A 115,343-nucleotide genomic window follows, 5' to 3' on the forward strand; every position below is an offset into this window, starting at 1 on the left:
CCTCCAGCTAAACCTGGCGCGAACAGTAAAGTGGCACTTTTGCCAACACGCATATCAATTTGGCTAGCATGGGCTGCCAATAAATTAATTTCATCTTGCTTAATATCAGCAAGGCTCGGCGCAATGACGACCACGGCATCCCAACCTTCACCTTCAAAAATGGCTTCGTCACTGGTGACATCAATAAAAGGCACTTGAAATGCTTGCGCAGTTTGATTTATTTGGGTCATAAATGTCCTTATTCAACAACAGAGTTGCTGGTTCATATTTATTTACAGATTTGTGGCCTAAACCTTGGCAAATTGATGTGGCAATATCAAGTAACGCCGCAGAATATGTTAAAATATTTGCAGCTATATGCCCAATTACCGAGTGATGTTCGATTTCAGCAAGAATTTACACGCGTTTAGGCAAGGCATTGATTGCGGGTAATGGTCGTTCCCTTTCCAAAATCAGCTAAATTAACAAAAGCCGCAGCATAAACGCCTGTAAAACTTGCCCTTTGGGAGTTTCACCGTGTCCCTTGATTTTTAAATCAAGGGCGTTGATGCGCTAATTTATAAGGTACTTACATTAACGCATCTAGTATTGAAAACACGGTGAAGCTCTGAAACATGCATCTTCTGGTTGATTGGGTATAACATCTGTCGTATTCGACTGAATTCTTCATAGAGGGCGTTTCGTGACTGCATTAACTCAATTATATCCTCAGCCTCTTTGGCAATGGTTTGAACAAATTTGCGCTATTCCACATCCTTCAAAACATGAGCAAGCGTTATCGCAACATATTCAACAATGGGCTAAAGCTCAAGGGCTTGCAGTTGTTGAAGATAAAGTCGGTAACTTAATTATTCGCAAGCCTGCCACCCCAGGTATGGAAAATTGCAAAATAGTGGTGCTACAAGCACACATTGATATGGTGCCGCAAAAGAATGCCGATAAAGTCCATAACTTTGAAACCGATCCAATCGAAGCTTATGTAGATGGAGATTGGGTTAAAGCCAGAGGCACGACATTAGGTTCAGACAATGGTATCGGTATGTCGTCTGCGCTAGCCGTTTTAGGCAGCAAAGACATTAAACATGGACCACTAGAAGTATTGCTAACCATTGATGAAGAAGCGGGCATGACAGGCGCTTTTGGTCTAGAAGCGGGTTACCTTGAGGCCGATATCCTCATCAATACCGACTCTGAACAAGAAGGCGAAATCTACATGGGTTGTGCCGGCGGCGTTGATGCACAAATCAGTGTGCCGATGTCTTGGCAAGCACCAGAGCAAAGTAATGCCAGTTTCTCAATGACCCTATCAGGCTTAAAAGGCGGCCACTCAGGGGTGAACATTCACCTTGGACGAGGTAATGCCAATAAATTGTTAGCTCGCTTTTTGTTTAAATACAGTGATGAGTTAGCCATTGAACTGGTTAGCTTTACGGGTGGTTCACTGCGTAATGCCATTCCACGCGAAGCCAATATGACCTTTATGTTGCCAAGTGAGAATGTTGCTGCGCTTAAACAGGCAATAGAGTCTTTCCAAGCTTTGGTTCGTGAAGAGTTAGCCATTGCAGACCCAGGCATGTTACTGAGCCTCGCAGAAATTGCCACACCAACAAAAGTGATGGGCGAAGATGCGCAAAATACCTTAATCGATTTACTTCATGCTAGCCCCAATGGCGTTATCCGCATGAGCGATGAAGTTGAAGGCGTAACCGAAACCTCACTCAATATCGGCGTGATTAGCACTGAAGATGAAAGCGTTGAAATATTGTGCCTTATCCGTTCATTAATCGACTCTGGCCGAGAAGAAGTTACCGGTATGCTGACTGCATTAGCTAACCTTTCTGGCGCAAGTATTGATTTAAGCGGTGCTTACCCAGGTTGGAAGCCAGACACCAGCTCGCCAGTCATGGCCATCGTGCGTGAAACCTATAATGATATTTATAAGAAAGACCCAACCATCATGGTCATCCATGCTGGTCTTGAATGTGGTTTATTTAAAGAACCGTATCCGCACATGGACATGGTTTCGATTGGGCCAACGATCCGTTATCCACACAGTCCAGATGAAATGGTTAACATCACGACTGTTGGCCAATACTGGGAATTGCTACTGGCGGTATTAGCTCGTATTCCTGCAAAAGATGCGTAATACGTTAACGAACTAATTCATCAAAAAATCAAAGGCGACTTTAAGTCGTCTTTTTTGTGCGTAACGGTAAAAAGGCAGGTTAAAATTGTAAATCGAGTTGGGTCAATTTATCTGCTAAACCATCTGATTGGCCTTGGACGATATCGGCTAAACCTACACTCACACCGATTAAGCGTATGCCACGGCCTTGGCTGCGTTGCAGAGCCTGCTTTAATAATTCGTGAAACATATTGACTGAAATAGCATCGCTACGATGCTCAATCGTAGTCTGCTTAAAATCATTAAATTTTAATTTAACCACTTGTTTATTGATCAGTCGGTCTTTCGCACTGCGATGTACCCGCGCACTTAATTCTTGAATCAGTTGCGGCAAGACTTGGTGGCATTGCTCTAGGGTAAATATGTCTTTGGCTAAGGTGGTTTCAACACCAACAGACTTACGCACTCTGTGTGGACTAATTTGCCGCGTATCAATGCCTTGAGCACGCTCAATAAGCACATGGCCAAACTTACCAAAGGCTTCAATCAGTTTCACTTTGGGGTATTGCTGCACATCAAAGCAAGTGACTAAGCCAATATCAGCAAGCTTTTGTGAAGTGACCTTACCAACCCCTGGAATTTTACTCAAAGGTAAGTCTTTAACAAAGTCGCAGATTTGATTTGGGGTTATCACATATTGACCATTCGGTTTGTTTAAATCTGAGGCAATTTTGGCTAGAAACTTAATCGGTGCAACCCCCGCTGAAGCGGTTAATCCTGTGATGGCAAATATCTCATCGCGTATGGCGTTAGCAATTAAAGTCGCACTGCCTTTATGTTCGGTGCAATCAGTGACATCGAGGTAGGCCTCGTCTAACGACAATGGTTCAACTAAATCAGTATAACGATGGAAAATCTCACGGATCTGCAACGAAACTGACTTATATACATCCATTCGTCCCGGCACTAAAATTAACTGTGGGCACAATTGCAATGCGTGATAACTCGACATTGCACTTCGGACACCAAATTTACGCGCTTCATAACTGCAGGTACTTATCACACCACGGCGATCACTTCTGCCACCGACAGCAATGGCTTTTCCTCGTAACTCAGGAAAGTCGCGCATTTCGACCGCAGCAAAATAACAATCCATATCGATATGAATGATTTTACGCATTCTGTGACCATCAGTGATTAACTTAACGCCAATAATATCACTGTATATAAAAACAGTACACTATCATTATCTCAATCACGGAGACAAAAAAGCCCAAACTGAGTTGGGCTTCTTTAACATAGCGTGTTATCTAATAATGATTACATTTTAGTTTGTAAATAGTTCTGTAAACCAATGCGCTCAATAAGACCCAATTGCTTTTCTAACCAATACATATGATCAGATTCAGTATCATCGAGTAACACTTCTAAAATTTCACGGGTCTGATAATCTTTCTTTGCTTCACACAAGGCAATAACCTTACGTAAGTTATCGGCTACGTGATACTCATAAGCTAAGTCATTTTTAAACATTTCTTGTACATCTTTGCCAATATTCAACGCTTCACGGCTGCCGACATCGGGCGTGCCTTCTAAAAATAGAATACGTTGAACTAACTTTGCCGCATGCAACTTTTCGTCGTCTGACTCATGTAAGATACGGGTATATAATTCATTAAATCCCCAATCTTCATACATATGAGCATGAACAAAATACTGGTCCATTGCAGATAACTCGCCAGTTAACAATAAATTTAGGGCGTCGATTACTTCAGGATTGCCTTTCATGATAATTCCTATTAGTCGTTAATTTGTGATTGAAGATAGTTTTGGATACCCGTTTGGCTAATCAGTTCTTGCTGAGACTCAATCCAATCTAGGTGTTCTTCTTCGTCTTCTAATAAATCTTCAAATAGATCACGGCTAACGTAATCTTGCTGAGTTTCACATACACTAATCGCTTCACGTAAGATAGCAATTTGCTCAGTCACTGCCGCTAAATCACAGCTAAGCATCTCTTGGGCATGCTCACCAATGCGCAATTTATCTAACTGCTGTAAATTAGGTAATCCTTCAAGAAACAAGACTCGCTCAATCAACTTGTCAGCATGCTTCATGTCTTCAATCGATTTTTTGTACTCTTTCTCATTCAGCTTTTCTAAACCCCAGTGCTTAAACATGCGCGCATGTAAAAAGTACTGGTTAATGGCTGTCAGTTCGCAAGTAAGTACACGATTGAGTTGACTGATGACTTTAGGATGACCTTTCATAGCAATGTCCCTTGATAAATAGTGTGATCTCGATCAATTTCATACAGGATAGAACAATGTAGATAAAAAGGCAAATTTTCCTTTATTTTCACCAACTTACAATTGATAACCATTATCATTATAACTAAGTTTTGTAACACCACTGTGGTAAGCAACCCATAAAAAAAGCCTTCATAATGAAGGCTCTTTACATTGTAAGCTCTAAAATCAGAAGCGATACAATTTAAATAATTCTATTTTGGTTGAGCATATCTTTACGGTCTTGTTCTTTTTGCATACGAAGTTTACGCGCATCACAAGGGTTATCACAGTCACAGGCTTTCTCAATACCTAACACACCTAATCCACCGCAACTGCCTTCTACCGCTTTTTTCTTCACGATATAGCCAACAGACATTAATAAGAAAAACAAAAGTAACACCACAAACGCAGCAATAAATGTGCTCATTACGAACTCCAATTAACTCAATCTAGCTTAATTCTGACCTAATCGTCAGCAATATAACCCTATTTAAGGTTACTTTACATATGCTTTAAACGCATCACTGTAATAGACCTTAAAACCTTGATCCTGCTTTTCAATCAGCATTATTGCTAAATTTTTCTCTTTAGCAAGTGCCAATGAAGCTTCGGTACCTAACACCATCATGGCGGTGGCATATCCATCTGCGGTCATACAACTAGAGTGTAGCACGGTTGCAGAGGCAAGTTTATGCTTAATAGGATATCCGTTACGAGGATCAATCAAATGTGAAAAACGCTCGCCGTCTTCTTCATAAAAGTTACGATAATCACCTGAAGTTGCTAACGACATAGTCCCAGGTTCAATCACTTGCTGTACGGCCAGGCCTTCGTCGGTCGGTTGTTCAACCGCAATACGCCATGCTATGCCATCTGCTTTGGTACCTTTAACATTTAATTCGCCACCAATTTCAACTAAATAACCACTGGCTTCATACTTATCTAAAATCGAGGCAATTTTATCAACGCCAAAACCTTTGGCAATAGACGATAAATCGACATATAAACCGGTATTGTGTTTGGTTAATGTGGTGCCATTGACAGCAAGCGCATTAATGCCCATTTTAGCTTTAGCTGCATCTATCTGTGTTTGGGTTGGTACTGAAGTGGGTCGCTTATCAGGTCCAAATCCCCACAAATTAACCACAGGTCCTAAAGTGATGTCTAACGCACCGCCGGTTTCTTGGTATAAACGTATGCCTTCATTAATCACTTTAAGCGTATCAGCTGACACTTTAACACTCTGCTGCACTTGCAATTGATTAAACTTCGACAATTCGGAATCATTGCGATAAGTCGACATCTGGTCGTTAACCACCTCTAACGCCATGTCGATTTCGGCTTGCAACAGTTGCGCTTCTGGCAGCTTATCGTTTGGCACAACTTTAATATGGTAAGTCGTCCCCATCGTGCTACCCGATAAGGCAATAACAGGCTCTGGTGTACTGCAAGCACTCACGCAAAAAAGCAATAAAGCGGTTAATAATAACTTGATAGCATTCACGGTCATTTCAAATTTACGCTGGTTAAATGAATAAAAAAAATTGCAGCCTGCAGACCTGTGTTTGACCACCCTGTCTGCATTGCTGCAATTTTCATGACTTACTTGTCAATGTAATGAGTTACCTCATTAGCCACCGAAATCATCGAGCAAGATGTTTTCGTCTTCAACGCCTAAGTCTTTTAGCATCCCAATCACGGCTGCGTTCATCATTGGAGGTCCACACATGTAGAACTCACAATCTTCTGGTGCATCGTGGTCACGTAAGTAGTTTTCGTACAATACGTTATGGATAAAGCCTGTGTAACCGGTCCAGTTATCTTCCGCTTGCGGATCAGATAATGCTACATGCCACTTAAAGTTATCATTTTCAGCCGCTAAGCCGTCAAAGTCTTCTACGTAGAACATCTCACGTTTAGAACGGGCACCGTACCAGAAGCTCATTTTACGTTTTGATTTAAGACGCTTTAATTGGTCAAAAATGTGTGAACGCATTGGCGCCATACCAGCACCACCACCAATAAAGATCATCTCTGCATCGGTATCTTTAGCGAAGAACTCACCAAATGGACCAGAAATTGTCACTTTATCGCCAGCTGTTAAGCTCCAAATGTACGAAGACATTTTACCACAAGGTAGGGTTAAGTTACGTGGCGGTGGCGTAGCGATACGCACGTTCAACATAATAATCCCAAACTCTTCTGGGTAGTTAGCCATTGAGTATGCACGAATAGTTTCTTCGTCAACTTTAGACTCTAACTTAAAGAAGCCAAAGTGTTCCCAGTCGCCACGGTATTTTTCAGGTACTTCAAACTCAGCATACTTAACATGGTGAGCGGGTGCTTCAATCTGAATATAACCACCGGCGCGGAAAGGCACAGATTCGCCATCAGGGATTTGTAGCTTAAGTTCTTTAATGAACGTCGCTTTGTTATCATTAGAGATAACTTCACATTCCCATTTTTTGATGCCGAAGATCTCTTCGTCAAGTTCGATTTCCATATCAGATTTAACGTTAACCTGACAAGATAAACGACACCCTTGACGTGCTTCACCTTTACTAATGTGATCAAGCTCAGTTGGTAGAATATCGCCACCACCTGATTTAATGTGTACACGACACTGACCACATGAGCCACCGCCGCCACACGCACTTGATACGAAAATACCATTGTCTGCTAATACGCCAAGTAACTTGCCGCCTGCACCTGTTTTAATTGCTTTATCTGTGTCGCCGTTGATACCAATGATGATATCACCGCTTGCTACTAATTTTGATTTAGCGAATAAAATCACTAATACCAATACTAATACAATCACAGTAAACATACTCACACCTAGATATACATCTATTGGAGTAGATTCAAGAATACCCATTCACTTATCCTTAAAGGTTCAAATTAATGCGTCGTCTCAATGTTCTTCTTAAAGAGAAACACCAGAGAATGACATGAAACCTAGAGCCATAAGACCAGCAGTAACGAAGGTAATACCTAAGCCACGTAAGCCATTTGGCACGTCAGAATATTTCATCTTTTCGCGAATACCGGCTAGCAATACAATTGCTAATGCCCAACCAATACCAGAGCCGATACCAAATACCACGCTCTCGCCTAGGTTGTAATCACGTTCTACCATGAAAGACACTGCACCAAAAATCGCACAGTTCACGGTAATCAAAGGTAAGAAAATACCTAACGCGTTGTACAAAGGAGGGAAATATTTGTCTAACGCCATTTCCAAAATTTGCACAAGTGCTGCGATCACACCGATAAAGGTGATGAACTTCAAGAAGCTCAAATCAGCATCTGGAATACCGGCCCAAGCTAACGCGCCAGGAGCAAGTAAACCTTGATAAATAATTTGGTTAGCAGGAACCGAGATAGCCAATACCACGATAACTGCAACACCTAGGCCCATCGCAGTTGTCACTTTTTTAGACACTGCTAAAAAAGTACACATACCTAGGAAGAACGCTAGCGCCATGTTTTCAATGAAAACGGAGCGAATTAATAAACTAATATAATGTTCCATTGCGTTTATCCTTTTGCTTCTACTTGCTCTGGCTTATACGTACGGAGCAACCAGATCAGACCACCAATCAAGAAGAACGCACTTGGTGGTAACAGTAATAAGCCGTTAGGCTGATACCAACCACCGTCAGAGATTTTACTGAGGATTTCTACGCCGAATAATGAACCATTACCAAATAATTCACGAATAAAGCCTACCGACAACAAGATTGCACCGTAACCTAAACCGTTACCGATACCATCCATAAAACTCATCAAAGGAGGCGTTTTCATTGCATAAGCTTCAGCACGACCCATTACAATACAGTTAGTAATGATCAAACCAACGAATACCGATAACTGTTTAGAAATCGAATAAGCATAAGCTTGTAGCACTTGGTCAACGACGATTACCAAAGAGGCAATAATCGTCATCTGCACAATAATACGTACACTGCTTGGAATATGATTACGAATAAGTGAGATAAACAGGTTAGAAAACGCTGTTACCGCAGTTAGTGCAATGGTCATTACCAACGCTGTTTCCAGCTTAGTAGTAACAGCAAGCGCACTACATACACCCAAAATTTGCAATGCAATTGGGTTGTTATTGATAATCGGTCCAGTTAGAACCTGTTTAAGTTCTTTAACGTCAGCCATTAGCTTACCCCTCCGTTGCGTGCTTTAGCGATAAAGCTTGCAAAGCCTTCTTTACCTAACCAAAATTGCAATGAATGTTGTACGCCGTTACTGGTTAATGTTGCACCAGATAATGCATCCACACCGTAAACAGTGCTCGCCACTGCAGGGTTCTTCGTTACATTGATAGCCAAGTCGCCTTGTTCATCAAATAACTTTTTACCTTTCCACAATGCTTTCCATTTAGGATTTTCAACTTCACCACCTAAACCCGGAGTTTCAGCTTGGTCATAATAAACTAAGCCTTGAATCGTGTTTAAGTCAGCTTCTAATGCTAAAAATGCATACATGGTCGACCATAAGCCGTAACCGTGAACAGGTAAAATAACACTGGTCAATTTACCTGCGTCGTCACGTACTAAGTACACAACAGCTTTGTCAGCAACACGCTTGATTGAAGCAATGTCGTTTTCAGGAATTGTTGAGGTTGTCATGTCACGCGACGCTTTACGTTGATCGTAAGCGTTAGCATCACCTTCTACAAACTCACCTGTTTTTAGGTCAACTAAACGTGCTTCAACATACTGGTTATATTTGCTCAGAATGTCTTGTTTAGTAACGTCACCTTCTTTGGTGTCAATAAGGCTTGCTGCTTCGAGAATATACTTTTGCTTATCAAGTAGCTTATTTTCTTGCTGAGTTGGTTTTAAAACAACCGCCGCAGTCGATACAAGCACAGAACAGATAAGACATAAGCCGACAACAACAAATAGCGTTCTACCGAACGAATCTTTATTACTAGCCACGAGCAATCCTCCGCTTGATATTTGCCTGAACTACAAAATGGTCAAATAAAGGTGCAAATAAGTTAGCGAATAAAATAGCTAACATCATACCTTCAGGGAATGCAGGGTTTATCACACGGATAAACACTACCATTGCACCGATTAAGAAACCGTATGCCCATTTAGCAGTATTAGTGAACGACGCAGAAACGGGGTCTGTCGCCATAAACATCATACCGAAAGCAAAACCACCTAACACTAAATGCCAGTGCCAAGGCATTGCAAACATTGGGTTAGTATCACTACCAACAACGTTTAACAATGTTGCAATCGCAACCATACCGAGCATTACACCACCCACGATGCGCCATGACGCAATACGGGTATAGATAATAACAAGGCCACCTAGCAAAATAGCAAACGTCGACACTTCACCAACAGAACCAGGAATAAAGCCCATAAAGGCATCTATCCAGTTTGCATTAGAGGTATAGTCAAAAGCACCTTGTGCTGCTTGGCTCAATGCTGTTGCACCAGAATAACCGTCTGCAACCACCCAAGAGGTGTCGCCAGACATGCTTAATGGGTAAGCAAAGAACAAGAATGCACGGCCCGCTAACGCAGGGTTTAAGAAGTTACGACCTGTACCGCCGAAGATTTCTTTTGCGACAACCACACCAAAGGTGATACCTAATGCGACCATCCATAACGGAATAGTTGCCGGCAAGGTTAAGGCAAAGAGTACAGATGTTACGAAGAAACCTTCGTTAACTTCATGACCACGCACCGAGGCAAAGAGTACTTCCCAAAAACCGCCGACAATAAACGTGACGGCGTATATCGGTAGGAAGAAACAGGCACCATAAAACATTAATGATGCTATGCCAGAGTCCGCAGCAAGCTGCGCACCAAATAGTTCAAATAAACCAACTTGCCAAACGTCAGGGGTACCGAAACCGGCAGCCATAGCGATTTGAGCTTGTAAACCTACGTTGTACATACCAAAAAACATTGCTGGGAATGTACACGCCCAAACCGTAATCATCATACGCTTTAGGTCAAGGTTATCGCGAACATGGGTTTTACCATGGTTCACTTTACCTGGAGTATAGAAAACAGTAGCTGCGGCTTCATAAAGCGCATACCACTTTTCGTATTTACCGCCTTTTTCAAATTGCGGTTCAATACGCTCGATAAAATCTTTCAAGCTCATTAGCCTTCCCTCTCGATCGTATCTAGACAGTCACGTAAATATGAAGCGTAGTCATATTTACCTGGACATACGAACGTGCACAATGCCAAATCTTCTTCGTCTAACTCTAATGCGCCTAAACGAGCTGCGCCATCAAAGTCCCCAGAGACAAGGTCACGAAGTAGCATGGTAGCTAAAATATCTAAAGGCATCACACGTTCATAGTTACCAATTGGCACCATTGCACGGTCTGAGCCGCCCGTACTGGTCGTCATGTTAAACAGACGAGATGGGCTTAAGTGACCTAAGAATGCACGTGTAATAGAGAATTTATCTGAACCAGGCATTGCCCAACCAAACAATTCTTTCTCATTGCCTTCTTCTAGTACACTTACCTGCTGATGGTAGCGACCTAAATAAGCATGAGGTCCTACTGCCGTACGGCCATTTAATACCGAACCTGATACGATACGAACACTTTCACCTACTGTTTCATCAGCAGTAAGTTCAGTCATGCTTGCACCCAATACAGTACGGACTAAGCGAGGTTGTTTTGCTTTAGGACCACCAATAGCCACTACACGCTCAGTGTTTAACACACCTTGAGTGAACAGTTGGCCAATCGCAATCACATCTTGATAACCTACATGCCATACACTACGAGTAGCAGAAGCAGAAAGAACATGATGAATGTGTGTACCCACTAAACCTGCTGGATGTTTTCCGGCAAATTCTTCAACTTGGGCATTGGCTGCAGGGATATCAGCACCTGGCGCTTTACATAGGTAAACTTTACCTTCAGTTAATCGTGCTAATACCTTAAGGCCGTTAGCAAAATCGTCTTTATGTTGAGCGATGACTACCACAGGATCGGCAGCAAGAGGTTGAGTATCAATTGCAGTAACGAAAATACCTGCTGTAGTAGCATCTACGGCTGGCACTTTACTGAAAGGGCGTGTACGCAAAGCAGTCCACAAACCTGATTCAATCAGATTGTCACGAACGGCTTGTACGTCTAACGTGTCTAATTTCTCTGCTTCATATTGAGCAAAAGCAACGCAATCGTCACCTTCTACAGCAATAACAACAGATTGAAGTACACGTCTTGCACCTCGGTTGATTTCTAATATAGTACCACTGGCTAAAGCCGTATATTTAACGCCTAAATTCTTTTTATCTTCAAAAAGAACCTGGCCTTTTTGTACTTTATCGCCCACTTTGATTTTCATCGTTGGACGTAAGCCAATATACTCTTCACCCAAAGTAGCTACATGTCTAATGGCTGGGCCATTATGGATAACTTGCTCTGGTCCGCCTGCTATAGGCAGTTCCAATCCTTTCTTAATTGTAATCATATCCACAAGCACTACGTTTGAAGGAAAGACAATGCGCCACGTTCCGCTACAAAAACAAAGTATTAACAAATACTTGCCATTTGAGCTAGCGCAGATTTAACACGGAAATGCGATCGCAATCACGCTGGTCGCGCGCATTTTACCGTAAATATGAGACTATCGCCACGAAAATAATAGGTGTTTTCAAACCAATACCTTTGTCTAACGACAGAATTTAACTTAATCCAACTGAATAACAACACCGTACAAAACAGCAACGACTGTATTACGATTTGACATACTATAGCATTAATAATTATAGAAATAATTTTATCTAATTTGTTCGCGCATAAAAAAACAGCAGCTCAAGCAAGATGTGCTCAGGCTGCTGCCATTAATAATAGACTAAGACTAATTGATAACTAAAAACGCGCCTGGTAACCCAAATAAGCGCTCATTTCTGATTGAGCCTGTAAACCCGCTAGGGTGCGTTTTGCAACAAGCTCTTCATCCAATACGTTTTCAACTCTTAAATACACTTCATGTTGTTTAGTCACGCGATAGCTCGCCGTTAAATCAACTTTCCATTGGCTGTCGATTGGCTCAATAGCGACAAGGTTGCCTTCATATTCTAATTCTGATTGGAACAGCGCCTGTGCAATCACAGACACATCACCCATTACCACACCAGAGCTGAAGCTAAACTGCTGCTTAGGTACCCAGGGTAATTGGCTGTCGCCGTCAAAGCAGCCATTAGTATTTGAACAATATCCAATATCTGTTTCGGCTTGGGTGTACTGATATTTTGCTTTAAATGGAATCGAAAAACTGTCAAACGCTAGGCTATACTCAGCCGATAAGTCGATGCCTGTCACCGTCACATCTTCGATGTTTTCTTGCAATGCAATTTGCTCGTAATTGCAAATCATGCCAAACATACAACCAATATGTTGGTTATCATAATCATGCATATATGCCGTCATTGCCAATGCCAAAGCATCTTGCTTATACGCCACAGCCAATTGATATTGCAATGCTTCTTGAGCAGTTTGTTCGATATTGCCGGCTGATGCAGCGGTCCAGGCCTGTTTGGCTTGTAGTGCGGCAGACCAGGCGCCTTGAGTATAAGCAACCTCAATTGAAGGAGTCCAACCATCGTCTGAAAAATCAGCTTCCGCAAGGTCATAGTCATCGTTAACATCTCGAGACACACTCACATGCTCATAACCTAATCCTAGGTTAATCGACCACTGACCATAATTTAATTGAGCATCAACCGCAGACGAGAATGCTGACGCATCATCTTTATAGACCACCAACGCATCTTTATCTGTTGCAGAGCTCAATGATAGATCGTTATTCCAAAGCCAATCTTGTTGCCCAAGCTCCATTTCAGCTTTATCGGTATGGTAACGAGCACTATAAGTCACTTGATGTTGACCTTGCATGCTAACGCCTTTGGTTTGTACGCCAAAACCGGCAAAATCGTTATCTTGGGCTAACGCACCTAAGTTCATGCCATCCGCTGTTGGCGCGATTTCAAATGCTGCAATCTCACCAAGCAATACGGTGTTAATCATTTCGCCATCAACAAACAACATATTTGCTGTTTTTTGTGAATAGGTTTGGTAATAAAAATCGGTGTCGACCGTGGATGTCTCCGACAGAAGCAGCTTATGGGCTAACACATAACGCTGACGTTCGCCGTCGGTAAAATCGATATTCGCTGCGGCATAGCGCTGATTTGGGGCAACAGAAAAATCATTATTTGTTAAACCTAAAGTGCCTTGCTCAGCATCTTGGCTAGAATACTGGTAACTGAACTCTGTTGATTGCTTATTACGTGCACCCGGTAAACTGTCAGCACCGATTTTGAACATGATATCTTTTTGGGTTGCATCGGCATCGCGAGCTAGCTCATAACCCACATCATCTGATGCTGATTGATAATCTACAGCCAACAACATGCCAAATTCTTTAGTCGTACCACTAATAATCACACCACCGCTGTAGTCGGCATCATCATTCATTTCAACATTAAATTCGCCAGCGTATTTTTTCTCATTAATCGCCACCGATTGATATTCTAGCTTACCAAATGCGGCTTCAGAGCCGTCTACCACACTGGTCATGCTCGATAACGTCACACTTTGCTGTTGTTGCAAATTAGGCTGTAATACTAGGTTTTGACCGGAATAAGGTGCAGGCGAAAAGAAGATACCGTCTTGTAATACAGCCACACCATCTGATACACCACGGTGCATTAACTCAACATTGGCGTTTGGTGATGTCGGCAATACCGTTACCCCGGTTAATCCTAACGCAATATCACTTTGGCGATAATGAAAAGCCTTCTGTGTCGATTGTTGTAAATCAATCTGGTTATTTGCCTTATCAATTGATTCTGTGACCGTCTCGGCAAACGCCTGAGTTGAATGGCAGGCAAATAACACCGCGGCGGCAATTACCGACAGGCAAAATGGGTGGTTAGACATGATTATCTCCGTATATGTGTCTGGTCGAGCTAAGTTGAAATTGTATGTATTATTATGCTCGATACAATAACGGTTTCAGTGACATAAAAACAGCATACTGATAACGTTTCATCAATATTATCGGGGTTTATTGACAAAAAAAGCGGCCTAAGCCGCTTTTCATATGTGTAGAGATAAGTTTAGAGGTTACCTAAAATCTCATCACTCAGTTTTAAGTCATCATTTCGATTGACGCTCACACCAGCTGCAATAATCATGCGAGCAATATCTTGCGCTTCTGTTAAAGAGTGCATTTCATAAGTACCACATTGGTATTCGTTAAGCTCTGGAATGTCTTTTTGCTCAACCACGTTGGTGACATCACTCATCGCAGCTAACCATGCATCGGCCACCATGCGCTCAGAAGGTTGACCAATTAGACTCATGTAAAAGCCTGTGCGACAACCCATTGGTGAGATATCGATAATTTCTACACCAGCACCGTTTAAATGATCGCGCATAAAACCGGCAAATAAATGCTCAAGGGTATGGATACCACGTTCACTTAATATGTCTTTATTCGGCGCGCAAAAACGCAAATCAAAAACGGTAATCGCATCACCGCTTGGGGTGCTCATGTGTTTTGCAACACGAACCGCTGGAGCATTCATACGAGTATGATCTACGGTAAAACTGTCTAATAAAGGCATTGCTCTCTCCCAGAATATAAAATAATTTTGATACTGTATGATCTAGACACAACATGATCTAAACACTGTACGATCTCTAAACACTATACGATCTAATGTCGAAATAGTATCACTAATCAATTTTTGTCACAGCGGGTATTGATATCATTTTATTCATGATAATTCAGTGCGTCTTCGGTATAACGAAAATAACGTTTAACCGCAGTTTCATTGGCTAAATAAGCCTGTAAGACTTTAGCAAACAGAGGATCTTTTGTGGCTTCTTGCGCTAACACATCATCTCGGGCTTGTTTTAATGCTAATAACACAGAAGAAGGAAACGGTTTAATCTCAACACTGTGCTCATCAATCAATGCATTCATTGCGGCAATATGACCTTGAGTATAATCGTCTAACATATCTTGATTCACTGCGCGCGCAGCCACTTTTACGATGGCTTGTAAATCGGGTGCCAATGCAGCAAAAGCTTGTTTATTAATTAAAAACTCCATGGTTGAACCAGGCTCATGCCAACCAGGGTAATAATAATATTTAGCGACCTGATTTAACCCTAAAGGTAAATCATTATATGGCCCTACCCATTCAGCCGCATCGATTGCGCCAGTTTGTAATGCGCCATAAAGCTCGCGGCCAGCAAGTTCGTCAACAGGAATACCACCAAGCTTTTTTAAGACCTCACCACCAATGCCGGGCAAACGCATTTTAAGCCCTTTAATGTCTTCTGGGGAATGAATAATCCGATTAAACCAGCCGCCCATTTGCATTCCGGTATTGCCACCCGCTAACGGTAAAACCCCAAACGGTTGATACACTTCTTCCCACAGTGCCATACCACCACCGTAGTGCAACCATGCATTCATTTGTTGTGCATTTAATCCAAAAGGGATCGACGAAAAAAACTGTGCGGCAGGTGCTTTGCCCTTCCAATAATAAGCAGCACTGTGTGCCATTTGAACCGTGCCTTGACTGACACCATCAAAGACAGACAAGGCCGGCATGAGCTCACCAGCGCCATAAACATCGATTGATAACCGACCATTAGACATTTGCTCGACTAATTGTGCAAAACGCTCGGGAGCCATGCCTAATCCAGCAAGGTTTTTAGGCCAAGATGTCGCTAAACGCCATTTAATTGCTTGATAAGGTACTGCAGGTGATTGCACTTCTGCCTGAGGCGTTTGCACCTCAGGTTGGCAACCTAACAGTAAAGTGAGCCCAATTAACCAGCAGGTCTGTTTCACCTTACCCATGAAGATATCCTTAATTTTCAAACATAATTAAGGTTTACTCTAACATAACCATAACAAGTGACAATGATTGTCATGCAATAAAAAACCTCACACAGAGGCGAGGTTTTTTCGTTTAACGTATTGAATAAGTTTATGCTTTTGCCCGCTAAATATTGTCGTGCTAATGCTCAACCACTCACAGCAAAAATGACAGTAAAGGCGGCTTAACCTTTGCAGTTAGGCGTTTTAGGCACTTCATCTAATGCCTGCCATTCTGTTTCGGTATATACATTTATCGATAATGCATGCACACCATTGGCTAACTCATCCGCTAAGGCTTGGTTAACTAAACGATGGCGGGCAAGTAAACGTTGTTCGTTAAACTGGTCACTTACAACAACCACTTTAAAATGGGTTTCTGAGTTGGGCGGCACGTGATGACGATTACTTTCGTTAACCACCTCAAGATGCACGGGCGCAAAGGCTTGACTCAATTTATCTGTAATGATTTGTTCGACAGACATAGTGATACTCTTGTTAATTCATATCAATGAAATCGCAGGGTACTGGTTTGCACATTAAAGGTCAAACAAGCAGCGTAAAACTCACTGTTGGAGCACAACTTTTACTCAACTCTTATTTGGCTCACACATCCTCACGCCGTTGGCCAGTCAGCCATATCCACAGTATCAATACTCGGGTTATTGCTGCCCTCACCTTGTTGTAAGGCTTCGCTGCCTAGCCATGCGGCAATAAAGTGGCCAAGAGGGTCGTAAGTTTGCTGTTGTTTGGCAAGATTAAACCGTCTGGAACCTCGAGGATCGGCACCCACACCGGCCAAATATTGCCAATTCCCCCAATTGACTGCCACGTCATAGTCGATCAGTTGTTGCTGAAAATATGCTGCACCATAGCGCCAATCACATTGCAACTCATGGATCAAACAGCTGGCGACAATTTGCCTACCACGGTTAGACATGTAACCGGTGTTATTTAATTGTTTCATTAATGCATTAACCAGAGCAAATGGCGTGGTTGCGGTTTTCCAGGCTTGCAATCGTTGTGCATAAAAACTGGTTAACGGCTTTTTGCCGCTAATCCCAGAAAAACGAAATATTGTGCGATTAAATTTATGGCTATACCAATGAAAATACTCTCGCCACAATAACTCATATTCTATCCATTGGCTTGAGTCGTTGGCACCATGCTCTGATTCAAATTGTCGCAATGCCGATACGACTTGGCGTGCCGATAAACAACCATTGGCTAACCATGGCGAAAACTTTGTTGAGTGTTCCCACCCATCGAGTTCGTTACGCACAACTTTATAACTGTGGGCCAAATTAGAGGCAAAATAACTGTCTAATTGCAACGCACCTTGAGCCTCGCCGCCACAAAATACATTACTCATCATGTGAGTTTGAGGGAGCCATTTGGGGTACCGTAACCAATCCTGCAACAGCCTATCTTGTGATTGCAACGGGATCATTGGTGGCAGCCAAGAAACCGCATCACTGGCCGCAGTAATATCAATACCCTCAAGCTGTTTACGAAATTGACTGAATGTCGCTGGGAGCGCATTTAAATCAAAAGGCAATTGCGCTAAATTAAATAAGGTTTGAGTCGTTACGGTTGAAAATTCAATGCCTGCACTATCGCTGCATTTCTGCTGAATAACCTGCCATGCCGCTTGCTCATCCGTACCGCTGTGATGGCTTCGATAAACTCGCGTAATACCATGTATATCAATAATGTGAGGCAAGCAATCTTGCGCCCGAGCATAAACGATGTGAAGTTGTTGGCCATATTGATTGAGGGAGTCATCTAAATCCTGCAGTGACTCAAGTAAAAAGCGCAATCGGTGCTTTCCTACATAGTCGGCTTGATATTGAACACTACGAAACCACTGCGGATCAATACAATACACCATCATAAGTTGCTGTGCATTCTTGGCTATATCGGCAAATATAGCGTTATCGGCTATGCGTAAATCATCGCCAAGCCAATAGAGCGCATTAACATTCTGATGTGGCGTTGTGATGCCACCGGTAGAAGAAGTCTTAACATTTACTTTTATCATTTATTGCACCACTGCAAGGTGTTCTCATACCTGTTTAGTACGTAAACATGGCACAGTAAGGTTCAATAAAAGCTTTTTGCTTAGCAGTGTTGTGACAACACTGACTTAGCGATAGTAATGAGGGATAACATGCCTAAAAGTAAAATTAATTCTTGGCTCGGTTACTTTAAGTCGTTTAGGCAAAGCATGTTGCCAGTGCTGTTGCATACCTGGATGCATAATCAACAAATCACCTGACTCCAGTGCATATTTTACTTTAGTTTGCGTCTCTTTATGGCGCACAACAAAATCTCGGCAAGCACCCAATGTGACAGATGCAATCGCAGAACGAGTCACAATCTCTGGCTCATCATCACTGTGCCATCCCATACAATCATGCCCATCAGCGTAGCGATTTACTAACACTGAATTGCTTTGTATTTGATGATCGCTCAACAGCTTTTGTCGTAACCGACTTAATACTTGGGGCCAGGGTAATGCGCTAATGTGCAATTTAGAATAATGATAATCGCAGCCCACATCGCCAAACCACGCTTGCGTTCGTGGAATAAGATGTTGTTTACCATACACTTCAATCGCGACTTTTTCTAAAGGATAGTGAGCCACCTCATTAAGCAACAACTCTTGCTGTTTAGCGGATAAGAAGCCTTTAACCCAAGTGACGGGTGGATTGATTTGATGAGCAATTTGATGGCCCATAATGACGTTATCGGCATCGAGAGCTAACTCGGTATGTGGCCCATCAAAATCAAACCCCTTTTGCAAACCTGACACCATTTCTCCTATTGACGCTATTGTGTTAAAACCAGCGCTTTATTTTAGCCATCCATAAACCCGAAACTGCAATTAGCGCCATTAAGATCAATACTGCAAAATAGCCATAAGACCATTTGAGCTCTGGCATATTGTCAAAGTTCATCCCATAAATACCCGCGATGACCGTTAACGGCAAAAATATAGCCGTGACTAAGGTTAATGTCATCATCACCCGGTTGGTTTTATGTGCGCTCACAGAAATAAAGCCATTAATTAAGCCGCTGACTAGGCCTAGGTATAAACTGGCACGGCTCGATAAACGCTCGAACTGGTTATATAAATAACTCAACTGTGAGTAATCAAATCCAATGTGTTGTTGACCATCATCGCCTAACAGTTGTTGTAGCAATTCTTCATGATAGCTAAACGAGCGTTTAGCCTTTTGTAATTTACTGCTGTATGCCATTAATTCAGCGAGCAAATCATCGCTTGAGGCATCAAAAATCTCGTCTTCAATATCATTAAGGCGTTCTTCTAACGCCAACATCACCGCTAAATAATCGATCACAATTTGCCGCATAATAGCAAAACACACCGAGCTCATTTCAGGCGCAACTATCGCGTTACTGTCAATCAATTGTTGGGGGACTTTGCTGACACTAATAGACGGTTTGAGGTGCTGTGTAATCAAAAACTGACTATTCACATGCATTAGCAAATGACTTCTATCGAGTAATAAATAATTCTCGCGCTCCATCAGCTCGTGAGTGAGCAGATAAGCGTGATCACTGTAGGCCTCTATTTGTGGCGGATGACGCTCACGATGCGCGTCTTCAAAATCAAGATTATCAATACCAAACTGAGGGTGTTCGTTAAAGAAAGCGTGATTATTAGGACCGCTAATATCAATCCAAATAAGATGTAGATTAGGATCGTATTGCGCCATTAAGCTGTCATCGCCATGCGACAACAAATGACCTTGAGTATCGAATAATAAAATGTGAATTGTCATAATTGACTCGTGTTCAAACAGCACTAAAGCCAAGTAAACTAGCTGGCCAATTCCTGAGGTTCGCCCTCTTCTATCACCGTTTTAATTTGTTGAAAATGGCTATTTACCCACGCACTGCTAATGGGGCCCCAAGTCGAAATTCGATAATGCCCTTCATTATGTCGCTGACCTTGCTGGATAAAATCAACCTTAATACCAATATCAGCAAACGCAGTTATGGCATCTTGTAAGGTTCGTCTTGGCATACCTGTTAATTTTTGCAAGCTCAACAAGTTATGCTGTTCTTCATCAAGTAAATGCGCTAAATACAATTTCCGCAAAAAAGCCTTTTGCGATTTATTGACCTCGTTAAGCTCAGAAAACATCATGATAACGCCTTATAAATAATACCACTTAATCTGAAATTACTGCATGTGTCGCCTTGCTTGCAAGTTATATCAACGGTTGAGGCCTAATCAATAGGCAAAAACCACTTGAGATAAACATTTACAACCTGTTAGTCGCTAATTGCCATTAAAACATGGCAATATAATATGGACGGTAACAAAGGAATAACATAATAATGAAAATGGAACCAACAGAAAAAAGCCCTCAATTATCAACAAAAATCTCCTCGACATTGAATGAGCCCGAAGTTGAATTAATCCATTATCAACATGGCCCTAGCTTAACGCAGGCGCAATATATTCCTTTAGCCACGTTACCCTTAACAGCTGTCGATGCGAATTACCCCAAATTGCTACTCATTATCAGTGTTGCCATCGCGATATTCATCACCCTCGCCATTACCATTTTTGGTCTCGTGAATCCCGATATTCCAACGAGCGTGACATTATCAATATTGCCTAGTTATGCATTGCTGGCCTTAATTATCATTAAACTGATTCATCTTAAAGCCAAGCGGATCGCCTATGGCGTATTTGAGCACGAGTTAGTGTTACGTGAAGGTCTATTTTGGATCTCGACAACCGCATTACCTTATACCCGCTTACAACATGTTAATTTATCCCAGGGGCCGCTTGAGCGCAGATATAACTTGGTGTCATTAAAATGCTTTAGCGCAGGCAGTGGCGTAGCAGAAATAGATTTACCCGGATTAAATGCCGAACTGGCTGAACATATACGTCAGCACCTGTTAGTTAAGGCGGCATCGAACCACCAGCCTGTAACTGAACCGCATGAGAATGACAGCAATAGTTCATTAGAAAATGACACTCAAGCCAACGAAGATTTGGAGCATCAACTCACCACGTCTAAAGTCGAAACATCCGTTGAGGACACTCCTCATGGATGAGTCGCCAAAAACACCTCAACCGATAAAACAACCTGATGTTATAGAGGCCGCTACGACTCAGCAGCACAGCAGTGATGATCTCGCCAATCAACTCAAAGACTGGCAGGCCTTGTCACCCTGGTCGATTATTACTTATATTTTTAGCACCCTAAAAGGCATTCTCAGTAACGGGTTTGCTGTAATCCCTTTAGTGTATACGGGTTGGAAACAAGGCTTTGATGCGCAATGGTTTATCCTGGCGCTAAGTGCAATCATCATCCTTGTGAGCATTGCTGCCACCATTGAGTGGCGTAAATTCCGCTTCCGTTTAAATGGCGAACAACTCGAGGTAAAGCGTGGGCTATTTTTTACTAAAAAAGATGAAATCCCACTCACCCGCATTCAAAACATTCGTTATGAGCAGCCTTTTTATTTTAAACCCTTGTCGTTAGGCACCTTAGTTATTGAAACCGCAGGTTCCAAAAAAGATGAAGCACAGCTTGCCGCCTTAGATACACAACAAGCACAAACACTTAAGCGTTTATTACTCAAGCTAAAACAATCAGAGGATCCACTTAACCACTCGGCTCAAACAACAGATGCCTCACTGGCAAAAACAGCGCATACAGAGGCGTTAGACTCGCAACCGATCGCTCGTAAATCGTTTGGTGATTTATTGCTGTTTGGCTTTTACCATAATAACTTTATTTGGTTTGCGGTGATTGCTGGTCCAGTCCTTGGCCAGCTCAATGTAGACAAGGTATTTGATTCGCCATTAGCCAAGCAGTTCTGGTTATGGATAGAGAGCCAAACTCACCAAAACATCGGCTTACAAAGCTTGTTCTTTATCATGGGTTTACTCTTTTTATACGGATTGTTTTCACTTATATCGATTATTGCTGCTGTGTTGAAATATTACCCATACAAGCTCGACCGGCACGACGATACCCTTCAGCGCAGCGGCGGGGTAATTTCACATCAACAAGATGCTTTGGCCATTAAACGGGTACAACTTATCCATGCTCAACAGCCGGTATTGGCACGTTTATTTAAACGCTGGACCTTGTATTTTAAACAAGTCAAAGGTCAGGAGGTTGAGCAAAAAACCAAGCAACATATGCTTATCCCCAGTGTTAAACCAAACGAAGTCGAATCGATTTTAACAGCCATGCCCAATCTCAGTGGTGGCGCTGGCGCTTTACCTCGTCATTACACCCATATTCACATTAATTGGTTTACAAGGCGGATCATGCTGCCACTTGCTATCGCCATATTACTGTCGGTTATAGCTTGGTTCGATGGTCGCAATTTGAGCTACTTTGAAACGACATGGTTGATAACCTCCATCGTCATTGGAGTCATCTATTTACGCTATCGACATTGGGGATATGTGCTTGAAGATAAGGTGGTTTGGCAGCATACAGGTTTGTTAGGCAGGCAATGGAAACGCATTGCGTTTGACAAAGTTCAGCATGTAAAAATAACCCAAACACAGGGGCAAAAGCGTTCAAAACTTGCTTATGTCGAAGTGGGCCTTGCCAGTGGCAGTATCGTGTTTCCCTATGTCCCAACCGACATTGCTGAGCAGATCATTTCACGCTCGTTACATGCTGTGAATCGTAATACCCAAAACTGGATTTAGCCTCAGATGACCCACACAAACAAAGTTGTCTAGGCCATTACAAACAGACACAATCTAGACGAGATTACAAATGCTACCAGTTACCTATCCTGATCACTGGTCACTGGTCACTGGTCACTGGTCACTGGTCACTGGTCAGCATTGTTAATCAACCAGGCTCAAGCAGCTAAAGGTTACTTGACCACTAACACCGGGCATTTCGCTTTGTTAGCCACTTCTTCAGCCACATTATCATGTAAAAAGTGCGCAAGACCTGTGCGACCATGACTGGCGATAACCACCATGCCAATTTCATCGCTATTGGCTTCAGCCAAAATTTCGGTCACGGCATCACCACGACGGATCACCGTTTCGACCTTTAAATCGGTTTTTAGCTGAGCTAATAATTCATGCATTTGCTTAGCGGCAGCATCTTCCATAGTTTTAGACAACTCTTCGGGCGTAATGGCGAGCACCATATAATTTTCGTCACCAAGAGGTTGATCAACCACATTCAAAATACGAATTCCCACATTGTACAAATTTGCCATTTCAATCGCATATCGTAGCGCATGTGACGCCGTATCAGAAAAATCGGTAGGCCATAAAATATTACGTGTACGCATGTTGTTATCCTCCCGTACGTGAACAGCTTATGAGTGAAGTAACCGATTAACGATGACAGTAACCATTACAGCTAATAAACACCAATACAACCCGAAGATACCATTACAATCTGTAGATTGTATCTGCAAGATTAATCACTCCCCTTTCATTATTAGTGTAGTCATGAATGGGTGATTTTTTAGTGATCGAAATCAAAAAACATACCGAAAACTTGCGTTGGTTCAAAAACACGCCTAATATCAGACCGACTAATCAGTCGGTTTATTTTTAAACATATTGGCCATTCACAAAGGGCAATACTATCATGTTGAAACAGGCATGTTGAAACAGGCATGATTAACCGACAACCTACTTCAGCCGGAGAATAATAATGAACATGGCAGTTGATCAAACAGTAAACTCACTCGCGCAATTACTCGACACTCAACGAAGCCGTTATTTGTCGCAACCGGCACCCAGTTATCAGTCACGCGTCAATAAGCTCACTCAATTAAAACTCGCATTGCTTGATAACCAACAAAAAATAATCGATGCCCTTAATCAAGATTATGGTCACCGCTCAGCTAACGACACCGTCATTTCAGATATTTTACCTTGCATTAATAATATCAATTACACCATAAAGCATCTCAAATCGTGGATGAAACCGAGTCGTCGTCATGCGGGTATGTTATTGTCACCGTCTAGGGTTTCAGTGCAATATCAGCCATTGGGCGTAATAGGCATTATCGTGCCGTGGAACTTCCCCATCATGCTATCAATGGGCCCATTGGTCACAGCCATTGCGGCTGGCAATGGTGCCATGCTGAAAATGTCAGAATTCACTCCTGCCACTAATGCGGTTTTACGACAATTATTGGCCACTATTTTTGAAACGTCAGAGGTCGCTATTGTTGAAGGCGAAGCTGAAGTTGCAGCCGAATTTTCATCGCTGCCTTTTGATCATATTTTGTTTACCGGCTCTACTGTAGTGGGGCGTCATGTTATGCGCGCTGCGGCCAATAATTTAACCCCCGTCACCTTAGAGTTAGGCGGCAAGTCACCGGCAATCATTGCCCCAGATATGCCAATGGAAACCGCCGTTGAACGGCTCATTTTTGGTAAATGTTTAAATGCAGGGCAAATCTGTGTGGCGCCTGATTATGTGCTCTGCCCAGCCGAAAAAGTTGATGAGTTTATAGCAGCGTACCGTGCACGATTCAGCAAAATGTATCCAAACTTTGTCAACAATGACGATTACGGCAACATAATTAACGATCGCCAATATCAACGTTTAATGAAAGTGCTCGATGATGCAAAAAGCAAAGGTGCCAACGTCACGTCAGCAACCGATGACCCTGTATCAAGTAGTTCACGAAAGTTAGCAACGCAGCTCATCACTCAAACCACCGACGACATGCTGCTTATGCAAGATGAAATATTTGGGCCATTGTTACCCATTATTAGCTATCACAATATTTCCGAAGCCATCAGTTATGTTAACCGGGGTGATAGACCGCTTGCGCTTTACCTGATGAGTTTTGATAACCAAACTCAGCAAACTATTTTGCAGCAAACCCATTCTGGTGGTGTTTGTATTAATGACACAGTGTTTCATGTCGCAGCAGATGATGCTCCGTTTGGTGGCATTGGTCCATCAGGTATGGGGCACTACCACGGTAAAGAAGGGTTCTTAACGTTTAGCCACGCAAAAACGGTATTAAACAGTGGTAAAATTAACACTGGTATTTTTGTACATCCACCTTATGGTGGCTTTATTCAACGCCTATTGATGAAATTCTTCTTACGTTAATCATGCTCAAGCCCAGTAAATGTATTGCAACACTTGTTGGGCTCAAACCACTTAATTGACAGGTATTATTGACCTAATGAATAGTGCACCCGTTACCATTACACAAAAGAAACAAGCCATTTTAGATTCGGCGCTGTCACTGTTTGTCGATAAAGGCTTTAATGCCACATCAACCGCATCAATTGCTAAAGCAGCAGGGGTTGCTACGGGTACACTATTTCATCATTTTCCGGCAAAAAATGACATAATGAACCAACTTTTCCTGTCGATTAAACAGGAGTTTGCTAACAATATGGTGAGTAATATTGCGCTTTGTGGCGACATTGAAAAAGACGCCAATAACCTGTGGCAAAAAGCCATTGACTGGGCCATAGCACAACCCCTTAAACAATTGTTCTTTTTACAATATTCAATGTCAGCCGATATTGATGCCGCAGTAAGAAAGCAAGCGATGACCAGTATTTTAGGTTTTGTGGTTGATTTGATTGAGCAAGGTAAACAACAAGGGATTATTGCGGATTTTCCGAGTGAATTATTACTCGAAAATTGTCATGGTCAGTACTTAGCTGCTATTCGTTTTTTTACCGACAACCCACATCTAGGAGATGACAAAATACATCGCAGCGCCAGCTTCAAGTTATTCTGGCATGCCATGAAAGCCCAGTAAGCCCAGTAAGCCCAGTAAGCCCACAGTTTAAGACTGAGTAATTTAAAACTAAGTAACTAAAAGCTAATAACATAAAACTAATAACATAAAGCTGAGCCGCTTAGCTAATTATCTAAACCAAAGTCATCTAAACTAAAACCCGCTAAATCGACATCATCGCTTACTGAATCGTTGTTATTGTCAAAATCGAATTGCGCAGTGTGGGCAGCTTGTTGATTAAGCACTTCTTGTTGCTTGGCTTTATGCAGAGCATATTGACGGCGACGTTTTCGCTGCAAGCACAAACGAATCACATCTTGTTTTTGTAACTCACTAAACGTCATCCAGTTAAAACGCTCATCACGGCTTCGAAGACAACCCACACAATAACCGCGACTGTCAGACTGACATACGCCGATACAAGGGCTGGGGACCGCAAAAAAACTTAACTGTTCCATCATCAGTGAAATTAACTCCAGTACATAAAATGAAGACTCTTTCAGATTATCGATTACTATACGATATAGTCGATAAATTAATCGATACATTCATCGTGACATTCATTGCAAGAAGTATAGGTAACGGATCTACACAGCTACAATCTTCGTATATTAAGGTTATACTAATTGAGTTAATTTTGTACATTATTGCTGTTTAATAGGAGGTCTCATGAAAACATTTTGGCGTTCTGGTCAATTTTTTAGTCGTTACATAGGATGGCGCAAGCCTGTCATCATCTTAAGTTCGTTGCTATTAGTGGCCTCGTGCACAACTAAACCAAAGCAAGATTATGATGTAAATTATGACTTTTCTGCACTCAATAGCTTTAGTCAACTTACCATTGAGCAAACGGATGACCCATTAACCGCAGACAGAATTAACGCGGATATTAAGCAAACATTATTGAATCAAGGTTATGTTTATCAAGCAGACAATGCTGACTTTATTGTCAATTACGCTTTTGTCACTCAAGACAAAGAAAAAAACTCAGGCCTGTCTATTGGCTTAGGTTCCGGCACTTGGGGTTCTAGTGGTGGTATTGGTTTAGGCACGAGTATTGGCATTCCACTTGGCAGTGACACCGCAAAAACACAAATAATACAAATTGATATTGTCGATCCTAAAGATAAGCGTTTAATTTGGCGTGGTAATGGCCAATATCATTTTGATCAAGGCGGCGAAGAAAAAGCCCAGGGAATTAACCAAACCGTTATCGCAATTTTGGCGCAATTCCCACCGCAAAAATGATAACTCATGGCCATTGTGTAGTGAAAAATATCCAATGGCCGGCTTAGTTATCAAGTCGATGAAAAAATCTATTTAGCAATTAGCAACGCCGCGGTAAACTAGTGGTCAATTTACTTTATTGATTTGTTGAAATGACCACCGAAACATATAACCAAGCATTACTGACTTTAGCCCTGGCAGGCATCGATGCCATAAACACTTCTGCATCGCAGCATAAATCGCCAAGAACGCCAGCACAAGAAAGCCACTTTTTATGCAATTGGATGGTTGAGTCATTAAAAACTAAACGTTTTTCTAAACTAGTCGCAGACGATCTCACAACATGGATCCGTCAAGCACGCAGCCAAGGTGCTGGAGCCCAGCTTAAACGACTGCTGACTTGTATTGCCGATCAGTATCAACAAGCCAATAATAGCGCTATCGCTACAGGAGCTGGGCTTAAAAATCTGCTCGCTGAATTAACGGCACAAAAGTGGGTGATCATTACCGACACCGATATAGACGCTAAACTTAAGCTAGACAGCGTTGGGCAATCGAGCTTAATCATCTCTGCTAAAGAATTTAATCAGCACATTATCGATGACAACATCGTTAAATCTATTTCCATGTACATCCGCGGTGATGAAAGTCTAGTGGCGCGTTTAGCACTCACTCAAGGCATTTTATTAAGCCAAGGCAATAAGAAAACTACACTGATTAAACATCACAAGACCTACACCTTACGGCCTAAAAATCTGCATCCAAGTTTATGCTTATTGTGTCTTGATCAATATTAGCAAAAGCAAACCCGGCAGCGTATTGTGGGTACACGTGTAATGTGAGGAGGTACCATGAAAAGAAGCGTTATTGCGGTGACTTGCTTTGTACTCCTTTTTCTATCTACGCTAGCGTTTGCCGATACTGCGCTCAAATATAACGTTAATGGTTCCAGTAATTGGGTGCCTTATTACATCCCCGACTCACCTGAAAGCCCTGGTATTTTAGGTGAGTTAGTGCCCCTTTTGCTCACCCATGCCAACATCAAAATTGAAAAACACAACTTTCCACCAAGACGAACCAACTATGCGTTAGACAGTGGTTGGCTTGACTTTGATTTTGTTAGCCCGAGTTGGTTTCCTCATGACGATTTAGGCGAGGAATTTGTTCAATCGTCAGCCATTATCGCCATTGAAGAGCACATCATTACCCTAGCCTCTAACGCTAAAGATTGGCAAAGTAACGACAGCCTAAAAGGTCAAGAAATTGGTACAGTAGGTGGCTACTTATACCATGATGACACAGAGTTCACCCGGGTGGATTTCAACTCAGAACGAGAACTCATCAAAGCACTTTATAAAGACCGAGTTAAAGCGGCAATATCGGGTGACTTGCCCGCATTATATTGGGCCAAACAGCTCAACAGTCCTATCACGCTTGCCGCGCTCCATTCAAAAGGGCATATAGTGATGCGACTTCGAAAAGAACATGCGGCATTATTACCGAGAATCAATGCAGCTATTATTGAGTTGCAGTCTAACGGTACGATTACGCGCATTATCAACAAATACACCCAGCAAGCAGTATTTGAGCACATTGAGCAATAGTCTAAGCGTAAAAGGCTTAAAACGGGTTTACGCTATAACCTTCGTGAGCCAATACAGCATGAGCCGTTAATGCCGACAGCGCCATATCCACTCCAGGTAATAAGTCATCAGGCGTAATGCCATAATAAGCTGCGGTTTGGCCGCACACATAAAACCTAACGCCTTGTTTAACTAATTGCGCAATCAAGTCTGCATTAGCATTACTCTTACCCGTATTAAGCATTTTATAAAATCGCTCTTGAGTCATATCGCTCGCAGCTTGCCCATGAACGACCATCGCCAGTGAAATGTCTTCTCGTTTCACTCCGGCTGCAACGTGCATATTAATAAAACGGGCTAAGGTATCTATGCTGCGATTAAGTTCACCCGCTTTTGCTGCTTGGCCTAAATCAAACGCCACTTTAAACTTCATGCCTTTGGGGATCACTAAACTGCTATTGACCTCTGCAACCTTGCCATAATCTTTAATCACGGTGCCGGGTTTAAATGCTTCAATGCCAGCATTAGCCGTAAAAGAAAAACATGCAAAAACGGCAATTAACGCGGAAAACACCGCGGGTGTGATCGTTAAAGGTAAATTAATTTTCATTATAGTGATGTTCCTTATGATACCGAGTCTCGCAGCTTAATTAGCCACTCATTAACAATGTGGATGCCACTTTAACACAGTTTAACGCATGGAATTTAGCGCATTTCTGAGTATAATCGCCTCTAAAATAAGCCAAAACTGATTAATATGCCAATACGCCCGATTTGCCTCACTGACTGGTCAAGCATTATGGCCATACAAGCTCAATGTTATGTCGAGCTCACTCCTGAATCGTTAAGTGTGATGCAAAGTAAATGGCTGGCATCGCCTTCAACCTGTGTGGTCTTCGAGCAAACTCAACAAGTATTAGCCTATGCTTTAGTGCATCCTTGGAATCGTGGCGATGCACCGTCGTTAGACAGTGAGATATCATCGCAACATTCAACCAGTTGGTATTTACATGACATGGCCATTGCACCGAGTGCGCAAGGTTTAGGGGTTGGCAAACAACTTTTAACGCATGTACTTAATCAAGCTAGCGCGTTAAATATCGACGGCATTGGGCTCGTTGCGGTGCAAGGTGCACACACGTATTGGCTGCAACAAGGCTTTAAGCCACACGCAACATCGCCAAAACTCACTCAATCGCTTAGCAGCTATCCTGCTGGAGCCTGTTATTTATATTTAACGTTAACTTAAATGTAACCAATGGCCTCTTGATAAAGGTTAATAGCAATTTTATTGATAATTTATGGCAAGTTTTTGCGAACCTATTGGTTATAGCCTGTTGAACGTGGGACAATTAGCCATTATGTAAGAGCCTGCAGTTACACCCACTAGACTCTTACAACGTGGAACCTCATGCCTTAATAGCCATCTTATGGCAGGACAATCATCCTAGGTACCATATTATTTATGATTTACATTAATTTCAGGAGTTCGTCATGGCGCGCCAAGTGATTTACATTTTTAAAGGTCAAACAAAAACGATTCCATTTAGCTACGACATACACCACGACCTTTATGAAGCGGCTGCTGAGGCTGAAGGAATTGATTTAAAAAAGTTTCTCTCCATGGAAAAGCAGATTGCATTGACCTCAAAAAAAGGCGCTAAAGCAGAAAAAGAATTCCGCAAAAGCGAATTCGCTCGTTTTGGCTTTACCAGCATTAAGTTTGTGCGTGAAGATGATGAAATCTAACCTCAATTGAGTCGTAAGGAATATCAATGTTAAACACAGAACATGCCAATTTCCCTCGAGCCAGTTTTGTTCGCAGAGTCGGGGCGATAATTTATGATTCTTTACTCGCTGTTGCAGTTTATATGTTTGCCGGTGCGATTGGTTTTGCTGTCTTCTTTGGCTTACAAAGCAGCGGCATGATTTCACTCAATGGTTTTGAGCACACTTCAGATCTACTCAATAACACGCCGCTTTATCATGGACTTTATCAGCTGTGGTTAGCACTGTGTGTGGTGAGCTTTTACGCTATTTTTTGGAGCCGTGGAGGTCAAACGTTAGGCATGAGAGCCTGGCGTTTAAAAGTCCAACATCCTAACGGGCAAAACCTGAGCTTTATTACTGCTTGTGCTCGCGTAGTGTGGTCTTTATTAGGTGTGGGTAACTTATGGATTTTAATCAATGCCGATAAACTGGCTTTGCAAGACATGATGACCCGTTCAGAAGTGGTGTTATTGTCGGTTGAGGCCAATCAAATGCGTAATTGGCACGGCGCATAATATCGCTAAATAATGACATAATTTGATGGAATTAGTTGATGGTAACAGTTAGTGATTTTAGTTAATTCCTAAGTAATAAAAATGGCAACCTACTGGTTGCCATTTTTGTTTATCGCGTTAGCAAAACATTTATTTTCGGATGTAATATAAGGCAAAGCCGGTAAATAACACACTGGGCGCGACGGCCCCAATAAATGCCGGTATCTCGTAAACAATGCTCATGGGACCAAATATTTGGTTACTAATATAAAAACTAAAGCCAGCCACAACACCCAATAACACTCGAGCGCCCATCGTTACGGTACGCAATGGACCAAACACAAACGATAACGCCACGAGCATCATCACTGCCACCGTCACAGGCTGCATAATCTTGCGCCATAACGCTAAATCATATCGACTTGAGTCTTGCTGGTTAACCTCTAAATAGTCTAGATAATCGAGAAGCCCTCGAATGGATAACGACTCAGGCTTAACAGACACGACACTCAATTTATCTGGTGTCAGTGATGAGCGCCAAATATCGCTGTCTACATAATCTCGAACCACTTTATCATCTTGTATTGAAGTGTGATTAACGCCAATGAGCTTCCAAACATCCCCCTTAAACATGGCTTGCTCAGCGTGAGTAACGCCCGTCAATTCAAGCTTATCGTTAAAGCGATATAAGCTAACATTATTAAGGGAATCGACATTGATCACTTCACCGATATTAACGAACATATCGCCATCTTTAGCCCAAACACCGCGATGAGATTTAATTAAACTGCCACCTGAGGTTTTAACCGCTTGCAATTCTTTAGCACTTTTCTCCGCAATGGGAGCGCCCCACTCTCCTAGCGCCATCACCATAATCATCAGTGGAATAGCAGTCTTCATCGCCGATTGAGTAATTTGTAAACGCGACATGCCAGAAGCTTGCATGACCACAAGCTCAGAATTAGACGCCAACATCCCCATGCCGATTAACGCGCCAAGGAGTACCGCCATTGGGAAAAACATTTCAATGTCTCGTGGCACTAAAAACAATACGTAGATACCCGCATCGATTAACGTATAGCTACCGCGCCCGACAACGCGTAACTGATCTACCCACTTAATAATGCCCGACAAGCCAGTTAGAACAAGTAAACACAAAGCCGACGTGCTGACAATCATACGGGCAATATAAAGGTCTAAAATTCTCATGCTGTCACCTGCTTACGTTTAAATAAGCCTAGCAACTTTTTACCTGACGGCCGCTCTTTAACTAATAACAGTAACCCTAATATCAAAGCGCAACCATGGATCCACCACATGCCTAAATACTGTGGTACCACTTCATCTTGCAAGGCTTTACGGCCCGCTACCATCAATCCAAAATAGCCTAAATACAATAAAATAGCCGGGAACATTTTGGCAAACTTACCTTGACGAACGTTCACTCGAGCTAAAGGTACGGCAATTAATGTCATTAATGGAATAGCGATAGGAATTGCCAAACGCCATTGAAACTCAGCTGAGGCTTCAGGTCCTGGGGTTGCCAATAATTCGTCAACAGGCAGTGCTGACAATTTACGACGACGCTCATCCACTTCCTGCTCTTTGATTTCCATTTTATAACCACCAAACTCAATGGTCTGTAAGTCAAGAGAATTGGGACTACCTTGGTAACGTACTCCGTTTTCAAGTTGCAGTTGTTGGCTGCCAATATCGTCTTCTATCACTCGGCCTTGCTGAGCAACAACAATGTTGGTTAAGCCATCTTCATCTTCAGGATCGGGTAACTGCGCCACAAAGACGTTATCAAGAGTGTTATCTTTGTTAATACGCTCAACAAACAACACCGCCCGCCCGTTAGGACTGGCTTGGAAGCGCCCTTGAGTCAAGGCTGCAAGACCGGCCTCCGACTGAGCTTTCTCTAATACCTGGTTTTGACGTTCTTCTGCCCACGGACCGACATAAATCGACAAATAAGCAGTAAAAATCAAATTGCCAAGCGCAACCAGTAACGTGACGCGGGTGACATACCACTCACTAACACCTACGCCGTGCAATACCACCATTTCATTTTCGGCATACATACGCCCATGAGCCAATAAAATGGCTAAAAAGAAACTCAGCGGCAAGACTAAAACGGTTAATTGAGGCAAGTTAAGCCCCAGCAATGTCATGACTAATGATGCAGGAAATTCGCCGTCTGAAGCGTCAGCTAACACGCGCACAAATTGCTGGCTAATAAAAATAGTTAACAGTACCAAAAGTACCGCAAATTGTGCTTTTAAAACTTCACCAATCAGGTATCTAAATACAATCACAAGTAGGATCCGGTGGTTAAACTTATCTTTTTACTGGTATCAGAGCAACTTTCATGTAAACTGTCTACTTTCAGCAGTTTTGCTAGTTTTCTGACCAGCGCGGAAGGTGCTTTCGGGTCATCATTAACCTCTATTTTGGCAGTCAATTTCCGCCTTTTTTTAGTTAATAATCCCAAACAGTTAACACCTTTTCGTTGATTATATGCCAGATGGCCTAATGCAAACATTATCTAATAAATATAAAAATTTGTCTTTAAGAATCTAGGAGTGCTCATGGAGTTTAGCGTAAAGAGCGGCAGCCCCGAAAAGCAACGTTCGGCTTGTATCGTTGTTGGTGTCTACGAACCTCGCCGTTTATCTGGTATCGCAGAGCAATTGGATAAAATCAGTGAAGGTTACATTAGTAATCTACTTCGCCGTGGCGACCTTGAAGGTAAGCCTGGTCAAATGTTGCTATTGCATCACGTACCCAACGTATTAAGTGAACGTGTATTATTGGTTGGTTGTGGTAAAGAGCGTGAGCTAGACGAGCGCCAATACAAACAAATCATCACAAAAACCATCAGCACGTTAAACGAAACAGGCTCTATGGAAGCAGTATGCTTCTTAACTGAGTTGCATGTCAAAGGCCGCGACACCTATTGGAAAGTTCGCCAAGCCGTTGAAACAACTCAAAACAGCTTATATTCATTTGATGCATTAAAAACCCGTAAGGGTGAAACTCGTCGTCCACTGCGTAAAATGGTATTTAATGTGCCTACTCGCCGTGAACTCACCATTGGTGAGCGCGCGATTGAGCACGGAGCCGCGGTGTCAGCAGGTATGCATTTATGCCGCGACGTGGCCAACATGCCACCGAATATCTGCAACCCAGCTTATTTAGCATCTCAAGCTCGTCAAATGGCTGAAGTGCACGAAAACCTAAAAGTGACGACCATTGGCGAAGAGCAAATGGCCAAGTTAGGTATGCATTCATACCTTGCTGTAGGTCGTGCTAGCGCAAACGAGTCAATTATGACCGTGATGGAATATCAAGGCGCAGTAAACAGCACAGAAAAACCAATTGTACTTGTGGGTAAAGGATTAACCTTTGACTCAGGCGGCATTTCATTAAAACCAGGCGAAGCCATGGACGAAATGAAATACGACATGGGTGGCGCTGCGGGTGTAATTGGCGCAATGAAAGCGCTATGTGAAATGAAGTTGCCTATCAATGTTATTGGTATTTTAGCTGGCTGTGAGAACATGCCTGCGGGTAACGCATATCGCCCAGGTGACATTTTAACAACCATGTCAGGTCAAACGGTTGAAGTGCTTAACACTGATGCTGAAGGTCGTTTAGTGTTATGTGATGTATTAACTTACGTTGAACGCTTCGATCCTGAGCTTGTCATTGATACGGCAACCTTAACCGGTGCATGTGTGATTGCATTAGGTAAACATGCTTCAGGCTTGTTTAGCTCACACAACCCATTAGCACATGAATTGCTTAATGCTGGTGAGCAAAGCGGTGACCGTGCATGGCGCATGCCGTTATGGGATGAATACCAAGACATGCTAGACAGCCCGTTTGCTGACATGACTAACTTAGGTGGCCGTCCTGCGGGCTCAATCACTGCGGCGTGTTTCTTGTCTCGCTTTGCTAAAAAGTACAACTGGGCGCATTTAGACGTAGCCGGTACAGCTTGGAATAGCGGCGCAAACAAAGGTTCAACCGGTCGTCCGGTGCCGATTTTAAGCCAGTTCTTAATTAATCGTGCTGGTGTTGAAATTAGCGAATAAGCTTTGGCTTAACGCATAAAAAAGGGTAAAGCGCAGGCTTTACCCTTTTTTGTTACTGTTTTATTGGAATGGTAGATGATCATCACCTCGGGCCGCATGGTTTTAAGATTAGAGAGCTTAAGTTTAGAGCCGTTGAATATAGTCACTTTGAATATAGTCACTTTGAATTTAGTTTTATTAAGCGTAGTGCTATTGAGCGAAGTGCTATTGAGTAAAGCGTTATTGAGTGAAGTGCCATTGAGTTGGCAACCAAAATTAGACGACTTAAATCAGCCCTCAAATTAGGCCAGCCATTGACGATGTAACTGCTCGCCATCACCGAGATAATCTAATACCCAGGCCAATGCGGGTGACATTTGTTCATCATTCCATGCAAGACAACATGGGCTCGGTTGCTTAATTCGACTCAGTACCTTGCTCACTAACCTACCCGACTCAATTAACGGCTGTGCTAAATGAGCAGGCATATAGCCAACACCAAGCCCTTCGACAAAACAATTAATCGCACTGTGCCAATCGGGCACAACCAAGCGGCGTTGGCCATTTAACAACCAATCGGTTCGTTTAGGAATTTCACGTGACGTATCTTCCAAGCAAATAGACGGAAACACTTTAAGTTCATCATCAATCAAAGGCCGCACAATATCGGCTAACGGATGCCCCGCACTGACAACAAACAACCAATCAATGTCGCCCATATAAGTAAACTTATAAGCCCCGCCAACCGGATTGGCGGTAGTAGCACCAATCGCAATATCACTACGACCAGTAGCAAGTGCCTCCCATACACCATTAAACACTTCGATACGAATAATTAACTCAACATCTTGAAACTGCCTATAAAAGTCAGCAATTAAGGCATGTACACTGTCGGTTCTCGCGATGTTATCAAGCGCAATTGACAAAGTGGGCTTCCAACCATTCGCCACTCGTTGAGTGTCGCGCTTCATCAGCGCCATATCAGCCAAAAAGACACGAGCTTTGGCTGCAAAATGCTTACCGGCAGGGGTTAACGTAACACTGCGATGATGGCGAATAAATAGCTCAACACCTAATTCCGTTTCAATTTGTTTAATTGAATAACTAATAGCAGATGGCACTTTATGTAATTTTTTTGCCGCCGCAGTAAAGCTGCCTGTTTGGGCAACAACATCAATTAATTCGAAAGTTTGCTGTGAAAGCATATTGATTTAACTCATTAAAAATGGATATTTATCTAAAATCAACAAACATAAAAATACATCCTAAATAAATCCCTCAATCTAATCCATCAATATTTTTGATGGCAGTGGTCAAAAATAAACGTTTCCTGCTAATTTAGTAACCCATTAAGCTACTGTTTTTTATTCATACCAACAGAACTAAAGATGTCAGAATTTAGCAGCAACAATATAATTACTAACACTAAACCAACAAAATTAATGTTTTATTTTTTCCTTTTTTATTTAGCTTTGCTGAGTATGTTAGGGTTTATTGCAACAGATATGTATCTACCTTCGTTCAAATCTATTGAAGGGACATTTAATGCCACCACCTCAGAAGTGGCTATTTCGCTAACCAGCTTTTTAGCTGGGCTTGCAATCGGTCAGTTACTGTATGGTCCGTTAGTCCATAAAATAGGCAAACGAAACGCCCTACTGGTCGGCTTAGGTTTATTTATGCTGGCAAGTGCATTGATTGCAACCAGTGACAACATCATGACAATGAACATTGCGCGCTTTTTTCAAGCGATTGGAGCGTGTAGCGCCGCGGTAATTTGGCAGGCGATTGTGATTGAACAATACCCAGCAGATAAAGCGCAAAACATATTTTCTAATATCATGCCGTTAGTTGCACTTTCTCCTGCGCTAGCCCCTATTGTGGGTGCATTTATACTAAACAGTTTTGGTTGGCGGGCTGTGTTTATCTGTTTGTGTATCATCGCCGTTATGCTGATTACCATGACCTGTATTTTTGTCCCTAAAGAATCCAAACTTATTCAGGCCAATAAAACACATATTGGCTATCTGCAACTACTCAGCAATACTCGCTACTTGGGTAATGTATTAATATTTGGCGCGTGCTCAGGGGCTTTTTTTGCTTACTTAACCTTATGGCCAGCGGTAATGGAACAATATGGTTATGCCGCAACAGAAATTGGTTTAAGTTTTGTTCCACAAACAATCATGTTTATCGTTGGTGGCTACTCCAGTAAAATACTCATCAAAAAGCTGGGTACCCAAACCACATTAACTTGCTTATTGATTTTCTTTGGTTATTGCGTTGCAGCCATTTTTGTCTCAAGCGTATTAATCAACACCGACACCATTTGGCCGTTATTAATTGCATTTTCACTACTTGCTGGCAGTAATGGTGCAATTTATCCCATCGTCGTTAACAATGCGCTGCAAGAGTTTAAACACAACGCGTCAAAAGCCGCTGGATTACAGAATTTTATTCAAATTTCGATTGCCTTCGGCGCATCAAGCTTAGTCGTGCTTTGGGCTGACTTAGGTGACAACGCGATTGGATGGGGTATTTTAGTTTGTTCAATATTAGTCGCAGTGGGATACATCATTAAACGTCATGATTCTTGGAAACAAATCAAGCAGCACTTTGTGTTCCCCGATCCGGCAAGACTGAGTCAAACCTCAAGCAAAGAGGTGCCTAAATAACGCATCAATAAACGCAATAATGATGAGGTTATAGTTTGTTTTATAACCTCATTACATGGTAGATTAAATATCGAACAATATCATCGAACAATACCATCGAACAACATCGCTAAAAACGACGTTATATACTGACTCAACAATCAGAAGGAATTGATTGAATGGCACGGCATGCTCAACACTCTAGTCCCCTACAATCGGCCATTAATTGATGAAATACTCTCAATTAAGCCTCTGTACTATATTAATATGTGCGTTTGTGACCTTGATGCCTTTAAACAAGCTAGCAGCACAATCGCTCTACGACACCCAATTTATTACCCACCCACTACGGCCTTTTAGTTACCAAGATAACGGAGTGCTAAGTGGATTTTCTGTCGACATAATTCAGGCGATGATACAAAACACCAATGTGAGTGCTAAAACAGATATTGAAATGTACCCTTTTAATAGGGCTTTTCAGTTGTTAAAGTCACAACCTAATACTGCATTATTTGCTATCGCAAAAAGACCTGAGCGTGAACAAAGCATGAAGTGGGTCGGGCCTATCATTACTAGCGGCGTATATTTTTATAAAAAGCGAAGTTCGCAATTGTCTGTTGCCCACTTAGCAGATCTCAAGCGAGTACAAAATATTGGCGTGGTGCTTGATAATGCCGACCACACTTACTTAAGCGCCCAAGGATTTACCAATCTCAGCACCGACAATGCTCAATTACAATCCCTAAAGATGCTCAGCTACGGCCGTGTAGACGCTGCACCAATGAGCGAATTAGTGATGCCTTTTTTAGCAAAAGCGGCAAATATCGATATTGATACCATAGAACGTACACCAGTTAAGCTATACGACTCAACCTTGTACATTGCTTTTTCAAACGACACAAGTGACGAGGTAGTGGCACTCTGGCAACAGGCATTTGATGAACTAAAAACATCAGGGCAGTATCAAGCAATTTATGACCGATACTTTACCCAAAAGATCAGTATTGCTCAGCACTAAAAACCCAAACTCCCAAAACTCAACATCTTAAATCCAGCGCCATTGGCCATTGTGCTAAACACGTTAACCAAGGGCGCGGTTATACCATTCCGCGTTAGTAAATGATCTCTCAGCGAGAATGTAAAAGGGCTTAAACAAGGCGTATGGCTGAATGAATAGTTGTTCTCTTTCGAAGTCATGCAACGCAGTGTAAGCCCTTTTAAAACTCGCCTGAAAGGAATGCCCCTGCCGCTTTTGCTCTGCGTTCTCGCTATTTGAAAGGGAACAACCATTACTACATAGCGACGCCTTAATCAAAAACCGCTGGAAGCATTCTGAGTGGGCACTTATTAATGCGCAATGGTATTAATTATCGACTCATTTTATCCGCTAAAAATACCGCTACCGACAATGTCGATTTGAAAAATCTAAGCGAAAAAATAGCCAGCAACTAAACAATTGTTAACTTGTTACACATACGTAACAAGCCTATTATCTCGTTTGCAAACATGATAAGTCCATAATCTATAAAACAAACTCGCAGAAAGGGATCTTCAGGTGAAAGCGCTAAAAGTCATCATCATTACAATCGTTAGTGCATTGGCCCTTTATGGGTTAGTGGCAATTTTATTGGGCTGGCTACTCAGCTCCATGTGCGGTAACACCGTTTACACCGAATCACTTTCATTAGATAAAATGTACAAGGCTGTTATCTTTGAACGAAGCTGCGCCGGTGCTTCTGACTACTCAACTCAAATATCAATCATCAAAGCAGATGAGCAACTGTGCGACAATTGCGCTGGTGATGTGCTCGTTGCTAATGGCCATCCTAACGACAATAAACTCAGCTTAATCTGGTTAGGGCAACAAGATTCTGACGATCAACATCTGCAAATTCATGTTCCTGCTGACATTACAATTGAGACTCAAGAAACCAGCTGGTCCTCTTGGTTTGATAGTATCGATATTTCCTACCCTGTATTTGACCAATATCCATTAGCTTGCGAACACAACCCGCAAGCTAAAGCATGTCAATTCATCACAAATGATCAAAAACTGATTGATGTATTAATTCAATTTAAAGACTTTAAAAACCATAAAGCACTCGCCGTTTCAGTGAGTGATAGTGGTCATATTCGCTATGGCTACGGTTTTGGTTATGATTCAATGTTAAAAGCGCAACGCAGAGCATTAAAAGAGTGCACCAAAGGCACAAGCCCTACTCATGCAAAATGTGAATTAATTCGCTAGGGGCACGCAGTGCTATTTGAGCGTCACCAACACAAAATACATCTCATAGATAATCACAAAATAGCGGTCAGTTACGACCGCTTTACTACCCGGTTCAGCTTATCCATTAATCAACAACAAGTTTATACCCGGCTACTACTGCTAGGTCCATGGCGTAAACAGCAGCTAATGATTAATGATATTTCTTACTCTTTAACCTGAACTCGGGATAAGGGATGAACTTATACTATTTAAAATCAACACGTTACCCATCCTCTCTTTCAAGCTTGTCATTTGTTCTGCTAACAAGGCGAATTGACGCGTCAATAGCTAGCCTATTGTAAGTCGATTCAACGCAGTTAGCAGGGCAAAGGACTGTTTGAAAGGCATTTATTATCCCGAGCTCAGGTTATTTAACTATTAGATGGTTCGTATTGTGGCGTTCAAGCTTAACGCCACAGCAATCATCTCCTCAACGTCCATCCATCAAGGAGCTATTACCTCAGCGGCGTAGAAAGTCCATTATGATCGCGCTCTATGTCGGATTAATCAGCACGATTAAACTGACGATCATGACATTGAGCTATGCTAATGTCATATAAATAGCAAAACCACAGCCATTAACCCGCAAGCGATTTTAGTGTAAACTCGTGGTCAACTTATAAACCGGTAAAAAGCTGCACAACATGACTCAAGCCTTGTTTTACCTTATGCCTGATAATCATAATCAAATGAGTGCATTAGATGCGCTTTATTTGGCTGCCTGCCGGTTAGCAGAACAACACTATCGCCAACAAAAAACCGTCTATATTCACTGCAAAGACAAGCAACAAGCTTATGCAATTGACGAGTTACTGTGGCAATTTGAGCCTAACGCCTTTGTACCGCACAATTTAAAAGGCGAAGGCCCAATAACAGGTGCGCCGGTTGAAATTGGTTTTGACACCTTAGGGCCAAATAAAAGTCGCCAAGTTCTGATTAATCTTGCAGACCACATGCCCACTTTTGCGGTAAACTTGCCCCATATTATCGATTTTGTCGCTAATGACGATGAGCTTAAGCGCATTGCCCGCAATCGCTACCGTCAATATCAAAGTGCAGGCATTACACCTAGCACTCAAGCATTAGCAGAATAAACACTTAATTTAGATAGAGAACATAACGCTCCTATGGAAAAAACATACAACCCAAAGTCTATCGAACAAGCCCTTTACCAAAACTGGGAAGAGCAAGGTTACTTCAAGCCGCATGGCAATGAATCACAAGGCAACTACTGCATCATGATCCCGCCACCGAACGTAACCGGTAGCTTGCACATGGGTCATGCATTCCAAGACACTATCATGGATACCCTTACCCGCTATCAACGCATGAAGGGTAAAAATACCCTTTGGCAAGTGGGTACCGACCATGCAGGTATTGCGACTCAAATGTTAGTTGAGCGTAAGCTTGAAGCTGAAGAAGGCAAAACACGCCATGATTTAGGCCGTGATGCGTTTATCAACAAAGTATGGGATTGGAAAGCCGAATCAGGCGGAACCATCACTAAGCAGCTTCGTCGTATGGGCGCCTCTGTTGATTGGGATCGCGAACGTTTTACCATGGACGAAGGCCTATCAAAAGCCGTTCAAGAAGTGTTTGTGCGTCTTTATGATGACGAATTGATTTATCGCGGTAAGCGCCTAGTTAACTGGGATCCAAAGCTACACACCGCCATTTCCGATCTTGAAGTTGAAAACAAAGAGAAGCAAGGCCACATGTGGCACTTCCGCTATCCTTTGGCACAAGGCGCACTCACGGCCGACGGTAAAGACTACCTCGAGGTTGCCACCACTCGCCCTGAAACCATGTTAGGTGACAGCGCAGTTGCAGTGCACCCAGATGACGAACGTTATCAATCACTCATTGGCAAATTCATTTTATTGCCTATCGTTAACCGTTTAGTACCGATTGTTGCCGACGATTATGTCGACATGGAATTTGGCACCGGCTGCGTAAAAATTACTCCAGCACATGACTTTAATGACTATGAAGTCGGTAAACGTCATGCATTGCCTATGTACAATATCTTCACCTTAGATGCATCAGTACGCAGCTTTGTTGAAGTGATTAACACTGATGGCACACCAAACAAAGCAATTGAAATCGCCTTACCAGAACGTTATGTCGGCCTAGACCGTTTTAAAGCACGTGACGCGATTGTCGCTGAATTTGAGACATTAGGCTTACTTGAAAAAGTGGCTCCACACGGCTTAAAAGTGCCTCATGGCGACCGCTCAGGCGTGGTGATTGAGCCATTACTGACAGACCAATGGTACGTTGCGGTAGAGTCTATGGCTAAAACAGCCATCGAAGCAGTTGAAACCGGTGAAATCAAATTTGTGCCACAACAATACGAAAACATGTATTTTTCGTGGATGCGCGACATCAACGACTGGTGTATTTCACGTCAGCTATGGTGGGGACACCGTATTCCAGCCTGGTACGACGAAAACGGTAAAGTGTACGTTGGTCGTAACGAAGCAGAAGTGCGCGCCAAACATAAGCTTGCCGACTCAGCCGTGCTGCGCCAGGACGATGACGTACTTGATACCTGGTTCAGTTCAGCGTTATGGACATTCTCAACACTAGGCTGGCCAGACAATTTAGAAGACTTAAAAACCTTCCACCCAACCGACGTGTTGGTCACAGGTTTTGACATTATCTTCTTCTGGGTTGCCCGTATGATCATGATGACCATGCATTTCATTAAAGATGAAAACGGCAAGCCACAAGTGCCTTTTAAAACCGTTTACGTGACCGGTCTTATCCGTGACGAAGTCGGTAATAAGATGTCAAAGTCTAAAGGTAACGTACTTGACCCATTAGACATGATTGACGGTATTGAACTAGAAACGCTAGTTGAAAAACGTACCGGCAACATGATGCAGCCTCAGTTGGCCGCTAAAATTGAAAAAAGCACTCGTAAAGAATTTGCCGACGGCATTGAAGCTCACGGCACAGACGCATTGCGCTTTACTTTAGCTGCAATGGCATCAACCGGTCGTGACATTAACTGGGACATGAAGCGCCTAGACGGTTACCGCAGTTTTTGTAACAAGTTATGGAACGCATCACGCTACGTGTTGATGAACACCGAAACTCAAACCAACCCAGACAGCGACGAAGCCGGTACACCACTTGATTGCGGCCAAATCTTAGTTGACGGCAAACTAGGTGAAATGGAACTGTCATTAGCCGACCGTTGGATTATTGGTTTATTTAATCAAACCGTAAAAACCTTCGACGACTATATGGCTGCATACCGTTTTGACTTAGCGGCTAACACCTTATACGAGTTCACCTGGAACCAATTCTGTGACTGGTATTTAGAGTTAACCAAACCCGTAATGCAAAATGGCAGCGAAGCGCAAATGCGCGGCACTCGCCATACCTTGGTGACCGTGCTTGAAAAAATGCAGCGTTTAATGCACCCAATCATGCCGTACATTACCGAAACCATTTGGCAGCGCGTTAAGCCACTTGCTGGCGTGACTGGCGACACCTTGATGTTAGCCACCTTCCCAACATATCAAGCTGACCATGTTGATGAGACGGCAATGGCCGATTTAGAATGGGTTAAGCAAGTCATTGTTGCGGTACGTAATATTCGTGCAGAGCTCAACATTGCGCCTTCTAAGCCACTAAATGCATTAGTGCGCGGTGTGAGTTATCAAGACAGGATCCGCCTTGAAGCTAATCAAACATTCTTTGCCAGCTTAGCGAAACTCGAAACCATCACCATTCTTGAAGAAGGTGAAACAGCGCCAATGTCGACCACGCAGCTAGTGGGCAATATGGAGCTGTTGATCCCAATGGCGGGTTTAATCGATGTTGCTGCTGAAATGGCGCGTATCGACAAGCAGTTAGAAAAGCTGGCGCAAGAAATTGCGCGCATTGAAGGCAAATTGTCTAATGAAGGCTTTGTCGCTAAAGCCCCTGCTGCAGTGATTGATAAAGAACGCGCAAAAATGACCGACTTAACACGCGATATTGAAAAGTTAAACGAGCAAAAAATTGAACTGGCTAAAATAGAAGCCTAATCAATTAATTACATTGATACAAAAAACCAGCGATACGTCGCTGGTTTTTTATTTTACATTTATATAAAACTTTAATATCTCATTTTGCGTTTTTGCTGTATAAGCTTGCGCCAATATCATCATTCTATTTAATGGGTCAAAACCATGTCTGATAAGTACTTTTTCAAAGGGCGTAGAACCCCAAAGCCAGCGTATGGCGAAAGTGGTTATAACACCAAACGTGCCAGTAAACCGGGTACAGAGATTTCACCGTTAATCTTATCGGTGCAAACTGAAGCGCGTAAAGTTGAAGTTGCAGCTTTGGTTGCCGAACAAAAGCTGATTGCCAACATTACCGTTGATGCAGATAAAGCTGAAAACATCATTGAGTTAACGGGATTACTGAACAAGCCGAAAGCAGTCAGCTTTGAAGCTAAACCTAACCGTAATGATGTATGCACTTGCGGCAGTGGCAAAAAATACAAAAAGTGTTGTGGAGCCTAAAGCGCCAGCTTTACATGCTAAACACATAGCAACACTTCAAAACAAAGCGGATCTCACGATCCGCTTTTTGTTTTTTGGATATTTTATCAGAACTTAGGTAGAGTGTCTGGCGTTAACTACATACACAATAATAAGGGTGACTTATGAGCACTAACTCGCATTCAGGCAACGACCTGCGTGAAGTAAAACAACTGGGGATGTGGGCATCAATCACCAGTCTAGGGTATATATTTTGGCTTGTTGGCGGCATGGAGCTGGTTGAGCGAATAGCTTATTACGGCGTAAAAGCCTCCGCGGGTTTATATGCAAAATCCCCCGTGTCGGAAGGTGGCTTAGGTATCGACTTACACGATTACGGCATCATCATTGCTGTATGGGCCATGCTACAAACCTTTATTCCTGTATTTACCGGCGGTATCTCAGATCGTGTCGGTTACAAAGAAACCATTTTTGTTTCGACCATTATCAAAATTTTCGGTTACCTCACCATGGCCATATTCCCAGACTTTTGGGGGTTTTTAGCCGGAGCCATGTTGCTTGCCGCAGGTACAGGGGTATTTAAACCCGGTATTCAAGGTACGCTCGTGCTGTCAACAAAGCGCGAAAACACCTCTATGGCTTGGGGTATATTTTATCAAGTCGTGAATATCGGTGGTTTCCTAGGTCCGCTAGTGGCCGTGCACATGCGCCAGTTATCGTGGGACAATGTGTTTTATGCTTGTGCGGCGATTATCTCATTTAACTTCTTATTTTTATTGGCCTATAAAGAACCAGGTAAAGATGAGCGTTTAGCCAGAGCGGCTAAAGTAAAATCAGGTGAAATCCAGCAAGAAGCGTTATGGAAAGATGCACTGCATGAGCTGAAAAAGCCGATCGTGCTTTACTACATGTTAGTGTTTGCTGGCTTTTGGTTTTTATATAACTCGCTATTTGACGTACTGCCTATTCATATTGCCGAGTGGGTTGATACTAGCATTATTGTCACCTCATTATTTGGCCCTGAAGGCACCAGCAACGGCATTTTACAATTCTGGCTTGGTCTGAATAACGACGGTACCAAGGTGATGCCTGAGGGCATGCTAAATCTTAACGCAGGCATGATCATGACCACCTGCTTTTTAGTCGCTGCCTTTACCGCCAAATACCGCATCACCACCGCGATGTTAGTAGGATGTATTTTAAGTATTGCCGCGATTATGTTGGTCGGTGCATTTAATGCCGCGTGGATGATTGTATTAGCCATTGTGATGTTCTCTTTCGGCGAAATGATGATTAGCCCGAAGAAAAACGAATTTATGGGTAATATTGCTCCTGAAGGTAAAAAAGCCATGTATTTAGGCTTTGTCATGTTACCGCAAGGGATCGGTTGGACATTAGAAGGCTACTTCGCCCCTAAGCTATACCAAATCTATGCTTCAAAAGAGATTATCTCGCGTAATGAGTTAGTCAGCCGTGGCATGAGCCAAAGCGACGTTGATGCGATTCCACAAGGTGAAGCCTTTATGCGCTTAGTAGATTTTACTGGTATGGAAGCTCAGCCATTAACGCATATGCTGTATGAAGCCAATAACATTGGTATGGCATGGTACATCATCGCTGCTATCGGGATTATTTCAGCTGTGGGTATCTTTATCTACGGAAAATGGTTATTGACCATGCAGCGCCAACAAGCCGCGGCGTAATAGCCAGTAGCACTCGATGAGTGTACAGATTCATTAAGCCACAATATCAATACCAATAAGGGAGGCAGCAATGCCTCCCTTTTGCTATCTACGATAAAATGACAGGCTTTATCGAATCTAGAGCGCTTCGCTGCTAGGACGCTACGCGGCTAGAATCTATAAAATCTTAGCAGCGAGTCCAGCCATCATTGTTAGCAAGCCAAAATAACGTTGTCATCCCATAGTAAGAGCCTAGATCGCTTCGCTGCTAGGACTTTACGCGGCTAGAATCTATAAAATCTTAGAAGTGAGTCCAACCATTATTGTTAGCAAGCCAAAATAACGTTGTCATCCCATAGTAAGAGCCTAGATCGCTTCGCTGCTAGGACGCTACGCGGCTAGAATCTATAAAATCTGAACAGCGAAGCAGTCACTACCCATATCGCAGCATTCGTTTTGTTCATTTTCTAGCAGGACAACGTCCGCCCTAGCAGCAAAGCGACCCTAGCAGGACGAAGTCTGTCCTAGCAGCGAAGCGACCCTAGCAGGACAACGTCCGCCCTAGCAGCGTAGCGACCCTAGCAGGACAACGTCCGCCCTAGCAGCGTAGCGACCCTAGCAGCAAAGCGACCCTAGCAGGACAACGTCCGTCCTAGCAGCAAAGCGACCCTAGCAGGACAACGTCCGTCCTAGCAGCGAAGCGACCCTAGCAGGACAACGTCCGTCCTAGCAGCGAAGCGACCCTAGCAGGACAACGTCCGCCCTAGCAGCGAAGCGACCCTAGCTGCACTTATGGATGAAAATCAAACAAAAAAAGAGGGAGGCATTGCTGCCTCCCTCTTGCTTAGTTTCTTAAGTGATGATTAAGAAATGGTTGTTTTTATTCACTTACCTAGTGAGAAGTCGTCGCGTGAACTTTATCAAGGCCGTAAGTTTTACCTTCGGCATGACAAGTTGCACAAGATTCAATCGGTACACCTGCAGCAGACATTACGCTATCACCAGCAACTGTAGCACCATTGCTCTTAAAGTGAGCAAGAGCCGCAGCACCAGAGTGCGCATGACAACTACGACATGCTTCAGCAACAGGAGAGATAAATTCTCCGCCACTGATTGCAATTGAAGTTCTGCCAGAGGTTAACGTACCAGTGCCAGAGAAAAATGGCATAGCATCGCCTGCAGCATTTGCATCTTTATGACACGCTTGGCAATTGGTTTTACTAGCTGGATAGTTAACCCAAGTTTCACCATCTGTACCTAAGTAAATGCCAGCGCCAGTGCTACCCGCAAACATACCGCTGTGGAAACGGTGAGCAACTGTGACTAAGTCACGGTTGTAATATTCTAGGCCTTCAACCACTTCAAACGTTGGTGAGCCATTAGCATCCACACCAGATTGCTTGTACACATCTGCATGATAAGAACCAGGGTAATTGTTGCTATGACAATCGGCACATTGTGTAAAGTTAGTCACACCATGGTTAGGTGATTTAACATGCGCTAAATTGTCATGACATGCATTACATTTCGCTTCATCAGCCGTTGTACGGTCATTACCAGCTTGAGTCGGTGCGCTATAAGCTGTTAGCTCAGGGCTAACAAAACGTAAGTTGTCAGTGGTTTCAACACCCGCTGCAGCAACAGCATCAAACTTGAAGAACTTAGTGACGATATTAGCAGGAACCGCGACGTCACAAGCACCAGTATCTGTGCCTGCACCTGTTGCTAACATAGTATTAATCACTACTTTGCCAGTCGTTGAGTTACCACACATGTTCATTTCTGAAGATACTGAAATTGTTTTTCCATCAAGTTGGTTGGCAGAAAGTGCTTTCGTTAAGGTTATTTTGCCACCACTAACGATAAACATTTCAGGATTAGTTACTGTGTTAACACTCAAACCACGAACATAATCACCATTACTATCAAGAGTACCAATTAACATGTCGTCACCGGATGCTTTCTTGTTCAAGTACTGAGTTAAATCAGTACCATCAGCTGCAACAGCACCATTTAGATTAACGTTATAAACAATCGTTAATACATCTGCAGCAACATCGGCAGAAACAACCTCAAACACTAAGCCAGTTTCGAAAGCATCTCGACGATCAACACCGTGAGCTTCCATTGGGCTTAAACTTCCTGCACCATGACAGCCTGAACAGACCGCATCACTTGAAGGAATAATCCCTCTGTGATTTTCACCGGTAGCTAAATCAACATCAACGTGACAAGACACACACGCCTCAGCATAAATGTTATCGTTCCACTGAGTGCCATTATCATGACAAGCAGTACATTCATTTAGCTCTGTAGGAAAACCAATTTCACCAAACATTTCTTTGGCTTCGCCCGTTAGCGAGTCAGCAATATGATGACCTGCGTGGATAGTGTGGATCATGGCATTGAAGTTAGCGTTATAACCTTTATCAGGATCATCTTGTCCGCCGGCATATGCAGGGTTATGACAAGCCACACAGTTTTCAACTTTTTGATAGTTATGGTGAGCGTCAATGTTAGCGATACGCATATCTGTATCAGCGAAACCTTCCATTGGGCTGTGACATTTAATACATGCCGCATTAGACACTGAGTCTTTTGCTGATACCGCAAGTTCACCAGTAGCAGGAATAAAATCTAACGGTGTCGATAAAATTTTATCGCTGATGCCAGTACCGTCAGCGTCGACCACATCATAGGTGCGGATCATGACACGTACTAAATCATTAGCATTACCACTCGCTAATACAACGGGTGCATTACCTTCATGTGTCCAAGTACCGATGTAAGTACCAGGGTTTGCGGCATCTTCAGTTAATGTACACGCGTCCTTATCACCAGCACTACCGGTAAGGTTACAATACATGCTGTTACCATAGCCATTGGCTAACGTATGGTTAGTCCATAACATTGGCGCACCAGTGTCTGTGGTATTCTCAGACTGACTGGTGACATATAGAGCGACTCTCTCAAGACCAGAGAATGGAACATCTGCATTACCCGTACCTTTACCCGATACGGTAAATTTAATACTAAAAGGTTCGCTACCAACCACAACAATATCGGCTGGATCAAGTTGCAAGTTATAATCGTATGCATTGTTTACGGTAGTTACCGTTAATCCTGCAGAAGTGCCATTAGAACCATCAGCACCAGCAGCACCATCTGCACCAGCAGCACCGTCGGCACCATCACTGCCGTCAGAACCACATCCTGCTAAACCAAAAGCAGCAATGAATGCCGCAGCAAGTAACGTTCTATTATATTTTTTCATTTTAAATCCCCCGATTTAAATGTGTAGGTTTTACACATACAAAATATAAGGAATTAGAGACAAATACCCGCGCGGTGTAACAAACCTGTGATGTTTGGTTGCAAATTCGTTAACAGGAATTGGTGATTTTACTTTTAAGTATCCCAAAATATGAAATAGCCAATTTTATATTTTGTAACCCTAAAGAGGTATTTGTAATGAATGAAAAAGTAGCAAAGGTGATGCAGAACAAAATATGGTTATAAACCACTGATTAAAAAGCTTAAACTATTTCAGCCTAACAGCCTCCCTAACAATAAGCGAGTGCTAATATATTGATATTATGAGTAAAAAAATTAAACCAATAACGCGCGAGTGATATCAATTATCATTTGTTTCACTTCTGCTGAATAGCGTCGATAATGCTCTGCACGTTCAATTAAACAATAATTTGGCATAGGCATCACTGAGTTAAGTCGGTCAAACTCTGAGTCGGGTAAACGCTCAACTCGCAATTGAGGAATTTGCTGTGCAAAAGAGCCCTCATGACAAATAGTCAACGCTAAACTGTCCATGGTCAGCAAATGCCAATACCAATCTTCGAGCTTTTTAACGCACTCAATATCTTCTAAAAGTAAGCCTTCGGTTTGGCAATAAAGCTCTAATGGATCAATACGATTATTAAATCCACGACAACGTAAATACACAATCGAATACTGAATAATGTCTTCAAGTTTTATCGGTTCAGCAACATCCCAAAATGCATGTTGAGTGTGACCCACCACGCATAACGATGTTGCACTACCAATCGGGTGGGCTTCTAACCCGTGGGTATCTTGAGTCTCAAAACCAATACCAAAATCTAAATCGCCGTTATAAATAAGCTCTTCGGTATCGGCTTGCCAACTGTGTAACTTAACCTTGCCAATGGTATTACGCGGGCACAAGCTCAATGCAACGGCAACGCTGGTAATAATACTGGGCGATACCGCAATATTAAGCACAGAATGCTTCTGAAGATTGGTTTTATCTGCCGCCACTCTCTCAATTTGACTCAACATATCGCACAATTGGCAAATAGGTTGATACAAACGCTCAGCTAATGGTGTAGGTTTAAGCCCTTGTTGACGGCGAAAAAACAGCTCATCATTAAAAATAATCCGCAATGAGGTTAAGCAACGGCTAATTTTAGGTGCAGAAACGCTGAGTTCTTTAGCCGCTATATTGGCAAAACCAGTTTCATAAATAATTTTAAACACCATTAAACTAAACACATCTAGTTCACTGACTTTTTTTAGGGCTTGTAAGTCCACATGTCACCTAACGAGCTGTAAAGATGAACATAAATTAGCATATTACAAACAATAAAAAGTTGATCTAGTGCTGAATTATGCAATCTACTTCAGCTTGTGTTAATACACAATATTCACCCGGTAATAAGGCGTTATCGAGCATAATGTTCCCCACGGATTCACGATGTAGAGCAACCACGGGATTACGAAAACGACCAAACATTCGCTTAATTTGATGATACTTTCCTTCCCGAAGTACCACCCTTGCTTGGTGCGTCGACAAAATCGTTAATTGTGCAGGCAAGGTCGTGATGTCTTCAAACTCAAAATACATCCCATTAGCAAAGGCATCGATGTAACTTTCATCAATTGGGTTGGCTAACGTGACAAGATAATGTTTATCGACTTTATGATCTGGCGCCATCAGCGCAGCAGACCACTTTGCATCGTTTGTGATTAACAATAACCCGGTTGAATGTAAATCCAGTCGCCCTGCAATATGTAACATGGTTGGATTAATACCCACGAGTAAACTCAATGCGGTGGGGTGCTTATCATCCACGGTGGCACTGACTACACCGTCAGGTTTATTAAGCATGTAATATTGCTTTTGGTATTGCTGCAGCACCACATCATTACAAACAATATGGCTAAACTCATCGATCTGTAAATCTGGAGATTTAGCCAATTTGTCATCAACAAAGACTTTGTTATCAATCAATAGCTGACGAACCGCTTTTTTTGACACTTGTAACGCACGAGCAATAAACTGATCTAACCGACCACGCTTAGACGCCATAAAACCTCATTAAGAGTGATACCAATTTTATTAAGAATACCTTATTCTGTAACAGGACTACATTAATAAGGAGTAACATGCTTTCGCAACCTGCTAGTACAGATTTGCGCCCAGACATGACCACAGCCGAATTTAAACAGGCGATCAAGTCACTGGACCTATTTTTACAAGAGAACATTTTTCAAAGTGCCATTAACGACACTTTAAATAAGCGATCGCAGTTTTTCGACTCTCTATTATGCCTCCTTTGGCAAGCTCTCGAGCTAGACAATAACCATATTTCACTCAATGCAGTAGGCGGTTATGGGCGACAAACCTTGCACCCATTTTCAGACATTGATATCTGCATCATCCACGACGGACAACTGTCGGCAACCGACGGCGCTAAAGTCAGTGGTTTTTTAACCCAATTGTGGGATATCGGTCTCGACTTAGGCCACGCCGTTCGTAGCCTAGATGACACGTTTCAAGCCTGTAAAGACGATGTCACCATTGCCACCAGCTTGCTTGAAATTCGCCATTTATACGGTAACACCGACCACCAGCAAATCGTTTTAGAGGCATTATACGGCCAGGATTTATGGCAAAGCCAAGCGTTTTTCAATGCCAAACTGAGTGAACAACAAGAGCGCCATGCCAAAGCTCAAGGCACCTCATTTAGTATTGAACCCAACTTAAAAACCAGTCCGGGTGGAATTCGCGATATTCAAACTCTCACGTGGGTTGCCCGTAAACATTTTGGCGTAGCCAGCATGCAGTCATTACGACGCTTTGGCTTTTTAACCAACGATGAATACTCAGAGCTAATGGAATGCCAACACTTTTTGTTTAGGGTACGCTTTGCCCTGCACCAAGCTGCTCAACGCTCAGAAAACCGTTTATTACTGCAACATCAAGCCGAAGTCGCTAAATTAATGGGCTTTGGTGATGGGATGCCAAACGGAGAAAGTGGCAACATTGCCATTGAGAAAATGATGCGTCAGCTGTTTAGGGCAATGAAACGCATTGGTGAATTAAACAAAATTTTAATGGCCTATTTCCAGCGGGAAATCATTCCGCAACTCAATCCCGACATTATCCCAATTAACGATAACTTTGAAATTGTCGACCAATACATTCATGTACGTGATGAAACGGTATTTATCGACCGCACTCAAATCATGGCGCTGTTTGAGTTTATCGCGATTCATCATGACAAAATTATCGGTATTACCGCCGAAACGTTGCGCTCACTGCGCCAAGTAAGACGCCGCTTAATGGGCGACTTACAAGACTTTCAGCGTTGCCGCGAACAATTTAAAGCCATTTTTAACCACCCTCAGGGCATGGGGTTAGCTATTACATTAATGCATCAGCATGGTATTTTGGCCTCTTACTTACCGCAATGGCGTGAAGTCGTTGGCCAAATGCAATTTGATTTATTCCATGCTTATACGGTCGATGAACACACCCATAAGGTGCTTAAAAACATTTATGCCTACGGTAAAGACATTAAAACGCTCGACAAAGATTTAGCGTTAGCAGCTGATATTTACCAAAAAATGTCTAGCAAATCGACCTTGCTATTTGGGGCGTTGTTTCATGATTTAGCCAAAGGCCGCGGCGGCGACCACAGCGAACTTGGTGCGGTAGACGCCAACATGTTTGCCATCTTTCATGGTTTAAAAGTGTCGCAACAAAAACTGATTAGTTGGCTGGTAGAAAACCATTTATTAATGTCTATCACCTCGCAGCGAATGGACATTTACGATCCTGAAGTGGTGAACAGCTTTGCCAAAAAAGTCGGCACTTTAACCCGCCTAGATGCCTTATATTGTCTCACCATTGCCGATATTCAAGCGACTAACGATGACTTATGGAACGATTGGAAAGCCTCGCTATTAAAAGATTTGTACTTTATTACCCGTAAAGCATTACGTGGCGGCTTTGAAAATGTATTGCAAATTCGTACTCTGGTGCGCGAGCACAAACAGGAGGCGCTCAACCTGTTAAATGCAGACGAAGCCACAACCGTAGCCATTAAAACCTTATGGAAACGTTTACCCATCGCGTTTTTTAGTAATGCCGAAGCAGAAGATATTGCCAGGTACACTCAAGCGATATTGCTGCACAACCAAACCCCGGTTGCTGACGGCGAATACAACACCTTAATATTACTCGATGACGCTGTAGTTAAAGGTTGTAGTGACGTATTTGTGTATACCAAAGACAGACATGGGTTGTTTGTTAAATTATTTAATACCCTCGCGGCATTGCGTATTTCGGTCAAACAAGCGCAAATTGCCCGCACGAAAGATGGTTATGTTGTTGAAGCCTTTAAAGTGCTCGATTTTGATGAGAAACCGATCACCAGCGTCCAACGCCGTAAGCAAGTGATGAACAAGTTACATCAAGTGCTAGACAACGATGTCACGTTGCCTAAAAAGCGTGAGTCTAGGCGCCATCAAAGTTTCGACAATCAACCGAGCATTGAGTTTTTGTATTCACGTAAATCGACACGCACATTAGTCAATGTATCGGCCTTAGACACTAGCGAATTTATGGAGCAAATCGCCAGTGCCTTTAGAACTCTCGACCTTAATATCCACTCGGCCACGATCAGCACGGTCGGTGAACGGGCAGATAACGTGTTCTCAATATCCAATAAGCAAGACCAGCAATTAACAGCAGAAGAACAACAACAACTGTCTGTTGAGTTAGTCAACGCCATCACCGGCTAAATAACACACATTAGCCATAGTCATTGATTTGTACTTTGCTTTGAGCAAATCAATGGCTATGCGATAATCTCAACAATTTCATTGTCGATTTTAGGTCATCATGTCATCAGCGTTTACGTACACCAGCGAATATGTACTCGATAAAGCTTACTTTGAAGAATGCTTTACCCAGTCTGTCGACCCAAAAATACCACCCAAGCAATACCTTAAAACCGCAATATTTGCGATTATCGGGTTAGGCATATTACTGCTCGATAACGTCAGTCAATTAGCGGTGAGCAGTAAAGAAACCTACTATTTAGGGTACTTCTTTATTGGTTTAGCCGTGGTCGAATGGCTAAGTATCCGCTTTAAAAAAACCTGGTGGTTATGGCGACAAATGATGAGTAAAGCCGCGGGTGACACAGTAACACTCGTCATTGATGATCAAGGTATTCATAGTCAATCGACTCATGTAAATCAACAAATTTTATGGACTGAAGTTTACCGCATCAGCCAAACCGATGCGGGCTTTTTAATTGCACTGCAAAAAAGTACAACCTACTTGTCTAAACGTTGTTTAGATGCTGCAAGTATCGAGTTTATTACTAGTAAACAATCGTAAAAAAGCTAGGCTAATGCCTCGCTAACGCGTTGCTGAATATGGCTGAGCACATCCTGTTCAAACCAAGGATTACGGCTCAGCCAAATATTATTACGCGGGCTGGGGTGCGGCAGAGGGACGCAAAGTGGCCCAAAGCTGCGCCATTGTTTTACTGTTTCGGTGAGGGTTTTGGGTTTGCGAATTAGCGGATGATTGGCTAACTCATTAGTGATTAAACGCTGATGGCTTAAATAATAATGTTGAGCATATTGGCCAACTAATAATATTAATTCGACTTGAGTTAAGTGAGCTAATAATAATGCATGCCACTTAGGGGCGCATTCAGGCCTTGGTGGTAAATCACCCGATTGACCTTTCTTGGCGGTCGCTGCGCTATAACTCCCTGGATAACAAAAGCCCATTGGCATAATGGCAACCTGCTTAGCATCGTAAAACACCTCACGGCTTACACCCAACCATTCACGCAATCTGTCACCACTGGCATCATCAAAAGGAATGCCCGTGTCATGCACTTTACGCCCAGGCGCCTGACCAATAATCAATACCTTGGCTTGAGGGTCTATTTGCACCACAGGGCGTACACCATGTGTTAATGATGCCGCACAAAGCTGACATTGATTAACCTGCTTGAGCAGCACTTCAAAATCGCTCATATAAATATTCCCTTTTACACTCTATCCAAAGGAACTAAGCTGCAGTAGTATTTGTCAAAATAACAAAGTTCTCCCAGAAGGAACAACCATGCCATCTCTTATTACTAGCAAAACAATGACCCGCCTTACCCTTGCGACAATATTGGCCAGTTGCGCTGTACTTAGTTTTAGCGCAAGCGCATTACCACAAGCACCTGATAAAGATGTTGCCTCGCTCAAGCAAGCTTGCCAACAAATCGCGCTTGAAGACCAATTACCTGAAGCAGAAATCCCGTCTTTTCTTTTAGACTGTGTCAACGACCAGTTAACCGAAATGGGTTATGAGCGCATAGCTAGCCTAGATTAAATCTAGGCTTAGATTAAACAAATACTAGCTTCCACATTAATAAAAAACGCCGTTAAGGCGTTTTTTTGTGGCTATTACAGCATATAAAGCCTTTAAAAAGCCTGACAAAAAATGGCTATCGATGCGCCAATGGCCACAAACCATGATAACGATCGTAACGTGCCGTAATTAAGTAAATACATGGCATGGTAAACCACGCGAGCAACAACGTGTACTATGGCTAATAGTGCCACCACATCAGTGACGTTATTAGTAATTAACGCTGTCAGCACTGCAATCCCAAATACCATTAACGACTCAAATGCATTTTGATGCCCAGCTAAAGCACGTGCACCAAAACCGGTAAGCAGTGCTTGTTGCGCACGCGGATGGTTATTGTCATAACGGCCAGACTTACCCATCGCTATGGCTAACGGAACCTTGGCGGCATATGGCAGTAACATGGCAATCAGTAAACAAATCAATATGGTATGCATGGTATCCCTTCTCTATTTCTTTTTTAAGTTATTAAGGTCTTGATGACCATCAAAACAATGGCCTGTGATGACTCGTTAGGCAAATGCTGGGTGATATTTTTCGCTATTGCAGCGCATTCTTGTACCAACAAAACACCTATCTTTAAATTGTTTTGTATCAAACGGTTAAATATTAACATTAGCTAAACTATATGATTTAGACACAAATACCAACCTGATTGATAGGTCTAACTATACTTTATCTTGAAAGTTATTCCCCTCCTGCACGGTCAATACTGATAACTCCTAACAAGTGTGGTAGCTGCAGCAAATCAAACTTGTCACGAGTCAACAATAATAAGCAGTAATCACACAATCAACATTGTAAGGAAGACAATATGAATACCAAAGCACAAACCAGCTTAACAGGTGCAGCACTCGCATTGGCTATGGCCAGTTTATCGGGTCAGGCAATGGCGGCAGAAACCAGTACTGCGCCCATGGCCGCTGGTGAAACAGATCTAGTACATTGTTACGGCGTTAACGTCTGTAAGGGTCACAACGATTGTAAAACAGCCGACAACGCCTGTGGCGGTCAAGCAAGCTGTAAAGGTACAGGCTTTGTGGGTATGCCATCTAAAGCGTGTGCCGATGTGGGTGGCACACAAAAAGACGATTGGGTTGGCAAGGTCACTAAAGCTGATTTAGTACACTGTTACGGCGTAAATGTCTGCAAAGGCCACAATGATTGTAAAGGCGCTGATAATGCCTGTGGCGGTATGGCAAGCTGTAAAGGCACTGGTTTTGTTAGCACTACAGCAAAATCTTGTGCAGATATTGGCGGTAAAACAAGCTAGTTGATTTACGTAAATTGATTTAAGTTAATTTACCGCAATAGTTAAACTCAAGGTTGATGGCCCTAGTGCCTCTATTCCAACTAGGGCATCAACCTATTAATCATAATGATGAGATCGCTCAATGCCAGAATCAGTAATAAAACAAGACTTTCTCGGATTTGGTTTAGGGTTACGCACCGATCATTTCGAGCATATTTTACAACACCAACCTGATGTTGATTGGTTTGAGGTGTTGTCAGAAAACTTCCTAGTCGCAGGCGGTAAACCGCGTTACTATCTTGATGCGATAGCTGAACAATATCCCGTGGTAATGCATGGCGTGTCGATGTCAATTGGCAGTACCGATCCATTAGATATGGATTACCTTAAAGTCTTAAAAAAGCTCAGTAACGACATTCAACCAAAATGGATTTCAGACCATATTTGCTGGACATCTATTCATGGTGTTAATAGCCACGATTTATTACCTCTGCCCTATACCGAAGAAACCATTAAGCATGTGGCTGAGCGGGTGCGTCAAGTTCAAGATGTGTTAGGTCGCCGGATATTACTCGAAAATGTGTCGAGCTATTTGTCTTATCAAGATTCGACCATGGACGAATGGGACTTTTTAAGCCAAGTGGCAGAAGCCGCAGATTGCTTGATATTACTCGACATTAATAACATTTATGTCAGCGCCCGTAATCATCATTTTAATCCGCTGGATTACCTTAAAAAGATCGATCCTCGCCGAGTACAACAATTTCATTTAGCTGGCCACAGTGATTACGGCGATTATGTTATCGACACCCACGACCACGATGTGCCGCCGTCTGTTTGGACACTATATCAGGCAGCACTTGAGCGCTTTGGCCCCATTAGTACCATGATAGAGCGCGACGCCAATATTCCGCAATTTCCTGCACTTTATGATGAATTACGCCAGGCTAAACACATTGCCGAACTCACCTTTGCAGACAGTACCCAAGCAGAATTTCACACGTTAAGTCAGTCTCGATTGGGTCATCAATCACCAACAGGTAATCATAAAGTAGATAATAAGCAAATATTACGGGTACCATCATGAGCCGCTTAGCTGAAATACAACAGCAGTTTATGGCGTATTTATTGTCAGATGAGACCAACAATGACCACAGTACATGTCAATCCGCTATGCAGGCTAATGTATCTCAACAAGCTGGGATAAGCGCAGATATTCGCTTAGCGATTTACGCCAATGCATATCGAATTCGACTAAAAGAAACCATTGAAACCGACCATGAAATACTAGGCCGCTATTTAGGTGATGATCTGTTCGATAAGATGGCTGCTGACTACACGCGCGCGCATCCGTCGGCCAATCAATCTCTGAGGCAATTTTGTGATGCTTTGCCCGATTTTTTACAGCAAGATTTATTTTTTAAACAACATCCTATTATTGCTGATTTAGCTCGATTTGAACGACGCTTACTTAATGCTTTTGACGCTGCCGACAGCACTAGCGCGAGCTTTAGCGATTTGCAGGCTATATCGCCAGAGTTGTGGCCTAATTGCTGTTTGCGCTTTCATCCCAGCGTACAAATATTTACCTTTAACAGTAATGCCGTCGAAGCCTGGCAAGCATTAAAAGCCGATTCCACGCCACCCGCACCTGATTACCTGTCAACTAGAGCCTGGTTACTATGGCGCGGCCAAACACGCTTAACCGAATTTGCCTCCCTCACCGCAGCACAACATGCCTTATTACTGGGCTTTATTCAGGGCAACAACTTTGCCGAGCAGTGCGAACAAATGCTCGAATGGCACGACGAACAATCAGCCCCAATGATGGTATTGCAGACCATGCAAACCTGGTTTCAACGCGGCTTAATTCGAGCGGTAGTAAGTAGCTAATTTACGTTAACTCATGTCTGGACAAAGCTTGATAACTACCTTCTCGTCGTCCCGGCAGTGCTTTTGAGCCGGGATCCAGGTGTTTGTTTGCTTTGTACTTATGTACTTTATGGCCTGCGGCCACTAACGTCGTGGCGCTTCGCCCACACCAGAGCAAAGGGGTAAAGCGCTTGTACCCCTTTGCAAACCCTCAGCGTTCCGGCAACATTTTCGCTTTTTAACCAAAAAACAGCAGCGAAAAAATTGCGACGGAAAATTATCGAGCTTTTGACCGCATATTTATCCCTCTTCGGCCACCTCTTTATGGTAAAGAATGAAAATGCTAACGCTTCAGATGGGAGTCTGATGTGAATGGATTCACAAATGTCGTGGTGGCATGGATGCCAAGGAACGACCCTTCCCCTCCAAAGCTAGCCCGCTCTGATAGGCAGGATGCCTGAATGCCTTGAAGCACATGGATGTGCGTGAAAGGCCATGGCTAGCTCACGTCATTTTCTTCAACGGCCTCAAGTTCAGAGTTGAATTTGAGCATTTGAAAGCTAAGACCAACTCCTTTTTGGACAAAAGTGGCTAGAATTTATTTTTTATAACGTTGCCCATATAAATTCTAACCCCACGAAATTACTGCTCATGCTCTATAAAAGAACAGTTGTATTAGGGAGGAGTATTTTCTGAGCTAACGATAGTTTGTCCTTTGTCTGGCCATGTCCGATGATTTATTAACTTTGGAATGTTATGGCTTTCGGCCTCTTTCTCTTTCGCATTCTTCCGCATGAGTTGTTGAATCAAAGTACATCGAGTACAAAACATCATCGCCTGTTTGAGTTATGCTTATTTCATATTTTAGCTTACCATCGACAATACTTGGATATATATTCACCCCATGAATATCGATATTTTTATAAAAATCATCAGACTTATTAAGGCATTTACTCCTGAGTTTATTTTTGTGAAATACATCTTTTATCGAAAAAATAAAATCTAAAGCATTAGCATCAATATACAAAGACTTCCCATCATGATCTTGTGTATAACGAATATAGTCTGAACAAGCTCCATTGATAGACCTGCCAACATATATATATGAATTTAAGGTGTACACTCTAGATGATAGTTCATGTTTATTTTCCATTTCCACACAATATTTATCAAAAATGAATTCAGGCTGTTTGATGTAAACGACAGCACCTTCATTCTCTTGCCCTATATTGTACAATTCACTAGAGCAGTGAGTCGCTTCAGAATTTAGGCATAAACCTTTCATTTGCTCAATAAAAGAGCTGCTACTATAAGCTTCAGTAGCATTTAAAAATAATGGAAAAAAGAATAAAAAAAGTATTAATTTTTTCATTATGATGTTGCTCCACTAATCATATTTACTGTTATGTTTCTAATATTCAGGGTACGCGCATAAAACAATGGAGATACCTAAATCAGCAGTGTTTTTTAATAACGGTGGTTCTAAATAGATGCTCATATTTATGCTGTCAACACAAAACCAGCCAACAAAGTATTCAATTACCCCGCCAGTAGAGCGCAATTTATTGAAGAAGTCTTTGTGCTTTTCTAATTCTGCATTTTTTTGAGCTATGAACTCTTCGAATAAAACGTCTTCTGCATCTATTCGTTTGCCATCACATAAATCTAAATTCCAGAACATGTCCTCATATGAACCACCAAAAAGCCTACCGTTTTTAGTTATCCTCAAGTCACCTGTGTCATGTGAGTTCGTAGGTGATAAAGATAACGTGTCACTTATCGTTTTGGCATCAACTTTGGGATGTGAAATTTTTAATGAGACACTAAACTTATAATCTGGCACTGACTATCCCTAGAAACATAAAATTTTAGTATTTATGCGCTGCTCTATTTGCTAAGCATAAATCGCTTGTTGGACTTGGCCGATGATACATCCAAATTAATCGGTACGATTTATGCTATAGGAGTTTGCTTTTTAACGGTAGTGGTATTTTGTACAACCTTTCATCTAATCGTCTGTTCTAATTATACCTTTTAAGGTGGGATTGATGATGTTTAATCTTTTTCATTGCTCGGTTATTGCCTTTCCCCTGATACACCTTGCTAACTCGGAATGAGGAAAACGAGTAATATGCCTTGCTTTAAAGGGATTGATTCAACTCTGAACCTGAGGCCGTTGATGAAAATAGCGTGAAGCTCACATGGATGTGAGCTTAGCTTTCGCGGTACAGGATGTACCATCGGAAGCGTTAGCATTTTCGAATAAGGCTGAGGCAGTTACCCAATAAAGTCAAAAGCAGGATCAATCCCCATGGCGACTTTTCGCTGTTTGAAAATGTTGCGGGGCGGCTGGGAGATCCAAGAGGGAACAGCCGTTGGTTTCCTCTTGGTCTGGTGTGGGTGAAGCGCCACGACGTTGGTGGCCGCAGGCCATAAGTACAAAACGACCAAACAACAAAATAACACCTGGATCCCGGCTCAAAAGCATTGCCGGGAAGACGTATCTAATTGAGCTTACTTGTCGCTGGAAGCAAAGCCTCACAAATCGAAACGGCACCTAGACACTATAATGATGAATAGTCATTTTATTACAACTGAAAGCGTATCGCTTAGTCACTCACTTTTGGGCAAAGGCGTGTTTAAAAGTGGCCTAGTCAATGACCGTCAATTTCACAAAATGACTAAATCTCTACTACGTTCTGCCTCTGATAATGTTAAAATCTGCGCATCAGAATTACCGAGAAACTCAATGTTTATCCATCATGTTAACGACATCGACTGGCTAGTGATCACAGCTTTTGAAGAACTGAAAACGATGTTTATCGAAGAAGCCGGTACGATACCCGCTTGCTTCTCTACCGCCAGCGAATTGAACTTGGTTGATCAAGCCAAGCGCACTTATGGATATTTGCCTGCGCACAGCGGCGTAATCACCGATATAGGCACATATCAAAGACAAGGTAACGAAGAAGATTTGAACCCACAGCTTGCCTGCTTTGTTGAGGGGCGTGGTCGGGTATTTATCTATCACGGCGGCTTTGTAGCTTTTGTGGATGACGAGCAAACCTTTATTACCCGAATAGACTGAAATTATTCAGTAAGTTGAAGACTTTTTACAAAAGAATAGGTGAGCTGGCCATATTTGAACCAATTTTTGGTGAAAAATGAGTTAGAAGCCCAATCAATATGCCCAATTTGCTGCAACTGAAATCATTGATGATTCCGTTACTTTGTTCACCAATAAAAGGCACAACACATACTCCAACTCGCTAGTTCCCGATAAACTTAAACCATAAAAAAGCCCCTACCCATAAAATGAGAAGAGGCTTAATGGTCTATTCGGTGGTCTAGATCACATCAAACAGCACAACAATAAATCAATAAATCAATAATCAAACCCAAGTTGCGCTTTAATGCCGTCATTAAACGCGTGCTTTATCGGCTGAACCTCGCTGACTGTATCGGCTAACTCAATGATGTCACGATGACAGGCGCGGCCGGTGATAATGACATGCTGCATTGGAGGGCGGTTTCTCAAAGCCGTTAATACTCGCTCAAGGTCGATGTAGTGATAACTGACCATATAGGTTAACTCATCTAGCAACACCATGTTTATCGATTCGTCTTTGAGAATTTTTTCGGCTTCAATCCAGGCTTCCATTGCAGCTTGGGTGTCTTTTTCTTTGTCTTGAGTTTCCCAGGTAAAACCGGTTCCCATGACATGAAACTCAACGCCTGCGCCTTCTAATAAATTACGCTCGCCACAAGCCCAGGTGCCTTTAATAAATTGCACTACAGCCGCTTTATGACCATGACCCACAGCGCGAGTAACTGAGCCAAAACCTGAGGTTGATTTTCCTTTGCCGTTACCGGTTAACACTAACAAAATACCCTTTTCATCTTGCGCTGCAGCAATTTGGGCGTCCACGCCTTGCTTTACTTTTTGCTGACGCGCTTTGTGACGCTCTGCTTTAGTGGCATCAATCGCGTTGGTTTGTTCAGTTTGTTGGTTATCCGTTGTCATAGCTGTATTCCTGTCAATGTGCTCATATTCAAATGCGCTTATATTACGCCAACAATACGAGCGATTGGCTGCAAATGGATCTGATTAATCGGTATTTGTTGTACATCGAGTGCATGTACGCTGAAGTCTTATTGCTTATTGCTATTGCTTTAACGCTAATGGCAGCCCTGCGACCACTAGCGTTACTTGATCGGCCATATTGGCGATAGCTTGATTTAACCACCCTGCCTCATCGACAAATTGACGATTGAGCTCGCCCATAGGCACAATTCCTGATCCAACTTCGTTACTCACTAACACCACATCACTGCGTAATTGAGTGAGGCATTCAAGCAGTAACGACTTTTGTTGTGGCCAACGGCCAGGATTGGGGTCGAGTAAATGATTGGTTAATAGCAGCGTTAGGCAGTCGACTAAGATAACTTGTTGCGGCTTATCAATTGCCTTTAAGGTTTGGGCAACATCAAAAGCTTGTTCGTGTAGTGTCCAGCTATGGGCGCTGGACACTCGGTCTTGCTGGTGTTTGGCAATACGTTGAGTCATTTCATGGTCTAGCGCTGTTGCAGTCGCAACATATACACATGAGTAACCGATGGCGGCGTATTCGGCAACACGCTGCTCAGCAAATCGACTTTTGCCACTGCGCGCGCCGCCCAACACCAAATGAATCACTAGCTTAACCCTACCGCTAATATCACTAAGTAACAGCAAACTTCGCTAATTTGTTGCGCCGCGCCCAAGGTGTCGCCTGTGTAACCACCAATCTGTTTGCGGAAAAAACCACCCAACAAAATACGGACTAACCACAGGGTAATGAATAACACAAAAGCAGCTAGGCCATTAAGCCATAACAGTACAAAAATGCCACTGGCGATCAAAATAAACAAATCGTTTAATTGCTGATCTTGGGCGACAGGTTTTGATTTACTGCTAGCATCATCACGAACATATTGCTCACTGAAAATTAAGCTCGATGCCACCACGCGGCTAAGGGTATGTCCGGCAACGAGCGCGCTAACGGCAGCCATTGGGCTATAAAGCGCAAGTTCAACCAATAATTGCCATTTAAGCAACAACACTAACCCTAACGATAAGGCACCATAACTGCCTAGGCGCGAATCTTTCATGATGCGCAGCTTGTCTTCTACTGTCCAGCCACCGCCAAAACCATCTGCGGTATCAGCTAGGCCGTCTTCATGGAATGCACCGGTAATAAGCACACCCGCAACCATCGACAATAAAATCGCAATGCTGGCTGGTAAAATTAACTGCGCCAACCAAAACACTAACGCACAAATTAAGCCGATAAGTAAACCGACTAGGCCAAAATAACGACTGGCCTTGTTGAGTTTGTCACTGTCGATCACTACCCAGGATGGTATAGGGATGCGAGTAAAAAAACTCATCGCCACAAAAAATAAATTTAACTGCCGCAACCATTTTATATCGCCAGACATTTTGTTCCCTTAAACCACATTATTAACGCCAGCATTATCAAAACTGGCCATTTGATTGTAAAAATTCACTGCGGCTTGTATCAAAGGTAGGGCCAATGCTGCGCCAGTCCCTTCTCCTAGCCTTAATCCTAACGACAACAACGGTGTTGCCTGCAACGTTTGTAGCATTAACTTATGCCCTTGCTCGTGCGACTCATGAGCAAACACTAAATAATCGTTTGATTGTGGTGCTAATTTTAGCGCAACTAATGCCGCAGCAGTAGCGATAAAACCATCAATGACCACTAATATTTTTTGCTCAGCTGCCGCCAAAATAGTGCCGGCCATTTGCACGATTTCAAAACCGCCCAAATGCGCTAGAATCGACTCAATGGACGTCAGTTCATTACGATGCAAATCAATTGCTTGATTAATTAATGTGATTTTTTTTACTAACGTCGCATCATTAATGCCTGTGCCGCGCCCGACACATATTTCAACATCAAGATTTAGCACTGCCGCCATTACCGCCGCTGCCGCACTGGTATTGCCAATGCCCATTTCGCCTAATGCAATAATCGTTGTGCCATTATTAACATGTCTTGCGACTAAATCCTTTGCCAGTTCAAATCCTTGTCGAACTTGTGCCAACGACATCGCCGGCTGTAAATGCATGGCTTGGGTTCCTGCACCTAAGCGCTGATTGACCACACCACTGTCGCGATCTAATGGCTGTAAAATGCCGCAATCGATGACTTCTAACGCAAACCCCACCTGGCGACAAAATACATTAATCGCCGCGCCGCCATTAATAAAGTTATGCACCATTTGAGTGGTCACTTCGCTTGGGGCAATTGACACACCGTATGCGGCGATACCATGGTCGGCAGCAAACACTAACAACGTCGGCTTAGTGATGTGCAAAGCCACATCTGCAACTTGGTGACTCATTAACGTTTTATCACGGTTATATTGCACTCGTGCAATTTGCAATGCCAACGACTCAAGTTGTCCTAATGCACCAAGCGGCTTGGTTTTTTGATTAATGTTGTGCTCAATGGCATCATCGTATTCGCGACTCGGCGCAGTAATGGTAAATAACGACTCTGCTATCGATTGCGATATAGGCTTGGGCATAGATTGCGGTATAGATGCTGGCATAGATTTCGATATAGATAGTGGCTTCACTTCTTCATCCTGTTATCGACGGTGACGTAAAATAAACAAAAAGAACACACTGCCAAGTGATGCAGTAATGATACCGACAGGTAATTCTTGATTGCCTAATAAGCAGCGCGCAATCACATCAATCCACACCATAAATAAACCGCCCAATACCGCAGTTAATATCATCGGCTGACGTCCGGAAAACAATAGCCTAACCGTATGTGGGATCATTAACCCCACAAAACCAATACCGCCACAACTGGCCACTAACATGGCGGTAATTAATGAACACAGCAACAGCATGCTTAAGCGCAATTTTGCCACATTAACCCCAAGGGTATGCGCGCTTTCATCACCGGCTTGCAGCGCCATAATTTGTCGTTTAAAGGCGAGCATAATCAGTAAGCTCGCGCCAACGGTTACCGTAGGCAGCCATAACTGTGCCCAACTGGCTTTAGCAAAACTGCCTAAACTCCAAAATAGCACTGATGCGGTCGCTTGCGGGCTTGAAAAATACAGTAATAAACTGGTTAAGGCGCCGAACAGAAATGACGTCGCGACCCCAGATAACAACATGCGCTCAACTTGGCTGGTACGGCCAATACCCGACAATGCGACCACCAGCAGCACGGACAACGTGGCCCCAATAAAGGCACCCACAGGTAAACTGAGCATCGACCAGGACCACCAGGGTTGTTGTCCAACAGACGATACCAGTAGTGCTCCGTCAAACAACTGAGCAAATACTCCCGTTTGGCTGAACAGCGAAATCACCACCACTGCGCCAAATGACGCTCCTGAGCTAATGCCAAATAAATACGGATCGGCAAGCGGATTACGCGTTACCGTTTGCAGCACACTCCCTGCAATAGATAAACCGGCACCCGCCACAAACGCCAGTAAAATACGCGGTAAACGCAGCTCAAATATAATCCGTTGAGTTAAACTGCTCACCGGCGAAGTGTTATCCGCGCCAGTAATGCCGCCAAGTATGTCTGCCGGTTCTGGCGCAGGGTTATTGCTAAACAAGGATTTAAACACGCTGATGACATCTGTAAAACTAATGTTAGCGGCACCAAAACTGGCAGCAAAAAATGGCGTGAATAGCGTCGCCACAACAATGACGACTAACACACAATAGTATCGAGTTTGAGCCGGGTTACTCATCTTGTTGGCTCGCTCTGTTGGCGGTTTGATAACCATAAAAATAACTGATCAATGGTTTTGCATGCTGAGGATGAACATTCACCTCGCAACACACGCCAAACACATCACTGATTTGCCGCTCAGTCAGCACCGCGGTCGGATGACCTTTAGCAATAAGCTTACCCTGATCCAGTAACAGTAATTTGTCACACATGGCGCTGGCTAAATTTAAGTCGTGAATCGATGCAATCACGCTGATCCCAAGTGAAGCCACTAATTCCAAAATTTGAATTTGATACCGAATGTCCAGGTGGTTGGTGGGCTCATCTAAAATAAGGATTTGCGGCTGTTGTACAATGGCACGCGCAATAAGGGCACGTTGTTTTTCGCCGCCAGACAAATGTTCGTAAGGTTGTTGGCCATGCTGACTAAGGCCAACTTTAGCTAAAGCGCTGTTAATTAACTCGCGGTCATGTTGAGTTGTCGCATCAAATAAGCCTTTATGTGGTGTTAACCCCATGGTGACTAACTGCTCTGTCGTCAGGTCAAAGTAATGCGGCGTATCTTGTTGTACTACGGCAACCGTGCGCGCTAATGCCTTAGCTGAATAGGTCGTTAACTCTTTGCCAAACAAGTCAATATTGCCGCTGCTCGGGACAATATAACGGTATAAGCAACGTAATAGGCTCGATTTACCCGCGCCATTTGGGCCAATTAGCCCTAACATTTGCCCTTTCGGTAAGCTGAAATGAATATCGGCGAGAATGGTTTTACCGTTAACTTGCCAAAATAGGTGTTCAACATCTAATACTGACTCAGGCATGCTTTACACCTTCCCATGCCCAACATACTTCAATGAATATCAACATAATAACTCCCCTAAGTCACCCGCTTAGGTATGGGGGTTGAGGCAATTTAAAGCTGGTATCTGACTTATATTCAACGGCGAGTTGAATACCTACAGTTGCGGGTACAGTTTGGGCTTAACCCAATTCCCAATACTTTGAATTACATAATGATTAACGTGTATCTACCGCCACTTGTTGCGGCCAGTTTATCCTAAAGCTAACCTCAGGTTGAAACACTGAATTAGCAGCTAAAGGTGTATTACTGTCGCTAGGCTCAGTCCAGTACACATCAACAGACATAATAGCAGCATAGGGGATGGCTAGGTTAGCGAATAATCCGTTGTTTTGGCTGGCATTAAGCACATGCGCCATAATGCAACGCATTACCCCGCCATGAGTAATGACTAAGGCTTGCAGATGATTAGCTTCTGGCTCATTTGCAAGGTTAAGTGTTTGCCACATACTGTCGACTACCACCATAAAGCCTTGCTGCACCCTGTGATAAAAATCCACCAAACTCTCACCCTTATCTGGTGTATTCGCCACTTTCCATGGGTCTTGCCAGTACGCATCAAATTGGCTTGGACTGGCTTGATAAATCGCATCATAAGTTTGCCCATCCCATACGCCAAAATTGACCTCTTGTAAGGCTGGCAATGTCGTTAATGGTATGGATAACTGCTGCGACAGCGTATCGGCAAAGTGCTGACAGCGCACTAAAGGAGAGCTAAATATTTGCTTAATGGGTAAAGGCACACTACTAAAGGCTTGGCGCATTTGCTCACGCCCCTGCTCTGTGAGCGCAACATCAATTTGGCCACGGGCAATGTCACCGCCTTCGCACTCGCCGTGGCGTAAAAAAATGATTTTAGCTTGTTTCATTTAAATCAACCTCAGCCTTGCCCTTGTGATAAAAACTCGCGTACTATAGCCGTCTATACGTTTATATGTCCAAACACATTCTGAGTAGATAAGCATGTAAGTTAGCCCATTGATGAGCTCAATGAGGATATCGCCCTTTTAGATTGATTTAAGGGTATGCTTATCTTAATCAAGGTATCAAGCAATATAGTGATAAAAAGGTAACTGTTTATGGCGAAGTCGACTTCTCACAGTCAAACACTTGAACAACTTAACGCATTGTTAGCAGAGCGTATTGTGATTTTAGATGGTGCGATGGGCACCATGATCCAAGATCATAAGTTGGAAGAAGAAGATTATCGCGGCGAACGCTTTAAAGATTGGCATTGCGATGTTAAAGGTAATAATGACTTATTAGTGCTCAGCCAACCCGAGTTGATTAAGGCCATTCATGTCAAATACCTGCTTGGCGGTGCCGACATCATTGAAACCAATACCTTTAACGCCACCACTATCGCCATGGCCGACTATGACATGCAAGCCTTGTCGGCAGAAATTAACCTTGAAGGTGCCCGCGTAGCCCGCCAGGCTGCCGATGAAGTAGCAGCACAAACAGGCACGCCTCGTTATGTTGCTGGGGTGCTTGGCCCAACCAACCGTACCTGTTCTATTAGCCCAGATGTTAACGATCCTGGGTTTCGTAATGTCAGTTTTGATCAATTAGTCGAAGCCTATGTTGAATCAACCAGCGCCTTAGTTGAAGGTGGTGCCGACATTATTATGGTCGAAACCATTTTTGATACCTTAAATGCCAAAGCCGCATTATTTGCCATTGAAAAAGTGTTCGATCACATTGGCGAGCGCTTACCGGTGATGATCTCGGGTACCATTACTGATGCATCCGGTCGTACCCTTACCGGGCAAACCACCGAGGCATTTTATAACTCGCTGCGCCATATTAAGCCATTATCGATTGGCCTTAACTGTGCCCTTGGCCCAAAAGAGCTGCGCCCCTACGTTGAAGAATTATCACGCATTGCCGAATGTTATGTGTCTGCCCACCCAAATGCGGGCTTACCTAATGAGTTTGGTGGTTATGATGAAACCCCAGAAGAAATGGCCGAAGTCATTACTCAATGGGCTGAAGCTGGCATGCTTAATATTGTCGGCGGCTGTTGTGGTAGCACACCGGCCCACATTAACGCGATTCGTGAAGCGGTACTTAGACATGATCCAAGACAGCTCCCCGACATTCCTGTCGCCTGTCGGTTATCGGGTTTAGAGCCATTAACAATTGATCACAACTCATTATTTGTTAACGTCGGCGAACGTGCCAACGTAACAGGCTCGGCTAAATTTTTACGCTTAATCAAAGAAGAAAAATTTGAAGAAGCACTCGATGTTGTCCGTGAGCAAGTTGAAAACGGCGCACAGATTATCGACGTCAACATGGACGAAGGCATGCTCGACGGCGCCGCGTCGATGACCAAGTTTTTAAATCTCATTGCCTCAGAACCAGACATCTCACGCGTACCTATCATGATCGACTCATCAAAATGGGAAGTGATTGAAGCGGGTCTTAAATGCGTGCAAGGCAAGTCGATTGTTAACTCAATTTCGATGAAAGAAGGTGAAGAAGCCTTTATTAAACAAGCCACATTAGTAAAACGTTATGGCGCGGCGGCCATTGTGATGGCGTTTGATGAGCAAGGCCAGGCCGATACTCGTGCCCGTAAAACCGAAATTTGTACCCGTGCATATCGCATTTTGGTTGATGTGGTTGGCTTTGCCCCAGAAGATATTATTTTCGACCCGAACATTTTTGCTATCGCGACCGGCATTGATGAGCACGACAACTATGCTGTCGACTTTATTGAATCAATCAAAGACATTAAATCGACGTTGCCACACGCCATGATTTCAGGTGGTGTGTCTAACGTGTCGTTCTCGTTCCGCGGCAATAACCCAGTGCGTGAAGCCATTCACGCAGTGTTTTTATACCATGCGATTCAGGCGGGTATGGACATGGGGATTGTAAACGCAGGTCAATTAGCGATTTATGATGACATTGACCCAGAGCTTAAGCTTAGAGTCGAAAACGTGGTACAAAACTTACCTTGCCCAGTGGCCGATTCAAGCAACACTGAACAACTGTTAGACATTGCCGAAAAATATCGCGGTGATGGCTCGCAAGTGGCTAAAAAAGAAGACCTAGCATGGCGCAGCTGGCCAGTATCGAAACGTTTATCGCATGCTTTAGTTAAAGGTATCACTGAGTTTATCGATGAAGACACCGAAGCTGCTCGTCTTGAAGCCACCCGCCCACTTGATGTGATTGAAGGTCCATTAATGGATGGCATGAACGTGGTAGGTGACTTATTTGGCGCCGGCAAAATGTTTTTACCCCAAGTGGTTAAATCGGCCCGAGTAATGAAAAAAGCGGTCGCCTATTTAAACCCGTATATCGAACTTGAAAAAGTAGAAGGTCAATCCAACGGTAAAATTTTGATGGTTACCGTAAAAGGCGATGTGCACGACATCGGTAAAAACATTGTTGGCGTGGTATTAGCGTGTAATGGTTTTGAAGTCTTCGATTTGGGTGTCATGGTGTCGGTTGAGAAAATCCTCGACGCCGTGAAAGAACATAACATCGACATTATCGGTATGTCAGGACTTATCACCCCAAGCCTGGACGAAATGGTGCACAACGTGAAAACCTTCCACCGTGAAGGCTTAACCATACCAGCCATTATTGGCGGTGCTACTTGCTCTAAAATTCATACAGCAGTAAAAATTGCCCCACACTATCCACACGGTGCGATTTACATTGCCGATGCCTCACGCGCTGTGCCAGTCGTGTCGAAGCTCATTAATAACAACACTCGCCAAGCTACCATTGACGAAACCTATGCAGAATACGACATCATGCGTGAAAAACGCCTGTCGCAAACCAAGCGTAAAACCATCGTATCAATTGAAGCAGCACGTGAAAATCGTTGCCAACATGACTGGGAAAACTACACCCCATTCACCCCTAATGTATTAGGCCGTCAAGTGTTTGATGACTACCCACTAGAAGACTTAGTGGAGCGTATCGACTGGACACCGTTCTTTAGAAGCTGGGAGCTGCACGGACATTACCCAGAAATTTTAAAAGATAAAGTTGTGGGCGAAGAAGCGGTTAAATTATTTGCTGACGGCCAAGCGATGCTGAAACAAATTATCAGTGAAAAATGGCTTACCGCTAAAGCCGTTATCGGTTTATTCCCTGCTAATACCGTGAATCATGACGACATTGAACTGTATACCGATGAATCGCGCACCACATTAGAAATGACCACTCATCACCTGCGTATGCAACTTGAACGCGTCGGTAATGACAACTTCTGTTTATCTGACTTTGTTGCACCAAAAGACAGTGGCGTTGCCGACTATATGGGCGGTTTTGCGGTGACAACAGGACACGGTATTGATGAACATGTAGCCCGATTTGAGGCCAACCACGATGACTATAACGCCATTATGCTCAAATGCTTAGCCGACCGTTTAGCTGAAGCCTTTGCCGAACGTATGCATGAACGGGTTCGTAAAGAATTTTGGGGCTACGCCGCAGATGAGGTGTTAGATAACGAAGCGTTAATTCGTGAACGTTATAAAGGTATTCGCCCTGCACCAGGTTACCCAGCTTGCCCAGACCACACAGAAAAAGGCTTGCTGTGGGACTTGCTCAAACCCGATGAAACTATCGACTTGAATATCACCGAAAGCTTTGCCATGTACCCTACCGCTGCGGTTTCTGGCTGGTACTTTGCCCATCCAAAATCACGCTATTTTGGCGTGACCAACATAGGTAAAGATCAGGTTGAAGATTATGCACAACGTAAAGGCATGACATTAGCAGAAGCTGAAAAGTGGTTATCACCGATATTGGACTATGATCCAGAGTAAAGCGTGATTCTGAATAAAGTGTGATCCTGAATAGAGAATGATCCAGAGTAGAGAATGACCCTGAGTATACTCTAGTTCGCATATCATCTTGATGATGCATTTAACGTGTCATCAAGATGATTTATCTGCGACTGCAATTTTCAGCCTTAATATAGGCAAGCTTTAGCTTTAGCTTTAGCTTTAGCGTTAGAAAGAATCACCCATTACAAATCACAAATTGCTATTTACAAATAACAAAGTTTATTGATACACATTACCATTGTGCTTCAACCAACCGCCTTGGTGCTTTCCGCGTGGATCGTGGTGAGTCCAATGGATAACGCCGCCTTTATTATTAAACTCATACACACCGTAAAATTCTACGGTATCGCCAACATTTAGGCCGTCTATACGTGATGCTAAATCGATATTATGAGCAACCAGCAAGGTCGTTCCACTGGCTATTTTTAAAATAAACCGTTGATGACGACTGCCTTTTAGATCATCGGCGAGCATTTTTGTTACCTCACCAGACCCCGCAACTTGAACATTACTTTGTCGATTATCAATGGCATTTTGTAAGGCACTGTTACTGGCACTATCACTGGCAACGATATCAGCCGCGAAAACGTTTTGTACTATTTGGGTGGTTTGAACGTTTTTGTCTAAATAGCCAAATAACGCGATGCCGAGTAAGCCAATGAGCAGTATTTTTTTCATGAGAATCAAATCCTTTTGAACAATAATTACAATGAAGCGAATTAAAAACGCGAGGTATAGTCGCGTTTTTTATTATCTAAATTCGGGTCTGATACTGAAATTTTTAATGTCAAAAAGCTATTTCAGCGACTCTAGCCATTGGTTAAACGACGATGCAGGCATGGCACCGGATTGTTGGGCAATCACTTTACCTTGTTTAAATACCATTAACGTTGGGATCGAGCGGATATTAAACTGCGCAGCTAAAGCTTGTTGCTCTTCTGTGTTGAGTTTACCAAAACGAAATTTGGGTTCCCAGGTTTTAGCGGCTTGAGTAAACACAGGCGCAAAGCTTTTACACGGGCCGCACCAACTGGCCCAAAAGTCGACGACTAATGGCAATTCAGACTTATTAGCATGGTGGGCAAAGTTCGTCGTGGTTAACTCTATCGGTTCACCAATAAAGACAGGCTTTTTACATTTCCCACAAGTGGGTTGTTGTTCAAGACGTTCTTCAGGAACTCGATTTAAGGTATCGCAGTGTGGGCAAGCTATTATCATGTTTAGACCTCATCAACTTCATTATTGAGACGATTAAATCATAAACCTAGTTGGTGTGTTAATCGAATTATCGATGTTTGTTTTATTACACCAAACTTATGGCCCTAGACTTATGACACAAGATTGATAACCACAAACGCTTTCTGAACGCTTTCGGATCATAAATGCCTTCTGATCCAAACAATATGTGAACAGCCACGCCTTGCTCACAATAGATGACCTAATCGTGAATGTGACAAATGATGCTTACAATAAATAGCCCGATATTATTTTTGAGATTTCCAGCATTGAAGACTTACCTGTGAACTCAAATTTCACTTTACCGATAGCGGAGAAATAGATTTCTAATTCTGAATCTAAATCGAAAGTGCCTGATGTTTCGATTGAATAAGCGACAATATTTTTATAAGGCAAAGATGTAAAATCTTTTTTGCTGCCTGTAATGCCTTGAACATTTACCGCAATAATTCGCTTATTGGTAAAAACCACGCCATCACGCATCGTTTTATACGAATCGACGATTTGTTCATCATCTAACAGTAAATACTTCACTTTTTCAGCAAAATCAGGGTTTTGCTTAAGCTTAAAAAAGCCTTTATTATTAAAATCGATCATAAAATATCCTTTTTATATAAAACATTATCCGCAATGATTATTGTCTTCTCAACACACAAATCTAAGCAGGCAATCAGAGAACTTGCACTTAATACCATTAACACCCAGAAGTCACAGAAGTGATCTCAGGTTCACCAGCACTCTTCCAGTGGTACTGGAAATAACAATAACAGTAATTACTGGCTATGATTGTGGTGTTCTGCTGCTTTACAGACACAGGCTGCAACACTGGCTGCAACAACGAATACCAAACATGGCCAAACATTGCCAAACAAACAAAACGGACATGTTATGAGCGCTAAACTTTTTGGGTCTTCAAATCTATTGTCTCTTTTTTCACTTTAGTCTCAACATATGCCTGATAACGGCCGGGCTTATGATTAATAGCAATGAGTACATTTAACATCGCAGCGCCCATTACCGACAAGAACACCACCTCGACAGGAAACATCAGCAAGGAAGAACTCAAAATAATGGTGTCGACTAATAAGCCAAAATTACCGGCGCGAATTGAATACTTATTTTGCAAATATAGCGCCAAAATACCCAAACCACCTAAGCTTGATTTATGCCGAAACATAATCAACATACCCACTCCAATCAACATTCCGCCAACCGATGCGGCAAATACGGGATGGACATTATCGATATGAATAAGCATCGGCATGTAATCTGTCATCACTGAAATGATGGATACTGAAATGAAGGTATTAATGGTGAAACGCTTAGAGAGTTTGGTCCATGCAATGTAGTAAAAAGGCACATTGACTAAAAAGAATAACACCCCAAAACTTAACGATGATAGGTGCATACCAATAATGGCAATACCAGCGGTCCCACCGGTAATCAGTTGATTACTGTTATAGAGGGTTACACCTAAAGACACCATGACACCTGCACAAAACAAAGCCAATATGTCTTCGTAAAATCGGTGTGTTGGGAATTGCATGAGTTGTCTATCCTTACTGTTAGAGATAATTATTCATGCTGCAAACACAATGCGTTACGCCAAAAGCTTAAAGTAGCAACATATTAAGGGCGCGCAGTGTAGCGAATCGAAGTCGATTTATCAGGTCGGGCCAGAAGAGAAATATTGTGAAGAACACCCCGATTGTACACATTTGTTTACGATCAACATATATACTGTAAATTTAATGATACTAGGTATATTATTGATAATGAGCTCAATATTGAAAATATTCACTCGCACATGCCTCCTCGAACGGTAAACATGTGAGCTTATAGATCAATTAAAGCTCCAAGCAATAAACACGCATGCTAGATATGCATTACACCGTGAGCTGCCACATATCAAAAGCCTCTTGGCAAAGTTGCTCTCTAAATCTTGGATGGGCAATGTCAATAAGCGCACGAGCACGTTCTCGTAAAGATTTACCGCGCAAATAGGCTATACCATACTCGGTAACAATATAATGAACATGCGCACGAGTGGTCACTACGCCCGCCCCTGGCGATAATACTGTAGCAATTCGCGACACAGTACCATTAGCTGCAGTACTTGGCAGCGCAATAACAGAACGCCCACCTTCTGACAGCCCAGCTCCGCGAATAAAGTCCATTTGCCCGCCCACGCCTGAGTATATTTTAGTCCCTAAAGAGTCGGCACAAACCTGCCCCGATATATCAACTTGTAACGCCGAGTTAATCGACATGACATTAGGATTTTTACGAATGATTGCGGTGTCATTCACCTGCTCGATGTCCATAAAAATCACCGAAGGATTGTCATCGACAAAATCGTAAAGTCGTTGGCTACCCAGCGCAAAACCAGTGACCGTTTTTCCTGGATGCACTTTTTTACGACTGTTATTGATTACGCCTAATTCAACTAAATTCAGCACGCCATCTGAAAAGAGCTCAGTATGAACGCCCAAATCTTTATGCGCTGTTAAGCACGACAATACCGCATCAGGAATAGCGCCTATGCCCATTTGTAAGCAATCACCGTCGCGAACCAAGGTGGCAACATGCTGACCGATGGCCTGGCTGGTTTTATCACTTGAATCGATTAAATGTTGCGGCAATGGCTGGCTTTGCTCAAATACTGCAGCAAGCTTGTTGTAGTGAATAAATCCATCTCCGTGGGTACGAGGCATCATGGGATTAATGTGAGCAATAATTTTACCCGCCACCTGGCAAGCCGCGAGTGTGGCTTCAACCGAAATACCTAATGAGCAAATACCGTGTTTGTCTGGCGGAGAGACTTGAATAATAGCCGTGTCGATTTTTTGCTCACCTGAACGAAATAACTTAGGCACTTCAGACAAGAAAATTGGCACATAATCGGCATTACCTTGTTGCAACAGCGAGCGCGTGGGTGTGCCAGCAAAGTAACAACGATGGCGTAGATGCCCCTGTAAACTGGGATCACTTAGCGACTCAGCACCTTCGGTATGCAACTGCAATAATGTTAACTCTTGCTTTGTTAATGCATGTTGGGCTAACGCGTTTAATAATAATGTTGGAGTTGCCCCCATGGAATGAGTCCACAAGGTTTCGCCACTTTCAATTAAGGAGACGGCTTCTAATGCACTACTACAAATAATTGGTTTCATTAATATTACTCTAGGTAATTAAGCTATTTGTAGTGTAAGCGGTTAATTCCCCCTTTAATAGTGTTGGTAGTGGTAACGTTGAGCTAGCACAAAATAGTTGAGTAATTGAGACATGCAAAGAGGTAATTGATGATACTAACAGCCGAAAAACACGGCTATTTCAAGCACGTTTAGCTCATAGATTTAGTTTATAGATTTAGCTTCTCCGCCTAGCTCATGAATTAAGCTAATGACGTTTTATTTTACCAAAACTTCACTAGGTAACCGTGTAATCAACGAGGAAAAGTCGTTAAAAGAATCCAAAAATAACAATGTGATAATCCTTAAATAGCACCATGTGTATAAACATCGAAAAATAACTTAGGCTTTACTATTGAATATTAATCATCAACTTAGCGTTTAACAACCTCATTACCTCCGCTACTATGGCGACAACAATAAAACAAAAAAACAACCATACCCTTACAATTTGAATAATTAATTACAATTTATGCAAACTCTTAATTAATTATTTAAATTGCCGACGTTTATTATTTTTATATTCACTGAATGTAAAAATACAATCTTATATCGTCATAATTATACATAATAAACATAACACCAAGCACTTCGGTATAGACTTGATTAAGCTGAATAAAATTATGCATTACAGATTAAAAAAACGATTACCTATCTGTGTAATCTCATTATTATGCGGCACTGTTTTATGACGTGATTAATCATTTAATCACTTCGTTAGGAGATTAAATCATCAATAAGTTGCATTTTTATACTTAATTATTAGCGACAATAAAACACCAACAACAATCAAGAATATGCATTGTTATATCGATATGTTACCGTTTTAGATTGCTAATTTAGATTCAACGCAATCTACATAATACAATCTATCAATAAGCCAAAATCGGACGGCGACTAACATAATGACGTCTGATTTTTTATTATGAAAAACAGAGGTGAGATATGGATATACCTAATGCGTCGCGCCGGAGCTTTATAAAACAATGTGTCATTGGTGGGGTCGCTGTATATTCAGCGCCTTTATTGTGGGAAATGAGTCGCGCTAATGCGTCGATCATTTCGCCTGAACTGGCAGCACAATGGCAAACACAGGCTAAAGGCCAATCTAAACCTAAATTTCGCAACGACGGTATCGCTAAAGTCACTGGTCAAAAAGTCTATGGCCGAGATTACCGTGCAATGGACATGGCTGGCTGGCCAAAACAACAAGGCTATGCCTTTATTTTACGCGCTGCCGATGCATCGCATATTTATCAAGGATTTTCCCTTGAACACCTTCCAGCTTCAGCTAAACCATATAAAGTCATTACCGCGGCAGATCTTGCCCGCGATAAGGTAAAACTACCTGAATTTTACGGCGACAACATGTTGTTGCCTGAAGGGCAAACTGCCGCTTATCTGGGCCACGCCGTAGCCATATTATTATTCGATAACTTCCATGCGTTTAAACAAGCAAAGTCATTATTGCAATTTGATAATGCGCTACTACGTTATGGTGAGAAAACCCCTTTTGTATCTGACACTAAAGACCCTTATGCCAGCTGGCGTCTTATTCGGGTTGAAGGTGAGAATGGTGATCGCGAAGATGTTTATAGCCCGCTGCACGATGGATTGTTTTTCCCTAACATTAAGAACCATCAACCAGAATGGTCTGGCGATCCGAGTGCCAAAGGTACTGTGTCTGAACGCGGTCTTTTTTATGCAGGCGAAATAGAAAAACAAATTGAAAGTGCAAAAGAAAGCCAACAATGGCAAGTATTAGAGCGCGAGTATCGCACTCAAATTATCGACCCGATGATGATGGAACCTGAAGCCTTTAATGGCTGGTTTGATGCCAGTAGCCAAACGTTCCATACGGTTATTACCTCGCAATCTCCACAAGATTTTCAAGAGATGGCCGTGCACATGCTGTCGTCTGGTCCATTAGCAGAAAAAGTTAAAAACCTCGTGGTGCATTCGCCTTATATCGGCGGCGGTTTTGGCGCTAAAGATCATTCAATATTCCCGTATTATGGCGTGCTAGCCACTATTTATGCTAACGGTCCCGTACGTTTAGCTAACGACCGCTTTGAGCAATTTCAATCAGGTCTTAAGCGTCATCCTTTCATCATGAAGAGTCGTTTAGCGGTAGATAAAGCCACCTTAAAAATTCAAGCGTTAACCTCACAGATGACTGTTGATGGTGGTGGCCGCGTTAACTTCAGTCCGTCAGTCACCTCCGTTGGCGCAACGGCAATGCAAAGTATTTACTACACGCCGCGCAACGATATTATTGCCACCTCTTACGCGTCGCGTAATCCAGATGCTGGCTCGATGCGCGGTTACGGTACATTGCAGTCGATGACCGCAATGGAAGGCATGATCCACGAGATAGCCGCTGAGTTAAATGTTGATCCTTTTAAGTTACGCGCGGCTAACGTGATGGAGTCAGGACAGCGTAATACTCAAGGTGCTATCCCAAATGGCACCTTACGTTATCGTGAAATGCTCGACATGGCTGAACAAGCCCCTGTATGGCAAAACCGAGCTGCTACAAAGGCTAATTATGAAGCTAAAAATCCAGGCATGCGTTACGGCGTAGGCTTTGGTATTGCGACCAAAGATTATGGAACTGGTGCCGCTGCACCAAGTGCGGCAATTAGATTAGCCAAAGACGGTAAAATAACCTTAGAAATTGGCTTTATCGAAATGGGGACTGGCACGCAAACGTCTCAAGCGGTTGTGGTTAGTGAGTCATTAGGTAATTTTGCCCACGAAGTAAAACTGGCTGAAATTGATATTTGGGATGCAATGCAATTGGTGCAAACCGATAATCCATACATTATTTCCCAGCAACGCCAAGATGAAATGGCCGCCAACCCACGCTGGACACCGGTGAAAGCAATGGCATCATCAGCATCTATGTCGGCGTATTATCAAAGCCATGTCACTCGTATTGCCGCCGATATTATTTATCGTCACGGACTTTGGCCTGCTGCAGTGTCGATTTGGAACGAGTTGTATTTCAACACACCAATGGGCGCAACCAATCTCAATGATTCTCGTGATGGTCGTTGGACTGATGGCAAGCTAACTGCCATGGGCTTCCCACCGCTTTCAATCGATATTCTCGCCAAGCGTGCTCACGATTTAGGTTTAGTGGTTGGCGTAATGGGCCATGCCTTTAACCGTTGGGCTTGGGCTGAAGCTGATTTTGAAATTTTCGGCACCAAAGAGCGCATTGCTCTAGATGCATTAGCGCTGCAATACGGCGAAGGTGACAAATATCATGGTAGCGCAGATCGTAAAGCCCGCATGAGCTCAAACGGCTATCACTTAATTGATCGTCAAGCCATGAGCTATCCAAAGGCTGAGCTTAATAATGCCATGGTGACTTACTATGCTCCATGCGCAACCTTAGTTGAAATTGCCGTGAATGAAGGTAATGGCGAAGTCAGCTTGCTCAGTTCTCACACGTGGTTAGAAGCCGGTAAAGTGATTGTGAATGAGTTAGTTGAAGGCCAAATACAAGGCGGTCTTGCGATGGGGATTGGCCATGCTTTGCATGAAGAGTTACCCCCATTTGAAGCTGGTGCCGGTAATGGCACTTGGAATATCAACCGCTATAAGGTGCCGCTAGCACGACACGTTGGCGTTTGGAGCCAGCAACATACTATTTTACCGCAGTTGTCTGAAACGGATCCGAGCCGCGGCATTGCCGAGGTGGTCATGATACCTGTGGTTTCTGCGCTAGTTGAAGCTGTTTATCAAGCTACCGCAGTGCGTTTTTACGAATTACCTATGACAGCGAAAAAAATCAAGGAGGCCATGGCATGAGCCAGTCAATTAAGTTAACCATCAACAACCAAGCTATTGGCCCGATTGACGTCGGCGATGGCACCATGATGATTGAATTTTTGCATGAGTATTTAAACCTCACTGGCACTAAGTTTGGTTGCGGTGCTGGGGTGTGTCATGCCTGTACTGTTATCGTAGATGACGAACAAGGCATGAGCGAAGTCGTTCGTACTTGCATCAACGGTGTTGAGCGTTTCAACGGTAAACGTATCCGTACGGTAGAAGGCCATGCTAAGCAAAACGCTCAAGGCGAAATCACTGCACTAAGCCCTGTACAGCAAACCTTTTTGGAACATTTCTCGTTTCAATGTGGTTGGTGTACCTCGGGTTTTGTCAATGAATCGACCGCATTAATTGAGCGACTACAACGTAAACCTATTGCCAAAGATCAAGTAGAACGCGTGATTGAAGAAGCCTTAGGCGAACATGTTTGCCGCTGTACTGGTTATGTAAAATATTATGCTGGGATGAAAGATTTGATCCTCAAGACAAAGGGGTTAACCCTGTCATGAAGCCATTATACCGAAACTATTTAGCCCGCCAGATAATGGTACGTAAGCTAAGCCTGAATGTATTGCTCAGCTTAAGCCTTGGGTTGTTTGCCAGTGCTTGTAGCGCGGCGGATGACAGTGGCAACCAGCGTGACGATATCGAACGTGGTGCTTATCTGATGAAGATTGGCGACTGTGTAGCCTGCCATACTGCCGTAGGCGGGCGAGAGTTAACCGGTGGACTACCATTTGAAACCCCGTTTGGGGCGGTATATTCAACCAATATCACCTCAGATAAAGACACCGGAATTGGCAAATACAGTTATGACGAGTTTTTTGATGCTATGCATCATGGCGTCGGCGTTAACGGTAATTTGTATCCTGCTATGCCCTACACCTCTTACAGTCTGCTAACGGATGAAGATACCAAAGCGATATATGCTTATTTGATGAGTACTAAACCCATTAAGCAAGCCAATCTCGATAATGATGTCTCTTTTCCTTTTAACGTGCGTTTTGGCCTGAAGGCGTGGAACTTAATTGCCCATGATGCTGAAGAGTTTACGCCGAAAGAAGACAAAAGTGAGCCGTGGAACCGAGGTAATTACTTAGTCAATGCGCTAGGCCATTGTGGTGAATGCCATACTCCTCGAGATAGCTTATTTGCCATGGAACAAGACAAACACTTCCAAGGCGCTGTTATCGAAGGTTTAGAGGCATCAGATATTACTCCCGCTGAGCTTAACCGACAAAACTGGACTCATGATGATTTAAAGTCTTTGTTTACTGAAGGTTATTCTCGCAAAGGTACAGTCTTCGGTGGCATGTATCCTGTGGTATACCACAGCTTTAGCCACTTAACCGATGCTGACATGCACGCGGTAAGCAGTTATCTGCTTGATACTGATGAAACCGTTGCAGCTAAAGCGCTGACCTTTAATGGCCACCAGCGTGAATTACCAGGATACAACCTATACATGGGTTATTGCGCTGGTTGTCATAGTCAAAATGGTGAAGGTCGACCTAATGTTGCTCCAGCAATGGCGGGAAACGCCACATTAGATAAGGCTAGCCCACACAATGTTGTCGCGGTCATGCTTAAAGGCATAAAAAGCCAACACTACAACACCACCACCAGCTTTTATGCCATGCCAGGTTATGCCGAGAAGTTGTCTGATGAACAACTTAAAGACTTAACCAATTATCTGCGCGTCACCTGGAGTAATCAGCCAGGCGATGTAGATGTGGATACAATTCATGATTTAAAAGAAGTGATATTCGAACATGATTAAGCGTTTAAATCATATGTTTTGAATGATGTGTAAAATCTGTGATTAAGCAAAAGCCGACCCTTGGTCGGCTTTTTCGTTTCACTAACGATTAATGGCAAAACCAACACCATAACAAGGTTTACCCAACGACGTTACAACACATCGTTAAGGTCTTGTATTGCATCAATCACCATGCCTGTACCAATGCTAATCAACAACAAATCAGTACCCACACGGACAATCTTTTGTCCTTCTGGCGTACGACCTAGCTGAACAGTAAGCGCTGATGGTACATCGTAGTAAACAACATCAGCAGGCAATGAGTAACCTTTTCGCCATTGTTTAGCACTGCCCGGTGGTTGACAGCCATTATTCTTTTTGGCTAATCCTGGTGGGCAATGCTTAGCATCACGGGTGGTATTATAGTAATTAATAATAATCACCTGGCGATCATTACTAAAATAAGTCTGATAAGTTTCTTCATGCTTTTTTTCATGTTTATCAGATTTATGTTTACCGCTATTACCCTGCGAGTCGTTGTCTTTAGCGAAGCTGTAACCTGAAGAGCACATCAATAAGGTGCTGATAATGATCAATGGGATGATGTGACGATTCATAAAATGGATTCCTTTGCGATTCAATAGGCGTTGGCTACAATAATTAACCAGCAATAAGCCTTACCGTTAAAAAAACCAAATACTATTAATGATACGGTTGATATGGGTGCAAAGGTAGTCTTATACCTCGCGATTGTCGACTCTAGGTTACATTATTGATTATTAATGTTCGCGTATAATGGTTACTTTTGTTTCAATGCCAATTGTGAAAACAAAATCCCATCCCAACCATGCTGCATAAATTGGCGAATATTTTGATGATCATCCCCCTGTGGTGTAGCAACCACATCACGATAGTGTTGACCAAATAATGTTAATGTTTGCTGCGGGGTTAATTGCTGGATTTGCCCGAAAGTAAACACCTTACAAGAACCAGAATTCTGCCCAGCATCATTTAATTGGTCGCCATTTTTAAACGCGCTTGGGGTAAAATCGAAATGCGCATCAATCAATGCCATAGTCTCTTCAAAACGCAGAACATCTGCTTGCTCATCTAACGATGTTATAAATTCATTCACTGGTTGTACAGACATAAACGTTACCCTACTTCATCAACATAATGGGCAAAACAATAACAAAATAGCGGCCGTTTCTATAGTGAAAAAACTGAATATATAAACCGACATTATTAAATTCGCAAAAGCTTATGTAGCGAACGTTGAGATCACTTGATTCGCAATACTGTTAATGGGAAATTAACTGACGAATTAAACATCACGGCCTTAAACACAACATATTATTCCCGTTTCATTACGGCAAAATCTGGCCGTGGTAACGTTTCCAACATGCTGTATAAATAAATCACCACCAACGACAATATGGCGCCAATGATAAACAACCAATACCCACCAAGATGATCCAGTATGATCCCACCGCCCAATGGTGCAATCGCAAAGCCCACTTCATAAAATGACGACGCCCCAAAATAAGCCCCGCGTAAATGTTTAGGAGCAAGGCGATCGATATGTACATTCATGGTGGGGAATAAAATGGTTTCCGCTAGGCTCATAACCACAATGGCACCAATCCAACCCCAAAATAAATCTATCGGGTTATAAGCGAGCCAAACTTGTGAAGCCATCAGCAACACTAACCCAAACTGAATACGATGAATTAAACTGTAACTCGCCATTAAACGCAGTAATAAAAATTGGGTCGACACAATCACTAACGCATTGGTAAAAATCATCGCTGAGATGAGCTGCAATAAGTCTGGAGCGTTAGCACGGGTAAGATATTGGATAAGCGAACTGTCCATTTGAGCATAAATGAACATGCATAAAATATTGGCAAAAATAAGGCATTGCAAAAGCTTATCTTGCAATAAAATCGCGACGACTTGTTGGCGACTAACATGTGCAGGTTTACGTTTAACGGCTGCGACAGGGTCGCCCATGGCAGGAATAAGTTCATCTGGCACTTGCTCAATAGTGCCATTAACACCTTGTGTAGCCTGGTGTGCAAACCCCCAATATAACAACAATATCAATACCGCAAATGCTGCGGCTGTAATGTAAAAACTCGATTGTTGTCCCGTTAAACCTAACCATACACCTAACATAGGGCCGACTGCGCAGCCAACATTAACAATAAAGTACAATGACTGCATTGCTAACTCACGAGTCTGTGGGTCGTCAATAATATCGCCGATGGTGGCAGAGGTAAGCGGTCGCCATAATGAGGTGGCAATAGAACACAGCGTCATCACAATGGCATAGCCGGAAACAGAGTCAACTTCGGCCAAGAGTGAAAATGAAATAATGTACAAAATGCCGGTAAGGTACATGAGTTTTTGACGACCAATTCGGTCTGATAATGCACTACCAATAAAGCTAGTGAACACTGCAATAAATGCAGCACAAGACAAAACCAGGCCAACTTCGGTTGCGCTTAAGGCAAATTTTTCATACAAAATGACCGCCAAAAATGGCCACACCATGAAATAACTGCCTCGGGTAATAAACGAACCAAACAACAAAATCCACATCAACCTTGGAAATTGCTTAAACCGCGCTATAGAGATATCGCTGTGCACTTTTTATCCTTAAAGAGTGACGCTGAAATAAATGATGACAGGCAAAATTGATTGGGTTTTGTAAAACCGTTTAATACTTTAATCGTATCGAAGTTAATGACATTGAGCCACCATTAAAATGCGCCAGACTAGGCGCATTGACTCTGCACATTAACTCGGCACATGGGCAACGACACTAAATAACCTGATGTCAGGATAATAGAGAGTGAACTTACAGATGCCCTACTTTGACCAAAATCACCGTTTCTTGCTCCACATACGGATTATGCTGACTTAAATGCGGGCTGCGGATCCAGGTACCGGCAGGATAATGACCCAGCTCATCGATAAACTCTCCGCTAATGACATAGATTTCTTCGCCGCCAAAATGACGATGCGGTTGAAAATGTGCGCCAGCGGGCCACTTCACTAATGCAGTCGATTCTGTACCATGTTGGTGTAACGGCATAACTTGCAACTGACCCTGTCCCTGCAACCACGGAGTTTCATTGGTATTAATAGCCACTTTTTGTGAATCTGTAGGTTGAAACTGATGCAGCTTAACCAACAACGTACAACCTTCAACACTAAACGGCGCATGGACAAAGCCTTCAGGATTGCGTAAATAGGTGCCAGCCGGATAATCGCCGGTTTCGTCAGAAAACACTCCATCAAGCACTAAAATCTCTTCACCTAAGGGATGCGGGTGTGAGTTAAATTTAGCGCCTGCTTCATATTGAACAATGCTGGTTGCATGGCCACGCTCAGCCTCTTCGCGTTCAAGGCGCTTACGCACAACACCCACTGCAGGGCTATTTTGCCATTCAAGATCAGCAGTATTAATCACCACTCGCTGGCTAAAATCCATGTTCAACATATTGATACCTCACAACCTATTAATGACATTAGTGTAAGGCTTTCGCTATCGATAAAAAAGTAGGTACTTTTTGGTACCTACTGCTCGTTTACAAACCCACATCGAAAGCGTATCAATAAAAAAGCCCATTCATTGTCAATAAATGGGCTTTAATGATGAGTCAATGTTAACAATTAAATACTGTTATGTTGAATCGCTTGGCGTTGTTTTTTATAGGCTTTAGCCGACGCTGGGATGGGTGTTGTCCGCCCCGTTTCTAGCCAGTTCTTTAATCGGTTAGCATCTGCCATATGGGTATATTTACCAAATGAGTCCAGTACCACAAATGCGACTTTGCGCTTATTCATTTCGGTTAACATCACTAAGCAGTGCCCTGCCTTATTGGTAAAACCGGTTTTGGTTAAGGCAATATTCCAGTTATTTTTAAACACCAGTTTATTGGTATTTTGAAAATCTAACGCGTAGCGCGGCGATTCAAAGTTAACGTGCTTTTTAGTGGTCGAACTTAGTTTGCCTAACAGCGGGTATGTTTGACTTTCTTTAAGTAATAAAATCAAATCGTTCGCACTTGATACGTTATCTGGCGACAAACCTGTAGGTTCTACATAATGGGTTTGGCTCATGCCTAACGCGGTTGCTTTATCATTCATGGCACGCACAAACGCCTTAAATCCGCCAGGATAGTGGTGCGCAAGTGATGTCGCCGCACGGTTTTCAGACGACATCAACGTTAATAGCAGCATTGTTTCACGAGTCACCACACTGCCTAAACGTACCCGCGAATAAATATTGCGCATGACTGGCGAGTCGGTAATGTTCACTGATATTTTTTCATCTAGTGGGAGTTTGGCATCCAATGTCACCATTGCGGCCATTAATTTCGTTACCGAGGCGATTGGAACAGGTTGATGAGGGTTGCTGGCATACAGCACTTCATTGGTGGCTAAATCGACCAGCATCGCACTACCCGATGCTAATTCTTGTTGAGGTTTGTTTTGCACAGCCTGAGCTGCAAAAGATACCGCGCTATTTAGCGAAGTAGCACATAATAAGGTGCAGGCAAAAAGGAAACGAAGCTTCATCACTCTCACTTGAAAAATTAGACTCTCTATTTTTCTGAGTATACGATAAAGGTTTAGTCCGACAATAGATAAATACTACTTTCGAGTAGGTTTTTAGCCATTAATTAACGTAGATCAAGTGTTCAAATTTAGTCTCGGCTAATATTCGCACAATTTAGACGGTGTGCGTGGTGAAGTTAAGACTCTTTCGCAAACAGGTTTATAAGAGTCGTGAGTCAAATACCGCTTTTGTTAGCTTCATGTTAAGATAAAATAAATCGTTAAAAACAAAGTAAAAAAGAGAGTGTAAATGGACATTAACTTGCGTTTTTTGAGCCGCTGGACTCAATGGGTCAATACCTTTTTTGCACCTAAAGCTACCCTTAAAACTGAGTCTGATGATGCACAAAAAGGACTTATCTCACTCAAAACCATCGCAAACCAATATCAACCGCGAACAGGTGAAGAACCCGTTAATGAAAATATGTCTTCACCGTTCATCTGCACTGCAGAAGATTTTATTGCTCGCGAATCGCAAATAAAACAAATCACCGACGTGATTAATTTATGGCGTAACCATCATGGTGAAATAAGCGCTATTGTGGCCCCCGCTGGCGCGGGGCTGTCAGCCTTTTTAGGCCAAATTCCCTCGTTATTAACAAACATCAATACACAACAGCAAGACGCCTCTACTTCTACAGTCAAACCGTTACCCGAAAAAGGGGTAATAATGAGCTTTTACACTGCCCCGCTTAGTGCCCGCGACGCGATTGCAAATGTATGCTACTGCTTTGACATGCAACCACCCGCTGCAATGACGGATACCAGTATTACGGACATCATCATTGCGATAAACAAACTACCAGCACAATTAATTGTTATCGACGATTTGCACAAGTTAATGTTAAGAATGATGGGCAATGCGCAAGCGCTAGTGACCTTTGCCACGATAGTAATGGAAACCCGCAAGCACCATTGCTGGATATTGGGCTGTGAAAAGTTCGCTTGGCAACGATTAAGTGCTCAATATGAAATTACTCACTTTATTAAGCATGTCATTACATTCGACTATTTCAATGCAAAAGAACTTGCCAGAATACAGACCAAACAGCTGGTCGATTTAGGCCTAATGAGCGACGACTATTTAAGCCAAGAAACCGGCAACACAGAAAGTCATCGCGGCCAAAAATCATCTGAAGCAACGCACAACAAAAATGACAATGATGATGCCGTCAATCCATACGAAGACCAATTAAAGCAATTGCATATTATCAGTCAAGGTCACCCGAAACTCGCCATATTATTGTTACAGTATTCGTTGACTCATCAAGCCGATATCGCTCAAAGCAGCGGCAGTGAAAAATCTGACAATAGCACCAAGCATAACAGCAGTACAGGCAGTGATAACAACTCAAAACAATGTACTGATATCTGTAAAATTAACGCATCCGCTTTGCCGTCATGCCAAGACAGTGACTTATTTTCATTAGCTGAAATTTATGTCCATGGTGGATTGCGAGTCGCACAACATGCACACATTTTTGCTCAAACAATTGAACAAAGTAGCTTACAGTTGGCTTATTTAGCACGCCAAGGACTGATCATTGCACAATATTCGCAGCGAGATTTTGCTCAACACTTTTATTTTATCACTCCGGCATTATCAAAAATTATCGCCAGCCACTTGGTCAATAACAATAAGCTGTTTCATTAAACGAGGCGAACATGGACGATTCACGCAAAGCATTACAAGCATTTTTAGAGATCATTTCATTTGATCGCATAGTCAGTATTTTACTGCTGTGTTTGATCGCGTGGTTATTGTTAATCTCTATCGAGTTTTTATTAAAGCAGTTAAATAAAGCGCTGCCTAAATACCGCTTAATTTGGAATAGGTCATACCCATTTGTGCGTTTATTCGTGTGGCTGTCTGTCATTATTTACTCGATTGTTGGCATTATTGACCCGCACGAAAACCTCATTCTTGCCGTCGTTGGTTCTATCAGTATTGTGATCGGTTTAGCGACACAAGAGCCGGCAAAAAATATGATTGCAGGGTTTATTATTATGATAAACCCGCCCTATCGTGTTGGCGATATGGTCACATTGTCAGGCCATTATGGTGAAGTGATAAAGCTTGAATGGAGTGTGACCTGGCTGCGCACATTTGACGACAATACCGTCATGATACCTAATGCAGAAGCCTTAAAAACAGCAGTGTCTAATGCCAACAGTGGTGCATTAGATGAAATGGTCGTGGTTAAGTTTACCTTGCCTATGCATGTCGACCATAAAAAAGCCATTGCCCTCGCCCGCGAAGCCACACAATGCTCACCTTATACGTTTTTAAATAAGCCTATTATTGTCAATTTAGGTAACGAATATGACTTAGGCGATTTTTTACAAACCATTACAGTAAAAGCTTACGTGATGGACGTACGCCTAGAGAAAAAGTTTATGAGCGACATTAATATCAGGGTATTAAGTGCATTTAAAAATGCCCATTTTTATGATGAACAGCAAACGCCGACACCTTAATTTGCGCTATAATCGCGCCAATTAGCACAGTAACGACAGATTATTTAGCATTGGGAATACCATAATGACACAAGATGAAATGAAAAAAGCCGCTGGCTGGGCTGCACTACAATATGTCAAAAAAGACACCATAGTCGGTGTTGGCACAGGCTCTACAGTCAATCACTTTATTGATGCACTTGCGACAATGAAAGATGACATCGAAGGCGCGGTATCAAGTTCAGAAGCCTCAACTAAAAAGTTGATTGAATTGGGCATTGAAGTATTCGATTTAAACAGTGTTGACATGATAGATGTCTACGTTGACGGCGCAGATGAAATCAACGACCGCATGGACATGATTAAAGGCGGCGGCGCGGCATTAACTCGCGAAAAAATTGTCGCAGCAGTCGCGAAAAAGTTTATTTGTATTGTTGATAATACTAAGCAAGTATCCATTTTAGGTGAGTTCCCGTTGCCTGTTGAAGTCATTCCAATGGCGCGCTCTTATGTGGCACGTGAATTAGTCAAACTTGGCGGTGACCCAGTGTATCGCCAAGGGGTTGTGACCGACAACGGTAACGTGATTTTAGACGTCTACAACATGCAAATTTTAGATCCTAAAGTGATGGAAACTAAGATTAATGCCATTGTAGGTGTCGTCACTAACGGCTTATTTGCCAACCGCGGTGCAGACGTATTACTAGTGGGGACGCCAGATGGCGTCAATACCGTCACCTTGTAATCATCCCTAATGGCTTTTAAATAGCCTCAGCAATTACTGAAAAATGGCCTCGCAAATTTGCTAGGCCATTTTTTTAACGGCTTTAAGGATTAACTATACGCTGAACTAAATCACCATTTCCTCAAGATTAGTTCTCGGTGCCAAAGGATTTCTTAAATTCGGCATCAGCTTTTACATCCACATTGAATAAATAATTGACCTCGATATAAACCTTTTACCGACTTGCACCTGTCAAATAACTACACAATCATAATGGACAGTTTGGAATATTAAGGATGCCGGTATCAATCAGCCTAATTCACAGCCAATAAACCACCTCGCGCAGCTAGACGACAATCAACTTGTTGCCATTGCCACAACTGGGTGTCAGCAGGCATTTGAACAACTGTATCGCCGGCACCACCAGCGGGTATACGCGATTTGTTTTCGACTCAGCGGCCAAAAGGCACTTGCCGATGACATCACTCAAGCGTGTTTTATTCGCTTATGGCACAAGCTGGGGCAATTTAAAGGCGATAGCCAGTTCACTACCTGGCTGCATCGGTTATGTGTTCGCCAGGCCATTAACGATTTAAAGGCGCAACAATCGTTGTGGCGACGATTTTTACCTGCAGAAGATATTGCACATCAAGACATGCCAAGCGTTGAATTAACCGATTACCATTTACTCGACAAATGTATCGCTAAGTTACCGCAACGAACTCGCATTGTGTTTGTACTGTGCGCGATTGAAGGTTATCAACACAACGAAATAGCAGCGCTGCTGAACATTGCAGTGGGCACCAGCAAAGCGCAGTACCACAATGCAAAACACTTATTACAGGAGATGCTGGCATGAGCGCTAAAAAGCATGACCTAGACCATTTAATCGGCACTTTGCCGCCTGAGATTGCGCCAACGACAGACTTATGGGATGGCATTAAGCCGCGCTTAACGTCGAAATTAACGCCGCAAAAAGCGCTTCATAAACATGTCGTTCGCCCGTTATGGGCAATAGCCGCTACATTCCTAGTGTGTTCATTATTATGGTTAACACAATGGCGCGACGAACCTGTACTACCTCAAGAACAAACATTAATACAGGTGCAAACAGCAAACATCACGACTGCAACAGTAGACACATCGGCATCAATTAATGTGGATAATCACTTAATCGAATTGATAAACCAAGTTGCCCAAACTCATCAAAACCAATTAAATGGATTTATCCGCAATCAATATACAGTGAGCTGGCAGTTATCCGCAGACAACAATGAGCATATTCAAGCAGACATTGCCAAGGCGCTCGCAGAGCTAGAAAGCGCGTCAAGTCAAGTGCAAGCAGCATTGGCACAACAGCCGACTAATCAACAACTTTGGCAACTATGGCGCTGGATAATGCAGCGTCAAATCACCCTATTACAGCAAGGGCAAAAATTGCCTTTTACCCACACACGTACAGCACAAGGAAATACCCTATGAGCAGCATAAAATACGCACTATTAGCGCCATTAATGGCCATAAGCGCCTTATCTATTGCAGCAGAGTCGGTCGACCAGCAACACGATGTCGTTGCTAACCCCAACGTGAGTATCAAAGTACAACGTGGCAATGTGGAATTTATTAGCTGGGACAACAACAGCATCCAAGTTAAAGGCGAACTAGACGAGCTAAGCAAAGGGTTTATATTCGATGTAAAAGGCAATATGGTGGTGATTGAGGACAAACTTCCGCGTAGCTATCAAGGCAGTAATAAACAAGGCTCGCAACTGACCATTTATCTACCCAAACAACTTAACCTTAACGCCGAAGGCGTATCAGCCGATTTTAGCGTTGCCAAGTTAAGCGGGCAAGTTGCAATGGCATTAGTCAGTGGCAACATTCTGGCGGGACAATTAAACGGTGATACCAAGTTAACAACGGTGTCAGGTAACATCACCAGTGACCAATTAAACGGCAAAATTAATCTTGAAACCGTATCAGGGGACATCAAGGATAATGGCAGCCAGGGTCAAGCTGAGCTGAGGTTAGTCAGTGGCGAACTCAATACCGACAGCGACTTTACCCAGGTTACGATTGACCAAGTTTCTGGTGATATCAGTGCGACCTTAAAGGCAATATCAGTATTAAATATGGTCACGATTAGTGGCGATGCCCAATTAATACTGGGTGCTGAACTGGCAAACGCTAGACTAGAAACCATAAGCGGTGACATGAATTTACGCTTTACTGAGCAGCCTAATGTAAGCTTTACGATTGATGGCGGCCCAGGTGGCAAAATTGATAATCAATTGACCGACGATACTCCCTTAAAGCAGAAATACTCGCCAAGTAAAACCCTGCAATTTAACACGTTGTCAGGTGATGGCCAGGTGAATATCAACACCATTAGCGGCCGAATCATCCTACATAAATAGCTCTCACATAATAAATAGTTCTCACATAATAATGCCCGACTAAGCAAGACAAACGCATAAAACAAAATGCCCAACGACAATAATATCGTTGGGCATTTTATTACCACACCTACATTTGGGCTAATTATGCTTAAGCAACTTCACTCACAAACTAGGTTAAGCTGAGGTTTTATTTAACTGATTTGACTTCGTCATCAGTCAAAAAACGCCATTCGCCAGGCGCTAAATTGGCATCTAACTCTATGCTGCCCACGGCTTCTCGGTGAAGGTTTACCACTTTATTGCCTACCGCAGCAAACATACGTTTTACTTGGTGATATTTACCTTCGCTAATGGTTAAACGCACTTGAGTTGGCTCTATAATCTCCAGTACCGCAGGTTTTGTTAATCCATCTTCATTACGCAATTCAATACCATCAACAAAGGTTTGCACTAGGCTCTCGTCTATCGGGTCTACTAATTCAACAAAATAACGTTTACCGCAATCTTTCTTTGGTGAAGTGATTTTGTGCGACCATTTACCATCACTGGTGATCAGCACTAAGCCTGTCGTGTCAGCGTCTAAACGTCCAGCAATGTGTAAAGTGTCGGCTTTTTCAATTTCAATCAAACTTAATACCGACGGATATTGCTCATCAATCGTAGAACAAATGGTATCAACCGGTTTATTCATCATGATGTAACGATCGCCTACAATGCTGATAGACAGGCCTTCTAGGCACACATCCATTTGCGGCAACACCTTAAAACCAGAATTCTTAACCACCTCGCCATCACAGGTCACATCACCACGATGCAGGGCTCTTTTGGCCAACGAACGGGTCAATTCGGTACTTTCACAGATAAATTTGTCTAAACGCACAATACACACTCACTCTAAATACAATGGCGCTATTATGCGGCTTACACGGTTAAATAGAAATCAATCAGTGAATTTTTTACGGTATACGTAATTTTTGGTTACATATCCTCAGTCCATCTGAGGCAAAAAGGACTAAATGCGCCTTGTTTTCTAGCCTAGTAAGGCCTTAACATAGTATTCACAACAATGTTGGGGTTTTCCTTTAGTTAAGGACCAACAATAATAATAAAAATACAAAATGCTCGTACGCCAATATTTGGCGCCTAAAACACAGCAAAGGAAATACAATGAAAAAGTTGGTTATTGGAGGTCTTTGTGCCTCACTTATCGCAGGCCTAAGCGCTTGTAGTGATGACAAGGCTGTCGTTGCACCCGTTGCAGACGTTGCTAAAACAGCCACCGCTGTTGCCGTTGAAAAAGCATTAACGTCTGGTATCACATTCGACAACATCGATAAAACGGTTCGTCCACAAGACGATTTCTACATGTACGTAAACGGTGCATGGATGAAGAATGCTGAAATTCCTGGCGACCGTACCAACATTGGTGCGTTTTACGACTTACGTGAAAATGCCCGTGATGACGTTAAAGTCATTATCGAAGATTTAAGTGCTACGCCAAATCTAGCTGACGGCAGCGATGAACAAAAAGTAGCTGATTTATATCGCTCATTTATGGACGTTGAAACCTTAAATAAAATCGGTATCGCGCCAATCCAAGCTGACTTAGATAAAATTGCCGCCTTAAAAGACAAAAATGAATTAACCGCATTTTTTGGTGAAAACCAAGCTAACGGCGGCGGAACACCATTAGCGTTTTATGTCGAAATCGATGCAAAGAACTCTAGCCGTTACGCGACCCATATTTGGCAATATGGATTAAGCCTTCCTGAAAAAGATTACTATTTTAATCAAGAAGAGCGCTTCGTTAACATCCGTAAAGCCTATGTTGAACACATTGAAAAAATGTACACGCTAGCTGGATTACCTAATGCGAAAGCCAGTGCAGAAGCGGTACTTGCACTAGAAACGCAAATTGCTGACAAACACTGGGATGTGGTAGAAACGCGCGACAGCACCAAAACATACAACCTATACCAAGTGAAAGATCTTGCGACACTTGCACCAGACATTAACTGGGAAGGTTATTTAGCGGCTGTGGGTGGTGATAAACAAACAGATATCATCATTAACCAACCAAGTTATATCCAGGGATTAAGCCAGGTTATCAAAAGTAACGAGCTTGACGCATGGAAAAACTACCTAACGTGGATGACGTTAACCCACAATGCAAGCAACATGTCTGAAGCATTAGACAACGAAAACTTTGCCTTTTTCTCGAAAACCTTAAACGGTCAAGAAGAGCAAGAACCACGCTGGAAACGCGGTGTGAGCACAGTAAGCGACACCCTAGGTGAAGTAGTGGGTAAAGTGTACGTTAAGCGTCACTTTGCGCCAGAAGCTAAAACCCGTATGGAACACCTTGTTGAAAACCTACGCGGCGCTTATGGTTCAAGCATCGAGTCATTAGATTGGATGAGTGCAGACACTAAAGTGGCTGCAAAAGACAAATTAGCAAAATTCAATCCAAAAATTGGTTACCCAAATAAGTGGGATGATTACACTAAATTAACCATTAAAGCAGATGATTTAGTGGGTAACGCTAAACGCGCTGCTATTTTTGAACACAACAAAAGTTTAGCTAAATTGGGTCAACCAATTGATAAAGACGAGTGGCACATGACGCCACAAACCGTTAATGCTTACTACAACCCAACCATGAATGAAATCGTGTTCCCTGCAGCGATTTTACAACCGCCATTCTTTAACCTAGAAGCTGACGACGCGGTTAACTACGGTGGTATTGGTGCGGTTATCGGCCACGAAATGGGCCACGGTTTTGACGACCAAGGTGCTAAGTTTGATGGCGAAGGCAACATGCGCGACTGGTGGACAGAAGCTGACTTAAAAGCATTTGAAACCAAAGGTAATGCATTAATTACTCAATACGATGGTTATCAAGTATTTGACGATTTACACGTAAACGGCAGCTTAACATTGGGCGAAAACATCGGTGACTTGTCAGGCGTTACTATCGCTTACAAAGCTTACAAAATGTCACTTGATGGCAAAGAAGCGCCGGTCATTGATGGCCTAACCGGCGATCAACGTTTCTTTATGGGCTTTACGCAAATTTGGCGCGTGAAGATGAAAGAAGAAGCAATGCGTAATCGTGTAGCCACTGATCCACATTCACCTGGTCACTTCCGTGCACTAGGCGCACTGTCTAACATGCCTGAGTTCTATACTACTTATGACGTGAAAGAAGGCGACAAGATGTATATCGCACCAGAAAGCCGTGTAAAAATTTGGTAATCACCAAGTGAATAGCTGACCTAGGTCACATTTACACACAAAAAGGGCATCATTTGATGCCCTTTTTTATAAGTAAAAAACAGTAAACCACTCATAAATAATAACAATATTAAATTTAGATGCATCAATAGGCTTTATTAAACCTTGTTCATTCAGCCCCTATTCAGCGAAAAAGCGGTACAGTGATTTCACAGACATTTTGCTGGAGTTATTCGATGAATAAATTGTTTCGTACGTTTTTTATCTTCTTAATTTTACTGTCAACCCGAGGCGCGATTGCTCAACCTAACGAAGTTAAATATAACAAGTTAGCCGAGTCATCTGATTTCAGCCAAACGTCGCACAATGACATTGACCAGCTAGTCAGCCTACGCGAACACAATACTCCCGCTGCAATTCAAGATACTCACGACTTACATGCATTAATGACTCGCGCTCCTCAAGCGCAGCAAGAGCTTGTAGACTTACTAAACCATATTAATCAAATGAGCCAGACAACAGCTATCATTCCTGCTACGAAAAGTTATGCTCGTGCCGCGCAAAAAGTGCAATTAAAGTTTAATGGCGACGCCAGCCAATTAACCGATATCGCCCGCGCCAGTGTGGTAGCCAAGGATGTAAGCAGCTTACTGGTAAGTTTTGAACAATTGCGCCAACACACTGATATTGTGCAATTAAAAAACCGATTTGCGACACCTAAAACCTCAGGTTATCGTGATTTAAATGTATTGGTTAAATTGCCACAAAGCCAAATGGTGGTAGAAGTACAGTTTCATTTAAATGACATCGCCGAGATTAAAAGTGGCCCAGAGCATCTCGTTTATGAGCAAATTCAAGCGATAGAGTTACAAGCAAAAAACCAGTCAAGAACAGTAAACGATATAGAAAAAGCCAATATTGCTAAGTTACGCCAAGACTCTCACAAGCAATACCATAAAGCTTGGCTAAACTATAAACGTCAAAGTATCTATCCATCATCAATACAAGCCGCGTAGTTATTCGCAGTAACAAACACCCTTTGGCGCTCATTTGAGCGCTTTTTTTTTGCCAGAAAAATGCATGCTCAAACACTTCTGCTATAATCGCGCCCAATAGCTTCCTGCTGGATATACACATGAACGAAATTATTGATCAACTGCAAGAGTTAAGCGAAACCGTACCGGTACCATTAGAGCTGCCTACTTTTGAGCAACTTGTTGAAGTTGAAGAGCAAATTCTTATTGGCTTACCTAAAGATTTAAAAGAATTTCTGCTAGAAGCCAGTGATGTGATTTATGGCACCATTGAACCGGTAACGGTTGCCGATCCTAACTCACATACTTATCTTCCTGAAGTGACCTGCTACGCGTGGTCTATTGGTATGCCGCGTGAACAAATTGCAATTTGCCAAGTCGGTGATGGCTTTTACTGCATTAACGAAGAAGGTGAAGTACAGTTTTGGAAAAATGGGCGTTTCAAAGAGGAAGGTTGGGAGTCATTGTGGGATTGGATTGAAGACGTGTGGCTTGGACAGTAAAATACTGTTGCCAATACAATAAACGTTAACGCATAGAAATACAGGAATAAACATGTCTAAGAATACCGGCTTGAACGCGATTGAAATGCAATATTTACGCTTATCTTTAGGCCTAACAACTGAACAAGTTGCCAGCCTGAGTGCCACCAGCAACGAAGATGTATTGGCCTGGGAAGCTGGCGAAAAAGATGCTCCCGTACCAGCACAAAAAAAATTACTCGATATCGATGACATTATCGAGATGCAAGTGCTAAACACCACCGATGGCATTGAAGAGTTATTTAAAAAAGAGCCAAAGCGCCGTTTAGCGTTTGTGGTTTACCCAACTCAAGCGCTTTACACTCAATATAACCCAGAGTTTTTAAGCTCATTGCCGCTAACTGAATTGTATAACACAGCAGCATGGCGCATTAAAAAAGAGTGTAAATTGTTGCTTGAAGTCGATGTGAGTTTAGTGGCATTGGATGCCGAAGCGTACAAAGCTTATCGCGCAGACACTGGCGCAAGTGAAAGTCGTGAAAGCCGTGCAAAATGGGCTGCGACTCAGCTTTAATCAATATTGTCGTCAAAATGATTGCGGTCTAGCATTCACTCAATTTTGACAATTAAAAAAGCCACCTAACACGTTGAGTGTTAGGTGGCTTTTTAGTGGTGCTTAATGAGCTTACAGTTAATCCAGCTTTAAAGCCGGATTAACGCCACTCATATCACTATCAAATTAGAACTTCATTGTCACTTTAGTGTAAACATAACGGCCTAGTGGGTTATGTACGCCCATTGCATAACCGTAAAGATCTGCATCGCCGTCACCAATCGCAAATGATGGTTCTTCATCAAACACGTTATTTACACCAACCGACAGTTTAAACATATCATTAATGCGGTATGAGCCAGACATATCAACTAACAACTGCGCGTCAACAGTACGCGTTTTGTTGTAATCTTCAAACTCGCCGATGTAGCTTAAGTTTACGTTGGCAGCAAAGTCGTCCATCATCCAGTTAGTTGTCGCTAACCAACGGTGTTGTGGATACTCGTACTCACCAGTGTAATCGATAGTCTCGCCATCAACTTCTTTTTCGAAGCTGATCAAGTAGCTGTACTCTAAACCGAACTTAATATCGCCATAGTTACTTAGCTCAAGGCCATAATGAGTCGATAAGTCGATACCTTGCACTTCTTGCGAACCGATGTTAACAAATCCAGATTTGATCACATCAATCGACCCAAATGTTTGACCTGCTTGTGGCGCAGTTCGTAAACACACGGTGCTGTTTTGATCGCCACAGTTTTCATCGTAAAGCTCTTGGTTTTGCAGTGAATCAATTTTGTTATCTTGAACAATATTGAATAAATCAAAACCAATATCAAACTGCTGACTTGGTGCCCAAATCATACCAATATTCCAGGTTTCAGACTCTTCAGCATCTAAATCAGGGTTGCCGGCAAAGATAAAGTTATAATCTAATAATCCACAGTCGACATTGTCGGCGGCACAACGATAGCTATCGATTAAAAAATCACTCTTTTCTGATGGGCCTAAACCAATTTGCGCAAGTGAGGGTGCACGGAACCCCGTAGACCAAGAACCACGTGCCGTTATCTCATCGTTAATGCCCCATTGGAAGGCAATTTTAGGGTTAGTGGTTGAACCAAAATCGCTGTAGCTGTCATAACGACCGGCTAACTGTAATTCAAAATTATCTGCAACAGGAATAGATAATTCTACGTAGGCGGCATGTTGATCACGCGAACCAAATGCAGATACCGCTTCAGTTCCAAAAATCAGACCTCGCTGGAACTGCTCATCTGGAATGTCACTGACACTTTCTTCACGATACTCTGCACCTGCTGCCATCATGATATCGCGATCTGCGATAGTAAATGCATGGCCAGTAATACTCGCATCATAGGCGGTAATGCTCGACTTACCCTGTCTAACTAAACTAGTGGTAATACGGTCAATCACATCTTGCGAGTTAGCTACGCCACCAAATGGATTGTAATTACCCGCATCGATTTCAGCTTGTAAGTAGTCAGTTCTTACCCAGCCTTGTGAACGATCGCCTGTTTGCGTTGATTCACTGCGGCCACGCTGCGCAGACACTTCCCAATCCCAATCATTTATGACGCCACGAAGACCAGCCACAATACGCATGGTATCTGATTCGATGTCCCAACGACGTGCGCCGGCATCAACGGTACGGTAACGGCCAATATCAATATCCTGCCCAAAAGGATTGTCTGGATGAGTACCAGGTACGGTCATTTTTGCTTTTTCATCCAATGGCGTTGGTGCACCGCCGGCTTCAGAAGTGTTGTGTTGTACAGACAATTCCAAAAATGCCGTTAAATCTTCACCTAACATGTAATCAAACTGGCCAATTGCTCCTACTCGTTCAGAAGTAGGAATGGTCATGTTGTATGGGCCATAGTCAAACAAACAATAATCATCACTGACGCTATCTGCAGGGCAATCAGGGTCAATGGTTTGCACGCCATTCACATAAAAATAGCCAGGATAGCCACGTGATGAACGGTAATCTTCACCACCGTAAGGTGATTGATAAGCTGTGCCAAAACGGCCCATATCTTCTGCAGATAAAGTACCGTTAGTAAAATAATCTAAAATAACTGACGCGCTGCCTTTATCGGCTTTTACGCCCCACACTAAACTTGCTGTGGTTTCGTCATAACCCGTACCACTGTCGTCGCCATAACCTAAGTTAATTTCAATGCCTTCAATGTCTTTTCTCAAGACAATGTTCACCACACCCGCGATAGCGTCTGAACCATAAATGGCTGACGCGCCATCTTTTAGGATGTCGATACGCTCAATAGCAGAAACCGGAATGTTGTTAATATCAACAAATGAGTTTGAAATACCTTCGGCAAATGCACTCGAACCAACCCGACGACCATTGATTAACACCAATGTCGCATCTGGGCCTAAGCCGCGTAAACTGATTGATGCACCACCGTTTGCGGTAGAATCCTGGCTGTTACCCCGGGTAGAAAATGCACCAGAGCCGTTAGCAGGCATACGTTCAAGTAATTGCTGTAGGTTGTCAAAACCCATGTTAGCAATATCGTCTTTGTTGAGTGATTGTACTGGCGAAGGCCCTTCAATATCAGTCCGTTTGATACGAGAACCCGTTACTTCAATGCGTTCAACTTTTGCTTGAGCGTCATCAGCCGCTTGAGCAATAAGTGAAACAGGAGCAAAAGAGAGTGAAACAGCGATAGCGCAGGCGCTTCGTAATAGGGTAGTTTTTTTCATGATCATCCTTAACGTTAATTTATTGTTTTATATCCATGACTACTGCAAACTGCGGCAACAACATTACCGCTTACTACTTTCTTGGATGCTAATCTACGTGTTCAAGTTATGTTAAATTTTAACAATGTCAATACATTGTAAGCACAATGCCGTAATGTAAATGCAACCAATCACTTAATCAAGAATAAACAATCAAAAAAAGTGAATTTAAATTCTTTTTATATGGAGGTCAGATGAGTGATCAAAAGCAAGTTAGTGCACACTTTCATGCAAACCTAGGCCTGTACTGGCTTGTCTCAGGTGCGTTGTTAATTTCAGTGAGTATTGTTGGTATTCCTTTGTTATTGCTGTGGTTTCCTTTAGGTTTATGGGCAACCAAACGGTATATTGCCAATATGAGTGCTGAGTTGACTCCCCAAAAACTGATTGTGCGTAAAGGATTATTAACCCGCACAGAGAACACGGTCCCTTTGGATAAAATAACCGATATGGCGCTTATCCAAGGGCCGTTAATGCGGGTGTTTGGTATACACAAACTGACCGTCGAAACGGCTGGGCAATCGGGTATGGGGTCGTTGATCAATTTAGTCGGCGTTGTCGATGTGCAAGCGTTTAGAGAAAAGGTGTTATTGCAAAAATCATTACTAACAGAGCGTCAATCTACGGTTGTAGATAACGTCGATATCGATCAATTATTGCTTGAGAACCTGCAACAAATGAATGCTACTTTGCTGCGTATTGAACAAGCGTTAACGCCACACTCTCCACAATAGGTTTTTGCTATTTATCATGTCGAATAAAAATAAACATATCTCTTTTACTACTCAAATTCATACTCTTTTAAAAGCCACAGGCCCGGGCATTTTAATGGCTGCCGCAGCCATTGGCGCATCGCATTTAGTTGCCTCTACTCGTGCTGGGGCCGAGTTTGGCTGGCAGTTAGCCTGGCTGATTTTACTCGTCAACATCCTAAAATATCCCTTTTTTGCCGCAGGCGCGCGCTATACAGCTGCCACAGATGAAAGCCTACTTCAAGGCTATCAAAAGCAAGGTAGAGGCTATTTAATGCTATTTACGGGGCTTAATGTCATCGCAGCGATTGCCAGTACAGCAGGGGTTTGCATGTTAACCGCGGCAATGCTGACGCAATTTGTGCCATTATCAATTGATGTTTTAGCACTGATGGTATTACTCAGCTCGCTAACGTTATTGATTTTTGGTCATTACACACTGCTCGACAAAATGACTAAAGTGATTATGTTTGCCCTTACCCTGACGACGTTAATCGCCGTCGCATTAGCCTTTAATCACCAAACGGGTTTGGCAACGCCATTGGCAAGTGAATCACCCTGGCAATGGGCTTACGTAGGCTTTTTAGTGGCGATGATGGGATGGATGCCGGCGCCCATTGAAGTCAGTGCCTGGAATTCATTGTGGCTCATTGAAAAACGCAAAAGCCAAACCGTCACCGCAAAACAGGCCATTTTTGATTTCAATTTAGGCTATGTCACCACCGCCATTCTCGCGATTGTGTTTTTAGCATTAGGCGCACTCGTGATGCACGGCAGTGGCGAGCGTTTCTCTGATTCAGGCGCGGTATTTGCCTCACAACTTATCACCCTTTATAGCCAAGTGATGGGCAATGAAACCCGTTATTTGATTGGTATTGTGGCTTTTTTATGTATTTTCAGCACCACTGTCACCGTCATAGATGGTTACAGCCGCACTTTGGATATGGGCTGGAAGCTGCTGTCTAATAATACGTCGCCACGCAGTTATTTAACGCCGGTGATGTTAGGTGTGAGTGCACTCGGCTTAATGCTTATTTTATTCTTTAAAGGAGCTTTGCTTCCATTACTTGAATTTGTGATGATCCTTGCCTTTATGACCACGGTCATTTTTGCCTGGCTAAACTTCCGCTTAATGACCAGTAAAAACTTACCTCAAGAGCATCGTTATGGCCCTGTTATGGTGGCTCTGTCTTGGCTCGGGTTAGTGTACTTAGTCAGTTTTGCACTGTTGTTTATTTATTGGTATTTAACAAAATGATTGGCTTAAAAGTGATGAGCTTAACCATGCTTGAACTCAAAGCCATAAAATCAATAACAGCGCAGATTTGCGGATTACTCAGCTTAAGCTTATTGCCTTTAACTGCTTTTGGAATCAGTTTTACCAACACAGATGTTCAAACCATTATTGATAATGACTCAAGGCCGTTTAGCGGTAGGATATTGATAAACGATAATCAACAAACCTATGTCGATTATCAAGCAGGAGATGGCATAGTCAAAGACAGCCGATTTATCATTGATTCAATCTCTAAAACCATCACTGCCACTTTAGTTTTACGTGCGGTTGAGCAGCAAAAATTAACCTTACACGATGACATCACTGATTATTTGAATATTGTGACTGAACATCCCGTCACTGTTGCGCAACTGCTTAACCATACCGCGGGCATTTTGCCGCCCAAACCGGCCAGCTTAAATACGAGGTCACAATTTATTCCTGCTAGCCAATTTAGTTACTCTAACTATGGCTACAAATTACTTGGCGATATACTGAGTCAACGCTACCACATGCCCTACTCTGATTTAGTTAATCAATTCGCCAAACAATACAAACTCGACATCAGTGCTGATGTCGGTGAAATCACGGCTATGTATGCGAATCAGCCGCATTTAGTCCCCGGGTTTATGGAGCAACAACAGCAACGAGTGCTTTTAGATGAGCTCACAATCGATGATAGTTTTATTGCTTTTGGCGCCATGCAAGCCAGTAGTCAAGGTATTGCCGCGTTTATTGCTGGTTTACAGCAACAGCGTTTTCTATCATCAGCCAGTGTCAAAGCCATGTCGACAGCCAGTGCCAATAGGCCACATCGCTGGGGTGAACTCGGTTATGGCTATGGTTTGCAAATTAGCCAACAAGCAGAATTATTAGAGTATAGCCATAGCGGTTACTTACCCGGCTACATCAGCCTGATGCTCTATTATCCGCAAGTACAATTAAGTGTGGTTATTTTAGAAAATACCTCATGGGACTTAGACAACATGGAGCGTGTTTTTGGTTTACATGACAAAATTCGCCAGGCAATAAGAAATCGACTAAAAACTGACGAATAATCTGACGGATCGCACATAACTCGCTATAATAGCGCTTCGTCACTTGACCTAAACCACTTATGCGCAGCCGCGCCAGAGAACCTTATGATTAACAATGATATTCTTCGCCGTATTCGTTTTGTTTTTGACTTTTCAAATGCCAAAATGATTAATGTTTTCAGCCAAGCTAATACCGAAATCACCACAGATGAAATTATTGCGCTGCTGAAAAAAGAGGAAGAAGAAGGTTATCAAGCTTGTAACGACAAATTAATGTGTCAGTTTTTAGATGGTTTGATTATCAACAACCGTGGCTTAAAGCAAGGTACAGAAGTGCCTGCACCATTAAAGCAATTAACCAATAATCTTATTTTCAAAAAACTGCGTGTTGCACTAGAAATGCGTGAAGAAGATATTATTGCAGCATTAGCCTTAGCAGATTTTGCCATGTCTAAATCCGAGCTAGGTGCACTTTTCCGTAATCCTGACCACAAAAACTATAAAACATGCGGCGACCAAGTGTTACGTAACTTTGTAAAAGGGTTATCGATTAAACACCGCGGTATGTAAGCTTTCTGAGAAAGTCGCAATGACCCACATTGCAACACGCTAATAATGCGTAGCTTAGGCTGCGCATTTTTGTCTCTAGCGTTTGAATTCAAACAAAGCTTATTGAATGTATTCATTTGAAGTAGGACTGTAGTTCATAATAAAAAACGTGATTTTAGTCACTTAACAGACCACAAAAAACATCAGACGTGATAATCTATCTTGAAAATATTCTAATCACAAACACACTTATAAAGGTTACCCATGGACGATAATAAACGCCCCCTATATCTTCCTTTCGCTGGTCCTGCGATTCTTGAATCTCCTCTGCTTAACAAAGGCACTGCATTTAGCGAAGAAGAACGCATTTATTTTAACCTTGAAGGCTTATTACCTTGGGTAATTGAGACTATCGACGAACAGGCATCGCGTGCATATGACCAGTTTAAGAGTTTCAATAACGACCTTGATAAACATATTTATCTGCGCAACATTCAAGACACCAACGAAACGCTTTTTTATCGATTATTGCGTAATCACATCACCGAAATGATGCCGATTATCTACACCCCTACAGTGGGTTTAGCCTGTGAGCGTTTCTCAAAAAACTATCGTCGTAACCGCGGGTTATTTATTTCATACCCAAACAAAGACCGTATAGATGACATCCTAAACAACTCTACTCGTCATAAAGTAAAAGTGATTGTAGTCACTGATGGTGAGCGTATTTTAGGCCTTGGCGACCAAGGTATTGGTGGGATGGGGATCCCAATTGGTAAATTATCACTCTACACCAGTTGTGGTGGCATCAGCCCAGCTTATTGTTTAGCCATTACCTTAGATGTGGGTACCGACAACCCGAATTTGTTAGAAGACCCTATGTACATGGGCTGGCGTCATCAACGTATTGGCGGTGAAGAATACGCTGAATTTGTTGAAGAATTTATGCAAGCTGTTAGCCGTCGCTGGCCAGATGCATTAATCCAATTTGAAGATTTTGCGCAAAAAAATGCCATGCCATTACTGGAACGCTACAAAGATCAATACTGTAGTTTTAACGATGACATTCAGGGTACTGCTGCTGTAACAGTAGGTTCATTGCTGGCCGCCTGTAAAGCAGCTAACAGCAAACTAAGCCAACAACGCATCACCTTTTTAGGTGCCGGTAGCGCAGGTTGCGGCATTGCCGAAGCCATTGTGGCGCAAATGGTTGCTGAAGGCATCAGTGATGAGCAAGCACGCTCTCAAGTGTTTATGGTTGACCGTTGGGGCTTGTTGCTAGACAACATGCCTAACTTGCTACCATTCCAACAGAAGTTAGCTCAGCAATGCGATCGCGTTAATGGCTGGGATAACTACAGCGACAATATTTCGTTATTGGATGTGGTTAACAACGCCAAGCCAACCGTGTTAATTGGTGTATCTGGCGCGCCAGGATTATTTACCGAAGAAATTATTCGTGCCATGCACAGCCACTGCGAACGCCCTATTGTGTTCCCACTGTCAAACCCAACAAGCCGTGTAGAAGCAACACCAAAAGACATTTTACACTGGACATCAGGTCAAGCTTTAGTGGCAACAGGCAGTCCGTTTGAGCCAGTTGTGGTTAATGGCGTAACCTATGAAATTGCCCAGTGTAATAATAGCTTTATCTTCCCTGGTATTGGCTTAGGGGTGCTATCTTGCGGTGCTAAACGCGTGTCAGATGAAATGCTAATGGCATCAAGCCAGGCGTTATCTGAATGCTCACCACTGGGTAAAAACGGTACGGGTTCGTTATTGCCAAAACTTGAAGATATTCAAGAAGTCAGTAAATACATTGCCTTTGCGGTTGCAAGAACAGCGATTGATCAAGGTTTAGCGTTACCGTGCACCGATGAGCTTTTACAGCAATCGATTGAAGCAAACTTCTGGGAGCCAGAATACCGTCGCTATAGACGTACCGCATTTTAATTAATATTAAGCGTCTTAAAACAAAAAATCCCAGCCTAGCTGGGATTTTTTATGTTCACTGAACATAGCTTAAGCTGACATCACCTGTTTAAAACTATTAAACATAGAACGATCGGTACGGGCTTTTTTAAGCTTACGGATACACTCTTTAAGCGACTGCTCAGCTAAACGACCGAATACGCCATCGTATTCATTATTATTCATTTCTTCTTCAGAATCCGCACTGTCGGCAATTTCTTGTGCAACTCGGCTTAATTGCATCCACGCATTGGCAATATAAAAGCCATGGAATTCAGCTTTGGTCATTAACTTCTGTGCACTGCCTGGCAGAGCATCCCAAGCGTGAGCAAATGCGTTAGCGTTATCTTCAATCAGCTCTTTAAATAAGCCTTCGTAAGCCTCTTGAAGTGTTTCTGGTAATTTGTCCATGGGTAGCACTTTATTGGCTACATTGTACGAAATCTGTTTGGCTACATCTTGATATTGCTGATCAACGTTACTCATGGTGTTCTCTCTACTTTTAGCAACTATGTACATAATATGTGGTCAACACTCAGGCGCTTTTAAGGCGACTCTGCAAGGCTATTCAGAGCAAAGTGTATATGAAGCCACAATCACAAAGGCGTCTTTATACTCGCGTACTTATGTGAATGCAAACGTCAACATCGATATTATTATTGCAAAAAGGACACAAAAACGCCTGCTGAACATGCCAAAAACAAGTATAACAAAACATTAACATAATATAATGACCGCGAAAAACTCATCCGCAAGACATTGATACAAAAAAACGCTATTCTTGGAAACGTTAAGCCTAAAATAATAATGAATGCTGGAACTCTGACACTTTGTTTACGCTAAAAATAACGCAATTGACTCGCACTATCGTACTCATGCTTTTGATGGGATTGAGTACTATTGCATATGCCAATTCTATCGAAAATAAACGAGCAGATGAAATTTATCAGCTTTTTGATAGCGGCAAATTTTTACCCGACGACGAAGTGAGCGAACTGCTACAAGAATACAAAAACAGTTTAGCCTCAAATGATACCGTCAGGCAGCAATTACATATCCGCTTAACATGCTGGAGCTTGCCTTCTGATACTACCGAGCAAATGACGGCAGCTATAGCTTATGCCGATGAATACCTTAAAATATATGCCCAACCCAGCCCATCTCTTATCCAGGTTGATCTGCAATTATGCAAAACATGGTACTTACATAATTTAGGTCAAAACAGCTCACTATTTGAGGCTTTAGATCGCGCTATCGACAATGCTTATTTGCTTGAAGACCCACGTCTTATTGCGGACGGACGCAGTATTAGAGGCTCAATACTATCTTATATGGGTAACTTTTCAGCCGCATTAGAAGATCTCATCACAGCGCAAAACTTATATGAAACCCTTAATATTCCTTATTGGGCTAACGTCAATTTAAGTGAGCTAGCCAACAGTTACAGGCGCTTTGGCGATGCGACAACAGCGTTAAAATATCAATTAATACTTGAACAGTACTACGTTGACAACCAACAGAAGTTTGCAGCAAACCGAACGAACAACGAAATAGCCATGTCACTCGAAGAGCTCGGTCGGTTTCAGGAAGCGATTGTGCGCTATCAAAAAACATACGAGTTTTGGCTCAACGAAAAAGAGTACATTTTCGCTGCAGATACTTCGATCAGTATGGGTGGTAATTTAATTAATTTAAATCGTTTAGATGAAGCAAAATTGGTACTTGAACAAGCCGAAAAACAGATTAAATCTGATAATAATGGCAATTATAGTTATATGAATTTATATCTTGCCCAAGTCCACTCCAAACTCAACAATAATGCCCAAGCGTTAGAGTACATTCAAAAAGCCGAAAAAGCCTTTATTTACAGCGAAAATGCTCGTGGGCTCAACCAAGCTTTACGCTTAAAAAGTGAGGTTTATCAAGCTCTAGCGCAATGGCCTGAGGCCTATCAATCATTATCGGCCTATGTTGACTCACACGAAGCACTCGACAAGCAAACCATGTCAGACAGAAAGTCTGAAATGCAAACTCGTTTTGATACCCACAAAATTCAAACTGAAAACGACTTGTTAGTGCAGCGAGACAAAGACAAAGAGCAACAATTGCAGATAATGCAGCGCAACGAAAACATGCAAATAATCATTATTATCTTAGTGGCGATTATTTTAATCATTGTGTCGATTTTCGCCTATAAACAATTGATGCGAAAACAGTTGTTTAGACGCCTTGCACTCACCGATGAGCTAACTAAATTATCAAATAGGCGTGATACCTATTCACAGGGGCAGCATTTTTTAAAAGTGGCTCAACTCTCTGGCAAACCTTTTTCGATTATCTCTTTCGATGCCGACCATTTTAAACGTGTTAATGACCAACTTGGTCATGATATTGGTGACAAGGTTCTGGTTAAACTGGCATCGATTTGTGCCAGTATGATGCGAGACACCGATGTGGTTGGCAGAGTGGGCGGTGAAGAATTTCTAGTATTATTGCCTAACATCGATAAAACCAAAGCCATCGAAATTGCGGAGCGCTTAATCGAAACCATTGCACATTATGATTGGCAGCAAATTGCGCCTAACTTAGCACAAACCGTCAGTGCTGGGGTTGCAAGCTACAGTAGCGAAGTAGAGCTATCGCCATTGTTACTCAAAGCCGACAAAGCGCTCTATTCCGCCAAAGCAGCGGGCAGAAACTGTGTTAAATCCGAGTAAAACGGGTATAATTTCTGCGTGTTTACTCAATGATAGTGTTATGACTGCAACGACCCCAGAATCAAATCCAGATCAACATCTCGATCTTACCAGCCAATCAGCTGAGCCATGTCCATTGACAACGGCTCAGCTTGATGCGCTCAACCGACAAATCAAACTCTGGGGTAAAGAACTCGGTTTTGCTCACATTGGCGTGGCAGACATTGATTTAAGCCAACACGAAGCGGGATTGCAAGACTGGTTAGATAAAGGCTATCACGGTGAAATGAACTACATGGCGAGCCATGGCATGATGCGCGCCAGGCCTAATGAGTTACATCCTGGCAGCTTACGAGTCATTTGTGCACGTATGGATTATTTGCCACCTGATGCCGGTTTTGCCAGTAATTTAACCAACCCAAACTTAGCCTATATCTCGCGTTATGCGGGTGGACGTGATTACCATAAAATGATCCGTCAACGGCTTAAAAAACTCGGTGATAAGATTACTGAACACTGCAAAACCCTTGGATTTGAAGACACCGACTTTAGACCATTTGTCGATTCTGCACCGATATTAGAGCGACCACTGGCAGACAAAGCTGGACTGGGCTGGACGGGCAAACATTCACTGATTTTACACCCCGACGCTGGCAGTTGGTTTTTCCTTGGTGAACTGCTCATTAACCTCCCCCTACCTTTAGATATTCCGATTGAAGAAGGCTGTAACACTTGCGTTGCCTGCATAAAGTCATGCCCTACAGATGCGATAGTTGCGCCATATGTCGTTGATGCTAGGCGCTGTATCTCTTATTTAACGATAGAGTTGCAGGGCGCGATCCCTGAAGAATTTAGACCTTTAATCGGTAACCGAATTTATGGTTGTGACGATTGCCAATTAGTCTGCCCAGTTAACAGCAAAGCACCATTAACCCATGAAAGCGACTTTCATACCCGTCCATCTCTCATCCAACCGGACTTAATCAGCTTATTTAATTGGTCTGAGGCCGTGTTTTTACGCCAAACCGAAGGCAGTGCAATTAGACGTATCGGCCATAAACGCTGGCTACGTAACATCGCCATTGCATTAGGTAATGCACCTGCAAATCCCGATATCATTGCCGCACTCGAGCAACGTAAACTCAGCAATGAAGTCGATGACATGGTGCTAGAGCATATCGATTGGGCCCTAGAACAACAAAAGCAAAAAGCGCCACAAGAGGCGCTTTCACGTAAAACTCAACGAGTCATCCGCTCAGTACAAAAAGGCTTACCAAGAGACGCCTAGGCTGTAGGTGTTTTCGTCTGAGTCAGACTAAACCGTCATGATGTTAAGCATCTAATGTAAAGCCCACTTTTATGGTGACTTGCCAGTGAGCAAAATACCAATTCCAATAATTATCTGGTCATTCAGCGGGAATTCTGCGCTTTTTTAGGCAAGTAATAGGATTGTAGACATAGTTGTTCTACGTCAAAATCATATTAAGCAGCATAAAAAGTGCAGAAACCCGCCCTTGGGAGTCACTCAGGCTTCCCATTTCTTTGTTGCATTGTTTTACAAGGGAACAGCCATTCTTTCAACAATGCGCCTCAAACTGAAAAACCTGAGTGACTCTGATTGAGCACATAATTATTGGAATTGGTATCACCCCTCCTCCAGGTGACCACGGGGTTCTATTACTTCAAACCAACGTAAGTGCTTTAGCGATTTATTGGCCTGAGCAATGGCGTTTTTTACTGCCTCGTCGCTGCTGATTGGCGATGAACCGACAAGTTCAATTATCTTGTAAGTATGACTCATGCTTAGCTCCTTATTTTCAGATCATTAAAGCGCTATTAATAAATGATTAATCCTTTATCAGTATAGCCTTAAGCTTGTCTGTTCGCTTTTTTCTATCGTGCGAGGCGTTATGGTTTCAATCATATGACGCAGTCAGGACAATATTTCTCACCCAGATGATGTATTGATTAATCGTCTTACTCGTTCTGTAATGATGCAAATCTCAGTTATTGAATATTGTATACAGCAAAGTCGCTTTATTAACTAAAATTAATAGTTAAATATGTAAAAAAACTCATACAGGCGTCTGGACGTCTAGAAGTTTATTGTGTTACTCTGCTGCCAAGCAATCGAATTGATTTCATCAGCTAGTTGAGCAAGATTCATGTGGAGAGAAAATGATAGAGCTTAGACACCTTCGCACCTTGATGGCGTTAAAAGAAAGTGGCAGTTTGGCGGGCGCCGCTAAAAAGCGGTTTGTAACCCAGTCAGCACTTTCTCATCAAATTAAAGAGTTAGAGACTCGTATTAACTCAGCTATTTTTGTTCGAAAAAGTAAACCGTTAACTTTCACTCATGAAGGTTCACGACTGCTGAATTTAGCAGAAGAAATCTTACCAAAGGTGATTGCAACAGAGTCAGATCTTAAACGCGGTCTTGAAGGAGAAAGCCAGCAGCTTAAATTGGGTATTGAATGCCACAGTTGTTTTCGCTGGTTAATGCCGGTTATTGAGCAATTTAAGCAACATGCTCCAGCAGCGCAAATTGATATTTCAAGCCGCCATTTATTTGATTCACTTAATGCGCTAGAAACAGGCGGGTTAGATATTGTGCTCACCTCTGATCCAGTTCCAGGACACAGTGTGGCGTATCAACATTTATTTGATTTTGAAGTAAAACTCGTGACATCGAGTGAGCATACGTTAGCGAAAAAAGCCTACGTAACGCCAACAGATTTAGCGAAACAAACCTTGATTAGTTATCCTGTGCCGTTAGCTCGTTTAGACATTTACAAGCACTTCTTAGAACCTGCAGGTATTGAACCTGGTGAGCAAAAGCAATGCGACTTAACGTCAATGTTATTGCAACGAGTAGCTTGTAATGATGGCGTAGCGACGTTACCAACATGGTCAATTCGTGAAAGCCAGGGCTTAAGTTTGGCAGCGGTAAAACTAGGTTCAGAAGGGCTTAAGCGTCCGTTATTTGGCGCTTATCGCCGAGACGCCACTAATGCTAATTTGATTCAAAAGTGGCTTGAGCTTGTTGCAAGTGAAGGCATGGCATTACAACGGATTAATCAATAGCTTCCGTTTAGCTAACACGCGTCGAAGCACAAGTCCTGCAGAGTCAGGGTTTTGTGTTTGACGTAAGTTATGCGCTATTAAAAACTCTTCACGTAAATCATCATCTAAGCCTAAAGACTCAAATGCCTCTAAAGACAGTTTTTGTTGCTGTTGGTCAATCAATGACTTAAGCACTTTTAAAGACACAGGTCTTGGCAGTTCAGCATTTAAATACGCAAATGCCGTTAAGGCTATCACCTGGCCAAACACACTAAACAAGGCCAAGGTTTGCACTTCATCAGCATCGACTTTTATTCCTGCTCCAGCTTCGTTTTCTGCCCGCAGTAGTTCGATACAATCATGTGCTATTTTTTCGTTTAACGCCCAGTAACTCTGCACTAACTTTTTGTATGGCTCGGCGAGTTCATCAAGACGTTCTTTTAAATAAAACGAAAAAGCATAACGGTAAATATTCACCTGACCTAAACGAATTAATGCATCTTTTACACTGCGGCTTTTGGTCGACACAACTCCTGCGGTTTGCGCTGTATTACTGCGTTGTAATAAATGAGCGGCAAGTGCGGGATCGGCAGAAACTGTATCAATAACAATGCGAATATCTGCTTCGTTAATCAGTGCCTTTTTTAATGGTATCAAAATACCACGACGACCAATCACTTGCTCTTCATTGCCAATAATCGCTTGAACTTGAGTCAGCACTTGTTGTTCAAGATTTGTCATATGCATCAGTTACCTTTGGTGAAAGAATCAGGCTATAAATTAATTTAACGATATATCAAAACGAAAGCCAGTAATAGTTTACTGGCTTTGGTGTTTAAGCTGAGTTAGCTGAGTTGATTAAAAGCGGTAACCCGCGGTTAATCTAAACGCTCGGCCAGTGCCTGAGTAATAACCATTACCAAAAGACGAGTAATAACCTGTACCAACATACTCCTCATCTAACAAATTATCGACACGTAAACTCGCAGTCCAGGCATTACGCTGATAGTTTAACGCGAGATTAGTGAGTACATAACTGTCTAGCTTATCGCCAGCATTACTGTTGTCGCCTTCCATGTAACGCTCGCCAGTGTAAACGCCTTCAACAAAGGTTTGCCAATGATCAGCAAAATCGTAACTCATGTACGCTTTACCTGAATGCTCAGCGACCCATGATAGTGCTTTACCCTCGTTTTCACCTTGAGTAAATTCGGCATCAATATAGTCGTACGAAGCACCTAACAACCAGTCATTTGATAACTGCACTTCATAACTCGTGTTAATACCAAAACGGCGAGATTCGTCTGCATTAACGTTTGCACCACCACCGTAAGGTCCGTCAGTACGGCTACCGTCGTAAACAATCTCATCTTCTAAATCAAGACGATAAAGGTTTAACTTAACGGTTTGCGTTGCCCCCGTCCAATCCCAGCCTGCCTCAAAAGAACGCCCAGTTTGCGGATCTAATCCTTGCACGTCTAATGGCGTATAGGCTTGTTCATCCACTTTTGCAAAACGGAAGTTATCATTGGCGCGAACGTAAAAACGATGTTCAACACTAGGACGATAATTGACACCTAACTCCAATGCATGAGCATCGTTATCTAGCTCAATACCGTCTGCATACAATAATTGATCAGTTAAATCGTCGGTCACTTCAGAATAACGACCACCAACTACATATGACAATGTTGAGGTTAACGGCACAGTCGCTTGAACATAAGCACTTTGCATGGTTTGTTCGTTATTACGTTGAATATATAAGGTGTCAAAGTCAGCCTCTCCTCGGCTTACATCAATACCAGCAACCATAGTTAAAGCACCATTTGCTAACGGATAATTCGCGGTCGCTTTTGGTGAGAAACTCAATAAATCACGATCAATATGCCCTGCACTGCCAAACAATAAGCTGCTCGTTGAAGTGTCTGAATACGTTAAATCAGCACCCAGCGCCCATACATCAGTAAGTTGATATTGATAGCCACTGCGAACAGCGGTAGTGATTTCGTGAGAATATTCACCGTCTGAAAAAGACGCGACTTGGCGAGGGTTATCTTCATACTGCGCTAAACTTAACGCCCCTGGAGCCTGGCGATCATTATCGAAGTAATTCACTTCTACATAAAAATCTTCAACATCGGTTTGGTACTGAATACGACCTAGAATAGAGCCAGTTTCGTTGTCGTTATTATCACGGTAGTTATCGCTTTCGTTATAACTGCCCGCTAGAAAGTAACGCCAGGTGTCGCTGATGGCACCAGAGACATCGCCTTTAACTTCATAGGTATCAAAACTGCCACCACTGACTTGTAAGCCACCAGCGGTTTCTGTTGGGGCTTTAGTAATAATGTTAATCACGCCGCCTACCGCTTGGTCGCCATACAATACACCCGCACTGCCTGACAAAATCTCAACGCGTTCAATTAAGTTAAGTGGAATGGATTCAACACTTGGTGCAGAAATATCGATATTATTTAACCGACGGCCGTCGACTAAAATAAGGGTATTATTAACCGCTTGCGAAGCTGAAAAACCGCGCATCGAAAACACAGTACCAGAATTATTATCTGACACTTGAATACCGGATTGGCCGCGCAGTAAATCGGTTAAATTATTTGCGCCGCTCATTTCGATGTCAGCTGCATCGATAACATTCACATTGGCAGCAATATTTAACGGGTTGGTTTGATTGCGACCAATCACCACAATCGTCTCATCCATTTTAACGTCTGTATTAGACGCGGTTGAGGCACTTGGTATTGATTGTGTTGAGGTTGGTGCTGCAACAGCGTTAAGGCTCGTTGCGCAAAGCATGGCACTGATTAATAGTGCGATTGTAGTTGGTTTAGTACCCATTTACCTTTAACTCCTGAAAGGAAAAATGGGGCAATAGCGCCGCAACATTGACCACCACTTTGCGGCTTACTCATCTGAGTAAACCAAAAACGGCATAACATCACATCTCGAGATCTGCCCACCGAAATCATCGAAATCACCTTTATGGCCGGTCTCCGGACTGAGGTTGCGGTAC

104 protein-coding genes and 2 riboswitches (2 of these 106 only partly in view) are annotated in these 115,343 nt (G+C 42.8%); of the genes, 48 read left to right on the forward strand and 56 right to left on the reverse strand.

Annotation, left to right across the window (positions count from 1 at the left end; all coding sequences use genetic code 11):
* A protein-coding gene (locus ACROAE_RS00985; protein ID WP_432399053.1) for a M17 family metallopeptidase crosses the window boundary here: on the reverse strand, positions 1 to 230 show its 5' portion. The gene continues 1,312 nt to the left of window position 1, outside the view; the window shows 230 of its 1,542 coding nt (coding positions 1-230); the start codon lies at positions 228 to 230; its stop codon lies beyond the left edge, outside the window.
* A gap of 452 nt (positions 231 to 682) precedes the next feature.
* On the opposite strand from ACROAE_RS00985, the gene ACROAE_RS00990 reads away from it, so the two are divergent.
* Positions 683 to 2,146 (forward strand): aminoacyl-histidine dipeptidase, encoded by a 1,464-nt coding sequence (locus ACROAE_RS00990; RefSeq protein ID WP_432399054.1) that lies wholly within the window; start codon positions 683 to 685, stop codon positions 2,144 to 2,146.
* Between the two features lie 79 nt (positions 2,147 to 2,225).
* Here ACROAE_RS00990 and dinB read toward each other — a convergent pair whose 3' ends face one another.
* From dinB to ACROAE_RS01085, 19 genes are all read right to left on the reverse strand, one after another.
* On the reverse strand, positions 2,226 to 3,305 hold the full coding sequence (gene dinB / locus ACROAE_RS00995) for a DNA polymerase IV (RefSeq protein WP_432399055.1): 1,080 nt from the start codon (positions 3,303 to 3,305) through the stop codon (positions 2,226 to 2,228).
* A 140-nt stretch (positions 3,306 to 3,445) separates the two neighbouring features.
* Complete coding sequence (bfr, locus tag ACROAE_RS01000; RefSeq protein ID WP_432399056.1) at positions 3,446 to 3,913, reverse strand: bacterioferritin; 468 nt, start codon at positions 3,911 to 3,913, stop codon at positions 3,446 to 3,448.
* Between the two features lie 11 nt (positions 3,914 to 3,924).
* Entirely contained in the window at positions 3,925 to 4,395 is a 471-nt protein-coding gene (gene bfr / locus ACROAE_RS01005; protein WP_432399057.1) for a bacterioferritin, read from the reverse strand.
* Positions 4,396 to 4,618: 223 nt separating this feature from the next.
* Entirely contained in the window at positions 4,619 to 4,843 is a 225-nt protein-coding gene (gene nqrM, locus ACROAE_RS01010; RefSeq protein WP_432399058.1) for a (Na+)-NQR maturation NqrM, read from the reverse strand.
* Between the two features lie 69 nt (positions 4,844 to 4,912).
* Positions 4,913 to 5,926: an FAD:protein FMN transferase gene (locus ACROAE_RS01015; protein ID WP_432399059.1), complete on the reverse strand. Its 1,014-nt coding sequence runs from the start codon at positions 5,924 to 5,926 to the stop codon at positions 4,913 to 4,915.
* A 120-nt stretch (positions 5,927 to 6,046) separates the two neighbouring features.
* Entirely contained in the window at positions 6,047 to 7,294 is a 1,248-nt protein-coding gene (nqrF, locus tag ACROAE_RS01020; protein WP_188954155.1) for an NADH:ubiquinone reductase (Na(+)-transporting) subunit F, read from the reverse strand.
* Between the two features lie 48 nt (positions 7,295 to 7,342).
* A complete protein-coding gene (gene nqrE / locus ACROAE_RS01025; protein ID WP_188954153.1) occupies positions 7,343 to 7,951 on the reverse strand; it encodes an NADH:ubiquinone reductase (Na(+)-transporting) subunit E in 609 nt (202 codons plus the stop codon).
* 5 nt (positions 7,952 to 7,956) lie between these two features.
* Positions 7,957 to 8,589: an NADH:ubiquinone reductase (Na(+)-transporting) subunit D gene (locus ACROAE_RS01030; RefSeq protein ID WP_188954151.1), complete on the reverse strand. Its 633-nt coding sequence runs from the start codon at positions 8,587 to 8,589 to the stop codon at positions 7,957 to 7,959.
* Positions 8,589 to 9,374: a Na(+)-translocating NADH-quinone reductase subunit C gene (locus ACROAE_RS01035; RefSeq protein WP_432399060.1), complete on the reverse strand. Its 786-nt coding sequence runs from the start codon at positions 9,372 to 9,374 to the stop codon at positions 8,589 to 8,591. Before ACROAE_RS01035 ends, ACROAE_RS01030 begins: the two co-directional genes overlap by 1 nt.
* Complete coding sequence (locus ACROAE_RS01040) at positions 9,367 to 10,566, reverse strand: NADH:ubiquinone reductase (Na(+)-transporting) subunit B (protein ID WP_432399061.1); 1,200 nt, start codon at positions 10,564 to 10,566, stop codon at positions 9,367 to 9,369. The genes ACROAE_RS01035 and ACROAE_RS01040 overlap by 8 nt, the downstream gene beginning before the upstream one ends.
* Positions 10,566 to 11,900: a Na(+)-translocating NADH-quinone reductase subunit A gene (locus ACROAE_RS01045; RefSeq protein WP_432399062.1), complete on the reverse strand. Its 1,335-nt coding sequence runs from the start codon at positions 11,898 to 11,900 to the stop codon at positions 10,566 to 10,568. The genes ACROAE_RS01040 and ACROAE_RS01045 overlap by 1 nt, the downstream gene beginning before the upstream one ends.
* A gap of 401 nt (positions 11,901 to 12,301) precedes the next feature.
* Positions 12,302 to 14,374: a TonB-dependent receptor domain-containing protein gene (locus ACROAE_RS01050; RefSeq protein WP_432399063.1), complete on the reverse strand. Its 2,073-nt coding sequence runs from the start codon at positions 14,372 to 14,374 to the stop codon at positions 12,302 to 12,304.
* A gap of 179 nt (positions 14,375 to 14,553) precedes the next feature.
* Positions 14,554 to 15,063: an S-ribosylhomocysteine lyase gene (luxS, locus tag ACROAE_RS01055; RefSeq protein ID WP_432399064.1), complete on the reverse strand. Its 510-nt coding sequence runs from the start codon at positions 15,061 to 15,063 to the stop codon at positions 14,554 to 14,556.
* A gap of 149 nt (positions 15,064 to 15,212) precedes the next feature.
* Complete coding sequence (locus ACROAE_RS01060) at positions 15,213 to 16,313, reverse strand: TRAP transporter substrate-binding protein (RefSeq protein ID WP_432399066.1); 1,101 nt, start codon at positions 16,311 to 16,313, stop codon at positions 15,213 to 15,215.
* A gap of 203 nt (positions 16,314 to 16,516) precedes the next feature.
* Positions 16,517 to 16,816 carry a BolA family protein gene (locus ACROAE_RS01065; RefSeq protein WP_432399067.1) on the reverse strand — a complete coding sequence of 100 codons (300 nt, stop codon included), beginning with the start codon at positions 16,814 to 16,816 and terminating at the stop codon, positions 16,517 to 16,519.
* Positions 16,817 to 16,947: 131 nt separating this feature from the next.
* Positions 16,948 to 18,372: a DASH family cryptochrome gene (locus ACROAE_RS01070; RefSeq protein WP_432399068.1), complete on the reverse strand. Its 1,425-nt coding sequence runs from the start codon at positions 18,370 to 18,372 to the stop codon at positions 16,948 to 16,950.
* Between the two features lie 105 nt (positions 18,373 to 18,477).
* Positions 18,478 to 19,071 carry an alpha-ketoglutarate-dependent dioxygenase AlkB family protein gene (locus ACROAE_RS01075; protein ID WP_432399210.1) on the reverse strand — a complete coding sequence of 198 codons (594 nt, stop codon included), beginning with the start codon at positions 19,069 to 19,071 and terminating at the stop codon, positions 18,478 to 18,480.
* A 100-nt stretch (positions 19,072 to 19,171) separates the two neighbouring features.
* Positions 19,172 to 20,140 carry a magnesium transporter CorA family protein gene (locus ACROAE_RS01080; RefSeq protein WP_432399069.1) on the reverse strand — a complete coding sequence of 323 codons (969 nt, stop codon included), beginning with the start codon at positions 20,138 to 20,140 and terminating at the stop codon, positions 19,172 to 19,174.
* A 38-nt stretch (positions 20,141 to 20,178) separates the two neighbouring features.
* The gene (locus tag ACROAE_RS01085) at positions 20,179 to 20,508 is read right to left on the reverse strand and encodes a winged helix-turn-helix domain-containing protein (RefSeq protein WP_432399070.1); all 330 of its coding nucleotides are present in this window, start codon (positions 20,506 to 20,508) and stop codon (positions 20,179 to 20,181) included.
* Between the two features lie 194 nt (positions 20,509 to 20,702).
* Here ACROAE_RS01085 and ACROAE_RS01090 point away from each other — a divergent pair, with 194 nt between their 5' ends.
* Both ACROAE_RS01090 and ACROAE_RS01095 read left to right on the forward strand, forming a co-directional pair.
* Entirely contained in the window at positions 20,703 to 21,434 is a 732-nt protein-coding gene (locus tag ACROAE_RS01090) for a PH domain-containing protein (protein ID WP_432399071.1), read from the forward strand.
* Positions 21,427 to 23,055: a PH domain-containing protein gene (locus ACROAE_RS01095; protein ID WP_432399073.1), complete on the forward strand. Its 1,629-nt coding sequence runs from the start codon at positions 21,427 to 21,429 to the stop codon at positions 23,053 to 23,055. Before ACROAE_RS01090 ends, ACROAE_RS01095 begins: the two co-directional genes overlap by 8 nt.
* Before the next feature lie 173 nt (positions 23,056 to 23,228).
* Here the strand turns inward: ACROAE_RS01095 and ACROAE_RS01100 are convergent, their stop codons facing one another.
* On the reverse strand, positions 23,229 to 23,660 hold the full coding sequence (locus tag ACROAE_RS01100; RefSeq protein WP_432399074.1) for a universal stress protein: 432 nt from the start codon (positions 23,658 to 23,660) through the stop codon (positions 23,229 to 23,231).
* Between the two features lie 371 nt (positions 23,661 to 24,031).
* Between ACROAE_RS01100 and ACROAE_RS01105 the strand changes: the two genes are divergently transcribed.
* Positions 24,032 to 25,453 carry a coniferyl aldehyde dehydrogenase gene (locus ACROAE_RS01105; RefSeq protein WP_432399076.1) on the forward strand — a complete coding sequence of 474 codons (1,422 nt, stop codon included), beginning with the start codon at positions 24,032 to 24,034 and terminating at the stop codon, positions 25,451 to 25,453.
* 76 nt (positions 25,454 to 25,529) lie between these two features.
* Positions 25,530 to 26,120 (forward strand): TetR/AcrR family transcriptional regulator, encoded by a 591-nt coding sequence (locus ACROAE_RS01110; RefSeq protein WP_432399077.1) that lies wholly within the window; start codon positions 25,530 to 25,532, stop codon positions 26,118 to 26,120.
* 104 nt (positions 26,121 to 26,224) lie between these two features.
* Here ACROAE_RS01110 and ACROAE_RS01115 read toward each other — a convergent pair whose 3' ends face one another.
* Positions 26,225 to 26,557, reverse strand: coding sequence for a DUF1289 domain-containing protein (locus ACROAE_RS01115; RefSeq protein ID WP_432399211.1), 333 nt, complete (start codon positions 26,555 to 26,557; stop codon positions 26,225 to 26,227).
* A gap of 253 nt (positions 26,558 to 26,810) precedes the next feature.
* Here ACROAE_RS01115 and ACROAE_RS01120 point away from each other — a divergent pair, with 253 nt between their 5' ends.
* The 3 genes from ACROAE_RS01120 (at position 26,811) to ACROAE_RS01130 (ending at position 28,930) form a co-directional block, all read left to right on the forward strand.
* Positions 26,811 to 27,347 (forward strand): DUF4136 domain-containing protein, encoded by a 537-nt coding sequence (locus ACROAE_RS01120; protein ID WP_432399212.1) that lies wholly within the window; start codon positions 26,811 to 26,813, stop codon positions 27,345 to 27,347.
* Positions 27,348 to 27,478: 131 nt separating this feature from the next.
* Positions 27,479 to 28,123, forward strand: coding sequence for a DUF2913 family protein (locus tag ACROAE_RS01125; protein ID WP_432399078.1), 645 nt, complete (start codon positions 27,479 to 27,481; stop codon positions 28,121 to 28,123).
* Between the two features lie 54 nt (positions 28,124 to 28,177).
* Positions 28,178 to 28,930 (forward strand): substrate-binding periplasmic protein, encoded by a 753-nt coding sequence (locus ACROAE_RS01130; protein WP_432399079.1) that lies wholly within the window; start codon positions 28,178 to 28,180, stop codon positions 28,928 to 28,930.
* 16 nt (positions 28,931 to 28,946) lie between these two features.
* Here ACROAE_RS01130 and ACROAE_RS01135 read toward each other — a convergent pair whose 3' ends face one another.
* Positions 28,947 to 29,519, reverse strand: a complete 573-nt coding sequence (locus ACROAE_RS01135) for a DsrE family protein (protein ID WP_432399080.1) — start codon at positions 29,517 to 29,519, stop codon at positions 28,947 to 28,949.
* Between the two features lie 189 nt (positions 29,520 to 29,708).
* Between ACROAE_RS01135 and ACROAE_RS01140 the strand changes: the two genes are divergently transcribed.
* The 3 genes from ACROAE_RS01140 to ACROAE_RS01150 all read left to right on the forward strand — a co-directional run bounded on the left by ACROAE_RS01140 (position 29,709) and on the right by ACROAE_RS01150 (position 31,194).
* Entirely contained in the window at positions 29,709 to 30,158 is a 450-nt protein-coding gene (locus tag ACROAE_RS01140) for a GNAT family N-acetyltransferase (protein ID WP_432399081.1), read from the forward strand.
* A 245-nt stretch (positions 30,159 to 30,403) separates the two neighbouring features.
* Positions 30,404 to 30,658 (forward strand): DUF2960 domain-containing protein, encoded by a 255-nt coding sequence (locus ACROAE_RS01145; protein ID WP_432399082.1) that lies wholly within the window; start codon positions 30,404 to 30,406, stop codon positions 30,656 to 30,658.
* Between the two features lie 26 nt (positions 30,659 to 30,684).
* Complete coding sequence (locus ACROAE_RS01150) at positions 30,685 to 31,194, forward strand: RDD family protein (protein WP_432399083.1); 510 nt, start codon at positions 30,685 to 30,687, stop codon at positions 31,192 to 31,194.
* Positions 31,195 to 31,323: 129 nt separating this feature from the next.
* On the opposite strand, the gene lptG is transcribed toward ACROAE_RS01150, so the two are convergent.
* Both lptG and lptF read right to left on the reverse strand, forming a co-directional pair.
* Positions 31,324 to 32,382, reverse strand: a complete 1,059-nt coding sequence (gene lptG / locus ACROAE_RS01155; RefSeq protein ID WP_432399084.1) for an LPS export ABC transporter permease LptG — start codon at positions 32,380 to 32,382, stop codon at positions 31,324 to 31,326.
* Positions 32,379 to 33,491 (reverse strand): LPS export ABC transporter permease LptF, encoded by a 1,113-nt coding sequence (gene lptF / locus ACROAE_RS01160; RefSeq protein ID WP_432399085.1) that lies wholly within the window; start codon positions 33,489 to 33,491, stop codon positions 32,379 to 32,381. Before lptF ends, lptG begins: the two co-directional genes overlap by 4 nt.
* Positions 33,492 to 33,764: 273 nt before the next feature.
* On the opposite strand from lptF, the gene pepA reads away from it, so the two are divergent.
* Positions 33,765 to 35,273 (forward strand): leucyl aminopeptidase, encoded by a 1,509-nt coding sequence (pepA, locus tag ACROAE_RS01165; protein WP_432399086.1) that lies wholly within the window; start codon positions 33,765 to 33,767, stop codon positions 35,271 to 35,273.
* A 281-nt stretch (positions 35,274 to 35,554) separates the two neighbouring features.
* Here the strand turns inward: pepA and punR are convergent, their stop codons facing one another.
* A complete protein-coding gene (gene punR, locus ACROAE_RS01170) occupies positions 35,555 to 36,457 on the reverse strand; it encodes a DNA-binding transcriptional activator PunR (RefSeq protein WP_432399087.1) in 903 nt (300 codons plus the stop codon).
* Positions 36,458 to 36,640: 183 nt separating this feature from the next.
* Between punR and punC the strand changes: the two genes are divergently transcribed.
* The 7 genes from punC to ACROAE_RS01205 all read left to right on the forward strand — a co-directional run bounded on the left by punC (position 36,641) and on the right by ACROAE_RS01205 (position 46,380).
* The gene (gene punC / locus ACROAE_RS01175) at positions 36,641 to 37,927 is read left to right on the forward strand and encodes a purine nucleoside transporter PunC (protein ID WP_432399088.1); all 1,287 of its coding nucleotides are present in this window, start codon (positions 36,641 to 36,643) and stop codon (positions 37,925 to 37,927) included.
* 265 nt (positions 37,928 to 38,192) lie between these two features.
* The gene (locus ACROAE_RS01180) at positions 38,193 to 38,924 is read left to right on the forward strand and encodes a substrate-binding periplasmic protein (protein ID WP_432399089.1); all 732 of its coding nucleotides are present in this window, start codon (positions 38,193 to 38,195) and stop codon (positions 38,922 to 38,924) included.
* Between the two features lie 537 nt (positions 38,925 to 39,461).
* Positions 39,462 to 40,154 (forward strand): hypothetical protein, encoded by a 693-nt coding sequence (locus ACROAE_RS01185; RefSeq protein WP_432399090.1) that lies wholly within the window; start codon positions 39,462 to 39,464, stop codon positions 40,152 to 40,154.
* 665 nt (positions 40,155 to 40,819) lie between these two features.
* The gene (locus ACROAE_RS01190) at positions 40,820 to 41,269 is read left to right on the forward strand and encodes a DNA polymerase III subunit chi (protein ID WP_432399091.1); all 450 of its coding nucleotides are present in this window, start codon (positions 40,820 to 40,822) and stop codon (positions 41,267 to 41,269) included.
* A gap of 33 nt (positions 41,270 to 41,302) precedes the next feature.
* The gene (locus ACROAE_RS01195) at positions 41,303 to 44,215 is read left to right on the forward strand and encodes a valine--tRNA ligase (RefSeq protein ID WP_432399092.1); all 2,913 of its coding nucleotides are present in this window, start codon (positions 41,303 to 41,305) and stop codon (positions 44,213 to 44,215) included.
* Positions 44,216 to 44,359: 144 nt separating this feature from the next.
* Positions 44,360 to 44,698 carry a PBPRA1643 family SWIM/SEC-C metal-binding motif protein gene (locus ACROAE_RS01200; protein WP_432399093.1) on the forward strand — a complete coding sequence of 113 codons (339 nt, stop codon included), beginning with the start codon at positions 44,360 to 44,362 and terminating at the stop codon, positions 44,696 to 44,698.
* Positions 44,699 to 44,841: 143 nt separating this feature from the next.
* Positions 44,842 to 46,380, forward strand: coding sequence for an MFS transporter (locus tag ACROAE_RS01205; protein WP_432399094.1), 1,539 nt, complete (start codon positions 44,842 to 44,844; stop codon positions 46,378 to 46,380).
* A gap of 871 nt (positions 46,381 to 47,251) precedes the next feature.
* Here ACROAE_RS01205 and ACROAE_RS01210 read toward each other — a convergent pair.
* The 3 genes from ACROAE_RS01210 to ACROAE_RS01220 form a co-directional block, all read right to left on the reverse strand.
* Positions 47,252 to 49,633 carry an OmcA/MtrC family decaheme c-type cytochrome gene (locus ACROAE_RS01210; RefSeq protein WP_432399095.1) on the reverse strand — a complete coding sequence of 794 codons (2,382 nt, stop codon included), beginning with the start codon at positions 49,631 to 49,633 and terminating at the stop codon, positions 47,252 to 47,254.
* A 335-nt stretch (positions 49,634 to 49,968) separates the two neighbouring features.
* Positions 49,969 to 50,925 carry a LysR family transcriptional regulator gene (locus ACROAE_RS01215; protein ID WP_432399096.1) on the reverse strand — a complete coding sequence of 319 codons (957 nt, stop codon included), beginning with the start codon at positions 50,923 to 50,925 and terminating at the stop codon, positions 49,969 to 49,971.
* 64 nt (positions 50,926 to 50,989) lie between these two features.
* Positions 50,990 to 51,703, reverse strand: a complete 714-nt coding sequence (locus ACROAE_RS01220) for a 16S rRNA pseudouridine(516) synthase (RefSeq protein WP_432399097.1) — start codon at positions 51,701 to 51,703, stop codon at positions 50,990 to 50,992.
* Positions 51,704 to 51,780: 77 nt separating this feature from the next.
* Here ACROAE_RS01220 and glnD point away from each other — a divergent pair, with 77 nt between their 5' ends.
* Both glnD and ACROAE_RS01230 read left to right on the forward strand, forming a co-directional pair.
* The gene (gene glnD, locus ACROAE_RS01225) at positions 51,781 to 54,423 is read left to right on the forward strand and encodes a [protein-PII] uridylyltransferase (RefSeq protein WP_432399098.1); all 2,643 of its coding nucleotides are present in this window, start codon (positions 51,781 to 51,783) and stop codon (positions 54,421 to 54,423) included.
* Between the two features lie 100 nt (positions 54,424 to 54,523).
* Entirely contained in the window at positions 54,524 to 55,027 is a 504-nt protein-coding gene (locus ACROAE_RS01230; RefSeq protein ID WP_432399099.1) for a YcxB family protein, read from the forward strand.
* Positions 55,028 to 55,032: 5 nt separating this feature from the next.
* On the opposite strand, the gene ACROAE_RS01235 is transcribed toward ACROAE_RS01230, so the two are convergent.
* Positions 55,033 to 55,680, reverse strand: coding sequence for a uracil-DNA glycosylase family protein (locus ACROAE_RS01235; RefSeq protein WP_432399100.1), 648 nt, complete (start codon positions 55,678 to 55,680; stop codon positions 55,033 to 55,035).
* 88 nt (positions 55,681 to 55,768) lie between these two features.
* Here ACROAE_RS01235 and ACROAE_RS01240 point away from each other — a divergent pair, with 88 nt between their 5' ends.
* Positions 55,769 to 56,026: a hypothetical protein gene (locus ACROAE_RS01240; RefSeq protein ID WP_432399101.1), complete on the forward strand. Its 258-nt coding sequence runs from the start codon at positions 55,769 to 55,771 to the stop codon at positions 56,024 to 56,026.
* Between the two features lie 92 nt (positions 56,027 to 56,118).
* Here ACROAE_RS01240 and ACROAE_RS01245 read toward each other — a convergent pair whose 3' ends face one another.
* Positions 56,119 to 56,502, reverse strand: coding sequence for an MAPEG family protein (locus ACROAE_RS01245; RefSeq protein ID WP_432399102.1), 384 nt, complete (start codon positions 56,500 to 56,502; stop codon positions 56,119 to 56,121).
* A 377-nt stretch (positions 56,503 to 56,879) separates the two neighbouring features.
* Between ACROAE_RS01245 and bufA2 the strand changes: the two genes are divergently transcribed.
* The 3 genes from bufA2 to ACROAE_RS01260 all read left to right on the forward strand — a co-directional run bounded on the left by bufA2 (position 56,880) and on the right by ACROAE_RS01260 (position 59,210).
* Positions 56,880 to 57,338, forward strand: coding sequence for a BufA2 family periplasmic bufferin-type metallophore (gene bufA2 / locus ACROAE_RS01250; RefSeq protein WP_432399103.1), 459 nt, complete (start codon positions 56,880 to 56,882; stop codon positions 57,336 to 57,338).
* 121 nt (positions 57,339 to 57,459) lie between these two features.
* Positions 57,460 to 58,404, forward strand: coding sequence for an MNIO family bufferin maturase (bufB, locus tag ACROAE_RS01255; protein WP_432399104.1), 945 nt, complete (start codon positions 57,460 to 57,462; stop codon positions 58,402 to 58,404).
* On the forward strand, positions 58,401 to 59,210 hold the full coding sequence (locus ACROAE_RS01260; RefSeq protein WP_432399105.1) for an HvfC/BufC family peptide modification chaperone: 810 nt from the start codon (positions 58,401 to 58,403) through the stop codon (positions 59,208 to 59,210). The genes bufB and ACROAE_RS01260 overlap by 4 nt, the downstream gene beginning before the upstream one ends.
* 733 nt (positions 59,211 to 59,943) lie before the next feature.
* Here the strand turns inward: ACROAE_RS01260 and ACROAE_RS01265 are convergent.
* Both ACROAE_RS01265 and ACROAE_RS01270 read right to left on the reverse strand, forming a co-directional pair.
* Positions 59,944 to 60,561, reverse strand: coding sequence for a hypothetical protein (locus ACROAE_RS01265; protein ID WP_432399106.1), 618 nt, complete (start codon positions 60,559 to 60,561; stop codon positions 59,944 to 59,946).
* Between the two features lie 39 nt (positions 60,562 to 60,600).
* On the reverse strand, positions 60,601 to 61,032 hold the full coding sequence (locus ACROAE_RS01270; RefSeq protein WP_432399107.1) for a hypothetical protein: 432 nt from the start codon (positions 61,030 to 61,032) through the stop codon (positions 60,601 to 60,603).
* Between the two features lie 906 nt (positions 61,033 to 61,938).
* Between ACROAE_RS01270 and ACROAE_RS01275 the strand changes: the two genes are divergently transcribed.
* The gene (locus tag ACROAE_RS01275) at positions 61,939 to 62,277 is read left to right on the forward strand and encodes a cytosolic protein (protein WP_432399213.1); all 339 of its coding nucleotides are present in this window, start codon (positions 61,939 to 61,941) and stop codon (positions 62,275 to 62,277) included.
* A 297-nt stretch (positions 62,278 to 62,574) separates the two neighbouring features.
* Here the strand turns inward: ACROAE_RS01275 and cobO are convergent, their stop codons facing one another.
* The 7 genes from cobO to ACROAE_RS01310 form a co-directional block, all read right to left on the reverse strand.
* Positions 62,575 to 63,213 carry a cob(I)yrinic acid a,c-diamide adenosyltransferase gene (cobO, locus tag ACROAE_RS01280; protein ID WP_432399108.1) on the reverse strand — a complete coding sequence of 213 codons (639 nt, stop codon included), beginning with the start codon at positions 63,211 to 63,213 and terminating at the stop codon, positions 62,575 to 62,577.
* 141 nt (positions 63,214 to 63,354) lie between these two features.
* Positions 63,355 to 63,885 carry a bifunctional adenosylcobinamide kinase/adenosylcobinamide-phosphate guanylyltransferase gene (gene cobU / locus ACROAE_RS01285; RefSeq protein WP_432399109.1) on the reverse strand — a complete coding sequence of 177 codons (531 nt, stop codon included), beginning with the start codon at positions 63,883 to 63,885 and terminating at the stop codon, positions 63,355 to 63,357.
* Complete coding sequence (locus ACROAE_RS01290) at positions 63,885 to 64,670, reverse strand: adenosylcobinamide-GDP ribazoletransferase (protein WP_432399110.1); 786 nt, start codon at positions 64,668 to 64,670, stop codon at positions 63,885 to 63,887. The genes cobU and ACROAE_RS01290 overlap by 1 nt, the downstream gene beginning before the upstream one ends.
* Before the next feature lie 9 nt (positions 64,671 to 64,679).
* The gene (cobT, locus tag ACROAE_RS01295) at positions 64,680 to 65,774 is read right to left on the reverse strand and encodes a nicotinate-nucleotide--dimethylbenzimidazole phosphoribosyltransferase (RefSeq protein ID WP_432399214.1); all 1,095 of its coding nucleotides are present in this window, start codon (positions 65,772 to 65,774) and stop codon (positions 64,680 to 64,682) included.
* Positions 65,775 to 65,849: 75 nt separating this feature from the next.
* The gene (locus ACROAE_RS01300; protein ID WP_432399112.1) at positions 65,850 to 66,983 is read right to left on the reverse strand and encodes a FecCD family ABC transporter permease; all 1,134 of its coding nucleotides are present in this window, start codon (positions 66,981 to 66,983) and stop codon (positions 65,850 to 65,852) included.
* On the reverse strand, positions 66,976 to 67,785 hold the full coding sequence (locus ACROAE_RS01305; RefSeq protein ID WP_432399113.1) for an ABC transporter ATP-binding protein: 810 nt from the start codon (positions 67,783 to 67,785) through the stop codon (positions 66,976 to 66,978). Before ACROAE_RS01305 ends, ACROAE_RS01300 begins: the two co-directional genes overlap by 8 nt.
* A gap of 79 nt (positions 67,786 to 67,864) precedes the next feature.
* Positions 67,865 to 67,983: riboswitch (cobalamin riboswitch) on the reverse strand.
* Positions 67,982 to 68,692: a histidine phosphatase family protein gene (locus ACROAE_RS01310; RefSeq protein WP_432399114.1), complete on the reverse strand. Its 711-nt coding sequence runs from the start codon at positions 68,690 to 68,692 to the stop codon at positions 67,982 to 67,984. Its footprint overlaps the riboswitch before it by 2 nt.
* Before the next feature lie 210 nt (positions 68,693 to 68,902).
* On the opposite strand from ACROAE_RS01310, the gene metH reads away from it, so the two are divergent.
* The gene (gene metH / locus ACROAE_RS01315; RefSeq protein ID WP_432399115.1) at positions 68,903 to 72,619 is read left to right on the forward strand and encodes a methionine synthase; all 3,717 of its coding nucleotides are present in this window, start codon (positions 68,903 to 68,905) and stop codon (positions 72,617 to 72,619) included.
* A gap of 240 nt (positions 72,620 to 72,859) precedes the next feature.
* On the opposite strand, the gene ACROAE_RS01320 is transcribed toward metH, so the two are convergent.
* From ACROAE_RS01320 to ACROAE_RS01340, 5 genes are all read right to left on the reverse strand, one after another.
* Positions 72,860 to 73,318: a DUF3465 domain-containing protein gene (locus ACROAE_RS01320; RefSeq protein ID WP_432399116.1), complete on the reverse strand. Its 459-nt coding sequence runs from the start codon at positions 73,316 to 73,318 to the stop codon at positions 72,860 to 72,862.
* Between the two features lie 117 nt (positions 73,319 to 73,435).
* Complete coding sequence (gene trxC / locus ACROAE_RS01325; RefSeq protein ID WP_124729954.1) at positions 73,436 to 73,858, reverse strand: thioredoxin TrxC; 423 nt, start codon at positions 73,856 to 73,858, stop codon at positions 73,436 to 73,438.
* Between the two features lie 246 nt (positions 73,859 to 74,104).
* Positions 74,105 to 74,473, reverse strand: coding sequence for a PH domain-containing protein (locus tag ACROAE_RS01330; RefSeq protein WP_432399117.1), 369 nt, complete (start codon positions 74,471 to 74,473; stop codon positions 74,105 to 74,107).
* Positions 74,474 to 74,771: 298 nt separating this feature from the next.
* Positions 74,772 to 75,422 (reverse strand): YitT family protein, encoded by a 651-nt coding sequence (locus tag ACROAE_RS01335; protein ID WP_432399118.1) that lies wholly within the window; start codon positions 75,420 to 75,422, stop codon positions 74,772 to 74,774.
* Positions 75,423 to 75,762: 340 nt separating this feature from the next.
* Complete coding sequence (locus ACROAE_RS01340; protein ID WP_432399119.1) at positions 75,763 to 77,049, reverse strand: acetyl-CoA hydrolase/transferase family protein; 1,287 nt, start codon at positions 77,047 to 77,049, stop codon at positions 75,763 to 75,765.
* Positions 77,050 to 78,012: 963 nt separating this feature from the next.
* Between ACROAE_RS01340 and ACROAE_RS01345 the strand changes: the two genes are divergently transcribed.
* Genes ACROAE_RS01345 through ACROAE_RS01355 form a run of 3 tightly spaced genes read left to right on the forward strand, consistent with a single transcriptional unit; the run spans position 78,013 to position 82,690 of the window.
* Positions 78,013 to 80,886 (forward strand): xanthine dehydrogenase family protein molybdopterin-binding subunit, encoded by a 2,874-nt coding sequence (locus ACROAE_RS01345; protein ID WP_432399120.1) that lies wholly within the window; start codon positions 78,013 to 78,015, stop codon positions 80,884 to 80,886.
* Complete coding sequence (locus ACROAE_RS01350) at positions 80,883 to 81,419, forward strand: (2Fe-2S)-binding protein (protein WP_432399122.1); 537 nt, start codon at positions 80,883 to 80,885, stop codon at positions 81,417 to 81,419. Before ACROAE_RS01345 ends, ACROAE_RS01350 begins: the two co-directional genes overlap by 4 nt.
* Complete coding sequence (locus tag ACROAE_RS01355) at positions 81,416 to 82,690, forward strand: cytochrome c (protein ID WP_432399123.1); 1,275 nt, start codon at positions 81,416 to 81,418, stop codon at positions 82,688 to 82,690. Before ACROAE_RS01350 ends, ACROAE_RS01355 begins: the two co-directional genes overlap by 4 nt.
* A gap of 131 nt (positions 82,691 to 82,821) precedes the next feature.
* Here the strand turns inward: ACROAE_RS01355 and ACROAE_RS01360 are convergent, their stop codons facing one another.
* The 5 genes from ACROAE_RS01360 to pbpG all read right to left on the reverse strand — a co-directional run bounded on the left by ACROAE_RS01360 (position 82,822) and on the right by pbpG (position 87,259).
* Complete coding sequence (locus ACROAE_RS01360) at positions 82,822 to 83,286, reverse strand: hypothetical protein (protein WP_432399124.1); 465 nt, start codon at positions 83,284 to 83,286, stop codon at positions 82,822 to 82,824.
* Between the two features lie 182 nt (positions 83,287 to 83,468).
* Positions 83,469 to 83,819 (reverse strand): HopJ type III effector protein, encoded by a 351-nt coding sequence (locus tag ACROAE_RS01365; RefSeq protein WP_432399125.1) that lies wholly within the window; start codon positions 83,817 to 83,819, stop codon positions 83,469 to 83,471.
* Positions 83,820 to 84,022: 203 nt separating this feature from the next.
* Positions 84,023 to 85,321 (reverse strand): MDR family MFS transporter, encoded by a 1,299-nt coding sequence (locus tag ACROAE_RS01370; RefSeq protein WP_432399126.1) that lies wholly within the window; start codon positions 85,319 to 85,321, stop codon positions 84,023 to 84,025.
* A gap of 211 nt (positions 85,322 to 85,532) precedes the next feature.
* Positions 85,533 to 86,177 (reverse strand): cupin domain-containing protein, encoded by a 645-nt coding sequence (locus tag ACROAE_RS01375; RefSeq protein ID WP_432399127.1) that lies wholly within the window; start codon positions 86,175 to 86,177, stop codon positions 85,533 to 85,535.
* A gap of 173 nt (positions 86,178 to 86,350) precedes the next feature.
* Positions 86,351 to 87,259, reverse strand: coding sequence for a D-alanyl-D-alanine endopeptidase (gene pbpG / locus ACROAE_RS01380; RefSeq protein ID WP_432399128.1), 909 nt, complete (start codon positions 87,257 to 87,259; stop codon positions 86,351 to 86,353).
* A gap of 289 nt (positions 87,260 to 87,548) precedes the next feature.
* On the opposite strand from pbpG, the gene ACROAE_RS01385 reads away from it, so the two are divergent.
* The 6 genes from ACROAE_RS01385 (at position 87,549) to ACROAE_RS01410 (ending at position 92,896) form a co-directional block, all read left to right on the forward strand.
* Positions 87,549 to 88,952 carry a hypothetical protein gene (locus tag ACROAE_RS01385; protein WP_432399129.1) on the forward strand — a complete coding sequence of 468 codons (1,404 nt, stop codon included), beginning with the start codon at positions 87,549 to 87,551 and terminating at the stop codon, positions 88,950 to 88,952.
* Between the two features lie 11 nt (positions 88,953 to 88,963).
* Positions 88,964 to 89,776 carry a mechanosensitive ion channel family protein gene (locus ACROAE_RS01390; RefSeq protein ID WP_432399131.1) on the forward strand — a complete coding sequence of 271 codons (813 nt, stop codon included), beginning with the start codon at positions 88,964 to 88,966 and terminating at the stop codon, positions 89,774 to 89,776.
* Positions 89,777 to 89,840: 64 nt separating this feature from the next.
* Positions 89,841 to 90,500 (forward strand): ribose-5-phosphate isomerase RpiA, encoded by a 660-nt coding sequence (gene rpiA / locus ACROAE_RS01395; protein WP_432399133.1) that lies wholly within the window; start codon positions 89,841 to 89,843, stop codon positions 90,498 to 90,500.
* Positions 90,501 to 90,783: 283 nt separating this feature from the next.
* Complete coding sequence (locus ACROAE_RS01400) at positions 90,784 to 91,338, forward strand: RNA polymerase sigma factor (protein WP_432399215.1); 555 nt, start codon at positions 90,784 to 90,786, stop codon at positions 91,336 to 91,338.
* The gene (locus ACROAE_RS01405; RefSeq protein ID WP_432399134.1) at positions 91,335 to 91,961 is read left to right on the forward strand and encodes a hypothetical protein; all 627 of its coding nucleotides are present in this window, start codon (positions 91,335 to 91,337) and stop codon (positions 91,959 to 91,961) included. Before ACROAE_RS01400 ends, ACROAE_RS01405 begins: the two co-directional genes overlap by 4 nt.
* Positions 91,958 to 92,896, forward strand: a complete 939-nt coding sequence (locus ACROAE_RS01410) for a DUF4097 family beta strand repeat-containing protein (protein WP_432399135.1) — start codon at positions 91,958 to 91,960, stop codon at positions 92,894 to 92,896. Before ACROAE_RS01405 ends, ACROAE_RS01410 begins: the two co-directional genes overlap by 4 nt.
* A 169-nt stretch (positions 92,897 to 93,065) precedes the next feature.
* Here the strand turns inward: ACROAE_RS01410 and rsuA are convergent, their stop codons facing one another.
* Positions 93,066 to 93,758 carry a 16S rRNA pseudouridine(516) synthase RsuA gene (rsuA, locus tag ACROAE_RS01415; protein ID WP_432399136.1) on the reverse strand — a complete coding sequence of 231 codons (693 nt, stop codon included), beginning with the start codon at positions 93,756 to 93,758 and terminating at the stop codon, positions 93,066 to 93,068.
* Positions 93,759 to 94,045: 287 nt separating this feature from the next.
* Between rsuA and ACROAE_RS01420 the strand changes: the two genes are divergently transcribed.
* From ACROAE_RS01420 to ACROAE_RS01435, 4 genes are all read left to right on the forward strand, one after another.
* On the forward strand, positions 94,046 to 96,133 hold the full coding sequence (locus ACROAE_RS01420; RefSeq protein WP_432399138.1) for a M13 family metallopeptidase: 2,088 nt from the start codon (positions 94,046 to 94,048) through the stop codon (positions 96,131 to 96,133).
* A 215-nt stretch (positions 96,134 to 96,348) separates the two neighbouring features.
* Complete coding sequence (locus ACROAE_RS01425) at positions 96,349 to 97,128, forward strand: RelA/SpoT domain-containing protein (RefSeq protein WP_432399140.1); 780 nt, start codon at positions 96,349 to 96,351, stop codon at positions 97,126 to 97,128.
* A gap of 119 nt (positions 97,129 to 97,247) precedes the next feature.
* Positions 97,248 to 97,649, forward strand: coding sequence for an SMI1/KNR4 family protein (locus tag ACROAE_RS01430; protein ID WP_432399141.1), 402 nt, complete (start codon positions 97,248 to 97,250; stop codon positions 97,647 to 97,649).
* Between the two features lie 52 nt (positions 97,650 to 97,701).
* Entirely contained in the window at positions 97,702 to 98,202 is a 501-nt protein-coding gene (locus ACROAE_RS01435) for a DUF4447 family protein (RefSeq protein WP_432399142.1), read from the forward strand.
* 165 nt (positions 98,203 to 98,367) lie between these two features.
* Here ACROAE_RS01435 and ACROAE_RS01440 read toward each other — a convergent pair whose 3' ends face one another.
* On the reverse strand, positions 98,368 to 100,929 hold the full coding sequence (locus tag ACROAE_RS01440) for a TonB-dependent receptor (RefSeq protein WP_432399143.1): 2,562 nt from the start codon (positions 100,927 to 100,929) through the stop codon (positions 98,368 to 98,370).
* Between the two features lie 233 nt (positions 100,930 to 101,162).
* On the opposite strand from ACROAE_RS01440, the gene ACROAE_RS01445 reads away from it, so the two are divergent.
* The 5 genes from ACROAE_RS01445 to ACROAE_RS01465 all read left to right on the forward strand — a co-directional run bounded on the left by ACROAE_RS01445 (position 101,163) and on the right by ACROAE_RS01465 (position 106,535).
* Positions 101,163 to 101,702 (forward strand): PH domain-containing protein, encoded by a 540-nt coding sequence (locus ACROAE_RS01445; protein ID WP_432399144.1) that lies wholly within the window; start codon positions 101,163 to 101,165, stop codon positions 101,700 to 101,702.
* A 16-nt stretch (positions 101,703 to 101,718) separates the two neighbouring features.
* Positions 101,719 to 102,978 carry an NRAMP family divalent metal transporter gene (locus ACROAE_RS01450; protein ID WP_432399145.1) on the forward strand — a complete coding sequence of 420 codons (1,260 nt, stop codon included), beginning with the start codon at positions 101,719 to 101,721 and terminating at the stop codon, positions 102,976 to 102,978.
* A complete protein-coding gene (locus ACROAE_RS01455) occupies positions 102,975 to 104,054 on the forward strand; it encodes a serine hydrolase domain-containing protein (protein WP_432399146.1) in 1,080 nt (359 codons plus the stop codon). Before ACROAE_RS01450 ends, ACROAE_RS01455 begins: the two co-directional genes overlap by 4 nt.
* Positions 104,055 to 104,138: 84 nt before the next feature.
* Complete coding sequence (locus ACROAE_RS01460) at positions 104,139 to 104,603, forward strand: DUF1456 family protein (protein ID WP_432399147.1); 465 nt, start codon at positions 104,139 to 104,141, stop codon at positions 104,601 to 104,603.
* Positions 104,604 to 104,846: 243 nt separating this feature from the next.
* Positions 104,847 to 106,535: an NAD-dependent malic enzyme gene (locus tag ACROAE_RS01465; RefSeq protein WP_432399148.1), complete on the forward strand. Its 1,689-nt coding sequence runs from the start codon at positions 104,847 to 104,849 to the stop codon at positions 106,533 to 106,535.
* Between the two features lie 69 nt (positions 106,536 to 106,604).
* Here ACROAE_RS01465 and ACROAE_RS01470 read toward each other — a convergent pair whose 3' ends face one another.
* Positions 106,605 to 107,039 carry a DUF3069 domain-containing protein gene (locus tag ACROAE_RS01470; protein ID WP_432399149.1) on the reverse strand — a complete coding sequence of 145 codons (435 nt, stop codon included), beginning with the start codon at positions 107,037 to 107,039 and terminating at the stop codon, positions 106,605 to 106,607.
* A gap of 404 nt (positions 107,040 to 107,443) precedes the next feature.
* Between ACROAE_RS01470 and ACROAE_RS01475 the strand changes: the two genes are divergently transcribed.
* Both ACROAE_RS01475 and queG read left to right on the forward strand, forming a co-directional pair.
* A complete protein-coding gene (locus ACROAE_RS01475; RefSeq protein ID WP_432399151.1) occupies positions 107,444 to 109,270 on the forward strand; it encodes a tetratricopeptide repeat-containing diguanylate cyclase in 1,827 nt (608 codons plus the stop codon).
* 40 nt (positions 109,271 to 109,310) lie between these two features.
* Positions 109,311 to 110,537 carry a tRNA epoxyqueuosine(34) reductase QueG gene (gene queG / locus ACROAE_RS01480; protein WP_432399152.1) on the forward strand — a complete coding sequence of 409 codons (1,227 nt, stop codon included), beginning with the start codon at positions 109,311 to 109,313 and terminating at the stop codon, positions 110,535 to 110,537.
* A gap of 357 nt (positions 110,538 to 110,894) precedes the next feature.
* Here the strand turns inward: queG and ACROAE_RS01485 are convergent, their stop codons facing one another.
* A complete protein-coding gene (locus ACROAE_RS01485; RefSeq protein WP_432399153.1) occupies positions 110,895 to 111,050 on the reverse strand; it encodes a dodecin in 156 nt (51 codons plus the stop codon).
* Positions 111,051 to 111,427: 377 nt separating this feature from the next.
* On the opposite strand from ACROAE_RS01485, the gene ACROAE_RS01490 reads away from it, so the two are divergent.
* Positions 111,428 to 112,333, forward strand: a complete 906-nt coding sequence (locus ACROAE_RS01490) for a LysR family transcriptional regulator (RefSeq protein ID WP_432399154.1) — start codon at positions 111,428 to 111,430, stop codon at positions 112,331 to 112,333.
* Here the strand turns inward: ACROAE_RS01490 and ACROAE_RS01495 are convergent.
* The gene (locus tag ACROAE_RS01495; RefSeq protein ID WP_432399155.1) at positions 112,313 to 113,053 is read right to left on the reverse strand and encodes an HDOD domain-containing protein; all 741 of its coding nucleotides are present in this window, start codon (positions 113,051 to 113,053) and stop codon (positions 112,313 to 112,315) included. The genes ACROAE_RS01490 and ACROAE_RS01495 overlap by 21 nt on opposite strands.
* Before the next feature lie 117 nt (positions 113,054 to 113,170).
* Positions 113,171 to 115,168: a TonB-dependent receptor gene (locus ACROAE_RS01500; protein WP_432399156.1), complete on the reverse strand. Its 1,998-nt coding sequence runs from the start codon at positions 115,166 to 115,168 to the stop codon at positions 113,171 to 113,173.
* Between the two features lie 129 nt (positions 115,169 to 115,297).
* Positions 115,298 to 115,343, reverse strand: a riboswitch (cobalamin riboswitch) (it continues 151 nt past the right edge of the window).

It is taken from the genome of Shewanella sp. MF05960 (assembly GCF_050849305.1).
Lineage (GTDB): Bacteria > Pseudomonadota > Gammaproteobacteria > Enterobacterales > Shewanellaceae > Shewanella.

Excerpts from the sequence above, each read along its gene's own strand:
- ACROAE_RS01130 (WP_432399079.1), top strand. The coding sequence starts at position 28,178 with ATGAAAAGAAGCGTTATTGCGGTGACTTGCTTTGTACTCCTTTTTCTA.
- ACROAE_RS01200 (WP_432399093.1), top strand. The coding sequence starts at position 44,360 with ATGTCTGATAAGTACTTTTTCAAAGGGCGTAGAACCCCAAAGCCAGCG.
- ACROAE_RS01040 (WP_432399061.1), bottom strand. The coding sequence starts at position 10,566 with ATGAGCTTGAAAGATTTTATCGAGCGTATTGAACCGCAATTTGAAAAA.
- lptG (WP_432399084.1), bottom strand. The coding sequence starts at position 32,382 with ATGAGAATTTTAGACCTTTATATTGCCCGTATGATTGTCAGCACGTCG.
- ACROAE_RS01435 (WP_432399142.1), top strand. The coding sequence starts at position 97,702 with ATGTCTAAGAATACCGGCTTGAACGCGATTGAAATGCAATATTTACGC.
- ACROAE_RS01030 (WP_188954151.1), bottom strand. The coding sequence starts at position 8,589 with ATGGCTGACGTTAAAGAACTTAAACAGGTTCTAACTGGACCGATTATC.
- ACROAE_RS01065 (WP_432399067.1), bottom strand. The coding sequence starts at position 16,816 with ATGTCTGTCGAACAAATCATTACAGATAAATTGAGTCAAGCCTTTGCG.
- ACROAE_RS01100 (WP_432399074.1), bottom strand. The coding sequence starts at position 23,660 with ATGCGTACACGTAATATTTTATGGCCTACCGATTTTTCTGATACGGCG.
- ACROAE_RS01085 (WP_432399070.1), bottom strand. The coding sequence starts at position 20,508 with ATGATGTTTTCTGAGCTTAACGAGGTCAATAAATCGCAAAAGGCTTTT.
- ACROAE_RS01115 (WP_432399211.1), bottom strand. The coding sequence starts at position 26,557 with ATGGAACAGTTAAGTTTTTTTGCGGTCCCCAGCCCTTGTATCGGCGTA.
- ACROAE_RS01490 (WP_432399154.1), top strand. The coding sequence starts at position 111,428 with ATGATAGAGCTTAGACACCTTCGCACCTTGATGGCGTTAAAAGAAAGT.
- ACROAE_RS01220 (WP_432399097.1), bottom strand. The coding sequence starts at position 51,703 with ATGGCGTCTAAGCGTGGTCGGTTAGATCAGTTTATTGCTCGTGCGTTA.
- ACROAE_RS01045 (WP_432399062.1), bottom strand. The coding sequence starts at position 11,900 with ATGATTACAATTAAGAAAGGATTGGAACTGCCTATAGCAGGCGGACCA.
- ACROAE_RS01190 (WP_432399091.1), top strand. The coding sequence starts at position 40,820 with ATGACTCAAGCCTTGTTTTACCTTATGCCTGATAATCATAATCAAATG.
- ACROAE_RS01090 (WP_432399071.1), top strand. The coding sequence starts at position 20,703 with ATGAAAATGGAACCAACAGAAAAAAGCCCTCAATTATCAACAAAAATC.
- ACROAE_RS01305 (WP_432399113.1), bottom strand. The coding sequence starts at position 67,785 with ATGCCTGAGTCAGTATTAGATGTTGAACACCTATTTTGGCAAGTTAAC.
- ACROAE_RS01500 (WP_432399156.1), bottom strand. The coding sequence starts at position 115,168 with ATGGGTACTAAACCAACTACAATCGCACTATTAATCAGTGCCATGCTT.
- ACROAE_RS01300 (WP_432399112.1), bottom strand. The coding sequence starts at position 66,983 with ATGAGTAACCCGGCTCAAACTCGATACTATTGTGTGTTAGTCGTCATT.
- ACROAE_RS01440 (WP_432399143.1), bottom strand. The coding sequence starts at position 100,929 with ATGAAAAAAACTACCCTATTACGAAGCGCCTGCGCTATCGCTGTTTCA.
- ACROAE_RS01360 (WP_432399124.1), bottom strand. The coding sequence starts at position 83,286 with ATGAATCGTCACATCATCCCATTGATCATTATCAGCACCTTATTGATG.
- ACROAE_RS01105 (WP_432399076.1), top strand. The coding sequence starts at position 24,032 with ATGAACATGGCAGTTGATCAAACAGTAAACTCACTCGCGCAATTACTC.
- cobO (WP_432399108.1), bottom strand. The coding sequence starts at position 63,213 with ATGACAACGGATAACCAACAAACTGAACAAACCAACGCGATTGATGCC.
- ACROAE_RS01260 (WP_432399105.1), top strand. The coding sequence starts at position 58,401 with ATGAGCCGCTTAGCTGAAATACAACAGCAGTTTATGGCGTATTTATTG.
- ACROAE_RS01335 (WP_432399118.1), bottom strand. The coding sequence starts at position 75,422 with ATGCAATTCCCAACACACCGATTTTACGAAGACATATTGGCTTTGTTT.
- ACROAE_RS01180 (WP_432399089.1), top strand. The coding sequence starts at position 38,193 with ATGCCTTTAAACAAGCTAGCAGCACAATCGCTCTACGACACCCAATTT.
- ACROAE_RS01095 (WP_432399073.1), top strand. The coding sequence starts at position 21,427 with ATGGATGAGTCGCCAAAAACACCTCAACCGATAAAACAACCTGATGTT.
- ACROAE_RS01205 (WP_432399094.1), top strand. The coding sequence starts at position 44,842 with ATGAGCACTAACTCGCATTCAGGCAACGACCTGCGTGAAGTAAAACAA.
- ACROAE_RS01075 (WP_432399210.1), bottom strand. The coding sequence starts at position 19,071 with ATGGGCCATCAAATTGCTCATCAAATCAATCCACCCGTCACTTGGGTT.
- ACROAE_RS01275 (WP_432399213.1), top strand. The coding sequence starts at position 61,939 with ATGTTTATCCATCATGTTAACGACATCGACTGGCTAGTGATCACAGCT.
- ACROAE_RS01125 (WP_432399078.1), top strand. The coding sequence starts at position 27,479 with ATGACCACCGAAACATATAACCAAGCATTACTGACTTTAGCCCTGGCA.
- ACROAE_RS01060 (WP_432399066.1), bottom strand. The coding sequence starts at position 16,313 with ATGGGTAAGGTGAAACAGACCTGCTGGTTAATTGGGCTCACTTTACTG.
- punC (WP_432399088.1), top strand. The coding sequence starts at position 36,641 with ATGTCAGAATTTAGCAGCAACAATATAATTACTAACACTAAACCAACA.
- ACROAE_RS01485 (WP_432399153.1), bottom strand. The coding sequence starts at position 111,050 with ATGAGTCATACTTACAAGATAATTGAACTTGTCGGTTCATCGCCAATC.
- ACROAE_RS01290 (WP_432399110.1), bottom strand. The coding sequence starts at position 64,670 with ATGTCTGGCGATATAAAATGGTTGCGGCAGTTAAATTTATTTTTTGTG.
- nqrM (WP_432399058.1), bottom strand. The coding sequence starts at position 4,843 with ATGAGCACATTTATTGCTGCGTTTGTGGTGTTACTTTTGTTTTTCTTA.
- ACROAE_RS01410 (WP_432399135.1), top strand. The coding sequence starts at position 91,958 with ATGAGCAGCATAAAATACGCACTATTAGCGCCATTAATGGCCATAAGC.
- luxS (WP_432399064.1), bottom strand. The coding sequence starts at position 15,063 with ATGCCTTTATTAGACAGTTTTACCGTAGATCATACTCGTATGAATGCT.
- ACROAE_RS01425 (WP_432399140.1), top strand. The coding sequence starts at position 96,349 with ATGAATAAATTGTTTCGTACGTTTTTTATCTTCTTAATTTTACTGTCA.
- ACROAE_RS01385 (WP_432399129.1), top strand. The coding sequence starts at position 87,549 with ATGGACATTAACTTGCGTTTTTTGAGCCGCTGGACTCAATGGGTCAAT.
- trxC (WP_124729954.1), bottom strand. The coding sequence starts at position 73,858 with ATGATAATAGCTTGCCCACACTGCGATACCTTAAATCGAGTTCCTGAA.
- ACROAE_RS01150 (WP_432399083.1), top strand. The coding sequence starts at position 30,685 with ATGTTAAACACAGAACATGCCAATTTCCCTCGAGCCAGTTTTGTTCGC.
- pbpG (WP_432399128.1), bottom strand. The coding sequence starts at position 87,259 with ATGAAGCTTCGTTTCCTTTTTGCCTGCACCTTATTATGTGCTACTTCG.
- ACROAE_RS01390 (WP_432399131.1), top strand. The coding sequence starts at position 88,964 with ATGGACGATTCACGCAAAGCATTACAAGCATTTTTAGAGATCATTTCA.
- ACROAE_RS01495 (WP_432399155.1), bottom strand. The coding sequence starts at position 113,053 with ATGACAAATCTTGAACAACAAGTGCTGACTCAAGTTCAAGCGATTATT.
- ACROAE_RS01050 (WP_432399063.1), bottom strand. The coding sequence starts at position 14,374 with ATGTCTAACCACCCATTTTGCCTGTCGGTAATTGCCGCCGCGGTGTTA.
- metH (WP_432399115.1), top strand. The coding sequence starts at position 68,903 with ATGGCGAAGTCGACTTCTCACAGTCAAACACTTGAACAACTTAACGCA.
- ACROAE_RS01310 (WP_432399114.1), bottom strand. The coding sequence starts at position 68,692 with ATGAAACAAGCTAAAATCATTTTTTTACGCCACGGCGAGTGCGAAGGC.
- dinB (WP_432399055.1), bottom strand. The coding sequence starts at position 3,305 with ATGCGTAAAATCATTCATATCGATATGGATTGTTATTTTGCTGCGGTC.
- ACROAE_RS01355 (WP_432399123.1), top strand. The coding sequence starts at position 81,416 with ATGAAGCCATTATACCGAAACTATTTAGCCCGCCAGATAATGGTACGT.
- ACROAE_RS01445 (WP_432399144.1), top strand. The coding sequence starts at position 101,163 with ATGAGTGATCAAAAGCAAGTTAGTGCACACTTTCATGCAAACCTAGGC.
- ACROAE_RS01470 (WP_432399149.1), bottom strand. The coding sequence starts at position 107,039 with ATGAGTAACGTTGATCAGCAATATCAAGATGTAGCCAAACAGATTTCG.
- ACROAE_RS01245 (WP_432399102.1), bottom strand. The coding sequence starts at position 56,502 with ATGCATACCATATTGATTTGTTTACTGATTGCCATGTTACTGCCATAT.
- ACROAE_RS01450 (WP_432399145.1), top strand. The coding sequence starts at position 101,719 with ATGTCGAATAAAAATAAACATATCTCTTTTACTACTCAAATTCATACT.
- ACROAE_RS01235 (WP_432399100.1), bottom strand. The coding sequence starts at position 55,680 with ATGAGCGATTTTGAAGTGCTGCTCAAGCAGGTTAATCAATGTCAGCTT.
- ACROAE_RS01210 (WP_432399095.1), bottom strand. The coding sequence starts at position 49,633 with ATGAAAAAATATAATAGAACGTTACTTGCTGCGGCATTCATTGCTGCT.
- pepA (WP_432399086.1), top strand. The coding sequence starts at position 33,765 with ATGGAGTTTAGCGTAAAGAGCGGCAGCCCCGAAAAGCAACGTTCGGCT.
- ACROAE_RS01375 (WP_432399127.1), bottom strand. The coding sequence starts at position 86,177 with ATGTTGAACATGGATTTTAGCCAGCGAGTGGTGATTAATACTGCTGAT.
- ACROAE_RS01265 (WP_432399106.1), bottom strand. The coding sequence starts at position 60,561 with ATGAAAAAATTAATACTTTTTTTATTCTTTTTTCCATTATTTTTAAAT.
- queG (WP_432399152.1), top strand. The coding sequence starts at position 109,311 with ATGACTGCAACGACCCCAGAATCAAATCCAGATCAACATCTCGATCTT.
- bfr (WP_432399057.1), bottom strand. The coding sequence starts at position 4,395 with ATGAAAGGTCATCCTAAAGTCATCAGTCAACTCAATCGTGTACTTACT.
- ACROAE_RS01135 (WP_432399080.1), bottom strand. The coding sequence starts at position 29,519 with ATGAAAATTAATTTACCTTTAACGATCACACCCGCGGTGTTTTCCGCG.
- ACROAE_RS01110 (WP_432399077.1), top strand. The coding sequence starts at position 25,530 with ATGAATAGTGCACCCGTTACCATTACACAAAAGAAACAAGCCATTTTA.
- ACROAE_RS01350 (WP_432399122.1), top strand. The coding sequence starts at position 80,883 with ATGAGCCAGTCAATTAAGTTAACCATCAACAACCAAGCTATTGGCCCG.
- ACROAE_RS01140 (WP_432399081.1), top strand. The coding sequence starts at position 29,709 with ATGGCCATACAAGCTCAATGTTATGTCGAGCTCACTCCTGAATCGTTA.
- ACROAE_RS01330 (WP_432399117.1), bottom strand. The coding sequence starts at position 74,473 with ATGATCGATTTTAATAATAAAGGCTTTTTTAAGCTTAAGCAAAACCCT.
- ACROAE_RS01145 (WP_432399082.1), top strand. The coding sequence starts at position 30,404 with ATGGCGCGCCAAGTGATTTACATTTTTAAAGGTCAAACAAAAACGATT.
- glnD (WP_432399098.1), top strand. The coding sequence starts at position 51,781 with ATGCTTTCGCAACCTGCTAGTACAGATTTGCGCCCAGACATGACCACA.
- ACROAE_RS01465 (WP_432399148.1), top strand. The coding sequence starts at position 104,847 with ATGGACGATAATAAACGCCCCCTATATCTTCCTTTCGCTGGTCCTGCG.
- bufA2 (WP_432399103.1), top strand. The coding sequence starts at position 56,880 with ATGAATACCAAAGCACAAACCAGCTTAACAGGTGCAGCACTCGCATTG.
- rpiA (WP_432399133.1), top strand. The coding sequence starts at position 89,841 with ATGACACAAGATGAAATGAAAAAAGCCGCTGGCTGGGCTGCACTACAA.
- ACROAE_RS01230 (WP_432399099.1), top strand. The coding sequence starts at position 54,524 with ATGTCATCAGCGTTTACGTACACCAGCGAATATGTACTCGATAAAGCT.
- ACROAE_RS01455 (WP_432399146.1), top strand. The coding sequence starts at position 102,975 with ATGATTGGCTTAAAAGTGATGAGCTTAACCATGCTTGAACTCAAAGCC.
- ACROAE_RS01430 (WP_432399141.1), top strand. The coding sequence starts at position 97,248 with ATGAACGAAATTATTGATCAACTGCAAGAGTTAAGCGAAACCGTACCG.
- ACROAE_RS01460 (WP_432399147.1), top strand. The coding sequence starts at position 104,139 with ATGATTAACAATGATATTCTTCGCCGTATTCGTTTTGTTTTTGACTTT.
- ACROAE_RS01320 (WP_432399116.1), bottom strand. The coding sequence starts at position 73,318 with ATGAAAAAAATACTGCTCATTGGCTTACTCGGCATCGCGTTATTTGGC.
- ACROAE_RS01015 (WP_432399059.1), bottom strand. The coding sequence starts at position 5,926 with ATGACCGTGAATGCTATCAAGTTATTATTAACCGCTTTATTGCTTTTT.
- ACROAE_RS01420 (WP_432399138.1), top strand. The coding sequence starts at position 94,046 with ATGAAAAAGTTGGTTATTGGAGGTCTTTGTGCCTCACTTATCGCAGGC.
- punR (WP_432399087.1), bottom strand. The coding sequence starts at position 36,457 with ATGCTTTCACAGCAAACTTTCGAATTAATTGATGTTGTTGCCCAAACA.
- bufB (WP_432399104.1), top strand. The coding sequence starts at position 57,460 with ATGCCAGAATCAGTAATAAAACAAGACTTTCTCGGATTTGGTTTAGGG.
- ACROAE_RS01195 (WP_432399092.1), top strand. The coding sequence starts at position 41,303 with ATGGAAAAAACATACAACCCAAAGTCTATCGAACAAGCCCTTTACCAA.
- ACROAE_RS01405 (WP_432399134.1), top strand. The coding sequence starts at position 91,335 with ATGAGCGCTAAAAAGCATGACCTAGACCATTTAATCGGCACTTTGCCG.
- ACROAE_RS01080 (WP_432399069.1), bottom strand. The coding sequence starts at position 20,140 with ATGACAATTCACATTTTATTATTCGATACTCAAGGTCATTTGTTGTCG.
- ACROAE_RS01365 (WP_432399125.1), bottom strand. The coding sequence starts at position 83,819 with ATGTCTGTACAACCAGTGAATGAATTTATAACATCGTTAGATGAGCAA.
- nqrF (WP_188954155.1), bottom strand. The coding sequence starts at position 7,294 with ATGGGTATTCTTGAATCTACTCCAATAGATGTATATCTAGGTGTGAGT.
- nqrE (WP_188954153.1), bottom strand. The coding sequence starts at position 7,951 with ATGGAACATTATATTAGTTTATTAATTCGCTCCGTTTTCATTGAAAAC.
- ACROAE_RS01070 (WP_432399068.1), bottom strand. The coding sequence starts at position 18,372 with ATGATAAAAGTAAATGTTAAGACTTCTTCTACCGGTGGCATCACAACG.
- ACROAE_RS01345 (WP_432399120.1), top strand. The coding sequence starts at position 78,013 with ATGGATATACCTAATGCGTCGCGCCGGAGCTTTATAAAACAATGTGTC.
- bfr (WP_432399056.1), bottom strand. The coding sequence starts at position 3,913 with ATGAAAGGCAATCCTGAAGTAATCGACGCCCTAAATTTATTGTTAACT.
- ACROAE_RS01240 (WP_432399101.1), top strand. The coding sequence starts at position 55,769 with ATGCCATCTCTTATTACTAGCAAAACAATGACCCGCCTTACCCTTGCG.
- ACROAE_RS01340 (WP_432399119.1), bottom strand. The coding sequence starts at position 77,049 with ATGAAACCAATTATTTGTAGTAGTGCATTAGAAGCCGTCTCCTTAATT.